Source organism: Pseudomonas sp. ICMP 10191, assembly GCF_001467335.1.
In the GTDB taxonomy this organism is placed as follows: Bacteria; Pseudomonadota; Gammaproteobacteria; order Pseudomonadales; family Pseudomonadaceae; genus Aquipseudomonas; species Aquipseudomonas cerasi.
On the sequence record NZ_LKGW01000102.1, the window covers coordinates 226557 to 340768 of the forward strand.

The 114212-nt window shown below is 58.9% G+C and carries 105 protein-coding genes (2 of these 105 cut by a window edge); 54 read left to right on the forward strand and 51 right to left on the reverse strand.

The genetic code is table 11. The features are described from left to right. Positions 1-83: the 3' end of an efflux RND transporter periplasmic adaptor subunit gene (locus tag AO388_RS09945; protein ID WP_058416384.1), read on the forward strand. 778 nt of this gene lie to the left of the window's left edge; only the last 83 of its 861 coding nucleotides appear in the window; its start codon lies off the left edge, out of view; its stop codon occupies positions 81-83. 112 nt (positions 84-195) lie between these two features. Here AO388_RS09945 and AO388_RS09950 read toward each other — a convergent pair whose 3' ends face one another. From AO388_RS09950 to yaaA, 15 genes are all read right to left on the reverse strand, one after another. After that, entirely contained in the window at positions 196-1014 is an 819-nt protein-coding gene (locus AO388_RS09950) for an SDR family oxidoreductase (protein ID WP_058416385.1), read from the reverse strand. Positions 1015-1031: 17 nt separating this feature from the next. Further along, on the reverse strand, positions 1032-1496 hold the full coding sequence (locus AO388_RS09955; RefSeq protein ID WP_003365419.1) for a hypothetical protein: 465 nt from the start codon (positions 1494-1496) through the stop codon (positions 1032-1034). 152 nt (positions 1497-1648) lie between these two features. Continuing rightward, complete coding sequence (locus AO388_RS09960; RefSeq protein WP_003415201.1) at positions 1649-3100, reverse strand: mannose-1-phosphate guanylyltransferase/mannose-6-phosphate isomerase; 1452 nt, start codon at positions 3098-3100, stop codon at positions 1649-1651. Positions 3101-3218: 118 nt separating this feature from the next. Continuing rightward, complete coding sequence (locus AO388_RS09965; protein ID WP_054080674.1) at positions 3219-3887, reverse strand: alginate O-acetyltransferase AlgF; 669 nt, start codon at positions 3885-3887, stop codon at positions 3219-3221. Positions 3888-3899: 12 nt separating this feature from the next. Next, on the reverse strand, positions 3900-5075 hold the full coding sequence (locus AO388_RS09970; RefSeq protein ID WP_058397469.1) for an alginate O-acetyltransferase: 1176 nt from the start codon (positions 5073-5075) through the stop codon (positions 3900-3902). Between the two features lie 10 nt (positions 5076-5085). Further along, entirely contained in the window at positions 5086-6642 is a 1557-nt protein-coding gene (locus AO388_RS09975; protein WP_003365411.1) for an MBOAT family O-acyltransferase, read from the reverse strand. 189 nt (positions 6643-6831) lie between these two features. Beyond that, positions 6832-7968, reverse strand: a complete 1137-nt coding sequence (locus tag AO388_RS09980) for a mannuronate-specific alginate lyase (RefSeq protein ID WP_003365409.1) — start codon at positions 7966-7968, stop codon at positions 6832-6834. Between the two features lie 8 nt (positions 7969-7976). Further along, on the reverse strand, positions 7977-9416 hold the full coding sequence (locus tag AO388_RS09985; protein WP_003433628.1) for an alginate O-acetyltransferase AlgX-related protein: 1440 nt from the start codon (positions 9414-9416) through the stop codon (positions 7977-7979). 14 nt (positions 9417-9430) lie between these two features. After that, positions 9431-11041 (reverse strand): mannuronan 5-epimerase AlgG, encoded by a 1611-nt coding sequence (gene algG, locus AO388_RS09990; protein ID WP_003365404.1) that lies wholly within the window; start codon positions 11039-11041, stop codon positions 9431-9433. Between the two features lie 26 nt (positions 11042-11067). Further along, positions 11068-12552, reverse strand: coding sequence for an alginate export family protein (locus AO388_RS09995; protein WP_003433626.1), 1485 nt, complete (start codon positions 12550-12552; stop codon positions 11068-11070). Then, positions 12549-13961 (reverse strand): alginate biosynthesis TPR repeat lipoprotein AlgK, encoded by a 1413-nt coding sequence (gene algK / locus AO388_RS10000; RefSeq protein WP_003433625.1) that lies wholly within the window; start codon positions 13959-13961, stop codon positions 12549-12551. Before algK ends, AO388_RS09995 begins: the two co-directional genes overlap by 4 nt. A 2-nt stretch (positions 13962-13963) precedes the next feature. Then, a complete protein-coding gene (locus AO388_RS10005; RefSeq protein ID WP_058416386.1) occupies positions 13964-15136 on the reverse strand; it encodes an alginate biosynthesis protein Alg44 in 1173 nt (390 codons plus the stop codon). Between the two features lie 40 nt (positions 15137-15176). Further along, the gene (gene alg8 / locus AO388_RS10010) at positions 15177-16658 is read right to left on the reverse strand and encodes a mannuronan synthase (protein WP_002552255.1); all 1482 of its coding nucleotides are present in this window, start codon (positions 16656-16658) and stop codon (positions 15177-15179) included. A 100-nt stretch (positions 16659-16758) separates the two neighbouring features. Beyond that, positions 16759-18075: a nucleotide sugar dehydrogenase gene (locus tag AO388_RS10015; RefSeq protein WP_003365389.1), complete on the reverse strand. Its 1317-nt coding sequence runs from the start codon at positions 18073-18075 to the stop codon at positions 16759-16761. Positions 18076-18891: 816 nt separating this feature from the next. After that, positions 18892-19671: a peroxide stress protein YaaA gene (yaaA, locus tag AO388_RS10020; protein WP_058416387.1), complete on the reverse strand. Its 780-nt coding sequence runs from the start codon at positions 19669-19671 to the stop codon at positions 18892-18894. A 202-nt stretch (positions 19672-19873) separates the two neighbouring features. Between yaaA and AO388_RS10025 the strand changes: the two genes are divergently transcribed. The 5 genes from AO388_RS10025 (at position 19874) to moaE (ending at position 24036) form a co-directional block, all read left to right on the forward strand. Continuing rightward, positions 19874-21052 (forward strand): polysaccharide deacetylase family protein, encoded by a 1179-nt coding sequence (locus AO388_RS10025; RefSeq protein ID WP_044309198.1) that lies wholly within the window; start codon positions 19874-19876, stop codon positions 21050-21052. Positions 21053-21346: 294 nt separating this feature from the next. Further along, positions 21347-22741, forward strand: coding sequence for a PhoH family protein (locus AO388_RS10030; RefSeq protein WP_003365383.1), 1395 nt, complete (start codon positions 21347-21349; stop codon positions 22739-22741). A gap of 115 nt (positions 22742-22856) precedes the next feature. Then, entirely contained in the window at positions 22857-23342 is a 486-nt protein-coding gene (gene moaC / locus AO388_RS10035; protein ID WP_003341741.1) for a cyclic pyranopterin monophosphate synthase MoaC, read from the forward strand. After that, the gene (moaD, locus tag AO388_RS10040) at positions 23339-23584 is read left to right on the forward strand and encodes a molybdopterin converting factor subunit 1 (protein ID WP_003365381.1); all 246 of its coding nucleotides are present in this window, start codon (positions 23339-23341) and stop codon (positions 23582-23584) included. Before moaC ends, moaD begins: the two co-directional genes overlap by 4 nt. 2 nt (positions 23585-23586) lie before the next feature. Beyond that, complete coding sequence (gene moaE / locus AO388_RS10045) at positions 23587-24036, forward strand: molybdopterin synthase catalytic subunit MoaE (protein ID WP_003365379.1); 450 nt, start codon at positions 23587-23589, stop codon at positions 24034-24036. A gap of 3 nt (positions 24037-24039) precedes the next feature. Here moaE and rhlB read toward each other — a convergent pair whose 3' ends face one another. Continuing rightward, complete coding sequence (gene rhlB / locus AO388_RS10050; RefSeq protein ID WP_161937168.1) at positions 24040-25497, reverse strand: ATP-dependent RNA helicase RhlB; 1458 nt, start codon at positions 25495-25497, stop codon at positions 24040-24042. 115 nt (positions 25498-25612) lie between these two features. After that, entirely contained in the window at positions 25613-26272 is a 660-nt protein-coding gene (locus AO388_RS10055) for an alpha/beta hydrolase (protein WP_058416388.1), read from the reverse strand. Positions 26273-26757: 485 nt separating this feature from the next. On the opposite strand from AO388_RS10055, the gene AO388_RS10060 reads away from it, so the two are divergent. From AO388_RS10060 to AO388_RS10080, 5 genes are all read left to right on the forward strand, one after another. Then, positions 26758-27786: an amino acid ABC transporter substrate-binding protein gene (locus AO388_RS10060; RefSeq protein WP_003365373.1), complete on the forward strand. Its 1029-nt coding sequence runs from the start codon at positions 26758-26760 to the stop codon at positions 27784-27786. 54 nt (positions 27787-27840) lie between these two features. Beyond that, a complete protein-coding gene (locus AO388_RS10065; protein ID WP_003365371.1) occupies positions 27841-29022 on the forward strand; it encodes an amino acid ABC transporter permease in 1182 nt (393 codons plus the stop codon). Positions 29023-29032: 10 nt separating this feature from the next. Beyond that, positions 29033-30130, forward strand: a complete 1098-nt coding sequence (locus AO388_RS10070; RefSeq protein ID WP_003433619.1) for an amino acid ABC transporter permease — start codon at positions 29033-29035, stop codon at positions 30128-30130. A 10-nt stretch (positions 30131-30140) separates the two neighbouring features. Then, positions 30141-30905: an amino acid ABC transporter ATP-binding protein gene (locus AO388_RS10075; RefSeq protein WP_003365366.1), complete on the forward strand. Its 765-nt coding sequence runs from the start codon at positions 30141-30143 to the stop codon at positions 30903-30905. Positions 30906-31072: 167 nt separating this feature from the next. Then, positions 31073-32302: a CynX/NimT family MFS transporter gene (locus AO388_RS10080; protein ID WP_058416423.1), complete on the forward strand. Its 1230-nt coding sequence runs from the start codon at positions 31073-31075 to the stop codon at positions 32300-32302. Between the two features lie 42 nt (positions 32303-32344). Here the strand turns inward: AO388_RS10080 and AO388_RS10085 are convergent, their stop codons facing one another. Next, on the reverse strand, positions 32345-33283 hold the full coding sequence (locus AO388_RS10085; protein WP_058416389.1) for an aromatic alcohol reductase: 939 nt from the start codon (positions 33281-33283) through the stop codon (positions 32345-32347). A gap of 48 nt (positions 33284-33331) precedes the next feature. Between AO388_RS10085 and AO388_RS10090 the strand changes: the two genes are divergently transcribed. From AO388_RS10090 to AO388_RS10105, 4 genes are all read left to right on the forward strand, one after another. Then, positions 33332-33775: a winged helix-turn-helix transcriptional regulator gene (locus tag AO388_RS10090; RefSeq protein WP_058416390.1), complete on the forward strand. Its 444-nt coding sequence runs from the start codon at positions 33332-33334 to the stop codon at positions 33773-33775. A gap of 87 nt (positions 33776-33862) precedes the next feature. Continuing rightward, positions 33863-34354, forward strand: a complete 492-nt coding sequence (locus AO388_RS10095; RefSeq protein WP_003433611.1) for a nuclear transport factor 2 family protein — start codon at positions 33863-33865, stop codon at positions 34352-34354. After that, positions 34347-34688, forward strand: a complete 342-nt coding sequence (locus AO388_RS10100; protein ID WP_003365356.1) for a GIY-YIG nuclease family protein — start codon at positions 34347-34349, stop codon at positions 34686-34688. The genes AO388_RS10095 and AO388_RS10100 overlap by 8 nt, the downstream gene beginning before the upstream one ends. Positions 34689-34752: 64 nt before the next feature. Continuing rightward, positions 34753-35685 (forward strand): glutathione S-transferase family protein, encoded by a 933-nt coding sequence (locus AO388_RS10105; protein WP_003365354.1) that lies wholly within the window; start codon positions 34753-34755, stop codon positions 35683-35685. A 61-nt stretch (positions 35686-35746) separates the two neighbouring features. Here the strand turns inward: AO388_RS10105 and AO388_RS10110 are convergent, their stop codons facing one another. Both AO388_RS10110 and yejK read right to left on the reverse strand, forming a co-directional pair. After that, the gene (locus AO388_RS10110) at positions 35747-36097 is read right to left on the reverse strand and encodes a glutaredoxin family protein (protein ID WP_003365352.1); all 351 of its coding nucleotides are present in this window, start codon (positions 36095-36097) and stop codon (positions 35747-35749) included. Positions 36098-36102: 5 nt separating this feature from the next. Then, positions 36103-37104 (reverse strand): nucleoid-associated protein YejK, encoded by a 1002-nt coding sequence (yejK, locus tag AO388_RS10115; RefSeq protein WP_003365349.1) that lies wholly within the window; start codon positions 37102-37104, stop codon positions 36103-36105. A 382-nt stretch (positions 37105-37486) separates the two neighbouring features. Between yejK and AO388_RS10120 the strand changes: the two genes are divergently transcribed. Beyond that, the gene (locus AO388_RS10120; protein ID WP_002552279.1) at positions 37487-37768 is read left to right on the forward strand and encodes an HU family DNA-binding protein; all 282 of its coding nucleotides are present in this window, start codon (positions 37487-37489) and stop codon (positions 37766-37768) included. Between the two features lie 425 nt (positions 37769-38193). Here the strand turns inward: AO388_RS10120 and rlmF are convergent, their stop codons facing one another. The 5 genes from rlmF to AO388_RS10145 all read right to left on the reverse strand — a co-directional run bounded on the left by rlmF (position 38194) and on the right by AO388_RS10145 (position 44791). After that, entirely contained in the window at positions 38194-39180 is a 987-nt protein-coding gene (gene rlmF, locus AO388_RS10125; RefSeq protein ID WP_054080680.1) for a 23S rRNA (adenine(1618)-N(6))-methyltransferase RlmF, read from the reverse strand. A gap of 157 nt (positions 39181-39337) precedes the next feature. Next, positions 39338-42184 (reverse strand): valine--tRNA ligase, encoded by a 2847-nt coding sequence (locus AO388_RS10130; protein ID WP_003365344.1) that lies wholly within the window; start codon positions 42182-42184, stop codon positions 39338-39340. A gap of 188 nt (positions 42185-42372) precedes the next feature. After that, the gene (locus AO388_RS10135; protein ID WP_058416391.1) at positions 42373-42807 is read right to left on the reverse strand and encodes a hypothetical protein; all 435 of its coding nucleotides are present in this window, start codon (positions 42805-42807) and stop codon (positions 42373-42375) included. A gap of 7 nt (positions 42808-42814) precedes the next feature. Beyond that, a complete protein-coding gene (locus AO388_RS10140; RefSeq protein ID WP_002552284.1) occupies positions 42815-43243 on the reverse strand; it encodes a DNA polymerase III subunit chi in 429 nt (142 codons plus the stop codon). Between the two features lie 57 nt (positions 43244-43300). Then, on the reverse strand, positions 43301-44791 hold the full coding sequence (locus AO388_RS10145; protein WP_003365340.1) for a leucyl aminopeptidase: 1491 nt from the start codon (positions 44789-44791) through the stop codon (positions 43301-43303). Between the two features lie 319 nt (positions 44792-45110). Between AO388_RS10145 and lptF the strand changes: the two genes are divergently transcribed. Together lptF and lptG are read left to right on the forward strand one after the other, a co-directional pair. Beyond that, the gene (gene lptF, locus AO388_RS10150) at positions 45111-46238 is read left to right on the forward strand and encodes an LPS export ABC transporter permease LptF (RefSeq protein WP_003316899.1); all 1128 of its coding nucleotides are present in this window, start codon (positions 45111-45113) and stop codon (positions 46236-46238) included. Continuing rightward, positions 46225-47286, forward strand: a complete 1062-nt coding sequence (gene lptG / locus AO388_RS10155) for an LPS export ABC transporter permease LptG (RefSeq protein ID WP_003433604.1) — start codon at positions 46225-46227, stop codon at positions 47284-47286. Before lptF ends, lptG begins: the two co-directional genes overlap by 14 nt. Before the next feature lie 123 nt (positions 47287-47409). Here lptG and AO388_RS10160 read toward each other — a convergent pair whose 3' ends face one another. The 11 genes from AO388_RS10160 to gap form a co-directional block, all read right to left on the reverse strand. Then, a complete protein-coding gene (locus AO388_RS10160) occupies positions 47410-47622 on the reverse strand; it encodes a cold-shock protein (protein ID WP_003365337.1) in 213 nt (70 codons plus the stop codon). A gap of 411 nt (positions 47623-48033) precedes the next feature. Further along, positions 48034-49158, reverse strand: a complete 1125-nt coding sequence (gene gcvT, locus AO388_RS10165; protein ID WP_058416392.1) for a glycine cleavage system aminomethyltransferase GcvT — start codon at positions 49156-49158, stop codon at positions 48034-48036. 80 nt (positions 49159-49238) lie between these two features. After that, on the reverse strand, positions 49239-52103 hold the full coding sequence (gcvP, locus tag AO388_RS10170) for an aminomethyl-transferring glycine dehydrogenase (protein ID WP_058416393.1): 2865 nt from the start codon (positions 52101-52103) through the stop codon (positions 49239-49241). A 10-nt stretch (positions 52104-52113) separates the two neighbouring features. Then, on the reverse strand, positions 52114-52497 hold the full coding sequence (gcvH, locus tag AO388_RS10175; protein ID WP_044309187.1) for a glycine cleavage system protein GcvH: 384 nt from the start codon (positions 52495-52497) through the stop codon (positions 52114-52116). 328 nt (positions 52498-52825) lie between these two features. Then, positions 52826-54955 (reverse strand): putative bifunctional diguanylate cyclase/phosphodiesterase, encoded by a 2130-nt coding sequence (locus AO388_RS10180; protein ID WP_058416394.1) that lies wholly within the window; start codon positions 54953-54955, stop codon positions 52826-52828. Between the two features lie 9 nt (positions 54956-54964). After that, a complete protein-coding gene (locus tag AO388_RS10185) occupies positions 54965-55354 on the reverse strand; it encodes a response regulator (protein ID WP_003365327.1) in 390 nt (129 codons plus the stop codon). Beyond that, on the reverse strand, positions 55339-57069 hold the full coding sequence (locus AO388_RS10190; protein WP_058416395.1) for a PAS domain-containing sensor histidine kinase: 1731 nt from the start codon (positions 57067-57069) through the stop codon (positions 55339-55341). Before AO388_RS10190 ends, AO388_RS10185 begins: the two co-directional genes overlap by 16 nt. Positions 57070-57239: 170 nt before the next feature. Continuing rightward, positions 57240-58748 (reverse strand): sigma-54-dependent transcriptional regulator, encoded by a 1509-nt coding sequence (locus AO388_RS10195; protein WP_058416424.1) that lies wholly within the window; start codon positions 58746-58748, stop codon positions 57240-57242. Between the two features lie 190 nt (positions 58749-58938). Continuing rightward, on the reverse strand, positions 58939-59295 hold the full coding sequence (locus AO388_RS10200; RefSeq protein WP_003433598.1) for a DUF5064 family protein: 357 nt from the start codon (positions 59293-59295) through the stop codon (positions 58939-58941). Between the two features lie 98 nt (positions 59296-59393). Continuing rightward, the gene (locus AO388_RS10205; RefSeq protein WP_050557974.1) at positions 59394-59792 is read right to left on the reverse strand and encodes a YbaN family protein; all 399 of its coding nucleotides are present in this window, start codon (positions 59790-59792) and stop codon (positions 59394-59396) included. A 173-nt stretch (positions 59793-59965) separates the two neighbouring features. Then, complete coding sequence (gene gap / locus AO388_RS10210) at positions 59966-60967, reverse strand: type I glyceraldehyde-3-phosphate dehydrogenase (RefSeq protein WP_003433596.1); 1002 nt, start codon at positions 60965-60967, stop codon at positions 59966-59968. Positions 60968-61186: 219 nt separating this feature from the next. Here gap and edd point away from each other — a divergent pair, with 219 nt between their 5' ends. The 10 genes from edd to AO388_RS10260 all read left to right on the forward strand — a co-directional run bounded on the left by edd (position 61187) and on the right by AO388_RS10260 (position 73181). After that, positions 61187-63013: a phosphogluconate dehydratase gene (gene edd, locus AO388_RS10215; RefSeq protein ID WP_003365314.1), complete on the forward strand. Its 1827-nt coding sequence runs from the start codon at positions 61187-61189 to the stop codon at positions 63011-63013. Next, a complete protein-coding gene (locus AO388_RS10220; RefSeq protein WP_003433595.1) occupies positions 63010-63975 on the forward strand; it encodes a glucokinase in 966 nt (321 codons plus the stop codon). The genes edd and AO388_RS10220 overlap by 4 nt, the downstream gene beginning before the upstream one ends. 50 nt (positions 63976-64025) lie before the next feature. Then, positions 64026-64763 carry a response regulator gene (locus tag AO388_RS10225; RefSeq protein ID WP_003365308.1) on the forward strand — a complete coding sequence of 246 codons (738 nt, stop codon included), beginning with the start codon at positions 64026-64028 and terminating at the stop codon, positions 64761-64763. 61 nt (positions 64764-64824) lie between these two features. Continuing rightward, entirely contained in the window at positions 64825-66231 is a 1407-nt protein-coding gene (locus AO388_RS10230) for an ATP-binding protein (protein ID WP_054080820.1), read from the forward strand. 169 nt (positions 66232-66400) lie between these two features. Then, a complete protein-coding gene (locus AO388_RS10235; RefSeq protein ID WP_003365304.1) occupies positions 66401-67687 on the forward strand; it encodes an ABC transporter substrate-binding protein in 1287 nt (428 codons plus the stop codon). Between the two features lie 104 nt (positions 67688-67791). After that, positions 67792-68700, forward strand: coding sequence for a carbohydrate ABC transporter permease (locus AO388_RS10240; protein WP_003314048.1), 909 nt, complete (start codon positions 67792-67794; stop codon positions 68698-68700). Next, complete coding sequence (locus AO388_RS10245) at positions 68693-69538, forward strand: carbohydrate ABC transporter permease (RefSeq protein ID WP_003433593.1); 846 nt, start codon at positions 68693-68695, stop codon at positions 69536-69538. Before AO388_RS10240 ends, AO388_RS10245 begins: the two co-directional genes overlap by 8 nt. A 2-nt stretch (positions 69539-69540) precedes the next feature. Continuing rightward, complete coding sequence (locus tag AO388_RS10250) at positions 69541-70710, forward strand: ABC transporter ATP-binding protein (RefSeq protein WP_058397458.1); 1170 nt, start codon at positions 69541-69543, stop codon at positions 70708-70710. Positions 70711-70835: 125 nt separating this feature from the next. Then, positions 70836-72197, forward strand: coding sequence for a carbohydrate porin (locus tag AO388_RS10255; protein ID WP_003365298.1), 1362 nt, complete (start codon positions 70836-70838; stop codon positions 72195-72197). Between the two features lie 108 nt (positions 72198-72305). Then, the gene (locus tag AO388_RS10260; RefSeq protein WP_058397457.1) at positions 72306-73181 is read left to right on the forward strand and encodes a D-hexose-6-phosphate mutarotase; all 876 of its coding nucleotides are present in this window, start codon (positions 72306-72308) and stop codon (positions 73179-73181) included. A 125-nt stretch (positions 73182-73306) separates the two neighbouring features. Here AO388_RS10260 and AO388_RS10265 read toward each other — a convergent pair whose 3' ends face one another. Beyond that, the gene (locus AO388_RS10265) at positions 73307-74173 is read right to left on the reverse strand and encodes a MurR/RpiR family transcriptional regulator (protein ID WP_002552324.1); all 867 of its coding nucleotides are present in this window, start codon (positions 74171-74173) and stop codon (positions 73307-73309) included. Positions 74174-74391: 218 nt separating this feature from the next. On the opposite strand from AO388_RS10265, the gene zwf reads away from it, so the two are divergent. The 3 genes from zwf to AO388_RS10280 are packed head-to-tail and all read left to right on the forward strand — an operon-like array spanning position 74392 to position 77272. Continuing rightward, the gene (gene zwf / locus AO388_RS10270; RefSeq protein WP_003408964.1) at positions 74392-75861 is read left to right on the forward strand and encodes a glucose-6-phosphate dehydrogenase; all 1470 of its coding nucleotides are present in this window, start codon (positions 74392-74394) and stop codon (positions 75859-75861) included. After that, positions 75848-76561, forward strand: a complete 714-nt coding sequence (gene pgl, locus AO388_RS10275) for a 6-phosphogluconolactonase (protein WP_003365295.1) — start codon at positions 75848-75850, stop codon at positions 76559-76561. Before zwf ends, pgl begins: the two co-directional genes overlap by 14 nt. A gap of 36 nt (positions 76562-76597) precedes the next feature. Then, complete coding sequence (locus tag AO388_RS10280; RefSeq protein ID WP_003433587.1) at positions 76598-77272, forward strand: bifunctional 4-hydroxy-2-oxoglutarate aldolase/2-dehydro-3-deoxy-phosphogluconate aldolase; 675 nt, start codon at positions 76598-76600, stop codon at positions 77270-77272. Positions 77273-77394: 122 nt separating this feature from the next. Here the strand turns inward: AO388_RS10280 and AO388_RS10285 are convergent, their stop codons facing one another. Next, entirely contained in the window at positions 77395-77634 is a 240-nt protein-coding gene (locus tag AO388_RS10285) for a DUF3820 family protein (protein ID WP_003341842.1), read from the reverse strand. A 218-nt stretch (positions 77635-77852) separates the two neighbouring features. Between AO388_RS10285 and AO388_RS10290 the strand changes: the two genes are divergently transcribed. Beyond that, a complete protein-coding gene (locus AO388_RS10290) occupies positions 77853-78332 on the forward strand; it encodes a PA2169 family four-helix-bundle protein (protein ID WP_002552329.1) in 480 nt (159 codons plus the stop codon). Between the two features lie 70 nt (positions 78333-78402). Here AO388_RS10290 and AO388_RS10295 read toward each other — a convergent pair whose 3' ends face one another. From AO388_RS10295 to AO388_RS10315, 5 genes are all read right to left on the reverse strand, one after another. Beyond that, a complete protein-coding gene (locus tag AO388_RS10295; RefSeq protein WP_003365292.1) occupies positions 78403-79932 on the reverse strand; it encodes a sensor domain-containing diguanylate cyclase in 1530 nt (509 codons plus the stop codon). 206 nt (positions 79933-80138) lie between these two features. Continuing rightward, on the reverse strand, positions 80139-81503 hold the full coding sequence (locus AO388_RS10300) for a heavy metal sensor histidine kinase (protein WP_080479456.1): 1365 nt from the start codon (positions 81501-81503) through the stop codon (positions 80139-80141). After that, the gene (locus AO388_RS10305; RefSeq protein ID WP_003314062.1) at positions 81493-82170 is read right to left on the reverse strand and encodes a heavy metal response regulator transcription factor; all 678 of its coding nucleotides are present in this window, start codon (positions 82168-82170) and stop codon (positions 81493-81495) included. The genes AO388_RS10300 and AO388_RS10305 overlap by 11 nt, the downstream gene beginning before the upstream one ends. A gap of 10 nt (positions 82171-82180) precedes the next feature. Next, positions 82181-85285, reverse strand: a complete 3105-nt coding sequence (locus tag AO388_RS10310; RefSeq protein WP_003365290.1) for a multidrug efflux RND transporter permease subunit — start codon at positions 85283-85285, stop codon at positions 82181-82183. Next, a complete protein-coding gene (locus AO388_RS10315; RefSeq protein WP_058416397.1) occupies positions 85282-86448 on the reverse strand; it encodes an efflux RND transporter periplasmic adaptor subunit in 1167 nt (388 codons plus the stop codon). Before AO388_RS10315 ends, AO388_RS10310 begins: the two co-directional genes overlap by 4 nt. A gap of 280 nt (positions 86449-86728) precedes the next feature. On the opposite strand from AO388_RS10315, the gene AO388_RS10320 reads away from it, so the two are divergent. The 7 genes from AO388_RS10320 to AO388_RS10350 all read left to right on the forward strand — a co-directional run bounded on the left by AO388_RS10320 (position 86729) and on the right by AO388_RS10350 (position 93618). Continuing rightward, positions 86729-87121, forward strand: a complete 393-nt coding sequence (locus tag AO388_RS10320; RefSeq protein ID WP_161937169.1) for a hypothetical protein — start codon at positions 86729-86731, stop codon at positions 87119-87121. Positions 87122-87451: 330 nt separating this feature from the next. Next, positions 87452-88036: a fimbrial protein gene (locus tag AO388_RS10325; protein ID WP_003365284.1), complete on the forward strand. Its 585-nt coding sequence runs from the start codon at positions 87452-87454 to the stop codon at positions 88034-88036. A gap of 63 nt (positions 88037-88099) precedes the next feature. After that, on the forward strand, positions 88100-88852 hold the full coding sequence (locus AO388_RS10330) for a fimbrial biogenesis chaperone (protein ID WP_058416426.1): 753 nt from the start codon (positions 88100-88102) through the stop codon (positions 88850-88852). A gap of 131 nt (positions 88853-88983) precedes the next feature. Beyond that, on the forward strand, positions 88984-91518 hold the full coding sequence (locus AO388_RS10335; RefSeq protein WP_054080692.1) for a fimbria/pilus outer membrane usher protein: 2535 nt from the start codon (positions 88984-88986) through the stop codon (positions 91516-91518). Then, complete coding sequence (locus tag AO388_RS10340) at positions 91515-92300, forward strand: fimbrial biogenesis chaperone (protein ID WP_054080823.1); 786 nt, start codon at positions 91515-91517, stop codon at positions 92298-92300. The genes AO388_RS10335 and AO388_RS10340 overlap by 4 nt, the downstream gene beginning before the upstream one ends. A gap of 1 nt (position 92301) precedes the next feature. Beyond that, positions 92302-93300, forward strand: coding sequence for a fimbrial protein (locus tag AO388_RS10345; protein ID WP_058416398.1), 999 nt, complete (start codon positions 92302-92304; stop codon positions 93298-93300). A 93-nt stretch (positions 93301-93393) separates the two neighbouring features. Beyond that, positions 93394-93618, forward strand: a complete 225-nt coding sequence (locus tag AO388_RS10350; RefSeq protein WP_044309220.1) for a hypothetical protein — start codon at positions 93394-93396, stop codon at positions 93616-93618. Positions 93619-93635: 17 nt separating this feature from the next. Here AO388_RS10350 and AO388_RS10355 read toward each other — a convergent pair whose 3' ends face one another. The 3 genes from AO388_RS10355 to AO388_RS10365 form a co-directional block, all read right to left on the reverse strand. Further along, complete coding sequence (locus tag AO388_RS10355; protein WP_058416399.1) at positions 93636-94391, reverse strand: YkgJ family cysteine cluster protein; 756 nt, start codon at positions 94389-94391, stop codon at positions 93636-93638. Between the two features lie 117 nt (positions 94392-94508). After that, the gene (locus AO388_RS10360; protein ID WP_058416400.1) at positions 94509-94970 is read right to left on the reverse strand and encodes a GNAT family N-acetyltransferase; all 462 of its coding nucleotides are present in this window, start codon (positions 94968-94970) and stop codon (positions 94509-94511) included. A 65-nt stretch (positions 94971-95035) separates the two neighbouring features. Then, positions 95036-95932, reverse strand: coding sequence for a chemotaxis protein (locus tag AO388_RS10365; RefSeq protein ID WP_003365270.1), 897 nt, complete (start codon positions 95930-95932; stop codon positions 95036-95038). Positions 95933-96543: 611 nt separating this feature from the next. Between AO388_RS10365 and AO388_RS10370 the strand changes: the two genes are divergently transcribed. The 10 genes from AO388_RS10370 (at position 96544) to AO388_RS10415 (ending at position 105327) form a co-directional block, all read left to right on the forward strand. Further along, positions 96544-97053: a disulfide bond formation protein B gene (locus AO388_RS10370; RefSeq protein WP_003365269.1), complete on the forward strand. Its 510-nt coding sequence runs from the start codon at positions 96544-96546 to the stop codon at positions 97051-97053. A 252-nt stretch (positions 97054-97305) separates the two neighbouring features. After that, positions 97306-97506, forward strand: coding sequence for a hypothetical protein (locus AO388_RS29350; protein WP_003314077.1), 201 nt, complete (start codon positions 97306-97308; stop codon positions 97504-97506). 10 nt (positions 97507-97516) lie between these two features. Continuing rightward, on the forward strand, positions 97517-98458 hold the full coding sequence (cyoA, locus tag AO388_RS10380; protein WP_003433560.1) for a ubiquinol oxidase subunit II: 942 nt from the start codon (positions 97517-97519) through the stop codon (positions 98456-98458). A 3-nt stretch (positions 98459-98461) separates the two neighbouring features. Then, on the forward strand, positions 98462-100474 hold the full coding sequence (cyoB, locus tag AO388_RS10385) for a cytochrome o ubiquinol oxidase subunit I (RefSeq protein WP_003433558.1): 2013 nt from the start codon (positions 98462-98464) through the stop codon (positions 100472-100474). Positions 100475-100477: 3 nt separating this feature from the next. Continuing rightward, positions 100478-101110 (forward strand): cytochrome o ubiquinol oxidase subunit III, encoded by a 633-nt coding sequence (locus tag AO388_RS10390; protein WP_042930342.1) that lies wholly within the window; start codon positions 100478-100480, stop codon positions 101108-101110. Then, positions 101110-101442 carry a cytochrome o ubiquinol oxidase subunit IV gene (gene cyoD / locus AO388_RS10395; protein ID WP_003409003.1) on the forward strand — a complete coding sequence of 111 codons (333 nt, stop codon included), beginning with the start codon at positions 101110-101112 and terminating at the stop codon, positions 101440-101442. The genes AO388_RS10390 and cyoD overlap by 1 nt, the downstream gene beginning before the upstream one ends. Before the next feature lie 10 nt (positions 101443-101452). Then, positions 101453-102340 (forward strand): heme o synthase, encoded by an 888-nt coding sequence (gene cyoE / locus AO388_RS10400; protein ID WP_003314082.1) that lies wholly within the window; start codon positions 101453-101455, stop codon positions 102338-102340. Positions 102341-102595: 255 nt separating this feature from the next. Continuing rightward, positions 102596-103480, forward strand: a complete 885-nt coding sequence (locus AO388_RS10405; protein ID WP_058416401.1) for a glycosyltransferase family 2 protein — start codon at positions 102596-102598, stop codon at positions 103478-103480. Positions 103481-103517: 37 nt separating this feature from the next. Further along, complete coding sequence (locus AO388_RS10410) at positions 103518-104159, forward strand: CatB-related O-acetyltransferase (protein WP_058416402.1); 642 nt, start codon at positions 103518-103520, stop codon at positions 104157-104159. A gap of 148 nt (positions 104160-104307) precedes the next feature. Beyond that, entirely contained in the window at positions 104308-105327 is a 1020-nt protein-coding gene (locus AO388_RS10415) for a branched-chain amino acid aminotransferase (RefSeq protein ID WP_058416403.1), read from the forward strand. 56 nt (positions 105328-105383) lie between these two features. Here the strand turns inward: AO388_RS10415 and AO388_RS10420 are convergent, their stop codons facing one another. Both AO388_RS10420 and AO388_RS10425 read right to left on the reverse strand, forming a co-directional pair. Then, a complete protein-coding gene (locus AO388_RS10420; protein WP_058416404.1) occupies positions 105384-106382 on the reverse strand; it encodes a hypothetical protein in 999 nt (332 codons plus the stop codon). 117 nt (positions 106383-106499) lie between these two features. Continuing rightward, positions 106500-107288, reverse strand: coding sequence for a transporter substrate-binding domain-containing protein (locus AO388_RS10425; RefSeq protein ID WP_003433545.1), 789 nt, complete (start codon positions 107286-107288; stop codon positions 106500-106502). A 145-nt stretch (positions 107289-107433) separates the two neighbouring features. Here AO388_RS10425 and AO388_RS10430 point away from each other — a divergent pair, with 145 nt between their 5' ends. The 3 genes from AO388_RS10430 (at position 107434) to sodC (ending at position 109578) form a co-directional block, all read left to right on the forward strand. Further along, positions 107434-107742 carry an ArsR/SmtB family transcription factor gene (locus AO388_RS10430; protein WP_083515795.1) on the forward strand — a complete coding sequence of 103 codons (309 nt, stop codon included), beginning with the start codon at positions 107434-107436 and terminating at the stop codon, positions 107740-107742. A gap of 63 nt (positions 107743-107805) precedes the next feature. Beyond that, the gene (locus AO388_RS10435) at positions 107806-108816 is read left to right on the forward strand and encodes a zinc-dependent alcohol dehydrogenase family protein (RefSeq protein ID WP_003365244.1); all 1011 of its coding nucleotides are present in this window, start codon (positions 107806-107808) and stop codon (positions 108814-108816) included. Between the two features lie 243 nt (positions 108817-109059). Then, positions 109060-109578, forward strand: a complete 519-nt coding sequence (sodC, locus tag AO388_RS10440) for a superoxide dismutase family protein (protein ID WP_058416405.1) — start codon at positions 109060-109062, stop codon at positions 109576-109578. Between the two features lie 109 nt (positions 109579-109687). On the opposite strand, the gene AO388_RS10445 is transcribed toward sodC, so the two are convergent. After that, positions 109688-109897, reverse strand: coding sequence for a DUF2945 domain-containing protein (locus AO388_RS10445; RefSeq protein WP_003433541.1), 210 nt, complete (start codon positions 109895-109897; stop codon positions 109688-109690). A 157-nt stretch (positions 109898-110054) separates the two neighbouring features. On the opposite strand from AO388_RS10445, the gene AO388_RS10450 reads away from it, so the two are divergent. Further along, positions 110055-110492 carry a GNAT family N-acetyltransferase gene (locus tag AO388_RS10450; RefSeq protein ID WP_058416406.1) on the forward strand — a complete coding sequence of 146 codons (438 nt, stop codon included), beginning with the start codon at positions 110055-110057 and terminating at the stop codon, positions 110490-110492. A 54-nt stretch (positions 110493-110546) separates the two neighbouring features. Here the strand turns inward: AO388_RS10450 and AO388_RS10455 are convergent, their stop codons facing one another. Further along, positions 110547-111152 carry a DUF6508 domain-containing protein gene (locus AO388_RS10455; protein ID WP_054080697.1) on the reverse strand — a complete coding sequence of 202 codons (606 nt, stop codon included), beginning with the start codon at positions 111150-111152 and terminating at the stop codon, positions 110547-110549. Between the two features lie 131 nt (positions 111153-111283). Between AO388_RS10455 and AO388_RS10460 the strand changes: the two genes are divergently transcribed. Next, the gene (locus AO388_RS10460; protein WP_058397446.1) at positions 111284-113023 is read left to right on the forward strand and encodes a dipeptidase; all 1740 of its coding nucleotides are present in this window, start codon (positions 111284-111286) and stop codon (positions 113021-113023) included. 105 nt (positions 113024-113128) lie between these two features. Here AO388_RS10460 and AO388_RS10465 read toward each other — a convergent pair whose 3' ends face one another. Continuing rightward, on the reverse strand, positions 113129-114212 hold the 3' portion of the coding sequence (locus AO388_RS10465; protein ID WP_058416407.1) for a sensor domain-containing diguanylate cyclase. The gene runs 173 nt beyond the window's last position; only the last 1084 of its 1257 coding nucleotides appear in the window; its start codon lies off the right edge, out of view — the gene reads right to left on this strand; the stop codon is at positions 113129-113131.

The following is a 114212-nucleotide window of genomic DNA, read 5'->3' on the forward strand; positions in this document are numbered from 1 at the left end:
TCCATCTGGACGCTATACCTGAAGGCGTACTTCTGGCAGCGGGAATGACCTGCACGGTGATTGTCAGGCCGGTAGACGGCTGATGCTTGAGGACGCGGAGCGTCCAGAACGGCATGCCGACGCGGAGCGTCGCACGATAGGCAGGTGATCGTTCCGCACGCTCCAGCGTGGGAATGCAGTTCGTGACGCTCTGCGTCACAAGTCGGTGTTCAATCCAAAGCGTTTTCTCAGGCCCATATCCAGTAGCCCTTTGGGCAGCAACCACGCCATCAGCGGCAGCAGGCGTGAGCCGTTGCCAAGACGCAGAAGACGTGGCGGATGGGTGTGTTGCACGGCCTTGAGCAAGTCTTGAGCGAATGCTGTGGCGGGGGTAGGGTTGTCCAGTGAAGCTCTGGCGCGTGCACGAATGCCTTCGCGAATCGGCCACCACGGCGATTGCTCACTGATCAGCTGCTCGGCTTCGTGGCTGGCATTCTGCGCAAAGCTCGACGCGATCGCGCCTGGCTGAACCTCCATCACCTGTACGCCGAATGGCGCCAACTCCAGACGCAGCGCATCACTGAGCGCATGCACCGCCGCCTTGGATGCGCAATAAGCGCCCGCGAACGGCGTGACCAGCACACCGGATACGCTGCCGATGTTCACCACCAGCCCCTTGTTGCGGCGCAGTGCCGGAAACAGCGCCCGGGTCACCCCGACGACGGAAAACACATTGGTTTCGAACTGTCGCTGCAAGGCATCCACGCCGCCGTCGAGCAGGGGACCCATCGCGCCATAGCCAGCGTTGTTGATCAACACATCCAGGCCGCCGTGCTCCAGACCGGCGGCCAGTTGCTCCAGCGCCAGGCTGTCGTTGACGTCCAGTTGTACGGCGATGAAACCCGCTGCACTGAGTGCCGCGACATCGTCGGTCTTGCGCGCAGTGGCCCAGACTTCATAGCCAGTGGCCTTGAACGCGTCGGCCAGAGCACGGCCGATTCCGCTGGAACAGCCTGTAATCAAAGCGATGGGCATGAGGGAGATCCTTGTGGTCAGTCCGAGAAACTGCCTTGTAGATGTTCTGCGCGAAATTCCAGGGTTTGCGGGCGGTACCCGTTGCGCAGTGCCGGCACCGGCACGCAATCCTGCCACGTGCCTTTGGCCTGAAGTTCACCGGGGCCGCGATAGCGTGCGGATGCGTAGGTGTTGTCGATCAGATTCACTGAATCACCAGGTGCATAGGCCGCTATTCGCCAACGCAGTTCCTGCAGGGTGACCTGATTGGTGTTGGTGATGCTGACCTGCAACGGACGATCTGCCGGGCAGTTTTGCGGATCGTAACTCAGGCGGATATCCAGACGCTCAAGCTGGCGTGTTTCCCGGCTGTCCTGCCAGATGACGATGGCCGCCACCGCCCCAAGCCCGACCGCCGCAGCCAGCGAGACGGGCAAGGCCTTCGCCGGGTAGCGGAGCAGAAGGATGAGCCAGGTCAGGATCAACAGGATGCCGATAAACATGCAGGTCTCCAGCAAAGGTAATGCTGGACATCCTACAGAACCTGGGAGGGGGACGTCGCGCAAATGAAAAGCCCCCGACAACTCTCTGCGTATAAATCTACGCAAAGAGTTGTCGAGGGCTGTGTTACCTGTAGCGTGCAGCTAAAACCCTATCAACGAGCGATAGTTTGCGTCTTCACACCCGCTTCCAGCGCGTTCGAGCGACCGTAGATGTCTTCGAAACGCTCGATGTCGTCTTCGCCCAGGTAGCTGCCCGATTGTACTTCGATGATTTCCAACGGGATCTTGCCTGGGTTGCGCAGGCGATGGACCGAGGCGATCGGGATGTAGGTGGACTGGTTTTCGGTGAGCAGGAACACGTTCTCGTCACAGGTGACCTGCGCAGTACCGGATACCACGATCCAGTGTTCGGCGCGGTGGTGGTGCATCTGCAGCGACAGGCAGGCACCCGGCTTGACGGAGATACGCTTGACCTGGAAACGACCGCCCATGTCCACCGAATCGTAGGAGCCCCACGGACGGTACACTTCGAGGTGGTTCTGGGTCTCGGTGCGGCCCTGTTCGTTCAGGGTGGCGACCATTTGCTTGACGCCCTGGACCTTGTCCTTGTGGGCAATCATCATCGCGTCCTTGGTTTCGACGACCACGATGTTGTCCAGACCGATCACCGACACCAGTTTGCCGTTGCCGTGGATCATGCAGTTGCGGCTGTCCTGGATGACGACGTCGCCCTTGGTGACGTTGCCGTTGGCGTCCTTGGCATTGACTTCCCACAGCGACGACCAGCAGCCGACATCGCTCCAGCCGGCCGACAGCGGTACGACGCAGGCGCGCTGGGTTTTTTCCATGACCGCGTAGTCGATGGAATTGTCCGGGCAGCAGGCGAAGGTCGAGGAGTCGATTTCAAGGGCGTCGCCGTCCTGCACGCTGCGCTCAAGGGTCAGCAGGCAGGTGTCGTAGATGTCCGGATCATGCTTTTTCAGTTCTTCCAGGAAGCGGCTGGCGCGGAACAGGAACATGCCGCTGTTCCAGTAGTAGCCACCGGCTTCGACGAATTCCTTGGCGCGTTTTTCGTCAGGTTTTTCGACGAACTGCGACACGCGGCTGACGCCTTCCGGCAGCAGGGCATCGGCGGTGGACTTGATGTAGCCATAGCCGGTTTCAGGCTTGTTGGCCGGTACGCCGAACAGCACCATTTCGCCACGCTCTGCGGCGACAGTCGCCAGTGCCAGTGCGCGTTGCAGGGCTTTCTGGTCTTCGATGACGTGGTCGGCTGGCAGCACCAGCATCAGGCCGTCGTTGCCTTCGTTGACCAGCTTCATGGCAGTCAGTGCAACGGCGGGTGCCGTGTTGCGGCCGAACGGTTCCATGAGGATCGCCTGGGTTTCCAGGTTCAGCGCAGCGAGTTGCTCGTTGACGATGAAACGGTGGTCCTTGTTGCAGACCACGATAGGCTCCTGCATGCCCTCGAACACCAGACGCTCCAGGGTTTGCTGGAACAGGGTGTGCTCGCCGGTCAACGCCAGGAACTGTTTAGGGAATTGTTTACGCGAAAGCGGCCAGAGTCGTGAACCACTACCGCCTGACAAGATAACTGGAATCATTTTGTTTCTCCAAAAGCATTCAATTAGGGCCGTACGAGGTGTCTGTCGTTTCTGTCTTGTTCTTGTTCCGCGCGGGTCGGTTCAACGCTGATGCCCTGAACCGACCGGCATAATCCGTTTAGCGGGTAGCAACCGGTGGCTTGACCCACACTGGCGAGAGGCTGCTGCCACTGCCGGTGATGTAGAGCACAGCGGCTTCGCCACGCTCCAGTGCCACAGGTTTCAAATCGGTGACTTTCTTGTCGCCGTCGTACAGCGCCAGGCTGACTTTGACCGGGTTGATTTCACGCTCGCCGGTGCCTTTGGCCGCAACGGTGTTGACCACTTCGGTCTTGCCGTCAGCAGTTTTCAGGGTCAGCGACTTGTCGCTCAGGTTCTGCACGCGAACCAGGGATTTCTGCTTGTTCTTGAACGGTGGCTCTTCGACCAGCTGTGGCTTGCCGCTGGCGTTGTTGACGATGGTGTAGTAGTGATCACCCGCCAGTTTCACCGGCAGGCTCTGGCTGCCCAGCTTGGCGGTGTAGTCGCCCTGCGGCATGAAGCTGAACGCAGTGCTGCCCAGTGGCGCCACTTCGTTGAGATTGGTGTTGCCAACGGTGGCGCTGATTTCAGCGTTGCTGGCGTTGTAGACACGCACGAAGGTCGAGCCTTTCGGTGCGGTCGGGCCGTACAGGGCGGAGTCACCGGCGAAAGCCTGCAGGGACATCAGGCCCAGACCTGCGGCCATTGCGCAGGTTTTGAAAATGCGTTTTGCGGCCGAACGGTTGGCAGTAGTGTTGAAAGTCATGAGTCAGTCCTCTCAGTTTTGCGCCCGGTTGGGCGACTCGGATTGTTTGGCGTTGAGCGCCACGTTTTCTTGGGTGTCACGCGATTTCTTCAGCTCGGCGATCCACTTCGGATCGAACTCGCCAAGATCGTTGTGTGCCGGCAGGTAGCGCTCCGGGAACTCCCAGATCACCACTTGCGGCGGGGTGTTCTTAAAGGCGTCGGTCTGCAGGTACTTGAGCATCGGCAGGATCGGGCCATGGCCGTCTTCGGCGTAGTTGACGACATCGCTGCGCAGCGCTTCTTTCAAGGCGCCGACGAAGTTCCAGTTAGGGTTGGCGCTGTAGCTGGTGCCCACCAGACCCACCGGGATGTCGCTGTCTGCGAACAGTGCGTCACCGCCTGCCGCTTCGCCTGCTACCGGATCGGTACTGCGTTTCTGCAACTCGTCCGGCTTGGGCAGCATGTTGCTGAACAACGGATCGAGCGGCAGGAATGTAGTCAGGTCACCTTTGTAGGCTTCGGTTCCCTTGGCTTGTGTGACGAACTGCTCAGGTTCACCTTCCAGTGGTGTTTTCTGGGCAATCGCGGCGCTCAGTTGCTGCGCGGCGACTTCGGCACCCATTGGCGTCCAGTGGGTGTCGGTGCGCAGGAAAACCTGGCCCTGTTGCTTGGCAGCTTGCAGCGGCACCAGCAAGTCCGGGGCAAAGATCCCGGCCTTGGCGACCTGCGCGTGGAACTGCTGATACAGGTCGGTGTGCAGGCTGGCAGGCTTGTTGTCACCGATGTGTTCCGGGTACAGACGGGTCTTCGCCGGAACGATCGCCAGGACCAGTTTGGTGCCCTGTTTTTCCAGCGCGTCACGCACACCCTGAATGATCGCCAGGTTGTCGGCTTCGTTCTGCTCGCCGTTGGCAACCGCATCGAACTCTTCGTCGGTGTACAACCACTGGTCCTTGCCGAGCACGACGCCCGGACGACCTTCGTTGAACAGTTTGAAATCCAGCGCCGCCCAGAGGTTGGTGCCCAGGCGCTTGATCGGGAACTCATCGTCGTAATGAGTTTCCGCCGCCTTGGTCCATTTGCCGTTGAGCACAGTGGTCTCTGCCGACGTCGAGAAGGTGCTGAAGCTGCGCAGCGACCAGACGCCCAGGACCAGCAGAATGGCCAGGAAGATGGCGATGTAGAGGATTCGTAATGAACGCGTCATGTCAGGCTCCTCAGAACTGGAAGTAAAGGAACGGCGAGAAGCTTTGCGCCGAAAGTTTGAGAATCGAAGCCACGAACAGCAGCAGGATCAGTGCACGCATGGCGTAACGTGGCCAGTCGGCAACCCAGTACGCGGGCTGCACCTGAGCTTCGCTGCCCACGGTGTAGCCTGGCAGGTGCAGACTGCCGGGAGCATCGCCGGGAACGGCCTTGATGGTGCCCGGTTGAGCGGTCGCAGGACCGTCAGCCTTGGCGCTCTTGCCGGTGTCTTTTTCGCGGTTCTGGTAGAAGTCGCGCAGACCGAAGAACGCCAGCGTCAGATACGCCACCACCAGTGTTGCCACTTGCAGACCGGTCAGGCTGGCGCGGTTGAGTTCCGACAGCTGCCACTCGCCGAAGCTGAACATGGCGCTGTACATACGACCGGCGACATGCAGGTTTTCAGCGCGGAAGATGACCCAGCCTATGACCACCAGCAGGAAGGTCAGTGCCCAGCGGATCGGGTTGAAACTGTAGGGTTTGGTGTTGATACCGACCGCTTTTTCGATCGCCAGCCACATGCCGTGCCAGGCACCCCAGATGATGTAGGTGACGTTGGCACCGTGCCACAGACCGCCGAGCAGCATGGTCAGGAACAGGTTGCGGTAGGTCGCGAATTTGCCGCCGCGGTTGCCGCCCAGCGTGATGTACAGATAGTCACGCAGCCAGGTGGACAGGCTGATGTGCCAGCGACGCCAGAACTCGGTGATCGATTGGCTGATGTAGGGCTGTTTGAAGTTTTCCATGAAGCGGAAACCCATCATCAGACCCAGACCGATAGCCATATCGCTGTAACCGGAGAAGTCGAAATACAGTTGCGCGGTGTAGGCCAGCGCACCCAGCCAGGCATCGCCGGTGGTCGGGTTTTGCAGGGCGAAGCAGTGGTCGGCGACCACCGCCAGGGTGTCGGCGATGAACACTTTCTTGATGAAGCCCTGCATGAAGCGCGTGGCACCTTCGGAGAACTTGTCCAGCGTGTGTGTACGGTTGTTGAACTGGTCGGCCAGATCGCGGAAACGCAGCACAGGGCCGGCGATCAGGTGCGGGAAGATCGCGACGAATGCAGCGAAGTCGATCAGATTGCGCGTGGCCGGAGTATCGCCGCGGTAAACGTCGATGATGTAGCTGATGGACTCGAAGACATAGAACGAGATACCGATCGGCAACAGCACGTGAGTCAGGATGAACGGTTCCAGACCCATCGAGGTCATGGCTGCGTTGATGCTGTCCACGCCGAAGTTGGCGTATTTGAAGTAGCCCAGAATACACAGGTCCACTATTACGCCAAGCAGCAACCATTTCTGTGCCGGCTTGGTCCGCACACCTGCTGCGCCTACCTTGAGACCGATCCAGTAGTTCCAGACGGTCACGCCGACGAACAGCGCCAGAAAGTCCACTCGCCACCAGGCGTAGAAGATATAGCTGGCAATCAGCAGCAGCAGATTGCGATAGCGTTGCCCGCTCAGGTAGTACAAGCCGAGGAAAATCGGCATGAACAGGAACAGGAACACGTTGGATGAGAAAACCATCCTTATCTCTCCGTTTGTCCAACATTCAAGGGCTAAAGCCCCCCCAAACCCCCCGTTGAAATTGGGGGGTAAAACACGTCGCGTTACGGCTTGTCGGTGAGGCAGCTCAGGCGAGGTCCGGTCTTACGGATTCAGCGCCTGGGCGTGCCTCTTCGCGAGCAAGCGCGCTCCCACAAAGAACTCTGTGAATCACGAACCGTCGTTATCGCCCTTGTCGCCTTTCTCGTGCGTCGGGTCGTAGACCTTGGTCAGGTCACCGCCCAGACGGAATGTCTTGAATGGCTGCTTTTCGTGTTTCTCTTCAAGCACATCCGGGCTGCAGGTGTAGAGCGAGCAGTACGGTTCGAGCCAGGCGAATTTCGGATCTTTCTTCAGGTCCGTCATGTCCTGTTTCTCGCCGTTGTGTTCAGCGAAAATCGAAGGATCCTTGACGCCGGCCAGCACCCGGTCGCCCAGACGCTTCAAGGCGCCATTGTTTTCCGGACGCAGGTCCACGCCATTGGCCTGGGCGAAGCTGGCAATCATCGCGAGCGGCGGCAGTGCATAGTTGTGATACGACAGTGCCCGCTGACGGCGCTTCATCTCGTTGGGCAGGAAACCGTCCTTGTCCACTTGATTGGCAGCGACCTTGTATTCCTTCACGGCCCAGTCGAACAGGTCCTGACGATTGGTGGCGACAGCGGTTGCCATCACCGACCAGGCAGCCCAGTACGAGTGGTTGTTGATTTTTTCCAGCGGCAGATTGCTCCAGTCGCTGACCACCTGATCGGCCAGCTTGCTGAACCAGGTCTCGATGATCTTCGCGTCCTGCTGACGATTGGCCAGCGGGTGCGACTCGGAGAACTTCAGACGCAGGTAGGCGGAGGACATGCTGCCCAGTGCCCATTTGCGCATGGATTTGCCGGTGTGGTTGAACTCGCGCGACTCCAGCGCATCGGCCTTGGCCCAGGTGGTCATCATGTTCAGCGCACAATCGAGTTGTTCCGGACGACCGTCGCGCATGTACTGCATCACGACTTTGCTGACGCCACGCTCAAGGGTGGTGATGTCCTTGGTCGCGTCGCGGAACGCTTCTTCGGATACCGCATTGAGCGTTGCGCGTGCCTTGTCCGAACCCTCGTACTTGCTGCGGAAGACCAGCTTGTCGGTGTAGGGCTTTGGAATGGCTTCACAGCTGAAGTTGTGATCGCCCGTCTTCATTTTTTCGATCGGGGCGTCATAGCCCTTGGGTGGAACCAGTGCGGCGGACGCGCCCGTGGCCCACGCCATCGATGACAGGATTGCCATCGACAGCAGGGTAGGGCGTATCAGTTTAGGAGTCTGCATAAGTCACCTCATAGTCCGGCTTGAGCGGTGTGTGTCGCAGCGCTCGGGAACACGTTGCGTTTGCATACTTTGGCTTCGACTTTTTGTGGTGCCGTGCCTGCTTCCGGTCCCTGGACTTCCAGCGCCAGCAGTTGCTGGTTGGCCCAATCCTCATCCTCGCGCAATTCAAAGGCGAAGCGTCCATCGGTGTCTGACGTTTCCGGTTTCTCGATTTTCAGATCCTCATGGCGACCGTTCATGTACCAGAGTCTGGCCTGAAGGACTTTCACCGAGGTGTCGTCAAACTTGATGTCGATCTGATTGCTGCCGTTGCGAATGTCCTTGATGCCATTCTTGCCATTGACCAGCAGTTCGTTGGTACCCGGCTTAAGCGTGGTGCTGGCGCTCATGACGGCAGGCTTGCCTTCACAGCCGTTGTCCAGCAGCGACATCATCTGGCGATAGATGGTCTCCTGATCCAGGCGATACAGCGGCGAGAATTCCCAGATGAGAATCTTCGGCGGACGCTTCTGAAAGTCTTCACTGCCCAGGTACTGCAGCATCGAACCTTCCAGGCCACCACCAGGGAACGCCACGTTCAACACGTCAGCGCCCATGTATTCCTGCAGGAAGCCCGCGAAGTTGTAGTTCTTGCCACTGTGGCTGGTACCGACCAGGGTGATTTCCGGGTTACCGGAATCGCCGAACAGGTCGCCGTCGCCCGCCTCACCCTTGGGCTCGGTGGTGAACTGGTCCATGTACTGGATCGCGTAGCTGGTACCGCACAATTGACCTGCCATATTGTGCAAAGTGCCCGTCTTGCCCATGCGTCCGGAAATATGGCTTTCGAACTCACGCTTGGGGATATCGCCGTAGGCCGGAATCCTTTTCACGGTTTCGGCGACGATCTTCGCCGTACGCTGTGCGCCATACGGCGTCCAGTGCTGGTCACCGCGGAAGTAGAAGTCATGCGCCTGCTGCTCGTTGGTCAACGGCGACAGGTCAGGGACCCAGTAGCCCATCTTGCTGAAGCGGCCAAGCATGGCCTGATAGTTTTTCAGCGCCTTGTCGTAGTCGAACTTGTCGCGTTCGGCCGGGAACAATTTGTTGCGATCCACCAGGCCACGGGTCGGCTGATACACCACGACCAGTTCGACGCCTTTGCTCTTGAACGCATCGTGCAGTTGTTTCATGCGGCGATAGCCGGCAGGCGTGGTGTCGAACTCGGTGCGCAGGTCTTCCTGAGTCCGGAACAGCCAGTCACCCTGAGCCTGGACCAGCGTGGTGAAGTTCTGCTGATAGCGCGTGGTGTAGTTTTTCGCATCATGCGCGGCCGGGCACAGCGAGCAGCAAGGCTCGGCCTTGAACGTCGGCGCTTGCGAGTCGTCTGCCCGAGCGACACCAGCGGCGGCCATCAAGGCGGCGGTGAGGCTGGACAGGCTCAACAGCTTGATCAGATGTGCGTGCATAACAATACCCTTTCTCATTCCCGCAGCTCGGTCTGGCTTTCGACGGGGTCGATCAATACGGCTTTCTTCTGGCGTACCAGCAGGTCGAGGATTTCGTCCTGGCGCTCACCGAGGACGCCGTTGAGGCTGATGCCGACTTCTTTGGTAGGCATCAGCATCGAGACGCGATACAGCTCGACACTCAGTGGCGAGTCGATGGACAGCGGGCCGGAACCATTGCTGGACAGTTCGCCGCCAACCATGATCAGCGATACCTGAGCGTCGAACGGATCGAGCTCAATGTCGCGGTCAGTGTCGCTCAAGTCCTTGATGTGGCCGTAAACGCCCATCAGGCCGTTGCCCATGGCGACGTTCTCGTACAGCTTGATATTCACGCTGTTACGCACGCGGATACCGTGGCGGCGGTTGGCGATCACGCGATTGCCCCACAGCAGGTTGTTGCCGCTTTCGTACAGGGTGATGCCGTCAGTGTGGTTCTGGTAAATCTCGTTGTAGGCGACGATGTTGCCGACGCTGTTACGGTCCAGAACCACGCCGGACAATTTGTTGTTGTGGCTCTTGTTGCGGAAGATGAAGCTGTTGTCGACTTCCCGGGAAATGATGATCCCGTGCTTCTTCTTGGTCCCGTAAACGTCGTTTTCGGCGATGATCAGACCGTGCGAACGGTCGTGCGGGTCAATGCCGTAAATGATGTTGTCGCGGTAGGTGTTGCCTTTGACCACGAAGTCGCGGGTTTCATAGCAGTAGAAGCCGTACCACATGTCCGAGAACTCTGAATCGATGATCCAGCCCGTCGGTTCGGCACGCTTGAGAATCTTCGCGGTGTTGGGTGTGTACTGGGAAATACTGATGCCATAGGACTTGCTCTGGTCGTAGCCCATGCTCGCCATTTTGGTATTGGCGATCCAGGTTTCCGAGCCACCCCAGGTCAGCAGGAAAGGGCGAAACTCTTCAGGCTTGCGATAGGTCGCCAGGCTGTTGCGGGTTTCACTCCAGGCGTTGACCTGAGTGTGAGTGATCAGCATCTTGCCTTCACTGACGATGAACGAGCCCTTTTCCTGAGACAGACGCAATTCCTTGGTCTTGCTGTCGATCTCGAAGATCCCGGTTTCCTTGATCAGGATTGGCAGGCGCGCCACGTAGACACCTGGCGAAACCTCGTTGAGGAACTGCTTGGGCACCTTCCTGGCCAGGTCCTGCAGGCTCACGTAGCCGTCGGAAATCATGATGGCCTGGGGGATGCCGCGCTGACGGTTGACCCATTCGGCCATCTTGTTATCGCCGCCGATGAATTCCTTCAGGCCGGTTTCTTCCATCATCCGTGAAACAGTGACCTTGCCCGGTTTGTTGCGCACGATCTTTTTCAGGGCGGCTTCGGCGGTGTAGCCCTTGAGGTCGGGCAACACCGGCTTGGCCATTTCCAACGGCTCGGTCGGCGGGCTGGTGATGGTGTAGGTCTTGGCCTGGTGCAACTCCTTGACCACCGCCTTCTGTGTGTCGGGTACGACAGGCGCGTTGGCCAGCGCCACACCGCTGGCCAGCAGCAGGGCGCTGGTCAGCAGTGCGCTTTCGAGCAGGGTGTGCGGCCAGTGTCGGCTACGCCCGTTGCTTGTATGACTGTTCATCTCTGGCACTCCTTTGGCGGTTCGCATCAGAAGCGCCAGATGACGTCGACAACAGCGCGGTGCATGTAGCTGTCCACGTTGTTCTGATACGCGTCGCCTGGCTTGAAGACACCTGCGCGCAGGCGCACCAGTGCCGAAGGTTCATCGAACGACTGGCTCAGCGAAGCCGGCAGCAGGCCTTGCTTGAAGTACTTGGTCACGACCAGGTCCATTTCCTGACCCAGGTCCTTGCTGCCGTCTTCCAGCGGCAGCGAGCTGAACGTACCGTTCTGGTTGTCGTTCACCGCGTTGATGCCCGAGCCACCGATACCGGTGTTGCCGTCCACGCGACGGAACTTGTGGTAGATCAGCGACGCGTCGTATTCCTCGTTCATCTGCCAGGAGGCGAACAGCGAGCCGGTTTCCACGTTGGCCATTTCGCCCTGGAAGGCTTCACCGAAACGATGGATGCGCGAACGCGTACCGGTCCAGTTGGAGCGGTTACTTTCCAGACCGTTCTGGACGTAGTCCTTGCTGGCGCGCGAGTAGGCGGCGCCGACTTGCCATTGTGGGTCCAGACGCAGGCGCAGGCCCAGGTCGGTGGCCCAGCCATTCATGTCACGGCTGTTCTTTTCGCCGGCGATGAACTGGTCGTTGGGAGCGGAGGTCACGCCGATCTCGTCGCGCGTTCCGTTCAGCCAGGTCAGGCTGCCCCAGTAGTTGAGCTGATTGGTGTTGCTGCGATAGTTGTAGGCATCGCTGTCAGCCTGCAGGCCGACCCAGGTCAGATCGCCATTGGAGGTCTTGTCCAGATCATCCAGCACCTGGCCCTGCGACTTGAGCTTGCCGTCGTCGGCACTGTGGTGAGCACGGATACCGGCCCAATGGCCTGGTGTCCACTGGTAGCTGACCGAGCCGAACAGGTGCTTGCGATCTTCGTCGTCAGGTGCCAGTTCGGTCAGGTCGGTGCGGTATTCGCTGAAACGCTGGGCAGCACCCAGTTCAGCGCGCAGCAGCGTGGTATCGAACGACCAGTTGATGGCCTCGATATTGGTGTCGTGCCATTGACCGTCGTCGTTGCGCAGACGCTGACGACCGACTTTCAGGATCTCGCCAGGGTAGGGCGTGAAACCGCTGTAGCCGATCCAGAACTCACGCAGTGCGGCGTAGGTCTTGTCGGCTTCGCGCTCGCTGGCCGTGCCACGCGAAGTCTGGGTGCCGCTGCCGTCGCTGTTGCTCTGCTCCAGCGGGTCGGTCTGAATGATGTCGGTGGCGGTGACCACCTGGCCCATCGCGTAACCGCTCCAGTCGCCGCGCTCGCCATAGACCCAGGGACGCAGATCCAGGCCCACACCGTTGACGTCGCCGCCCGAACGGGTGCCCAGATCGCGATCATCCTCGGCCTGCGCCGTGGCTTTGATTTCGATACCGAAATTTTGCGGTTGTTCGGTCAGCGCTGCCAGTGTCGGGCAGGCCCACAACAGGGTGAAGCCAAGGCCCATGCCGGCGGCCATCAGGGGATTCAACTTCATAATGCTTCCTCACCGTCTTTTTCTTCTTGCAGGGCCTGCAATGCCATCGCGTTCTGAGTGGCGTTAGCGCCCCGGACTTTTTGCTCGCGTGCCAACAGGTCTTTGGCGGTGGCGAGCTTTTCAGGCGGCAGTTGTGTATTGAGGGCCTCGGCAAGCTCGGTCGCTTGCGGGGTCTGACTGGCCAGCGCCAGTTGCGCGAACACCCAGGCGTTGACCGGGTCGGGCATAGTGCCCTTGCCCTGCGAGAACAGTTGCGCAAGGGCGAAGTCGGCGCTGTTCTGGCCACCACGGGCGGCGGTCAGCAGCTCGTCCACGGCTTTTTGCGAGTAGACCTGGCCCAGGTAGCCGCGACGGTAGATCTGACCCAGGTAGTAATGGGCAGAGATTTCCGTGGCGGTGGCTTTCTTCAGGTGCTCCTCGGCCTTGAAGGCATCGGGCGTGACCCATTTACCTTCGTAGTACAGGCGTCCAAGCAGCAGCTCGGCGCGAGGCTGGTCTGCCGCGCGGCCGTTGTTCAGGTATTCCATCATCTTGTTGACGTCACCCAGTTCGGGGAAGTCGTAAAGCAGTTTGGCCAGCGTGACCCACGAGATCGGGTAGCCCGGCGCAACGTTTTCCAGCAATTGCTGAGCGGTCTTTTCGTCTGGTGTACCGATGGTGGAGTCACCCAGTACACGCGCGACGCTGTCCACACGTTGAGCATTGACGCGGCCAGCGGCGTAGTCGCTCTTGAGCTTTTCGATCAAGGCCGTGCGCTGCTCGGCCTGGCCACGTGTCTGGTAGACAGTGGCCAGTTCGACGTAGCAGATATCCGTGGCCGACAGCGCCTGTTTGCAGATGCTCTCGACCTCATCGAGGTGTTGAGCATATGTGCCTTGAGTGCGATACAGCAGCACCTGAGCCAGACCTGCCTCCGGATAACCGGCAGCGCGCCACTCACTGATCTTCTGCTGCGCATTCACTTCAGGGAAGGTGTGCGGGTATTGCAGATACAGCATCGCCAGCGGGATCAGCGTGCCGGATTCGCCATTGGCGAAGGCCTTTTTCAGCAGGCCTTCGGCTTCGCGATGTTCGGCTTCGGTAGCGTCGGGCTTGGCAGCCAGCAGACGGCCCAGGCGCGACTGCGCACGGGGGGAGGTCTGCGCGGCAGCGCGGTAGGTAGCTTCGGCCTGCTTGAGCTGAGCCGGGTCGCGAGTCGCGACCTGAATATCAGCCAGGCCGACTTGCGCGTCGCTGTAGCCCAGGTCCGCCAGCTGCCGATAGTTCTGCTCCGCCAATGCAGTGTCGCCGTTTTTCAGGGCTTCATTGGCAAGGCGTTGATCAGGCAGGCCGGCACAGCCGCTCAGGCCGAGCGCGACGGCGAGGCTCAGTAGCGTGGGGGTCGACAGGCGTCGTAGTGGGCTGTTCATGGTTACAGACCCGCAGCCATTGCTTTATCGATCAGCCAGCTCACGGACGGGCCGCGATCGCTGACCACTTCGACAGGGCGACCGGCAAGCGAGCTGCTCAGGCTTTCGTCAGGCTTGATCTGCACGCGGATGTCGGTGGACAGGTCGGCGTCGCTCAGGTTGGTGCTGCTGATGATCTGACCCGTGCGCAGTTTGTCTTCGCCAGCGATCTGGAAGCTGACACGTGTGCCTGGCTTGACGTCGTTGAACTGGCGATAGGTGAAGCGAGCTTCAACCGTGGCCGGCGCGTTGCGTGGCACCAGTTGGAAGATCACCTGACCCTTGGACGCGAACTGACCGTCGGCAACCAGTTGGCGAGCCACGACGCAATCGCACGGGCTGGTCATGGTGCCGCTCATCTGCTTGCCATACAGCTCTTCGATCTTGGCCGGCTGAAGGTCTTCACCGGTCAGGCTGCCCTTGAGCATTTCCAGCATGCTGGTGTTGAAGGACGCCAGTGGCGCGCCTTTGGCGGCTTCGCCATTCTGGGCGACCAGGCTTTGTACGGTACCTTCACGCGGCATGGTCACGTCCATGCTTGGAATGGTGACCAGACCGGCCGATGCATGGCTGACGAAGTACAGGCCGTAGATCGTCTTGAAGATGAAGCCGAAAGCGGCCAGACCGACAATGAACACGCCCAGGCTGAAGGTCACGGCGCGCAGGCGACCCATGGCGCTCATGCCGCTGTCCTTGCCCTTGACCTTGCGTGCCTTGGTGAAGTTATCGCGCTGCAGCGTGGCCAGCACTTCACCCAGGGTGACGACTTCGCCGGACAGGTGCGAGGTGATCAGGTGGCGCAGGGTAGCGATGTCCTGAGGTTCCAGATTCTGGAACTGGCAACCGATGCGGTTGCTGGCGTTGTCGATCGAGCGCACCTGCAGATCGACGTCCATGGCCAGGCCAAGGTTGTCGATGATGAATTGCAGGCGTCCCTTGACGATCTGCCCTTCGCTGAATTTCTGCCCGGACGGAGCAACGAAGCTCAGGCCACCGGCCGACAGGTCTTCGACACGTACCAGTGGCGCGTTGGGCTGATCATTCAGCAGGCGCAGCTTGGCAGGGATCTTGATCCGCGCGTGTTGGCGCTGGGCTTCGGATTCATGTACGACGTTCGCATTCACGGCTGTATTCATGGCTATTTTTCCTACTTAAGCGATTAATCCGTTGGCCCGGTCAAACCATCGTCAACAGCACAGCGACGAAGATGGTGCCAGCCGAGAAAGTCATGGTTCGGGACGACCACGTGTTGAACCAGCCCTGAAAGCTGGCCATGTCGCGGCTTAGTTTGGTGTCCTGGCGAGTCCAGGACTGGCGGTCCAGGCGGAAGAAGACATAGATCTTCATCAGCGCGCCGACGATCTGGTTGTAATAGAGAATGATCGGGTAGGCAGGCCCGATCCTGTGTCCCGAGAGGGACAGCAGCAGGGTGAGGATCAGACGGGTCATGCCGATCCACAGCAGATACATCAACAGGAACGCGCCGCCATACTTGAAGCTGGCGATCAGTGCGACGGTCAGACCGAGGATGGAGGTCCACATCGACACACGCTGGTCGAACAGTACGATGCTGGTGAAAATCCCCAGGCGACGTACGCCCAGACCCAGTGCACGCGAGTTCTGACGCAGGTTGTTGCCGTACCAGCGATACATCAGCTTGCGGCTGGCTTTCAGGAAGCTCTTCTCGGGCGGGTGTTCCACGGTGTTGATCGCTGCGTCCGGCACGTAGAACGTGTCGTAACCCAGGCGCATCAGGCTGAACCAGCTGGACTTGTCGTCGCCGGTCAGGAAGCGGAAGGTGCCCAGGCGCCAGTGATTGAGCGAGTCGCTTTCCACGTCGGCAATGAACTCGGGGTCGGTTACCACGGTTGCGCGGAACACCGACATGCGACCGGTCATGGTCAACACGCGTTTGGACAGGGCCATCGAGCACATGTTGATGTGACGCTGAGCGAAACGCAGCTTGTGCCACTCGCTCATGATGTAGCCACCACGTACTTCACAGAACTCGTTGGTGGTCAGGCCGCCGACGTTGTCGAACAGCTGGAACCACGGCACGGTCTTGGCGACCACACCTTCGTTGAGCACGGTGTCGCCGTCGATCACTGCAACCACGGCACGGCTGTCAGGCAAGTGACGCGAGATGGCGCGGAAGCCATAGGCCAGACCATCGCGCTTGCCGGTGCCCGGAATGCGTACGAAGTCCAGCTTGACGCGCTCCGGCGGGTTGAACTTCGCCCACATGCTCTTGACCAGCAGCTCATCGGACATTTCCACCAGCGAGCAGACGATAGTCGTCGGCAGGCCGCAGTCGATGGCTTCGCGGATAACCGAGTTGTAGACCTGTGCGGTGGTCAGCGCGTCGATGCGGAAGCTGGTGACCATCAGAAACACATGGGACGGGTCTGCTGCACTGCCCAGCTTGCGAACCTTGCGGCGCAAGTGCGGGTAGACGATGTACAGGAAAATCATCCCGCGCACGAAGTGCGTGATCCCCATCGAGTAGCGCCAGATACCAACGGCGCCAATCAGGAATATAAAGTTCTTCGACTGTGAGTCGAAGATACTGGTAGGCAATGCCGCGGCAAGGCCCATGAGTAAACTTAAATAGAACAGCCAACCTGCGGCCTGTAACAGGCCGTGCTTGAGCCTCTGCATAATCGTATCCCTAAGTCAGTTGCGAGCCTCAAGCCCCAGGCTGCAAGCACATTGCTTGAGCCTGTGGCCTGGAGCCTGGCGCTTGTGGCTTGCGGCTGATTTACCAGCAGATACCTTCGGCACGACCGTCTTCGCTGGTGGCGTTGGCCATGAAGCCCACCAGATCGATGACGCGCTTGCCTTCAGGGGTCTTGTTGGCGAGGGCGCGGAAACGCTCATCGCGGTTGCCGAGGATGATGACGTCGGAGTCATTGATGACTTGGTCGAAGTCCGAGTTCAGCAGCGAGGAAACGTGCGGAATCTTGGATTCGATGTAGTCCTTGTTGGCACCGTGAACGCGTGCATATTCAACGTTGCTGTCGAAGATGCTCAGGTCGAAGCCCTTGCCGATCAGCATTTCGGCCAGCTCTACCAGCGGGCTTTCACGCAGATCGTCAGTACCGGCCTTGAAGCTCAGGCCCAGCAGTGCAACCTTGCGGGTGTCGTAGCTGGCAACCATGTCGAAAGCGTTCTGTACTTGCGACGTGTTACTGCGCATCAGCGAGTTGAGCAGGGGAGCTTCAACGTCCAGGCTGCCGGCGCGGTAGGTCAGGGCACGAACGTCTTTCGGCAGGCAGGAGCCGCCGAATGCGAAGCCAGGGCGCATGTAGTACTGGGACAGGTTCAGCGCCTTGTCCTGGCAGACCACGTCCATAACTTCACGGCCATCGACGCCGACGGCCTTGGCAATGTTGCCGATTTCGTTGGCGAAAGTAACCTTGGTGGCGTGCCACACGTTGCAGGTGTACTTGATCATCTCGGCAACAGCGATGTCCTTGCGGATGATCGGTGCATCGAGTTCTTCGTACAGCGATTGCAGAACGTCGCCCGACGCTTTGTCGAACTCGCCGATCACGGTCATTGGCGGCAGGTCGTAGTCCTTGATCGCAGTACTTTCGCGCAGGAACTCAGGGTTGACGGCGACGCCGAAGTCAACACCGGCTTTCTTGCCGGAGCAGTCTTCCAGAATCGGGATAACAACGTTGGCAACAGTGCCCGGCAGTACGGTACTGCGAACCACGATAGTGTGGCGAGTGGCTTTGTCACGCAGGACATAACCGATTTCGCGGCACACCGATTCAATGTAATCCAGTTCCAGATCGCCGTTCTTCTTGCTCGGCGTACCGACGCAGATCATCGACAGGTCGGTGGCGCGAATGGCTTCGGCGAAGTCTGTAGTGCCGCGCAGTTTTCCGGTACTGATACCTTTCTGCAACAGCTCTTCCAGACCCGGTTCAACGATAGGTGATTTGCCGTTGTTGATCAGGTCGATCTTGGTGCTGGAAATATCCACACCAACTACTTCGTGACCGCGGGCAGACAGGCAACCGGCACAGACTGCACCGACGTAACCCAAACCAAATATGCTGATACGCATCGTATTCTCCTCGATTTTTCACGCCATAAATTGGCTGGATATTAATTTTGGCCAGCAGATGTCACGCGCCATCCCTCACGGCTAACAACGCCGTGGAACTAACGCAGGCATATTTAATGAGTGAGTGCCCAAAACAAGTAAGGCGAACTCAAATGACACTAAGTGCAAGCGGCAAGTAACCTGTCCGTTCGGTCAGGGCCTTGCTCTCCTTGGATGCAGTAAACCACTCCTTGTTCGACGATTGACGGCGGACCTCGGTAAGCCTGCCTCTGGCGCAAGCCAGGGCCGTCCTGTTCGAATCCTGCGCATCACACCGGTTCGGCGCTTCGCCTGTCTACAACATCAACTAGTGATGTGAGTTTAGTTCTGGTACCTGACGCCAGGATCACGTGGGGCCTGGCTTCCGTGTCGGTAACTTCCCGTTTTTCGAGGCGACCTGTAAGTGATCTCTTACACGTCAGCCCAGAATTGTTACGGGATGTAGGAGCGTATGAATTCGTATTTAGTTCCTGGCCGCTCGTCCTGATTTGCAGATTTTGCGGTATCCGATTTGTCACAGGGAGGGTATCGAGATGATGGCTTTTTTCGTAAAAGCCTCGATTTACGAGGGGTGTAGAGGGGTGAGTATGAAAGTGCCACTACTGTAAAAAGCTGAAACGCCACTAGTTAAAAAAATGGATTTTTTTTTAAGAAAAAATCGCACGTGAGTGGCGAGTCGAAAAGTTGACGTTTGTCTGGCGTCATGAAGTTGGCATTTGGTGTTGGATCGTAGGGCAGGCCGTGTAACAGCGCTCTGTTACACGACGGTTACATCATCTAGTGTTCTGCGATGTTGCGCAAAAACACCAACTTGTCAGGGGTCGACTGTTCGCGGTTGTAACGATAGCCCTGTGCATCGAACGCTTGTAATGCTTCGGGATCGTTGATGCGCTCTTCTATAACGAAGCGGCTCATCATGCCGCGGGCTTTTTTCGCATAGAAGCTGATGATCTTGTACTGGCCGTTCTTGAAGTCCTTGAACTCGGTGTCGATGATCCTTGCCTTGAGCGACGAACGTTTGACGGCAGAGAAGTATTCAGTCGAGGCCAGGTTGAGCAGCAGGTCGTCGCCCTGGTCTGCCAGCGCTTCATTCAGCCATTCGCTGATCCGCGTGCCCCAGAAGGCGTAGAGGTCCTTGCCGCGAGCGTTGGCCAGCCGGGTGCCCATTTCCAGCCGGTAGGGCTGCATCAGGTCCAGTGGACGCAACAGGCCGTACAGACCTGACAGCATGCGCAAGTGGCCCTGCGCGTAGTCGAGCTGCGTTTCGCTCAGCGTTTCCGCTTCCAGGCCCGTATAGACGTCACCCTTGAAGGCCAGCAGTGCCTGCTTGGCGTTGTCGAGGGTGAAGTCCGGGTTCCAGCTGCCAAAGCGTGCCGCGTTCAATCCGGCCAGCTTGTCGGACAGGTGCATCAGTTCGCTGATCTGCGCCGGCGTCAGTTCACGCAGCTGTTCGATCAACACCTGGGAATGGTCCAGGTACTGCGGCTGAGTGAAGCGGCCGGTCGTGGGCGGTGTCTCGAAATCGAGGGTTTTTGCCGGGGAAATCACCATCAGCATGAAATCGTCTCCTTTTATCGTCCGTGGATTCTAGGGGCTGACAGCCTGCGACTCCAGCTATGGTGGCGATAGAGACCGTTCCGCGGGTGATGCCAGCATGACCTGCGGCTTTGTATGCGCGCCGACATAAGAAGCCCGGCACATATCAGCTATAGTGGCGCGCTGGTCATGACGTTAATGGTTGATCGAGAGGACATCGGGTTTGCGTATCGTTTTAGCAGTGTGTGCAGGTCTGTTCTGGCTTCAGGCGCAGGCGGCAGCGCCGGTCATCGCCACCATTGACCGCAGCGTCTGGCCTGAACGGCTCGAGACGCCGGGGTTGTTCGACGTCGCGTCGCGTGCGGAGATCCTCGCCTTTGCCCACGAGTTGTACCTGAGCGAAAAGCTCGACGAGGAGGGCCTCAAGCAGCGCCTCGGCCTGCGCTTCGTCAACGTGCCGTCGTTGAATGTGGTTCGTCATCGGCTGTGGCTGCGGTTGCTGGAGAACTACCAGAACGCACAGAAGAGCTGTGAGCAGGACGCCAATTTCTGTGTGCTGGTCGAGGACATGGATCAGTTGCGGCAGCGCGCCGAGGAATACCAGGTATCCAACGATTCGTTCTATGCCAACTGGGCCAGACCCAGCGCCGCATTCCACCAGCGTTACCTGAACGAGCTGCTGTTCATGGCAGCCCTGTTTCCGCAGACCAGCAGCGAGATCGAACGCTACAACTCCGATGAGATGAGCGGCGACGAGATGCCGGATCGCACCTTCATGCTCAACTTCGAAAGTGGCCCGAGCCCGGCCGACGGTGGTACCGACTGGCTGGCTGACTTTATGCGCCAGCAGAAAATGACCGCCACCTTCTTCGTGCTGGGCAAGAGTCTTCAGGAGCGTCTCGACAGCACGTCGGTTGCAGGTTTGCAGGCGCTGTATCGCCAGCAGTGTGTGGGTATCCAGGGCTGGGAGTACCGTTCGCACAGTCAGTGGCTGGACTGGCAGAATTCAGTGCAACGCAGCGCGGCACTGGTTCAGCAGGTGTTGCCGGACAACTTCGTGCCGCTGTTTCGCCCTCCTTATGGCCATCGACGTGCCGACAGCGGCAACTTCTTCCGCACCGAGCATTTGCGCGTGTCATTGTGGAATATCGACGCCGAAGACGACACCGGAAGGCTTTCTGCAGAGCAGGTGGGCGACCGTGTACTGACCCTCATGCTGCTCTGGCGCAAAGGGACGGTGGTATTCCACGATGTGGCCAACAAGGCGCAGTCGGCGCTGCCATTGCTGCTGGCCAATACCGCGCAAAGCGAGTTGATCTGGGACGATTGCCGAAATATCTCTGAAGCGCCCGAAGAACAAGGGCTGCAGAGCAGTGAAGAGGCTGCGCCGGAAGGGGAATGAAGGCAGATTCGGCGTGGGCGGACTTCCGACTTTAAACGTGCGGGGTACGTCCGCCAAGTCCTATTCGTCAGGCTGTGAAATAAACTTCAAAAAACTGTCAAAGAGCTTTTTTCTGTCATCCCTTTTGCTGTATTACGAATACAGACCGCCGAAACCTGCAACACAGGTGGCGTCTTCCAAGACCCACCTTGAGCGACATTTCTGCCCTGCCTGAAGGGGAGAATCCGGCGGCCTTTTCGTGGCGCAGTACTGTCGTGGTTCTGCGTCGCCCGGCTTCTACAAAGGTGAGCGAGTATGGATGACCACGGACGCACCCCTTCCACCAACCAGCCAATCCTTTACGTGCTCGATACCAACGTATTGATTCATGATCCAAACGCACTGCTGAACTTCGAAGAACACCACGTCGCCATCCCCATGACGGTTCTGGAGGAACTGGACAAACTCAAGGCCGGTAAACATTCGGTTGCTGCCGAATGCCGTCAGGCCATCCGTCTGATCGACAAGACCCTGGGCGAAGCTTCGCCTGAGGAAGTCGAGAAGGGCGTGCCCATCGATCGTGGTACAGGCGTGCTCAAGGGCTACCTGTCGATTTTGATGAGCAAACGCGAGGAACCCAACAGCCTGCTGCCCGAGCACCTGAACGACAACATCATTATCAACCAATTGATTGACCTGCATGCGCGCAACAAGGACTTGAGCGTCGTGCTGGTGACCAAAGACATCAACATGCGCCTCAAGGCGCGCGCCTGTGGCATTGCTGCCGAGGATTACAGTACAGACCAACTGGTCGACGACGTTTCACTGTTGTCGCGTGGCTACCATGACATGACCGGTTCGTTCTGGGACCGCGTCAGCAAGGTCGATACGCGTCAGGAGCGTGGTCGTACCTGGCACCGCGTGCAGCTCACTGAAATGCTGCCGGCGGTTCATATCAACGAGTTCATTGTCGATGAGCAGGGTTTTGTCGGCTGGATCAAAGGCGTCAAGAACGACGAACTGCTGATTCTCGACATGCACCAGGAGCCTTTGCTGCATCAGGAGGCCTGGGGGCTGAAGCCGCGCGATATCTATCAGGGGCTGGCGCTGTTTGCGTTGCTCGACCCGGATATTCATCTGGTCAACCTGTCAGGCGCTGCGGGCTCGGGTAAAACCATTCTGGCCCTGGCCGCTGCCATCGAGCAGACCATGGTCACCAAGCGCTATCGGCGCATCATCGCCACCCGCAGCGTTCAGGGGCTGGATCAGGAAATCGGTTTCCTGCCCGGCACCGAGGCGGAGAAGATGGAGCCGTGGCTCGGCGCTATCACCGATAACCTCGAAGCGCTGCACATGGATGACGAAAACACCCATGGCAGTGTCGATTACATCCTCAGCAAGGTGCCGTTGCAGTTCAAATCCCTCAACTACATTCGAGGTCGCAGCTTCCAGCAAAGTCTGATTCTGATCGATGAATGCCAGAACCTGACCCCGCACCAGATGAAAACCATCATCACGCGTGCCGGTGCCGGTTCCAAAGTGGTCTGCCTGGGCAACCTGGCGCAGATCGACACCCCTTACCTGTCGGCCACCAGTTCCGGGCTGACCTACCTGACGGAGCGCTTCAAGGACTTCCCGAACGGCGTGCACATCACCCTGCAGGGCGTGCCTCGCTCGATACTGGCCGAATACGCGGAGAGTCATTTGTAAATCAGATGCATGCGGGGAGCCCATGTGTGAATGGGTTCCTTGCTTGCAGCTCACGGCTTGTAGCGTGTAACTGCCACTCCCTCTACACTTCTTGCTTCTGCCAAGGAGTAACGTTGTGCTCACTCATCTCGATTCCCAGGGTCGCGCCAATATGGTTGATGTCACGGATAAAGCCGTGACGTCCCGTGAGGCGGTGGCCGAAGCCTTTGTGCGCATGCTGCCGACGACGCTGCAAATGATCGTCAGCGGTGGTCATCCCAAGGGTGACGTGTTTGCCGTCGCACGTATCGCCGGTATTCAGGCGGCGAAGAAAACCAGCGATCTGATCCCGCTTTGCCATCCATTGATGCTCACCAGCATCAAGGTCCACCTCGCCGCTGAGGGTGATGATGCCGTGCGCATCACCGCGAGCTGCAAGCTGGCCGGGCAGACCGGTGTGGAAATGGAAGCCCTGACGGCCGCCAGCGTTGCCGCGCTGACCATTTACGACATGTGCAAGGCCGTAGACCGGGGCATGGTCATCGAGTCGGTCCGGCTGCTGGAGAAGCTGGGCGGCAAGAGCGGTCACTTCATTGCCGATCAGGCACAGGTATCGTCATGAAGGTTCAGGTCCAGTATTTTGCTCGTTACCGTGAAGTCCTGGGCGTGGACAACGAGTCCGTCGAAGGCGAGTTCGCTACGCTGGATGCGTTGCGCCAGACGCTGCTGCAGCGTGGCGAGGCCTGGCAGGTGCTTGCCGAGCAGAACCTGATGTGTGCTCGCAATCAGGAACTGTGCAAGCCGACCGAGCCGTTGGCCGATGGCGATGAAGTCGCGTTCTTTCCGCCCGTGACCGGAGGTTGATGATGAGCGTTCGCGTCCAGGCGGCAGCCTTCGACCCAGGCACTGAAGTCAACGCGCTGCATGCTGCCAACCTCGGCATCGGCGCGGTGGTCAGTTTTGTCGGCTATGTTCGGGATTTCAATGAAGGGCGCGAAGTGTCCGGCATGTTTCTGGAGCACTATCCGGGGATGACCGAAAAGGCACTGGCAAAAATCGTTACCGAGGCCGAACAGCGCTGGCCGTTGCTGCGCGTCGATGTGTTGCACAGGGTAGGGGCGCTGGAGCCTGGCGAGCCGATCGTGTTCGTCGGCGTTGCCAGCGCGCACCGTCAGGCGGCGTTCGAAGCCTGTGATTTCGTCATGGACTACCTCAAGACCCGCGCGCCGTTCTGGAAGCGTGAAAACACGTCAGAAGGCACGCGCTGGGTGGAAGGTCGTCACAGCGATCACCAAGCGGCTGATCGCTGGAAGTAAGCATCAGGCGTTGCTGCGTACCACGGCCCTGAGCAAATGAGTCGGCGGTGTCTCGCAACTGATCTTGCGGCCCAGTTTTTCCTCGATGGCGGGCAACTGGTAAGAGTCATCCTCACCGGCAAAACTGATCGACACGCCATCGGCGCCGGCGCGACCGGTACGGCCGATGCGGTGCACATAATCGTCCGGCACTTCGGGCAGGGTGAAGTTGATCACGTGGCTGATGCCGTCGATGTGAATGCCGCGACCGGCCACATCGGTGGCGACCAGCACGCGGATCTTGCCTTCGCGGAAGCCTTCAAGGGTCTTGATGCGCTTGTGCTGAGGCACATCGCCTGACAGCTGCGCCGCGTTAACGCCATCGCGCACCAGACGCTCTTCGATGCGCCGGACTTCGTCCTTGCGGTTGGCGAAGACCATCACCCGTTCCCAACCGTTGTCGGTCACCAGGTTGTAGAGCAGCTTGTACTTGTCGGCGCCGGCGACGGCATAGATATGCTGTTCGACGTTGTCACTGGCAACGTTCAGCGATTCGATCTCGACGATCGAAGGGTCCGTCGTCCACTGCTTGGCGAGGTTCATCACGTCCTCGGTGAAGGTCGCGGAGAACAGCAGGGTCTGGCGCTCACCCTTGTGCGGCGTCTGACGAATGATCTGACGTACCTGCGGGATGAAGCCCATGTCCAGCATGCGGTCGGCTTCGTCGAGGACCATCACTTCGACCATGTCCAGATGCACTTCGCCGCGCTGGTTGAAGTCCAGCAGACGGCCAGGCGTGGCGACCAGGATGTCGCAGTGCCGTGCTTCGAGTTGTTTGAGCTGCTTGTCGAAGTCCATGCCACCGACGAACGTCATGACGTTCAGGTTGGTGTACTTGGTCAGGTCGGCGGCGTCCTTGGCGATCTGCACCACCAGCTCGCGGGTCGGTGCGATGATCAGCGCGCGCGGCTCACCCATGTAGCGTTCTGCAGGCGGCGGCGTCTGGGTCAGCTGTTCGATGATCGAGATCAGAAACGCAGCGGTCTTGCCGGTGCCGGTCTGGGCGCGTCCGATCGCATCCTTGCCCTTGAGGGTGAAGCCCAGTACGCCCGCCTGGATCGGTGTGCAGTACGGGAAACCCAGGTCCTGAATCGCATGCATCAGTTCAGGCGCGAGGTTGAAGTCGTGGAAGCGGGTCTTGCCTTCCTGGGGTTCGACGACGAAATCTTCGAGTTTCCAGGCCGGCGCGGGCGGTTTTGTCACGCGCTCGCGACGCGGGCGCTCGGCCCTCGGCTTGTCGGTGCGCGGCGCTCTGGCTTTGGAGGGCTCGCTGGTCGTGTCCAGAGCCTGAGTCTGGACAGCATGATCCGGTGTGTCGCCTGTGGCAGCGGGAGAGGCGGGAATAGAGGTTATCGGAATAGGCGCAGGCTGCTCAGCCTCGCTCTTACCGAACATCTTTTTAAGTGCTTTGAGCACGGTCATCTCATCAATTGGTTAAGGAATGTACGCCGAGCAGTGTAAAGCAAGAACCGTGCTCGGCGTAGTGCCATCCATGGCGAGCTACAAAAGCGGTCCGCCGCAACGGGCTCAGAGCGCTTCAGCGAAGCCGTTCAGCCAGCCAGACGCCGATGTCGCGAATTTCCTCCGGTAACACTTGATGCTCCATTGGGTATTCCTGCCATTGAACGGTTACACCCTGGGCGGTGAGTTGGTCGTAGACGGCGCGACCCATTGGATAATGCACAACCGCGTCGTGCTTGCCGTGCAGGCAGTAGGCCGGGATGCGTTGCTGACTCGCCGACAGGGTCATCTCGTTGCTGAATGTAGGGGCATAAGTGGACAGCGCGAGTACGCCGCCCAATGGGCCCTGCCAGCGACGGTAGCCAGCGTGCAAGACCACCGCGCCCCCCTGGGAAAAACCGGCCAGGAAGATTCGCGCCGGGTCGATGCCGCTGTCGCGCTGCTGCTCGATCAGGTCCAGCACCTTCTGCGCCGAGGCTTCCATCTGATCATGATCAATGGCTCGGGCCTCTGAACTCATGGACTTGATGTCATACCAGCTGGGCATTTCATAACCGCCATTGACGGTCACGGCGCGCGTCGGTGCCTGAGGCAGTACGAAGCGGGTGGTGCGCAACGACTCCTGCAGCGCCTCGGCGACCGGCAGAAAATCATAGCGGTCGGCACCCAATCCATGCAGCCAGATAACGCAGGCGTCGGCGGGGCTGGAAGGTTCAATGATCAAAGAATCGCTCATGACTGCTCCATTTGTGTGCGCGGGCTCTTTTTGAGCGCATTAATAAGGTGCGCGGGTAGATAAAAAATGAAAGAAGATGTCGCAAGGTTACAAGTTTTTGTCTTGACCTGTCGCTAATTCGACTTAGCCAGCATGCTGGTACGGGCTTTGCTACAGCAGGACTGGAGTCGAGGCGCTCACATCGTTCGGTAACACTATAAGGCTATTACTTATAGCGATCGAAAAGCAGCTCGGGAGTCCATGCGTCAGGATTCGCGGCACGATTCAACCTGTACCGCTCCGGTCCGGGAAAATCATGGGGTTTCAGTCCACGGGGCCGATTCTGAATGATGAAGACGAATGACGGGATGATCCTGCAGGCAATTCATGATTCAGGCCCAGCGTTGCATGACCCAAAAATAAGCCAGCACGGGTCATTAGCGCCTCACAAAGGTGCGACGCGACTGAGACACCTACACAACAAAGAGCAAACTGGAGGTTTTTGAATGAAGATGTTGAAATCTACCCTGGCTGTCGTCACCGCCTTGGCCGCATTCGGTGTGACCGGGGCTGCCAACGCCGGTGCCACGCTTGACGCTATTCAGAAGAAGGGTTTCATCCAGTGCGGCGTCAGCGATGGCCTGCCAGGGTTTTCCGTTCCGGACTCCACCGGCAAGATCACCGGTATCGACGCTGACGTCTGCCGCGCCGTTGCAGCCGCTGTGTTCGGCGACGCCACCAAGGTCAAGTTCAGCCAGTTGAACGCCAAGGAGCGCTTCACCGCATTGCAATCCGGCGAGATCGATATCCTTTCGCGTAACACCACCTGGACCAGTTCCCGTGATGCGGGCATGGGCCTGGTGTTCACCGGCGTTACCTACTACGACGGTATCGGCTTCCTGGTAAACAACAAGCTGGGCGTGAAAAGCGCCAAGGAACTGGACGGTGCAACCATCTGCATCCAGGCCGGTACCACCACCGAGCTGAACGTCTCCGACTACTTCCGTTCGAACGGCCTGAAATACACCCCGATCACCTTCGACACCTCTGACGAAAGCGCCAAGTCGCTGGAAGGCGGCCGTTGCGACGTGTTGACTTCCGACCAGTCGCAGCTCTACGCACAGCGCAGCAAGCTGGCCAAGCCGGACGATTACATCGTTCTGCCTGAAGTGATCTCCAAGGAGCCTCTGGGCCCTGTCGTGCGTAAAGGCGACGAAGACTGGTTCTCGATCGTTCGCTGGACCCTGTTCGCCATGCTCAACGCCGAGGAAGCCAAAATCACTTCCAAGAACGTTGAAGCTGAAGCCAAGTCGACCAAGAACCCCGACGTAGCCCGTATGCTGGGCGCCGACGGTACTTACGGCAAGGACCTCAAGCTGCCGAAAGACTGGGTCGTGCAGATCGTCAAGCAGGTCGGTAACTACGGCGAAGTGTTTGAACGCAACCTGGGCGAAGGCACCCCGCTGAAAATCAAGCGTGGTCAGAATGCCCTGTGGAATGCCGGTGGCATCCAGTACGCTCCACCTATTCGTTGATTGACCCGGCGCCCGACAGGCTTCCCAGCCTGTCGNTTTTTCCTGGGGCATTTCATGGAAAAGCAAATCGTCGCACCCAAGCAAAAGCTCTCTCTGAGCGATCCGAAAGTGCGCGCGTGGTTATTTCAGATCATCACTGTCGTGGCGGTGATCGCGTTGGGCTGGTTCATCTTCGACAACACCCAGACCAACCTGCAACACCGTGGTATTACCTCGGGCTTCGGTTTTCTTGAAAACAGTGCCGGTTTCGGTATTGCTCAGCACCTGATCGACTACAGCGAAGCGGACAGTTATGCCCGTGTGTTCGTCATCGGTTTGCTGAATACCTTGCTGGTGTCGGTTATCGGTATTGTCCTGGCGACCTTGCTGGGCTTTGTCATTGGTGTCGCTCGCCTGTCTCCGAACTGGATGATCAGCAAGCTGGCCACCGTGTATGTCGAAGTCTTCCGCAACATTCCGCCACTGCTGCAAATCCTGTTCTGGTACACCGCCGTATTCCTCACGCTGCCCGGTCCGCGTCAGGCGCATGGTTATCTGGACATGTTCTTCGTCAGCAGCCGCGGGCTTAACATGCCCAGAGCGTTGCCTGCCGAAGGCGCCTGGGCATTCCTGGTCAGTCTGGTTGTTGCCGTGATCGCCATCGTCATGATGGTGCGCTGGGCCAACAAACGCTTCGAAGCCACTGGCCAGCCGTTTCACAAGTTCTGGGTCGGCCTGGCATTGTTGCTGGTCATCCCCGGTCTGAGCATGCTCATCTTCGGCAGCCCGGTGCATTGGGAACTGCCACAACTGAAGGGCTTCAATTTCACGGGCGGCTGGGTGCTGATCCCTGAACTGATCTCCCTGACCCTGGCACTGACCATCTACACCGCGGCGTTCATCGCTGAAATCGTGCGTTCCGGCATCAAGTCGGTCAGCCACGGCCAGACCGAAGCTGCCCGCTCACTGGGCCTGCGCCCTGGGCCGACGCTGCGCAAGGTGATCATTCCGCAGGCGCTGCGCGTGATCATTCCGCCGCTGACCAGTCAGTTCCTGAACCTGGCGAAAAACTCTTCTTTGGCAGCAGCCATCGGGTATCCGGAAATGGTTTCCCTGTTTGCCGGTACGGTGCTCAACCAGACCGGGCAGGCGATTGAAGTCATTGCCATCACCATGAGTGTGTACCTGGCGATCAGTATCAGCATTTCCCTGCTGATGAACTGGTACAACAAGCGCATTGCGCTGATCGAGCGGTGAGGAAAAGCGCATGACAACTCATACTTTCAAACCTGATATGCCACCACCGGGCAAAGTGTTCGGCCCGATGGCGTGGATGCGGCAGAACCTGTTCTCCAGCTGGATCAACACCCTGCTGACCCTGTTCTCCCTGTATCTGATCTATCTGGTCGTGCCGCCTATCATCAGTTGGGCCCTGCTGGACGCCAACTGGGTCGGCACGACCAAGGCAGACTGCACCAAGGCGGGCGCCTGCTGGGTGTTCATCGAGCAGCGCTTCGGTCAGTTCATGTACGGCTACTTTCCCAATGAGCTGCGCTGGAGGGTCGACCTGACCGCTATCCTGGCGATCGTCGGCGCTGCGCCGCTGTTCATTTCGAAGTTTCCGCGCAAGGCTGTCTACGGTATCGCCTTCCTGGTGATCTATCCGGTTGTTGCGTTCTACCTGCTGCATGGCGGCGCGTTCGGTCTGACCAACGTACCGACCAGCCAGTGGGGCGGTCTGATGCTGACCCTGGTGATCGCTACCGTGGGTATCGTCGGTGCCTTGCCCCTAGGTATAGTTCTGGCGCTCGGTCGTCGCTCAAACATGCCCGCTGTGCGCGTGGTGTGCGTGACGTTCATCGAGTTCTGGCGCGGCGTGCCGCTGATCACCGTGCTGTTCATGTCGTCGGTCATGCTGCCGCTGTTCATGCCAGAGGGCATGAACTTCGACAAGCTGCTGCGTGCGCTGATCGGCGTCATCCTGTTCCAGTCCGCGTACATTGCCGAAGTGGTGCGTGGCGGCATGCAGGCCATTCCCAAGGGCCAGTACGAAGCAGCCTCGGCGATGGGCCTGGGTTACTGGCGCAGCATGGGGCTGGTGATCCTGCCGCAGGCGCTGAAGATGGTTATTCCCGGCATCGTCAACACCTTCATTGCATTGTTCAAAGACACCAGTCTGGTGATCATTATCGGTCTGTTCGACCTGCTCAACAGCGTCAAGCAGGCTACCGCCGACCCGGCATGGCTGGGTATGGCCACTGAAGGCTACGTCTTCGCGGCCCTGGTGTTCTGGATCTTCTGTTTCGGTATGTCCCGCTATTCCATGCATTTGGAACGTAAGCTGGACACAGGCCACAAGCGTTAGGAGTTTTGTGATGAGTGAAGTTATCAATAAGCCTCTGGGCGCTGAAGGCATGATCCGCATGGAGGGCGTACACAAATGGTACGGCCAGTTCCATGTACTCAAGGACATCAACCTGAATGTGCGTCAGGGTGAACGTATCGTGCTGTGCGGCCCGTCGGGTTCGGGCAAGTCGACCACCATTCGCTGCCTCAACCGTCTGGAAGAGCATCAGCAGGGTCGTATCATCGTCGACGGCACCGAGCTGACCTCGGACCTGAAGCAGATCGAAACCATTCGCCGTGAAGTGGGCATGGTGTTTCAGCACTTCAACCTGTTTCCGCACCTGACCATCCTGCAGAACTGCACGCTGGCGCCAATGTGGGTGCGTAACATGCCGAAAAAGAAGGCTGAAGAAATCGCCATGCACTATCTGGAGCGTGTGCGTATTCCGGAGCAGGCCCACAAGTTTCCGGGTCAGCTTTCCGGTGGTCAGCAGCAGCGTGTGGCGATTGCCCGTGCCTTGTGCATGAAGCCGAAAATCATGCTGTTCGATGAGCCGACTTCGGCGCTTGACCCGGAAATGGTCAAGGAAGTGCTCGACACCATGGTCGGTCTGGCTGAAGAAGGCATGACCATGTTGTGCGTAACCCACGAGATGGGCTTTGCCCGTACCGTGGCAAACCGGGTGATCTTCATGGACAAGGGCGAAATCGTCGAACAGGCTGCGCCGAACGACTTCTTCGATAACCCGCAGAGCGACCGTACCAAGCTGTTCCTCAGCCAGATCATTCACTGAGTGGACATCTGCTGAACAAGGAAACCGGGCCATGTGCCCGGTTTTTTTATGCCTGTCGGTGCTGTTCGGGTTGTATGCAATTACGCTGAACCTTGTATTCGCGATGATTCTCCAACAGGATACCGACCCCCTGAAAAGGGTCGACATACCTGATGACCGAGAAACTGATGACTGCCAAGGCTCAACCCAGCCCCCAACCGACTACCGATCAACCCCATTCTGCTTTGAAGCGCCCCTGGCTGCTGTTGCTGGGCCTGGTGCTGGTTGCCCTCAACCTGCGCCCAGCGTTGTCCAGCATTGCGCCACTGCTCAATACAGTTTCATACAGCCTCGGCATGTCCGCCGCCGAAGCCGGACTGCTGACCACCTTGCCGGTCCTGTGTCTGGGCTTGTTCGCGCCGCTGGCACCGATTCTTGCCCGCCGGTTTGGCAGTGAGCGCGTGGTTCTGGTGGTGCTTCTGACGCTGGCAGCAGGTCTGGCAGTGCGCAGTCTGTTTGGCCAGATCGGGCTGTTTTCCGGCAGTCTGCTGGCGGGCGCGAGCATCGGAATCATCGGCGTGCTGCTGCCGGGTATCGTCAAACGTGATTTCCCGCGCAAGGCCGGAGCCATGACCGGTGTCTACACCATGGCCTTGTGCCTGGGCGCAGCAATTGCAGCGGGTTCGACGGTGCCGCTGAGTCAGTACGTTGGTGGCAGTTGGCAGATTGGCCTGGGTTTCTGGCTGGTTCCTGCGCTGATTGCCGCAGCGCTGTGGCTTCCGCAGGCGCGTGAGGTGCATGGCACGCATCGCGATGTTTACCGGGTCCGCGGTTTGTTGCGTGATCCACTGGCTTGGCAGGTCACGCTGTACATGGGCCTGCAATCGTCGCTGTCGTACATCGTTTTCGGCTGGTTGCCGTCGATCCTCATCGGTCGCGGCCTGACGCCGACCCAGGCCGGTCTGCTGCTGTCCGGCTCGATCATCGCGCAAGTCATCAGCGCGCTGGCGGTGCCCTATCTGGCCACACGCGGCAAGGATCAGCGTCTGGCGATCATGCTGGTCATGTCGCTGACCCTGATTGGCCTGTTCGGCTGCCTGTACGCGCCACTCGGCGGTCTGTGGGGCTGGGCGATCCTGCTGGGGATCGGGCAGGGCGGCACGTTCAGTCTGGCGCTGGCCTTGATCGTCCTGCGCTCGCGTGACTCACATGTCGCTGCCAATCTGTCGAGCATGGCGCAAGGCTTCGGCTACACCATCGCCTCGACCGGCCCGTTTGCCGTGGGCGTGGTGCATGACATGACCGGCAGCTGGAGCGCGATTGGCTGGATCTTCGCGGTACTCGGGCTGGGCGCCATCATCGCGGGCATGGGTGCCGGTCGGGCGCTGCAGGTGCAGGTCAGTAGCGAGAAGGTTTGATTTTCGATGATTGTTGATCGTTCGGACCGGGCTTGAGCTGCTTCAGGTCTGAGCCAGATTGGCCAGGGCCCATTGTTCGGCACTGGTGACGCTCAGCCCTGATTTCGCGTTGTAGGTACGGGCGACGTCCCATGCCACGCCTCGGCCCATGGCAAAGACTGCCCGGTATTTGCGCAGATTGTCATCCGGCATTTCCGTCAGATCGGCCTGCAACTGCGCAACACTCCATACGTGCCGCTCGATGTCGCGCCCCGTGACACGCTCCACAAGATCGGCCAGCCCGGCGTACGTCAATGTGTCGCCAGCGGTGTACACCACCTGATTCACAATGCGCGGCTCGTGCATCACGATGGCAGCAGTCAGCCTGCCAATGTCCTCTGCGGTGGTGACTGTCACGGCTGTATCGAGGCTGCCCAGCGCATTGATCCGACCGCTTTGCAGATCGACGACACCGAACGCGGGTTCGAACAGGAAGCTTGTAAACATACCGGTCGAAACGATAACCCACTCGGTTTGCTGCTGGGCGCGCAGCTTTTCTCGTACATCGAGTTGCTCATCGAACAGATCCTGAGGGCTGCCCCGGCCGATAAGGTCGTAGTCAACACCGAACTGCCAGGGCAGGTAGCGTTTTATGCCGGCCTTGAGCGCCGCATCGGTCAGTTTGCGTTGAGTGCCCCGGCCAGCGGCAAAGCCCGCACAACTGATTACCGTGTCATAGCGCTTCATGACAGTGGCTAGTTCGTCCACGGTGGCATCGGCCAGATCGGCTGTTTCGATGGCAATGTTCAGCGCGCGGATTTCTTCGATTTCCACACGCTTGGCGGGCGCTTGAGTGCTCAAGCTGCTCTGGCGTAGCAGCACGGCAATGCTCAAGTCATATGCTCCGGCTTTCTCGACCAGCCCTCGCAGCACGGCGAGCCCAAGCTCTCCTGCGCCTATTACCAGAATGCGTTGTTTGACGTTTGCGTTATCGGCTTGCATGGTGACCCCTTTGGACAGTCTTTCAATTCAGGCGGGAGAGATGCTGGCATGCCTGTCGACATACAAAAAGTAGGCACATCGGTGATACCGGGCGGGCTGGACGCGCAGGAAGTGGTCAGACGCTCCGAAGCGGCCTGTGCTGCGCTCAGCGATGATGAGGATGGTCTCAAGCGCGATATTCTCGGCCACGCCGGAAACCGCTGGTCATTGGGCGTGGTACATGCCCTCGGCCTCAGCAGCCCTTTGCGCCATGCCGAATTGCGCCGAAAGCTGCACGGTGTCACCCAGCGCATGCTCACTCATACCTTGCGCCAGCTTGAACAGGACGGGTTGATCACTCGCCATGACTACTGCGAGAAGCCCCTCAGGGTGGAATATTCGTTGACCGACCTGGGCATGGGGCTGCTGGTACAAATGATTCCGCTGTGGACTTGGGTGATTGAAAATTCAGAGGCGTTCAGTGCAGCGCGAAATCGTTATGCGGACAGGTAAAAGTGATGGCTGATGCGCCATCAACCCTCGCCATTTTCAGCGGCGCCGCTTATCGTGCACGGATAATTCGCCAAGGGATGTGCACGCATGAACTACGAGGAACAAAGTCAGGCCAACAGCGCACTGATCACCCGCTTTTATGAGGCGTTTGCGCAGCTGGATGCCGAGGCGATGAGTGCCTGTTATACCGATGACGTGCTGTTCAGCGACCCGGCCTTTGGTGAATTGCGTGGCGCTCAGGTCGGCGACATGTGGCGCATGCTGACTTCCCGGGCGAAGAATTTCTCGGTGGTCTTCGATCAGGTGCGAGCCGATGACCAGACTGGCAGTGCGCACTGGGTGGCGACGTACCTGTTCAGCCAGACCGGGCGCACGGTAGTGAACGATATTCAGGCCCGGTTCGTGTTCCGCAATGGCAAGATCTGCGAGCATCACGATCATTTCGACATATGGCGCTGGTCGCGTCAGGCCCTGGGTTTGAAGGGCCTGTTGCTTGGCTGGACGCCTTTGGTACGCAATGCCGTGAGGGCTCAGGCGCTCAAGGGTCTGAAGACCTTTTCAGAGAATCGCCGTGCCTGAGGTTGCCAGCACCGCGAGTGCGCCGACTGCCGAACAGGCGGTCGGCAAACCCTGGTTTGTCTATCTGGTGCGCGCTGCCAACGGCTCGCTGTACTGTGGCATCAGTGATGATCCGCAGCGCCGATTCGCTATGCACCAGAGCGGCAAGGGCGCGCGCTTTTTCTCTTCGAGTCCGGCGATGGCACTGGTCTACGTTGAACAATGGCCCAGCAAGGGCGAGGCGTTGCGCCATGAGCGGCTGATCAAGAAGCTCAAAAAAAGCGCCAAAGAGGCGTTGGCTGCCAGCTACGCAACGTCATCGATCCATGAGCGTGATGCCGTCCCATCAGTTTGAGGCTGTGTGCGGGCAGGGTGCTGCGGGTTAAGCTGTGTTTTTCCCATGTGCACAGAGGCTGAACATGTCCGAGTTGATCCTTCACCACTACCCCACGTCGCTGTTCGCCGAAAAAGCCCGCCTGATGCTGGGCTTCAAAGGCCTCACATGGCGTTCGGTGACTATCCCTTCGATCATGCCCAAGCCTGACCTGACTGCATTGACGGGCGGTTATCGCAGAACCCCGGTGTTGCAGGCGGGTGCGGACATCTACTGTGACACTGCGCTGATGGCGCGGCGTCTGGAGCAGGAAAAAGCGTCGCCGGCGTTTTATCCGAAGGGGCAGGAGTTCACAGTTGCAGGCCTGGCCGCCTGGGCCGATTCGGTGTTGTTCATGCATGCCGTTAGCCTGGTGTTTCAGCCTGAATCAATGGCTGTGCGCTTTGCCAAGGTGCCGCCAGACGCCGCCAAGGCGTTCGTCGCCGACCGTTCGACGCTGTTCAACGGCGGCACTGCGTCGCGCCCGCCTGTGGAGCAGGTCAAACACCAATGGCCTACGCTGATGTCGCGTCTGGAACTGCAACTCTCGCACGGCGGTGACTTCCTGTTCGGCGTACCGTCGATTGCCGATTTCTCGGTCGCCCATACATTATGGTTTCTCAAGCAGACGCCGGTCACTGCACCCTTTGTCGATGATTATCCGAGTGTCAGGGCCTGGCTCGATCGTGTGCTGGGTTTTGGCCATGGCACGTTCAGCGACCTGAGCTCGGCAGATGCCATCGACATCGCCAGAAACGCCACGCCTGCGTCGTTGCCGGATGAAACCTTCGTCGATCCAAATGGCTTCAAGGCAGGCGACAACGTCGCGGTTTCTGCAGTCGACTATGGCGTCGAAGCGGTTGAGGGCGAGCTGGTATTTACCGGCCGCGAAGAACTGATCCTGCGCCGCGAGGACGAACGTGCAGGTGTCGTGCACGTACACTTCCCGAGAATGGGCTATCGGATCGAGAAGCGCTGAGGTTCTACGATGCTCTGCGTCGCAAGGAGGACGCAGAGCATTGGCACAATAGTCAGGTAGGCTACTTCAGCGCCGCCAGTATCTGATCCGGGTCAAACCCCCTGATCAGCGTGCCGTTGACGTCGATCAGCGGGATGCCTCTGCCGCCCAGCGCTTCATAGGCCTTGCGGCCTTCTTCCGACTTCTCGATGTCGAACTCCTGATACGCAATCCCCTTGCTGTCCAGAAAACGCCGGGTCTGCTTGCAGTAGCCGCACCAGTCGGTGGCGTACATCACCACTTTTGCCTGGCCGTAGCGCTGCGCGACGTCTGCCGGGGGAGGGTTGACGAAATTCTCGATCCTGCCCCAGTTCTGGTAAATCACCACCACCAGCATGATCAGGGCGAACTTCTTCAGGGTGCGCAGCAGCATGTTGATTACCGCCGCTTCAACTGGTCGGTCAGTTGCGTCGGCAGCCCCTTGATGATCAGGGTGCCGGCGGTTTCGTCGTATTCGATCTTGTCGCCCAACAGGTGGGCCTCAAAACTGATCGACAGGCCCTCGGCGCGGCCGGTGAAGCGGCGGAACTGGTTGAGGGTGCGCTTATCCGCCGGTATTTCCGGGGACAGGCCGTAATCCTTGTTGCGGATGTGATCATAGAACGCGCGCGGACGATCTTCGTCGATCAGCTCGGACAGCTCTTCCAGGCCCATCGGTTCGCCCATCTTGCTCTGACTGCTGGCGTAGTCGACCAAGGTCTTGGTCTTCTCGCGAGCCGATTCTTCCGGCAGGTCTTCGCTTTCAACGAAATCACTGAACGCCTTGAGCAGGGTGCGGGTTTCGCCGGGGCCATCCACGCCTTCCTGGCAACCGATGAAGTCGCGGAAGTACTCGGAAACCTTCTTGCCGTTCTTGCCCTTGATGAACGAGATGTATTGCTTGGACTGTTTGTTGTTCTGCCACTCGGAAATATTGATCCGGGCGGCGAGGTGCAATTGGCCAAGGTCCAGGTGTCGGGACGGGGTCACGTCCAGTTCGGCATTCACTGCCACGCCTTCGCTGTGGTGCAGCAGGGCGATGGCCAGGTAGTCGGTCATGCCTTGCTGATAATGGGCAAACAGCACGTGGCCACCCACTGACAGATTGGATTCTTCCATGAGCTTTTGCAGGTGCTCGACCGACACCCGCGAGAACGCCGTGAAGTCGCTGCCACCGTCGATGTATTCCTTCAGCCAGCCACTGAATGGATGTGCGCCGGACTCGGGATGGAACAGGCCCCATGCCTTGCCCTGTTTGGCGTTATAGCTTTCGTTGAGGTCGGCCAGCATGTTCTCGATGGCCTGGGACTCAGCGAGTTCGGAGTCGCGTGCATGGAGAACAGCGGGCGTACCGTCGGGTTTCTTCTCGATCAGGTGGACGATGCAGTGACGGATCGGCATGGGCTTCTCGGCTGAAAAAGGTGAAGAGCGTGCGGCTCGTTGCAAGGTGCCCAGTGTAACGCACGCATGCGCCTGATGGCCCGGGGCAGGCTGGTTTTCGCCTGCAGCGAGTGTTTGCTGGGTGTTTTTTGTGCAATTAGCATTAAAACCTGACCAAAAGGATAGGTAGAGGCGGATATTTGCCCGGCTCTGTGCTAGTTTTGCGCGGTCTTGCGCACTTAGCGCGTCAAGCATGCAGTTAGCGCACACGTAGGTCGAACCATTACCCGGTTTCAGTATCTACACTTTCGCGATTAATCGTGGCTGCTAGCGGGTGGCCAGGTTCGTTGCCTGGNGTTGCGCTCTGCAATCCAAATGAATTTGATAGGGAAGGAACACCACCATGGCTCTTACTAAAGACCAATTGATCGCCGATATCGCTGAAGCTATCGACGCGCCAAAAACCACCGCGCGTAATGCTCTTGAGCAATTGGGCCAAATTGTTGCCGACCAATTGGAAAACGGCGTGGAAATCACTTTGCCAGGTATCGGCAAACTGAAAGTTGCAGAGCGTCCGGCTCGCACTGGCCGCAACCCTTCGACTGGCGCTGCCATCGAAATCGCTGCCAAGAAAGTTATCAAGTTCGTTCCAGCCAAAGTGCTGACCGACTCGATCAACAAGTAAGCAACCGCTTGCTGTGAAAAAGCCGTGCACCGGTTAACCGGGCACGGCTTTTTTGTGGGCGTCTGATCACAGATCTGTGCTGCACTGCATACTCAAGAGAGGACGCAGAGCGTCCAGAACGGCATGCCGACGCAGAGCGTCGCACGATAGTCGAGGCTAAGGCATGTCGGCGGAGCGTCGTACGGTAGTTGAGATTATCGTTCCTCACGCTCCAGCGTGGGAATGCCTTGCGTGACGCTCCGCGTCACAGATCTGTGCTGCACTGCATACTCAAGAGAGGACGCAGAGCGTCCAGAACGGCATGCGACGCGGAGCGTCGCACGATAATCGAGATTAAGGCCTGCCGACGCGGCGTCGCACGATAGTCGAGATTAAGGCCTGCCGACGTGGCGTCGCACGATCGTCGATGCGGCACGATAGCCTTATCAGTGGGGTGTGCGTTGTGCCTTGTCAAGGAAGGTCCAGGCCACGAAGCGGCTTTGTTTCTGGCCCTGGCCCATCTCGACTACCTTTACTTCAAGCGCGCCGGCTTTTTTCAGGGCGCTCTGGATCGGCGGCAGGTTGGATGCCTTGGACACCAAGGTGCTGAACCACACCACCTGGCCCGGCAATGTGGCGCTTTCCTGGATCAATTGGGTCACGAAGCCAATCTCGCCGCCTTCGCACCACAACTCCTGAGATTGCCCGCCGAAGTTGAGAACCGGCAGCTTGCGCTTGGGATCCGCCTTGCCCAGTGCGCGCCATTTGCGCTGGCTGCCACGTTGCGCTTCTTCCAGCGAAGCATGGAAGGGCGGGTTGCAGAGGCTCACGTGGAAGCGTTCGCTGCTGTCGAGCAACCCGAGCAGGATTTGCTTGCGATTGCCCTGCTGGCGCACGCTGATGGCCTTGCTGAGGCCATTGGCTTTGATGATCGTGGTAGCCGCCGCGATGGCCGTGCTGTCGATGTCCGAACCCACGAACTGCCAGCCATAGTCGCTGTGCCCCAGCAGCGGGTAGATGCAATTGGCGCCGGTGCCGATGTCCAGCGCCTTGATGGATGCACCGCGGGGTATCACGCCTTCATGGTCTTCAGCCAGCAGGTCGGCGAGGAAGTGCAGATAGTCCGCGCGCCCCGGAATCGGCGGGCACAGGTAATCGGCCGGAATGTCCCAATGGGCAATGCCATAGAACGCTTTGAGCAGCGCGCGGTTGAACACCCGTACCGCCTGCGGATTGGCGAAGTCGATGCTTTCCTTGCCGTAAGGATTGAGGATCACGAAGGCTGCCAGTTCGGGGCTGGATTTAATCAGCTTCGCAAAGTCGTACTGGCCCTGATGCCGATTGCGCGGGTGCAAGGTGGCCTTTTCACGCGGCGCAGCAGGTTTGGCTGGCCGCTGAGGCTTCTTGCGCGGTGGTTTGCGTGTATCGGTCATGGATTCGATTGTCAGCCGTGAGGTTGAGTTGCCTGGCTTATTCGCGAGCACGCGAAGTGTCGTCTTCGGCGTGACAGGCCTTGCTCGCGAATAAGTCAGTACAGAAGTTCAGATAACAAAAAGCCAGCCCATAATCGGGCTGGCTTTTCTGGCCACCTTACAGGCTGGCGATGCGTGCGTGTTGCTCGGCCAGCTTGCCCAGTGCCTGTTCGGCTTCGGTCAGCTTGGCGCGCTCCTTGGCGATGACTTCAGGCGGTGCCTTGTCGACGAAGGCGGCGTTGGACAGCTTGCCGCCGACGCGTTGCACTTCGCCTTGCAGACGCTGGATTTCCTTGTCCAGGCGCGCCAGTTCGGCCCCTTTATCGATCAGCCCGGCCATCGGCACCAGCACTTCCATGTCACCGACCAGCGCGGTGGCGGACAGCGGGGCTTCTGCGCCTTCGGTCAGTACGGTCATGGATTCGAGCTTGGCGAGCTTCTTGAGCAGGTAATCGTTTTCGCTCAAACGACGCTGATCTTCGGCGCTGACGTTCTTGAGGAACAGTTGCAGCGGCTTGCCCGGACCGATGTTCATCTCGCCACGGATGTTACGCACGGCGAGCATCAGGCCCTTGAGCCATTCGATGTCGTCTTCGGCCGCCTGATCGATGCGTGCTTCGTTGGCCACCGGCCAGGGTTGCAGCATGATGGTCTTGCCTTGCGCACCGGCCAGCGGCGCGAGGCGCTGCCAGATTTCTTCGGTGATGAACGGCATGAACGGGTGCGCAAGACGCAGCGCGACTTCCAGAACGCGGACCAGCGTGCGGCGTGTGCCGCGCTGACGCTCGACCGGCGCTGTTTCGTCCCACAGTACGGGCTTGGACAGCTCCAGATACCAGTCGCAATACTGGTTCCAGATGAACTCGTACAATGCCTGGGCAGCGAGGTCGAAGCGGAACTGATCCAGTTGGCGGGTCACTTCGGCTTCGGTGCGTTGCAACTGCGAGATGATCCAGCGATCAGCCAGCGACAGTTCGACCGCTTCGCCGTTCTGGCCGCAGTCTTCGCCCTTGTCCAGTACGTAGCGCGCCGCGTTCCAGATCTTGTTGCAGAAGTTGCGGTAGCCTTCGACGCGGCCCATGTCGAACTTGATGTCGCGACCGGTGGACGCCAGCGAGCAGAAGGTAAAGCGCAGGGCATCGGTGCCATAGCTGGCGATGCCTTCGGCGAATTCCTGACGGGTCTGCTTCTCGATCTTTTTCGCCAGTTGCGGCTGCATCAAACCACTGGTGCGTTTCTCTACCAGCGTTTCGAGGTCGATACCGTCGACGATGTCCAGCGGGTCAAGCACGTTGCCCTTGGACTTGGACATCTTCTGGCCCTGACCGTCGCGCACCAGACCATGCACATAGACGGTCTTGAACGGGACTTGCGGCGTACCGTCCTCGTTCTTCACCAGGTGCATGGTGAGCATGATCATCCGGGCGACCCAGAAGAAAATGATGTCGAAGCCGGTGACCAGTACGTCGGTGGAGTGGAAGGTCTCCAGTGCCTTGGTCTTTTCCGGCCAGCCGAGCGTGGAGAAGGTCCACAGGCCCGAGCTGAACCAGGTGTCCAGTACGTCGTTGTCCTGCTGCAGCGCGATTTCCGGCCCCAGGTTGTTTTTCGCCCGGACCTCGGCTTCGTCGCGGCCGACGTAAACCTTGCCGGATTCGTCGTACCAGGCCGGAATGCGGTGGCCCCACCATAGCTGACGGCTGATGCACCAGTCCTGGATGTCGCGCATCCACGAGAAGTACATGTTTTCGTACTGCTTGGGCACGAACGCGATGCGGCCGTCTTCGACAGCGGCAATCGCAGGCTCGGCCAATGGCTTGGTGGAGACGTACCACTGATCGGTCAGCCACGGCTCGATGATGGTGCCAGAACGGTCGCCTTTCGGCACCTTAAGGGCGTGATCATCGACACTGACCAGCAACCCGGCGGCATCGAATGCAGCAACGATCTGCTTGCGCGCTTCGAAGCGGTCCAGCCCGGCGTAGGCGGCAGGCAGGCTGCCATCGACGCTTTCGTTCAGCGTGCCATCGAGGTTGAACACCTGAGCGGCGGGCAATACGTTGGCATTCTTGTCGAAAATGTTCAGCAGCGGCAGGTTGTGGCGTTTGCCGACTTCATAGTCGTTGAAATCGTGGGCCGGGGTGATTTTTACGCAGCCGGTGCCGAATTCGGGATCGCAGTAATCATCCGCGATGATCGGGATGCGGCGGCCTACCAGAGGCAATTCGACGAATTTGCCGATCAGCGCCTTGTAGCGCTCGTCCTGCGGGTTCACGGCGACGGCGGCATCACCGAGCATGGTTTCCGGGCGAGTGGTGGCCACGATCAGGTAATCCAGACCTTCGGCGGTCTTTGCGCCGTCAGCCAGTGGATAACGCAGGTTCCACAGATGACCTTTCTCGTCATGGTTCTCCACTTCGAGGTCGGAAATGGCGGTGTGCAGCTTGGTGTCCCAGTTGACCAGGCGCTTGCCACGGTAGATCAGGCCGTCTTCATGCAGGCGCACGAAGGCTTCCTTCACCGCTTCGGACAGGCCGTCGTCCATGGTGAAGCGCTCGCGGCTCCAGTCGACGGACGAGCCCAGGCGGCGGATCTGACGGCTGATGTTGCCGCCGGACTCGGCTTTCCATTCCCAGATCTTGTCCAGAAACTTCTCGCGGCCCAGTTCATGACGGCTTACGCCTTGCGCTTCGAGACGACGCTCGACCAGCATCTGCGTGGCGATGCCGGCGTGGTCGGTGCCCGGTTGCCACAGCGTATTGCGGCCCTGCATGCGACGGAAACGGATCAGTGCATCCATGATCGCGTTATTGAAACCGTGGCCCATGTGCAGGCTGCCGGTGACGTTCGGCGGCGGGATCATGATGGTGTACGAGTCACCCACGCCTTGCGGAGCGAAGTAGTTCTCGGACTCCCAGGTCTGGTACCAGGAAGTTTCGATGGCGTGCGGCTGGTAAGTCTTGTCCATGCGCGGCGGGAACCTGTGGCATTGATTCGGAAACCGGTAAGTATAGACCTGACGGCCAGCGACAAGCCATAAGTGCCGGGCCACAACTGGCAGATCTGTCAGTAGGCGGCGAGTGGTCCGAGGGTCCGCTGGCGGCTCTGATACGCTCGCAGTCAGTTACCCAAGGTGCAGGTCCCGAGCCAGAAACTTCACTTCTGCTGCTGCGCCAATAGCCGCTCCAGCCTTGCCTCCAGCCGACGCTTGATTTCGTTTTCGATATGCGGGGCGAAGTCGTCGATCACATCCTGCATGATCAATTGCGCGGCTGCGCGCAACTCGCTGTCCAGATGTAACAGTGCATCAGGGTTGGGCTGCGCTTGCGGCTGGGCTGTCTGCTGCACCTGCGGGGCGTGCGCTGTATGGGCATCAGGTGTCAGTGTCGGGATGTCGTCTTCGTCGAAGTCCTGTTGATACGCCGCGTCGGGGCGAGCGCCGACGACATCGAACAACAGGGGAATCTGGCCTTCGGGACGAGCCGTGTCGTTCGACACGGGGGAGTGTGCGGGGTCATCGCCGAGCAGTTGGCGGATCGACTCGAGGTCGTTCAGCAAGTGCGCGGATTCAGCTTTTTTTGAAGTATCCATCGTGTCCTCAAAGGCGCTGCAGTCGGTGATCTTGCGGAGGATAGCCCTGTTCGCGATAAGAACGGAAACTCTCGCGTGCGGCAAGACGTATGGCGGGGTCTTCGACAACGACTTCGGCCACGCGGGCGAAACGTTTGAAGAAGGCCGGAATGCTCAGGTCGAGGTTGACCAGCAGGTCACTGTGTTCGCCCGAGTCGTCGCCCAGGCCCAGTACCACGGCAGCATCGTGATCGCTCTCGGCGTCGCCATGGGGTAGAAACACTTCACCTCTGAAACGCCAGAGCCGGGCATCGAGGTCCTCACGCTGCGCAGCATCGCTGCAATGCAGATAGACCTTGTGACCCAGGCGCCAGGCCTTTTCCGTCAGCTTGCAGGCAAAGTCCAGGCGGGCCGCAGGATCGGCGCTGGGCAGGATGTAGAAGTCGACTTGAGTCATGTGGGTTCCAGAACCGGAGGCGTATCGACTGTGCAGTCGATACGCCAGGGTCTCTTTTTATACGCCGGCGCGGTCGAGCAGGTATTGGGTCAGCAGCGGAACCGGACGCCCGGTGGCGCCTTTTTCCTTGCCGCCGCTCAGCCATGCAGTGCCGGCGATGTCCAGGTGAGCCCAGTGGTAGGCCTTGGTGAAGCGCGACAGAAAGCAGGCCGCGGTGATGGTGCCGCCTTTCGGGCCGCCGATGTTGGCGATGTCGGCGAACGGGCTATCGAGTTGCTCCTGGTACTCATCGAACAACGGCAACTGCCAGGCACGGTCATCGGCCTGTTTGCCCGCGTCGAGCAACTGATTGATCAGCGCGTCGTTATTGCCCAGCAGGCCGGAGGTGTGGCCGCCCAGTGCAACGACGCAGGCGCCGGTCAGGGTTGCGATATCGATGACCGCCTGCGGCTTGAAACGCTCGGCGTAGGTCAGTGCATCGCACAGCACCAGACGGCCTTCGGCGTCGGTGTTGAGGATTTCGACGGTCTGGCCGCTCATGGTCGTGACGATGTCGCCCGGACGTGTCGCGGTGCCGCTCGGCATGTTTTCGGCACAGGCCAGAATGCACACCAGATTGATCGGCAGCTTCAATTCGAGCACCGCACGCAGGGTGCCGAACACGCTGGCAGCGCCGCACATGTCGAACTTCATCTCGTCCATGCCCGAGGCAGGCTTGATGCTGATGCCGCCGGTATCGAAGGTGATGCCTTTACCGACCAGCACGAACGGCTGGTCGCCTTTTTTGGCACCCTGGTAGTTCATGACGATGAGGCGCGGCGGCTGGGCGCTGCCCTGTGCTACCGCGAGGAAAGAACCCATGCCCAGGTCGGCCAGTTTCTTCTCGTCGTGGACTTCCACTTTCAGGTTCTTGTGTGCCTTGCCCAGCGCCTTGGCTTCTTCGCCCAGGTAGGTTGGATGGCAGATGTTCGGCGGCAGATTGCCGAGGTCGCGGGTCAGTGCCATGCCGGTGGCGATTGCCTGAGCGTGAGTCGACGCGCGTTCGACATCGGCCGCCTTGACCTTGTCGGTCAGCAGGGTGATTTTCTTCAGGGCGCGAACTTCGGCCTTCTGGCTCTTGAAGCGGTCGAAGACGTATTCACCGTCGGCCAGGGCTTCGACCAGCAGACGAGCCATGCCATAGGTGTCGCGGTTTTTCACCGCCAGGTCATCGAGCGCGATCGCTGCATCGGTACCGCCCAGGCCCTTGAGGCAGGTGAGCGCTGCGCCGACGAGTTTTTTCAACTGACGGTCCGACAGCTCGTCTTCCTTGCCCGTACCCACCAGCAGCACGCGTTCGGCCTTGATGTTGGGCAGATTGTGCAACAGCAGGCTCTGGCCGACCTTGCCGGCCAGATCGCCGCGCTTGAGGATCAGCGAAATGGCTCCGCCGCTGAGGATATCCACCGTCCTGGCCGCACCGGCCAGTACACGGCTTTCACCCACGGTGACCACCAGCGTTGCGGTTTTCAAGGTTTCTGGGCTTACGCTTTTAACAACCAATTCCATGTGGGGTCCCCGAATAGACGATGAGAGTCGCAATATAAATGTCGTACGCGGCATGGCCTGAGTGTTTTCAGGGGCGATGCCTGCGCTAAGCCTTGCAGTTTGACCCCGCTGCACGACTGCTGACAACCCCGCAGAGCTGCCTGTCTGGCGTCTATGTGCGAACTATCCCCGGTGCGCAGTGACAGAAACACACAATCACAGGATAATGCCGCATATTTTTTGAGGCCCACGCCTTTTTTCGGCGTGAAGCTCTGGTTGCCGTGGCTCACAAATTTTCCCTGTTTGGCTGCCTGAGCCTGACAACTCTGGAGTGTCTGGTTTGATTGTCTTCCGTTATCTGTCCCGAGAAGTGCTGCTTACCTTGAGTGCGGTCAGCGCCGTACTGCTGGTCTTCATCATGAGCGGACGCTTCATCAAGTACCTGGCGCAGGCCGCATCCGGTGCACTCGATCCGGGCGTACTGTTCCTGATCATGGGCTTCCGCCTGCCGGGCTTTCTGCAGGTCATTCTGCCCCTTGGCCTGTTCCTCGGCATCCTCATGGCGTACGGACGCCTGTACCTGGAAAGCGAGATGACCGTGCTGGCCGCCACCGGCATGAGTCAGCAGCGTCTGCTGGCCATCACCATGGGGCCGGCCACGCTGGTCGGTCTGCTGGTTGCCTGGCTGAGCTTCAGCCTGGCTCCGCAGGGCGCTACGCAGTTTTCGCTGCTGATCAATCAGCAGGACGCCATGACCGAGTTCGACACGCTGGTGCCGGGCCGTTTTCAGGCGCTGCGCGACGGTACGCGTATCACCTACACCAAGGAGCTGTCGGAGGACCGCTCGCAACTGGCCGGTGTGTTCATCTCTGAAAAGCGCATGTCCAGCGACAAGAGCAAGGACAACGGCATCACCGTGCTGGTCGCGGAGAAGGGCCACCAGGAGGTACGGCCCAACGGCAGTCGCTTCCTGATCCTCGAGAACGGCTATCGCTATGACGGCAATCCCGGGGCGGCCGACTATCGCGTGATCAAGTACGACACCTACGGGGCGATGCTGCCCAAGCCGGAAATCAGTGAAGAAATCACCGACCGTGAAGCCATTCCGACCAGCGAGCTGATCGGCAACCCGGCACCGCGTTCCGTGGCCGAGTTGCAGTGGCGTATTTCGCTGCCGCTGTCGGTGTTCATCGTGACACTGATGGCCATTCCGCTGTCACGGGTCAATCCGCGTCAGGGCCGTTACCTGAAACTGCTGCCGGCGATCCTGCTGTATATGTCGTACCTGGCCATTCTGATTTCGGTGCGCAGTTCGCTGGAGAAAGGCAAGCTGCCACTCAGTCTGGGGATGTGGTGGGTGCATGCCATCTACCTGTCCATCGGCCTGTTGCTGTTCTATTGGGAGCCTCTGCGTCTGAAGATGGCGAGTCGTCGCAGCGTCACGGAGGTGACTCGTGGTCAAGCTTGATCGATACATTGGCAAAAGCGTCCTGCTGGCGATTCTCGCGGTTCTGGGCATCATTCTGGGTCTGGTCTCGCTGTTCGCGTTCATCGACGAGATGGGCGATATCAGCGACACCTACACACTGGCGGATGCCCTCAGCTACGTCATGCTGACGGCGCCACGTCGTGTCTACGACACCTTGCCGATGGCCGCCCTGATCGGTTGCCTGATCGGTCTGGGTACGCTGGCCAGCAGCAGCGAGCTGACCATCATGCGTGCGGCGGGCGTGTCCATCGGGCGCATCGTCTGGGCGGTCATGAAGCCTATGCTGCTGCTGATGATCGCGGGCGTGCTGGTCGGCGAATACGTCGCTCCCTATGCCGAGAACCAGGCTCAGGCCGCGCGCTCGCTGGCGCAGGGCTCAGGTGATGCGCAGAGCGCCCGTCATGGTCTGTGGCACCGCCAGGGCGATGAGTTCATCCACATCAACACGGTACAGCCCAATGGCCTGATGCTCGGTGTGACACGTTATCGTTTCGACGATCAGCGCCACATGCTGACTTCCAGCTTTGCCAAAGAGGCCAACTTCAAAACCGATTACTGGGAATTGAAGGACGTCACCACCACGCACTTCAATGACGGCAGCACCAAGGTCATCAACACCCCGGTCGAGCGTTGGGACGTGGCGCTGAGCCCACAACTGCTGAGCACGGTGATCATGCCGCCCGAGTCGCTGTCCATCAGCGGCCTCTGGAGCTACGCGCATTACCTGGCTGATCAGGGCTTGAGCAATGGCCGCTACTGGCTGGCATTCTGGACCAAGGTCCTGCAACCGGCGGTGACCGTCGCATTGGTGCTGATGGCGATCTCGTTCATCTTCGGCCCGCTGCGTTCGGTTACGCTGGGGCAGCGGGTGTTCACCGGTGTGGTGGTCGGTTTTACCTTCCGCATCATTCAGGACCTGCTCGGTCCATCGAGCTTGCTGTTCGGCTTCCCGCCTTTGCTGGCAGTGCTGCTGCCTGCCGCCGCCTGTGCGCTGGCCGGGGTACTTCTGTTACGCCGCGCCGGGTAATGCATCCGCCTTATTGAAAAAAGCCGACCCTTGGGTCGGCTNGAGCCCTGCAAATCCCGCATGCAAAAAAGCCCCTGGCATCGCTGCCAGAGGCTTTCTTGTATCTGCGTGGGTGCGTCGTTATCAGCCTTCGGCTTGAACTTCGTCAGCCTGCATGCCTTTCTGGCCCTGCACCGCAACGAAGGTAACTTTCTGACCTTCTTTCAGGCTCTTGAAGCCGTTACCCTGAATGGCGCGGAAGTGTACGAACAGATCCGGCCCGCTCTCAGGAGTGATAAAACCAAAACCTTTTTCGTCGTTGAACCACTTGACGGTACCGCTCTGACGTTCAGCCATTTTCTTATTTCCTTGACGCTTGACTTGAATTGGTTACAGCCTCTTTCGTATGAAAGAGCACTGGGGCTGGTTGCAGGAAGTAAGAAACGTAGAACGGGTTGTAGCAAACCTAGAGCTACTGCCCAGGTCCAGATTCGGCGACCCATGCAAACACAGTTCGGAAACTCTACGCCAAGTCCCGTTACAAATACAACCCCCTTGCTTGGCACCCTGTTTCCGGGGCTTTGGCCTTGTATGCGTAGTGTTTGCGCCGCGTGCACGGTGATTGATCCGTCATAACATTTTGCACTTTATAGGTGCATTTTTTGCATATATGACAGGCTGTTCACGTGTTCGAAATACTGACGAAACACTGCTGGGGAACAGCGCTTCAGCAACACCGAAGTGTTGCTGTTTTTTTGACGCCGCTATTTAACCGCGGAAGTAACGTTGCGCAACAAAAGGCATTTTTGCGACGAGCATGGGGACTCTCTTGCCGCGCACCATTGCCCAGACAGGTGTATTCAGCGCCGTGTAATCGTTATGCAGATAACCCATGGCCAGCGGCCCGGTCAGCGACGGCCCAAAACCGCCGCTGCATACGGTACCGATAACAGCGCCCTGTTCATCGACGATCTCGGTACCTTCACGCACGGGTGTGCGCTCCTGGGGGAGCAGGCCGACTCGCTTCTTGCTGACGCCGTTCTGTTGCTGGGCAAAGATTCGCTCGGCGCCCGGAAAGCCGCCTGCACGCGCACCGTCGGCGCGACGCACTTTGGAAATGGCCCACAACAGACTGGCCTCGATCGGCGAGGTGTGTGTGTCCATGTCATGGCCGTACAGGCACAGACCGGCTTCCAGTCGCAGCGAATCACGTGCGCCCAGACCGATCGGTGCCACTTCCGGCTCATCCAGGAGGCGGCGTGCCAGGGCTTCAGCCTGTTCGGCAGGCACTGAAATTTCATAGCCGTCTTCACCGGTATAACCCGAGCGACTGACATAGCATTTGACGCCGAGCAGCGTGACGCTGGTGAACTGCATGAAGGTCATTTTGGCAACTTCCGGGGCGAGGCGTGCCAGTACGGTCACCGCGGCCGGCCCTTGCAGCGCGAGCAGGGCGCGTTCTTCGAACAGTGGTTCGATCTTGCAATGCCCGGCCAGGTGCTTGCACAGGTGCGCCAGATCCTGATCCTTGCAGGCCGCGTTGACCACCAGCATCAACTGGTCGTTGCCAAGATTGGCCACCATCAGGTCATCGAGAATGCCGCCGTTCTCGTCGGTGAACATCGCGTAACGCTGCATGCCGACCGGCAGGTCAATGATGTCCACCGGCACCAGGGCTTCGAGTGCCTTGGCCGCGTCCGTACCGGTGAGGCGAATCTGGCCCATGTGCGAGACATCGAACAGACCGGCCTGTGCGCGGGTGTGCAGGTGCTCTTTCATTACGCCAGCCGGGTATTGAACAGGCATGTCGTAACCGGCGAAGGGCACCATCTTCGCGCCGAGTTCGCGGTGCAGGGCGTGCAGGGGAGTGGTCAGCAGTGATTTTGTGGACATGTTCGATTCCTTGTTGAGCGGGCCGTGCCAATGGCACTGCCTGTGCGCGCAGCGCGATCAGGCAATGCCAGGCGGGGCTGTCACGCTTCCTGATAGTTCTCGATGGACGGGCAGGCGCAGACCAGGTTGCGGTCGCCGAAGACGTTGTCGACACGACCGACCGGAGGCCAGTACTTGTTCTCGATCAACGAATCGACCGGGTACACCGCCTGTTCGCGGCTGTAAGGATGGCTCCACTGGCCGACGATTTCGGCAGCGGTATGCGGCGCGTTTTTCAGCGGGTTGTCATCCTTGTCCAGGGTGCCGTTTTCAACTGCGCGGATTTCTTCGCGGATCTTGATCATGGCATCGCAGAAGCGGTCCAGTTCTTCTCTGGATTCACTCTCGGTCGGCTCGATCATCAGCGTCCCGGCGACCGGGAACGACATGGTCGGGGCATGGAAGCCGAAATCGATCAGGCGCTTGGCCACGTCGTCGACGCTGATGCCGCTGCTGTCCTTGATCGGGCGCAGGTCTAGGATGCACTCGTGGGCGACCAGACCATTGCTGCCGGTGTAGAGCACCGGGTAATGCTCCTCCAGGCGGCGCGAGATGTAGTTGGCGTTGAGAATCGCCAGTTGCGAAGCGCGTTTGAGGCCGTCACCGCCCATCATGCGGATGTACATCCAGGTAATGGGCAGAATGCTGGCGCTGCCGAACGGTGCTGCGCAGACCGCGCCTTCCTTGCGCTCCATGCGTGCATGGCCGGGCATGAACGGGGCGAGATGGGATTTGACGCCGATCGGGCCAACGCCCGGGCCGCCACCGCCGTGGGGGATGCAGAACGTCTTGTGCAGGTTGAGGTGCGACACGTCGCCGCCGAACTTGCCCGGAGCGCAGAGACCAACCATGGCGTTCATGTTTGCGCCATCGATGTAGACCTGGCCACCGTTGTCATGAACGATGCCGCAGATTTCGCGAATGCCTTCTTCGAACACGCCGTGGGTCGACGGGTAAGTGATCATGATTGCCGCAAGCTGGTCACGATGCTGAATGGCCTTGGCGCGCAGGTCTTCGATGTCGACGTTGCCGCGTGCATCACAAGCAGTCACTACGACGCGCATACCCGCCATGTTGGCAGTCGCCGGGTTGGTACCGTGCGCCGAGGACGGGATCAGGCAGATGTCGCGATGTTCATCGCCACGGCTCTGGTGATAGGCGCGGATCGCCAGCAGTCCGGCGTATTCACCCTGTGAACCGGCGTTCGGCTGCAGCGAGATCGCGTCATAACCGGTGGCCGCACAGAGCATGGCCTCCAGTTCGTCGGTCAGTTGCTGGTAACCGGCGCTTTGCTCGGCCGGAGCAAACGGGTGCAGGTTGCCGAACTCGGCCCAGGTCACCGGGATCATTTCGCTGGCAGCGTTGAGCTTCATGGTGCACGAGCCCAGCGGAATCATGGTGCGATCCAGCGCCAGGTCCTTGTCGGCCAGTTTGCGCAGGTAGCGCATCAGCTCGGTTTCCGAGTGATAGCGGTTGAACACCGGGTGGCTGAGGATCGCTGACTGACGCAACAGCCCGGCCGGCAGACGCGATTGCACGCTGTCTGCCAATGCGGCGAAGTCCGGCAGGCTCTGGCCTTCGCTGGCGAAGATTGCCCACAGGGTTTCGACGGCCGACTGCGAGGTGGTTTCGTCCAGCGACAGACCCAGACGCTGGTCATCGATTTCGCGCAGGTTGATGTGCCTGGCGCGTGCGGCGGCATGCAGTGCAGCGGTTCTGCCGCCGGTGTGCAGGGTCAGGCTGTCGAAGAAAAATGCCTGCTCGGCCTTCAGGCCCAGGCTGCTCAGGCCTTCAGCCAGAATTGCGGTCAGGTGGTGAACGCGATTGGCGATCTGTGTCAGGCCGCGCGGACCATGATAGACCGCGTACATGCTGGCGATGTTGGCCAGCAGCACCTGCGCGGTGCAGATGTTGCTGGTGGCCTTCTCGCGACGAATATGCTGTTCGCGGGTCTGCATGGCCAGACGCAGGGCCTGCTTGCCGTGACGATCTACCGACACGCCGACCAGACGGCCGGGCATGTCACGTTTGAAGGCATCGCGGGTCGAGAAGTAGGCCGCATGCGGGCCACCGAAGCCCAGCGGCACGCCGAAGCGTTGCGCGCTCCCGATTGCCACGTCAGCGCCGAATTCGCCTGGCGGGGTCAGCAGGGTGAGGGCCAGCAGGTCGGCAGCCACGGCGACCAGTGCATTGGCCGCGTGGAAGCGCTCGACCAGCTCGCGGTAATCGAATACGTCACCATTGCTGGCCGGGTATTGCAGCAGCGCGCCGAAGTAATCGCTGACATCGCCCAGCTCGTGCTCGTCGGCTACGACCACGGTGATGCCCAGCGGCTCGGCGCGGGTACGCAGCACGTCGAGGGTCTGCGGGTGGCAGTGGCTGGACGCGAAAAACTGTTGGCTAGCCTTGTTTTTGCTCAAGCGTTTGCAAAAGGTCATTGCCTCGGCTGCCGCGGTGGCTTCGTCGAGCAGAGAGGCGTTGGCAATCGGCAGGCCGGTGAGGTCGCTGATCAGTGTCTGGAAATTGAGCAGTGACTCCAGGCGGCCTTGGGAAATTTCTGGCTGATAGGGCGTGTAGGCGGTGTACCAGGCCGGGTTTTCCAGCAGGTTGCGCAGGATCGGTGCTGGCGTGTGGGTGTTGTAGTAACCCTGACCAATGTAGGTCTTGAACAGCTGATTCTTGCTGGCGATGGCCTTGATGGAGGTCAGCGCATCAGCTTCGCTCTGCCCGGCAGGCAGGTTCAAAACGCTGGTGCCCTTGATGCTTTCCGGAATGACGCTTTCGCTCAGCGCATCGATGGAATCGAAACCCAGTGTTTGCAGCATGGCCTGCTCATCGGCCGCCCGGGGGCCAATGTGACGGGCGATGAATTCGTTGGCAGTGCTCAGTTCAATACGGTCAGTCATGGCGTGCTCCTCAGGCTTCGGCGTTGGCTTTGATCAGGCGGTCGTAGGCGTCCTGATCCAGCAGGCCGTGAATGGCGTTGGCATCTTGTGGAACGAAGCGGAAGAACCAGCCCGCACCGAGGGCATCTTCATTGACCAGCTCCGGTGTGGCGTCGAGGGCGGAATTGACCTCGACGACTTCACCGTCCAGCGGCATGTTGATGCTGCTGGCCGCTTTCACCGATTCCACCACTGACACTTCAGCGTGTTGAGTGTAGGCCTGTAATTCCGGGAGCTGCACGAAGACCACATCGCCCAGCGATTCCTGCGCGTAGGGCGTAATGCCGACCGTCACGCTGCCGTCGGTTTCGGCACGCAGCCATTCATGGTCAACGGTGAATCGCAAATCGCTCATACAAACTCCTAGGAGAACAGGGCTCGCGCAGCACGCGAACAATATGAGATATGGCTTAGCAATTTAGCGGCCATGTTTTGTTTTTTTAATTAAATCAAAGGGTTGTATGTTTTTTAGCTGAGCCTGTAGATCTTGGGTGTAGCGAAAACGCTACAGTCGTCAGGTATTTGAAAATACCTGACTGATCAAGGCCTTGATACGCACGGAATGAAGTGTTTTGGAGTGAAATCGTTACAGTGGAGCGTTTTCGTTACGAATGGGTTGCAGTGAGTGCATCCATCCCGAAGTGGTCATCGTTTTCAAGCAGGTCGGACGCATCGGTCGCGCGTCACCCTTTACTTGACGCAGCTTTCTTTTCCGGTGAGCACAAAAATGTTTCGAGCTCTTCAAGCGGCAGCGGCTTGCTAATCAGATAACCCTGGATTTGATCGCAGTGGTTTTCCCTCAGGAACGCCAGTTGTTCCGGGGTTTCCACACCCTCGGCGATCACCTGCAGGTCGAGGCTGTGAGCCAGCTCGATGATGGCTCTGGCAATGGCCGCGTCCTGTGGATTGCTGGTCACTTCACGAATGAATGCGATGTCGATTTTAAGCTTGTCGATAGGAAAGCGGCGCAGGTACGCCAGACTTGAATAGCCGGTGCCGAAGTCATCGATGGAAATACTCACGCGATTGGCCCGCAACGCTCCCAGGGTGGCGATGGTGTGCGTGGTATTTTCCATCAGCGAACTTTCTGTCAGTTCGACCTCAAGCCACTGCGGCGCAACATTGTGTTTTTCGAGGGCCTGACGAATGTCGGCCACCAGGCTGCTGCTGGAAATCTGTTGCCCCGAAATGTTGACCGCTACCTGAAACAAGCCCAGCCCGGAGCGTTGCCAGCGCGCGATCTGCGCGCAGACGCTGTCGACCACCCAGTTGCCGACTTCACCGATCAGGCCGAGGCTTTCCAGCACAGGAACGAATACAGCGGGCGAAACGCCTTGATGGCCTGGGCGTGGCCAGCGCAACAGCGCCTCAAGCCCGCATATGCGGTCGTTGTTCAGGTCCAGCTTGGGTTGGTAGACGATTTCGAAGGACTGATTACGCACGGCTTCGCGCAGGGCAGCCTCAAGGTCCAGGCGTGCCGAAACATCGGCGTTCATCTGCGGCGTATAGAACCGGTAGTTGTCCGGGCCGATTTTTCGGGCGCTGTTCATGGCGGTGTAGGCGTGTCTGATCAGCTCGCGTGAGTCTTCGCCGTCCTCCGGGTACAGCGCAATACCGATGCTGGCGGTCATGACCAGGCTCTGGCCTTCTATGTGGAAGGGCGCTCGCAATGCGTTGCGGATGCGCTCGAGCGTTTGCCGGGTATCCGCCTGGCCGGGACGGAGCATCAGAATCAGGGCGAACTGATCGCCGTCCACGCGGCCAAGGGTGTCGCTGGCATTCAGGCAGTTCGACAGTCGGCGGCTGACTTCCAGCAGCACCTCATCGCCCAGCACATGCCCCCAGGTTTCGTTGATGTTCTTGAAACCGTCGATATTGACCGTCAGGGCCGCCAGCTTCCAGCGACTGATGGCCGCCTGGGTCATGCCCATTTGCAGGCTGGTAAAAAACAGGTCCCGGTTGGGCAGGCCGGTCAGCGTGTCGTAGTGGGCCATGGTCAGCAGGCGTTGGTCGCTTTCCTTGCGCCGGGTGATGTCGCGCACGATGCCGACGATGACCCAGTCCTCGCCGGTGCGGTACGCCTGGCGATGGATTTCGACCTCGACATCCCGGCCACTTTTGTCGCGAATCTGGGTTTCCAGTGGCTCGCTGGGGCCTTTGCCGGCAATGATCTGGTCGTACACGACCTCAAGCTGCTCCATGGACGTTTCGCCCAGTTCGGCAGGCGTCTTGTGTGACAGTTCCTCAGCGGTGTAGCCGAGCAACTGGCAGGCGCGGCGGTTGAATTCGATCAGGCTCATGGTGTTGCGGTTGATCAGGAAAATCGCGTCTTCGGAAGCGTCCATCACCGTGCGAAAGCGCTCGAGATCGATGGTGCGCTGCTGCAATTGGTCTTCGAGGATCAGGCTGTGGCTTTTCAGGTAGTCGCCAAAGGACTTGAGGCGCAGCAGATTACGCACACGCAGCCACAGTTCGGCGCTGTCCACAGGCTTGTTGAGGTATTCCTCGGCCCCGGCCTCCAGTCCCGAGAGGCGGGCACTCTGCTCGTCGAGAGCCGAGAGCATGATGATCGGTATATTGGCGGTGCCCTTTTCGGCCTTGAGCTGGGTGGCGACTTCATAGCCGTCCATGCCCGGCATCATGATATCGAGCAGGATCAGGTCGGGTGCCTGTTGTTTGACCATGGCCAGCGCCAGCTCGCCTGATTCCGCCGTCAGTGTCCGATAACCCTGGTTCTGCAAGAGCACCTCCAGCAGGTCCCGGACATGGACGTCGTCATCGATGATCAGGATGGTCGCGGCGCTCTGGGTCATATCGAATGCTCAGGTAATGGACTGTTGAGGCAGATTTTTTTCCAGCAGGGTGTCGATGACCCGGTACAACTCCTTGTAGCGCAACGGCTTGATAACATAAGCGTTGCAGCCCGCCAGGCGGATCTTCTCCTTGTCTTCCTTCATGGCCATCGCGGTCAGTGCGATCACCGGGATCGCGGCTGTGCCGGCGTCTTTCTTCAATAGCGACGTGGCGGTCAGGCCGTCCATTTCCGGCAGATGGATGTCCATCAGGATCAGGTCGGGCTGGCGCTCGCGAGCCAGTTTCAGGCCGCTTTCGGCATCGACGGCCGACAGCACAGCGTGCCCGGCGCTGGTCAGCAACAGCTCTGCCAGACGCATATTCGCCGCGTTGTCTTCAATGATCAGGATCTGGGCCATCGTGCCTCCGCTGATTCAGGTGAGCGGATGGGCAGCCACACAACGAAGCGTGCGCCGAGGTCTTTCACGCTGGCCACTGCGACGCAGCCGCCGTGAAGTTCGGCGAGCTGCTTGACCATCGCCAGGCCCAGTCCGGTGCCTTCGAATTTGCGTGCCAGGCCGCTGTCGATCTGGCTGAACGCCTTGAACAGCGTGTTCATGTCGCTTTGGGCGATGCCGATTCCGGTGTCGCTGACACTCAGTTCCAGAAACTGCTCACAGTCGCTGGAGGGAAGCGCAAATCCGTATGTCGGCCAGTCACCGTCGATAAGGCCTGCCTGAGCAAGCGGCACCAGACGCACCCCCAGTGTCACCCAGCCACCGGGCTCGCTGAATTTCACGGCGTTGGCCAGCAGGTTGTAGACGATCTGTTTGGTCTTGCGCCGGTCGAGCTCGAGCACGCCGAAGTCGGCCTCTGTTTCCAGCTTCAGCTGGATATGTTGCAGTGCGGCTTGCTCGCGAACGATCAGCAGGCTGTTGCCGAGCAGTTCGTCCAGATCCACCGATTCGAGCTCCAGCGTCATCATGCCGGCCTCGACCTTGGACAGGTCGAGGATGTCATTGATCAGTGACAACAGATGCTGGCCGCTATTGAAGATATCGCCTATGTAGCGTCGCTGGGCATCGGTCATGTCGCCGACCATGCCGTCTCTGAGTGCCTCGGAAAAACCGATCACGGCGTTCAGCGGCGTGCGCAGTTCGTGCGACATGGTGGCAAGAAACTCGGACTTCATGTGGCTGGCGTGTTCCAGCTCGATATTCTTTTCTTCCAGTGTTCGCTCGAAACGCTTGCGCTCGGTCACGTCGCGGGCTGCGGCGAAGACACCCTTGAGCTTGCGGTCACGGTCGTGAAAGGTGGCAGCGTTATAGGACACCACGGTTTCAGTGCCGTCATAGGCCCGCACGGTAAGTTCGTAGTCACTGACCTTGTGCTCGCTGAGCACGCGCTTGATCGCGGCATCGGCACTCGCCGGGTCGGTGAAGAAGTTTTTGCAGGGCGCACCGATCAATTCGTCGCGGGTGCGTCCGGTCAGCGCCATCATCTGCTTGTTGACATCGGAAATGATGCCTTGCGGGTCGGTCATCATCAGCGCATCGATGTTCGATTCGATCAGCGAGCGGGTATAGAACTGTTGGTCCCGCAAGCGCTGATCCAGCAATGCCTGAGCTTCTTCTTCCTGTTTGCGCGCAGTGTTGTCGGTGCCGATCAGCAGATAACCGATGATGGTTTCGGCGCTGTCGCGCAGCGATGTGACCGAGACCATGGCCGACAGGCGGCTGCCATCCTTGCGGATGTAGGTGAGTTCGTAGATGTCTTCGATGCCACGCGAAGCCTTGAACACCAGAGCCTCGAAGCCCGGTGTGATGGGCGTGTTGAGTTCATGGCTGAGGGCTGCTGCGCGGATGATGAGCTCGGCGGGGTCGGAGATGTCGGCAGGTGTGATTTTGTCAACAACGTCCTCGGAGTGATAACCGAGCATGCGTTCGGCGCCGACATTGAATATCTGGATAACGCCGTGTTCGTCTGTTGCGATGCTGGAGAAATAGGCGCTGTTGAAAATGGCATCCTGCAGTGCACCAGTCTTGAGGAGGATTTTCTGGCGGCGGGATTCGACGATTTTTTCAGCGCGAGACTGAGCATCGACGAGCGGGCGGTCCACTGGCGAGGTTGGCATATGACTTCCCGGTACTACCTGACCTTTATGCCATTACGGCCGTAATCACACTACGGACATCCATTCAAATGGATGATAAGAGGTTCATGGACAATACCAGATCGTTATCGGCAGATTAGTTATTAAATGAAACTTCTCGGAATATATTTTCGATAAATGACGCTAATCGACTAACGCTTGTCGGGAATTCCATATTTTCGCAGGCGATGAGCGATTGCGGTGTGCGAGGTATGCAGGCGATTGGCCAGTTGGCGGGTGGAAGGGTAGTCCGCATAGAGCTCTTCCAGCAGATTGCGCTCAAAGGTTTCGACGGCATGTTCGAGACTGTCGATCGAGCTGTCGTTCTGACGCGCCACGGCGGTGCCAGCGATATCCAGGTCGCCTATATCCACTTGAGTGTGTTCGCAGATGGCGGCCGCGCGAAAAATCACATTTTGCAATTGCCGCACGTTGCCTGGCCAGCGGTTGCCGAGCAGGGCAGGGTAGGTGCCGGGTGCGAGCCTGCAGACCGGACGCTGAATCTGTGCGCACGCCTGTTCCATGAAGTATCGGGCCAGTAACAGAATGTCCTGACCGCGCTCGCGCAACGGCGGAACCTCCAGATTGAGGACGTTGAGGCGGTAGAACAGGTCTTCACGGAAGGTGCCTTCGCTGACCATTTTTTCCAGATCGCGGTGGGTGGCGCTGAGAATGCGCACATTGACCCTTACTTCCCGATCGCCACCGACGCGGCGGAAGCTGCCATCGTTGAGAAAACGCAGCAATTTGGCTTGCAGATAGGGTGACATTTCGCCGATTTCATCGAGGAATACGGTGCCTTGGTTGGCCAGTTCCATCAGCCCAGGTTTACCGCCACGCTGGGCCCCGGTAAAGGCACCCGGGGCATAGCCGAACAGTTCGCTTTCAGCGAGGTTTTCCGGCAGCGCTGCGCAGTTCAGAGCCAGGAACGGCTCGCCGTGGCGGGCGCTGCTGGCGTGACAGGCGCGGGCAACCAACTCTTTGCCGGTGCCGGTTTCACCCTGAATCAGCAGCGGTGCATCCAGCGCCGCCACCCGTTGCGCCCGTGCCTTGAGGGTGCGAATGGCGGCTGAGTCGCCAAGCAGGGCGTCGAAACCTTCGGCGTGATCATGGTGCAAGGCCGACAGGCGTTCGCCGATTCGGCTGGGCAGGTACAGGGTAATCAGCGCGCCGGCTTCGGTAATCGGCGTGGCGTCCAGCAGCAGGGCTTCACCGTTCAGGTTGATCTCGCGCAGCGGCAGACGAAAGCCGTTTTCCAGCAACGCGACATGCAGACTGGGGTCGCTGAACAGCTCACCGATGGATTCACCCGCGGGCTCCCGGCCAATCAGCGCGATGAGTGCCGGGTTGGCCAGCAGCACGTGCCCGGCGCTGTCCAGAGCCAGCACCGGGTCAGTCATGGCGGCGAGCAACGCGTCCAGTTGCAGGTGGCGACGCTGCCCCGGAAGGATATCGACCACAGTGATCGCTTCCACACCTCGGACCCGAAACAGCGCGTCCTTGAGCTCTTCGAGCATCTGATGGCTGAGCGTCGGCGCATCGATGTACACATTGGGCGGCACCATCTCCACTGCGTCCAGATTCAGATTGCGTCCACCCAGAATCGCCAGCACTTCCTGGGTGATACCGACGCGGTCGATGAAGCTGACATGGATGCGCATGGGGCGATGACGGTTCGCGAATGAGAAGTCGGCAAGTATGCCTTGTGGCGGCAGGTTTGGTGAAATCCGCTTGTGGACTTGCACACACCTATCGCTGCTCACGCTCCAGCGTGGGCACGATGGTGTTCTCCGGTGCCTCATTCCTCCCGCTATTGCCCGCTGGCGTTCTACGGGCCTCGACAGCGCTGGCTTACTCCAGATGCTCCGGTTTCACCGGGTCACCTGACTTGGCGTGGAGTTTGTCGCGAATGTCCGCGAACATTCGGTCGTAGTCCTTGTGCTGGGCGATGGGCAGTGCGGCCGAGTTGGGCAAGCCGTGCCTTATTGCGATGCGACTCGCGTCGTGGGCGAAGTTGAAGGCGAGGTCACGGGGCAGCTGGAATTGCTCTTCGAACGACTTGCCGTTGATTGCGCCCTGCATGGTGAAGTGCATGGACGTGCCTTGCTTGGGATCTTCCTCCACGTTGTAGCGCAAGTGGATGTCATAGCTGATATCCGACGGTTGAAGCGCCACGTGGGTGAGGTGCAGATGGCCTGGCTCGTACATGAAGTGACTCCATCAAGTGGTGAGTGTGCTCAGTCAGACACCCCTCGCGAGCGGACGGTTCAGCCTTGCGCAGAGTACCGCTCGCTTCATGCCTGCGCTTAACGATCGATCTTGTCCGGTTCCGGCCTCGACCAGATCCATAGATTGCCCAGCGCCATCCCCGAGAGTGCCAGGTACAGCCACCAGGCATGGCCGATCAGGCTCAGCATCACCACGGCACAGACGAGCATGCTGATGGTGGCGCTGATCTTGGCCTTGCGCGCGACCAGTCGGCCATTACGCCAGTTGTACAGTATCGGCCCGAACACGCGGTGGTTTTCCAGCCAGGCGTTCAGCCGCGGCGAACTGCGTGTTGCCGCCCAGGCGGCCAGCAGAATGAACTCGGTGGTTGGCAGGCCGGGAACGAAGATCGCAACGATGCCTATGCCCAACGCGGTATAGGCGAGGATGCCGTATAAAAGGCGTGAAAGTCTTGAGCCGGGTGGTTTGTACGTCATGGTCTCTACAGGCAGGTTCGGGGAGCCCGGTCAGCTTAACAGCACCGGGCGCTTTTTCATGCCTGCACAGTTTCACCACCCGCAGTGCATCGATCTGCCATGCGCTGAGCATGGTCGCGAGCGTCCATGACCCGGACACCTCTCGCTGCACATGCTTCAGCGCGGCTGCGCCGTTACTGCGCGTTATGCAGTGCCAGGCAGTTGTCGAGCATGCGATTGGAGAACGCCCATTCGTTGTCGTACCACGACAGTACCTTGAGCAGCTTGCCGCTGACCTTGGTGTGGTTGGCATCGAAGATCGACGACAGCGGGTTGTGGTTGAAGTCGTGGGAGACCAGCGGCAGGGCGTTGTAACCGAGCACTTTGGAATGCTGACTGGCTTCTTTCAGCAGCGCGTTGACTTCATCGACCGTAGTTTCACGCTTCAGGGTCACGGTCAGGTCGACCAGCGAAACGTTGATGACCGGTACGCGTACCGCCATGCCGGTGAGTTTGCCTGCCAGCTCCGGCAGTACCAGGCCCACCGCTTCGGCAGCGCCGGTCTTGCTCGGGATCATCGACTGCGTCGCCGAGCGGGCGCGGTACGGATCGGTGTGGTAGACATCGATCAGGTTCTGGTCGTTGGTGTAGGCATGAATGGTGGTCATCAGGCCGTTTTCGATACCCAGCTCGCGATGCAGCACTTGAGCGACCGGGGCCAGGCAGTTGGTGGTGCACGAGGCGCTGGAGATGATCTGGTGCGACTGGCGCAGCGTGTCGTGGTTGACCCCATAGACGATGGTGGCATCGGCACCGCTGGCTGGCGCGGAGATAATCACCTTGCGTGCACCGGCGGTGAGGTGCGCGGCAGCCTTGTCGCGGCTGGTGAACAGACCGGTGCATTCGAACACCACGTCGATGTCCTGCGCTTTCCACGGCAGCTCGGCCGGATTGCGGATGGCACTGACCGAAATACGGTCACCATTGACGGTCAGGCTGTCCTTGTCACACTCGACCGTGCCGCTGAAAGGGCCGTGTACAGTGTCGAAGCGCAGCAGGTGTGCGTTCATTTCGCTGTCGCCAAGATCGTTGATGGCGACGACCTGCAGGTCCTGACGGTAGCCTTGGGTATACAGTGCGCGTAGGACGTTGCGGCCGATTCGGCCAAAACCGTTGATTGCAATACGAAGAGTCATACAGCCGTCCTTCTGAATTTGTTGTTGGAATTACAAGATTATTCTCATAGAAATAGAAAACAAGCCTTTTTAGTGGCAATATTTTGTTTTATCTACAACTACAAGCCTGAAAGGCACTCCCAGTTGATCGAGATCAGGGTTTTGCTCCCTGACAGTCACTGCTCGAAAACCGGAGCCGTCTTTACGGGTGACCTTAGACGTTAGCCTGGAGTTCATCACATGCATCCCCGCGTCCTTGAAGTAACCGAGCGTCTCATCGCCCGCAGTCGCGATACCCGTCAGCGCTACCTTCAATTGATTCGCGGCGCAGCGAGCGATGGCCCGATGCGCGGCAAGCTCCAATGCGCCAACTTTGCCCACGGCGTCGCCGCCTGCGGACCGGAAGACAAGCAAAGCCTGCGTCTGATGAACGCCGCCAACGTGGCAATCGTCTCTTCCTACAACGAGATGCTCTCGGCGCATCAGCCCTACGAACACTTTCCAGCCCAGATCAAACAGGCATTACGTGACATTGGTTCGGTCGGTCAGTTTGCGGGCGGTGTACCGGCCATGTGCGATGGCGTCACCCAGGGCGAGCCGGGCATGGAACTGGCGATTGCCAGTCGTGAAGTGATTGCCATGTCCACGGCGATTGCCTTGTCACACAACATGTTCGACGCCGCCATGATGCTGGGCATCTGCGACAAGATCGTGCCGGGTCTGATGATGGGCGCATTGCGATTCGGTCATCTGCCGACCATCTTCGTGCCCGGCGGACCGATGGTTTCAGGCATCTCCAACAAGGAAAAAGCCGACGTACGGCAGCGTTATGCGGAAGGCAAGGCCACCCGCGAAGAGCTGCTCGACTCGGAAATGAAGTCGTATCACGGTCCGGGAACCTGCACCTTCTACGGCACCGCCAATACCAACCAGTTGCTGATGGAAGTCATGGGCATGCACCTTCCTGGTGCTTCGTTCGTCAATCCCTACACGCCATTGCGTGATGCGCTGACCGCAGAGGCGGCCCGCCAGGTGACGCGTCTGACCAAGCAGAGTGGCAGCTTCATGCCGATCGGCGAAATCGTCGACGAGCGCTCGCTGGTCAATTCCATCGTTGCGCTGCACGCGACAGGTGGCTCGACCAACCATACGCTGCACATGCCGGCCATTGCTCAGGCTGCTGGCATTCAACTGACCTGGCAGGACATGGCCGATCTGTCTGAAGTGGTGCCAACCCTGAGTCACGTCTACCCCAACGGCAAAGCCGATATCAACCACTTCCAGGCGGCAGGCGGCATGTCGTTCCTGATCCGCGAGCTGCTGGCTGCCGGTCTGCTGCACGAAAACGTCAATACCGTGGCCGGTTATGGACTCAGCCGTTACACCAAGGAGCCGTTCCTGGAGGACGGCAAACTGGTCTGGCGTGAAGGGCCGCTCGAAAGCCTCGATGAAAATATACTGCGCCCGGTGGCCCGTCCGTTCTCGCCGGAAGGTGGGCTGCGGGTCATGGAAGGCAACCTGGGGCGCGGCGTGATGAAAGTGTCCGCGGTGGCTCCGGAGCATCAGATCGTCGAAGCACCGGCCAAGGTGTTCCAGGATCAGAAAGAGCTGGCCGACGCTTTCAAGGCCGGCGAGCTGGAGTGCGATTTCGTCGCCGTGATGCGCTTCCAGGGCCCGCGTTGCAACGGCATGCCCGAGCTGCACAAGATGACGCCGTTTCTGGGGGTCCTTCAGGATCGCGGGTTCAAGGTAGCGCTGGTCACCGATGGACGCATGTCGGGCGCTTCGGGCAAGATCCCGGCGGCGATTCATGTCTGCCCGGAGGCGTTCGATGGTGGCCCATTGGCGCTGGTACGCAATGGCGATGTGATTCGCGTGGATGGTGTAAAAGGCACGTTACAAGTGCTGGTCGAAGCGTCAGAATTGGCCGCCAGAGAACCGGCCATCAACCAGATCGACAACAGTGTCGGCTGCGGTCGCGAGCTTTTTGGATTCATGCGCATGGCCTTCAGCTCCGCAGAGCAAGGCGCCAGCGCCTTTACCTCTAGTCTGGAGACGCTTAAGTGAAGTTGGCCCTGGTCGGTGATATAGGCGGTACCAATGCACGTTTTGCCATTTGGGAAGACGACACGCTGCATTCTGTCCGGGTATTCCCGACCATTGACTACGCGGGCCCGGAGAAGGCCATCGAAGTCTATCTGCAGGACCTGGAGCTGCAGCGCGGCGATATCGGTCATGTGTGCCTGGCGGTGGCCGGGCCTGTCGATGGCGATTTTTTCCAGTTCACCAACAGCCACTGGCAATTGAGCCGCAAGGCGTTCTGCGCCGACCTGCAGGTCGATGAACTGCTGCTGATCAACGATTTCACCGCCATGGCGCTGGGCATGACCCGGCTCAAGGATGATGAATACCTGACGGTCTGCCACGGTGTCGGCAAGCCTGATCGGCCGCGCGTGGTGGTGGGGCCGGGGACCGGGCTGGGCGTCGGTACGCTGATCAAACTCGACGGCAGTCGCTGGATGGCGTTGCCGGGCGAGGGCGGTCATGCCGACCTGCCCATCGGCACCGCGCGTGAGGCGCTGCTGTGGACGCGGCTGATGGCCGAGCATGAACATGTCAGCGCCGAAGTCGTGCTCAGCGGTGCGGGCTTGCTGTTGCTGTATCAGGTCAGCTGCGCGCTGGACGACATCGAGCCGGTGCTCAAATCGCCTGCGGCGATCACTACCGCTGCGCTCTCGGGCGACCCGGTAGCTGCGGCAGTGCTGGAACAATTCTGCGTGTTTCTCGGCAGAGTGGTCGGCAACCATGTGCTGGCCCTGGGCAGCCTCGGCGGGGTTTATATCGTCGGCGGCGTGGTGCCGCGCTTCACTGAGTTCTTCATCAACAGCGGGTTCAAGCGCGCCATGGCCGAGAAGGGCGTCATGAGCGACTATTTCAATGGCCTGCCGGTGTGGCTGGTCACGGCCGAATACCCGGGCCTCATGGGTTCAGGCGTGGCCCTGCAGCAGGCGTTTGGTGCGCAGATCTGAGCGATATGGCATAACAACAAAAATTAACAGCCAGACAAGGACGCTTCAACTTGAGCTCAGTCAGTAAATCGATCCTGTTGGTGGATGACGATCAGGAAATTCGCGAGTTGCTGGACACCTACCTGAGCCGCGCCGGTTTTCAGGTGCGCACAGTGGGCGATGGCGCGGATTTCCGTCGAGCGTTCAATGACGAACCAAGCGATCTGCTGATCCTGGACGTCATGCTGCCCGATGAAGACGGTTTCAGTCTGTGTCGCTGGATCCGCCAGCACCCGCGTCAGCCGCATGTGCCGATCATCATGTTGACCGCCAGCTCGGACGAAGCCGACCGGGTCATCGGTCTGGAACTGGGGGCCGATGATTACCTTGGCAAGCCGTTCAGCCCGCGCGAGCTTCAGGCCCGCATCAAGGCGCTGTTGCGACGTGCCCAGTTCGGTCAGGAGCGTCCGGGTGGCGACGTGATCCTGTTTGATGAGTGGCGACTCGATATGGTCAGCCACCGGCTGTTTCACAATGACGGCGAAGAGGTGATTCTGTCCGGCGCCGACTTCGCACTGCTCAAACTGTTTCTCGACAACCCCCAGCAGATTCTCGACCGCGACACCATCGGCAATGCCACACGTGGGCGTGAGTTGATGCCGCTGGAGCGCATCGTCGACATGGCGGTCAGTCGCCTGCGTCAGCGTCTGCGCGACACCGGCAAGTCACCGCGTCTGATCCGCACTATTCGCGGCAGTGGTTACCTGCTGGCCGCAAACGTCAACTCGCAAGCGGGCAACGGCTATTAAACCGACAGGGGCAGGCACGAAGAGAACCGGCCTGCCGCTGCCGCGCTCGTTGCTGGGGCGCATGTTGCTGCTGACCTTGCTGGCAGTTTTTTTGGCGCAGGCGCTGTCCAGCGTGATCTGGCTGTCACAGTTGCGTGCCACGCAGATGGAAGGCCTGGTGACCAGTGCGCGCAGTCTGGCGTACTCGATGGCGGCCAGTGTCAGCTACTTTCGCTCATTGCCGCTGGCTTACCGGCCCATGGTGCTCGACCAGTTACGCAGTATGGGTGGCACACGGTTCGTGGTGTCACTCAACGATCACCCGCTGGACATGCAGATCATGCAGCCCACCCCTCGCAAGCAGGCGGTGCTGGACGTGGTGGGCGAGGTGCTGCGCCAGCGATTGGGCAATGGTCCGGACATCACCGTATGGTTCGCGCGGCCCGAAGAACTGCGGATCTTCAACAGCGGCCTGAAGCTCGACGAGCTGCCGCGTTCGTGGGCGCATTACGCGCTGACACTCGAGCCGGTGAACCCGCCGGTGCTGGTCACGCAAATCGAAATGGCGCCGGGCGAGTGGTTCTACATTGCCTCGCTGCTGCCCGAACCCTACACCTCGCTGGAGGAGCAGGAGCTGCCTCTTCAGCAGGTCTCGTTCATTGTCCTGACCAGCGCATTTCTGCTGTTGTTCATCGGCTTGCTGGTGCACTGGCAGAGCCGCCCGCTCAAGCGTCTGGCGCGGGCCGCACGGGACATGTCCCTGGGCGCGGACGTCGAACCTGTGGTCGAGGGCGGCGGCAGCGAAGTCATCGAGGTCAGCCGGGCGTTCAATGCCATGCGCACACGGATCAGTCGCTACCTGACCGAGCGGGGGCAGTTGTTCAGTGCCATTTCCCATGATTTGCGTACGCCCATCACCCGTTTGCGCTTGCGGGTCGAGCTGCTCGAGGACGAGCAACTGCAACGCAAATTCAGTCGCGACCTGGATGAACTGGAGCTGCTGGTCAAAGGCGCGCTGCAGTGCGTCAAGGACACTGATATTCATGAAAACATCGAGCCGGTAGACCTCAACGCGCTGCTTGAATGTCTGGTCGAACCCTGGCTGCTTGCTGACGGTAATGGGCGGGTCACGCAGCAGGGTGAGGCTCAGGCTGCCTATTCAGGCAAACCGCTGGCGCTCAAGCGCTGCATCGGCAACCTGATCGATAACGCGCTCAAATACGGTGATCGCGCGCATCTGAAAGTCGAGGACGATGCCCAGGCGTTCGTACTGCATGTCGATGACGAAGGTCCTGGCGTTCCCGAGCAGCGTCTCGAACACGTTTTCGAACCGCATTTCCGTCTGGCAGGCAATCAGCAGCAGGGCTACGGTCTCGGCCTGGGCATCGCTCGCAACATTGCCCACAGTCATGGCGGCGAAGTCAGCCTGCAGAACCTGCGTGACGGAGGGTTGCGGGTAACGTTGTACCTGCCGAGAACTGTGGAATGACGCGCTGCACAGTGACTTTTGGCTAGCGATTGCACCGGGATTTCAATTGTCACCATCCTGTGACAATCACGCGTCCCTTCGTTACTGTCGGCGCGTCAGGCTTGGTTAGACTCCCACGAAGCGCAAGCACCAGACTTGCTCATGCATAACAACAAGAAAGGTCAATTCGATGAATTCCATGTCACGTCTCGCTGTTGTCATCTCTCTCGCTTCGTTGTTCCCTCTGAGCGCTAATGCCGCTGAATCCAAAGGCACCGTAGAAGTCGTGCACTGGTGGACGTCGGGTGGCGAAAAGGCTGCAGTCGATGTTCTGAAAGCTCAGGTTGAAAAGGACGGCTTTACCTGGAAGGACGGCGCCGTTGCAGGCGGCGGCGGCTCCACGGCCATGACCGTGCTCAAGAGCCGTGCGGTTGCCGGAAATCCTCCCGGTGTGGCCCAGATCAAAGGCCCGGATATTCAGGAATGGGCCTCTACCGGCCTGCTCGATACCGATGCGCTGAAAGAGGTCGCCAAGTCCGAGAAGTGGGACTCCCTGCTGGACAAGAAAGTCTCCGACACCGTGAAGTACGACGGTGATTACGTAGCAGTACCGGTGAACATTCACCGCGTCAACTGGCTGTGGATCAACCCTGAAGTCTTCAAGAAAGCCGGTATCGACAAGGCGCCTACAACGCTCGAAGAGTTTTACGCGGCAGGCGACAAGCTGAAAAAAGCCGGCTTCATCCCGCTCGCCCACGGTGGCCAGCCTTGGCAGGACAGCACCGTCTTTGAAGCTGTCGTGCTCTCGGTAATGGGGGCTGACGGCTACAAGAAAGCTCTGGTCGATCTGGACAACGGCGCGTTGACCGGCCCAGAAATGGTCAAGTCGCTCACCGAACTCAAGAAAGTCGCGACCTACATGGATGCCGATGGCAAGGGCCAGGATTGGAACCTGGAAGCTGGCAAGGTCATCAATGGCAAGGCCGGCATGCAGATCATGGGCGACTGGGCCAAGAGTGAATGGACCGCAGCCAAAAAGGTCGCTGGCAAGGATTACCAGTGCGTAGCCTTCCCGGGCACCGAAAAAGCCTTTACCTACAACATCGACTCGCTGGCGGTGTTCAAGCAGAAAGACAAGGGCACGACTGCCGCACAGCAGGATCTGGCCAAGGTCGCCATGGGCGAGGACTTCCAGAAGGTCTTCAGCATCAACAAGGGTTCGATCCCGGTTCGTGAAGACATGCTGTCCGACATGAGCAAATACGGTTTCGACTCGTGTGCGCAAACCGCTGCGAAGGACTTCCTGGCTGATTCGAAAACCGGTGGTCTGCAGCCAAGCATGGCGCACAACATGGCAACTACGCTGGCAGTGCAGGGCGCGTTCTTCGATGTGGTGACCAACTACATCAATGACCCGAAAGCTGATCCGGCCGAAACAGCCAAAAAGCTGGGCGCTGCCATCAAGTCTGCCAAGTAATTCGTTCTGAACCGCCTTTAACCGTCGTCCGCAGTGTTGAAATCCCTGGTTGATTTCACCTGCGGCTGCGGCCTGGATTCGATACACCGCATGGGATACTCCCGATGAGCTCTGTCGCTGCGAACAGCAAAGCCTCGCCAATGGATGCGCTGCAACGCTGGCTACCAAAACTGGTGCTGGCCCCCAGCATGTTCATCGTGCTGGTGGGTTTCTATGGCTATATCCTCTGGACATTCGCACTGTCGTTCACCAACTCGACGTTCCTGCCTTCCTATAAATGGGTCGGTCTGGCGCAATACGCGCGTCTCATGGACAACGATCGCTGGTGGGTGGCAAGCAAGAACCTTGCGGTCTTTGGCGGGATGTTCATTGCAATCAGCCTGGTGATCGGGGTCCTGCTGGCCGTCCTGCTGGACCAGCGGATTCGTCGCGAGGGCATGATTCGTACTATCTACCTGTACCCGATGGCGCTGTCGATGATCGTCACCGGTACTGCCTGGAAGTGGCTGCTCAACCCAGGCCTGGGCCTGGACAAGATGTTGCGCGACTGGGGCTGGGAAGGTTTCCGTTTCGACTGGCTGATTGACCAGGACCGCGTGGTGTACTGCCTGGTCATCGCCGCGGTATGGCAGTCCTCCGGCTTCGTCATGGCGTTGTTTCTGGCAGGTCTGCGTGGCGTCGATCAGTCGATCATTCGCGCGGCCCAGATGGATGGCGCGAGTTTGCCGATGATCTACTGGCGCGTCGTGCTGCCAAGCCTGCGTCCGGTGTTCTTCAGTGCCGTGATGATTCTCGCGCACATTGCGATCAAGAGTTTCGACCTGGTAGCCGCGATGACCGCCGGTGGCCCCGGTTACTCATCCGACCTGCCGGCGATGTTCATGTATTCGTTCACCTTTAGCCGCGGCCAGATGGGCATGGGTTCTGCCAGTGCGATTCTGATGCTCGGCGCGATCCTGGCGATTCTGGTGCCGTATCTGTATTCCGAGCTGAGGACCAAACGCCATGACTAGTCATGTTGGCAAACCGGGCATCAGCTTCAGTCGTGTTCTGATTTACGCCGTGCTGATGCTGGCCTGTCTGATTTATCTGGTGCCGTTGGTGGTGATGCTGTTCACCAGCTTCAAGACACCCGAAGACATCGGCACCGGCAACCTGTTGAGCTGGCCAAGCGTAGTGACTGCAATCGGCTGGATAAAAGCCTGGGACCTGGTCGATGGTTATTTCTGGAACTCGATAAAAATCACTGTTCCGGCCGTGATCATCTCCACCGCAATCGGCGCGCTCAATGGCTATGTGCTGTCGATGTGGCGCTTCAAGGGCTCGCAGCTGTTCTTCGGTCTGTTGCTGTTCGGTTGCTTTCTGCCGTTTCAGACCGTCCTGCTGCCGGCATCCTTCACACTGGGCAAGATGGGGCTGGCCAACACGACCACCGGGCTGGTGTTTGTTCACGTGGTCTACGGGCTGGCATTTACCACGCTATTCTTCCGTAACTACTACGTCAGCATTCCCGATGCGCTGGTCAAGGCTGCACGGTTGGATGGTGCCGGTTTCTTCACCATCTTCGGGCGCATCATTCTACCGATGTCCACGCCTATCGTGATGGTTTGCCTGATCTGGCAGTTCACCCAGATCTGGAACGATTTCCTGTTCGGCGTTGTGTTCTCCAGCGGCGATTCTCAGCCGATCACTGTGGCTCTGAACAATCTGGTCAACACCAGCACAGGTGCCAAGGAATACAACGTTGACATGGCGGCGGCGATGATTGCCGGCCTGCCGACACTGCTGGTCTACGTACTGGCTGGCAAGTATTTCCTGCGTGGGCTTACGGCCGGCGCGGTCAAGGGGTAATCATGGCGACTCTCGAATTACGCAACGTCAACAAGACCTACGGCAGCAATCTGCCGGACACCCTCAAGAACATCGACCTGTCGATCAAGGATGGCGAGTTCCTGATTCTGGTCGGTCCATCGGGCTGTGGTAAATCCACGCTGATGAACTGCATTGCCGGTCTGGAAAGCATCAGTGGCGGTGAGATCCTGATCGACGGCCAGGACGTCAGCGGCACCAGCCCCAAGGACCGCGACATTGCCATGGTCTTTCAGTCCTACGCCCTGTATCCGACCATGAGCGTGCGTGAAAACATCGCGTTCGGGCTGAAGATCCGCAAGATGCCGCAAGCCGACATCGACGCTGAAGTGGCGCGCGTTGCCAAACTGTTGCAGATTGAGCACTTGCTCAATCGTAAGCCGGGCCAGATGTCCGGTGGTCAGCAGCAGCGTGTCGCGATGGGCCGTGCCTTGGCGCGTCGACCGAAGATCTACCTGTTCGACGAGCCACTCTCCAACCTCGACGCCAAGTTGCGCGTCGAGATGCGCACCGAAATGAAGTTGATGCATCAACGCCTCAAAACCACCACTGTTTATGTGACCCACGATCAGATCGAGGCCATGACGCTGGGTGACAAGGTGGCGGTGATGAAGGACGGTATCGTCCAGCAGTTCGGCACGCCCAAGCAGATCTACACCGATCCGGCCAACCTGTTCGTCGCCAGTTTCATCGGTTCGCCGCCGATGAACTTTATCCCGCTGCGCCTGCAACGCAAGGATGGCCAGTTGATCGCTGCGCTCGACAGTGGTCAGGCCCGTTGCGAGCTGCCGGTGGGCGTGTCCGATGCAGGCCTTGAAGATCGAGAAATCATTCTTGGTATTCGCCCCGAACAGATTATGCTGGCCGGCGCTGAATCGACCGGGCTGCCGACCATTCGTGCCGAGGTCCAGGTGACCGAGCCGACCGGTCCGGATACGCTGGTGTTCGTTACGCTCAACCAGAGCAAGGTTTGCTGTCGCCTCGCCCCGGATGTCGCACCGCAGGTGGGCGAGAGCCTTACCCTGCAATTCGATCCTGCCAGGGTGCTGATTTTCGATGCCCAGAGCGGCGAGCGTCTTGGGGTGCTGGGAGCACGACTGGCGGCTGAACGGGAAAACAATGTGTCACCGGTCGAGCCGCAAGTGATAAATTGATTCAGCAACGAGCATCGCTGGCTGGCCGTCTGCTGCCAAAACGCACGGCCGACCAGCGAACACAGGGCAGTGAATGAAGTAACACGTCTACCAAAGCTAATAACAATAAAACGAGGATTGATGGGATGAAGAAGATCAACAAAGGTAAATCGCTTTCCCGGCTCCAGTTGGTATGCAAGCTGTCGGCGTTGGGTGTGATGGGTCTGGCAGGCAGCGTTCACGCCGCCGAGCCGTTTGCCGCAGATTCACCCTGGATGACGGGTGACTGGGGTGGCAAGCGCACCGAGTTGCTGGACAAGGGTTATGACTTCTCGCTGGAATACGTTTCCGAGATGGCCAGCAACCTGAAGGGCGGCTACAACGACGACACCACCGGTCGTTACAGCGACCAGTTCGCGCTGGGCATGAAAGTCGATTTGCAGAAAGTTCTCGGCTGGCAGGACGCAGAGTTCAAGCTGGCAATCACCGAACGTAGCGGTCGCAACATCTCCAATGACCGTATCGGCGATCCTCGCGCCGGTACACTCAGCTCCTCCCAGGAAGTCTGGGGCCGTGGTCAGACCTGGCGTCTGACGCAGATGTGGATCAAGCAGAAGTACTTCGACGGCGCGCTGGACGTCAAGGCCGGCCGTTTCGGTCCGGGCGAAGACTTCAACAGCTTCCCGTGCGACTTCCAGAACCTGTCATTCTGCGGCTCGCAGGTCGGTAACTACGTAAGCACCTGGTACAACTGGCCAATCAGCCAATGGGCGTTGCGCATCAAGTACAACATCACGCCTGAAGTCTATGCCCAGGTGGGTGTGTACGAGCAGAACCCGTCCAACCTGGAAACAGGCAACGGCTTCAAGCTCAGTGGCAGTGGCACCGAAGGCATGATTCTGCCGGTCGAACTGGTCTGGACTCCATCCTTCAACTCGTTGCCCGGTGAGTACCGTGTCGGTTACTACAAGAGCACGCCAAACGCCAACGACGTCTATGAAGACGTGAATGGTCAGCCGCAAGCGCTGACTGGCGCAGCGTTCAAGTCGCACAGCAGCAAGCATGGCTGGTGGGTCGTGGCTCAGCAACAACTGACCACGCATGACGGCGATGCTTCGCGCGGCCTCAGCATTTTTGCCAACGCCACCGTGCATGACAAGGCGACCAACTTCGTCGACAACTACCAGCAGATCGGTTTCACGTACAAAGGTCCGTTCAACTCGCGTCCGAAAGATGACATTGGTATCGGTATTGCCCGTATCCACGTCAACGACGATGTGCAGGATCGCGTGCGTCTGGCCAACCAGATCAGCGGTATCAATGACTATGACAACCCTGGCTACCTGCCGGTCCAGAGCACTGAGTACAACTCTGAAATCTACTACGGCTTCCATGTCACCAACTGGCTGACCGTGCGTCCCAACCTGCAATACATCAAGCATCCTGGTGGCGTAGATCAGGTTGATGATGCGCTGGTAGCGGGCATCAAGATCCAGTCGAAGTTCTGATTATTGACTGACGCGTAACGCGATCAAGGGTCGTGTGTGCTTTGCGGGCAGCCTGGCTGCCCGTTTTTTTTGGCTTGATCCTTTTATTTTTCAGGGACGCGATTGGCGATGACCACTCACGACGCGCAACTGCCTGAACATCCATTGCAGCGCTTCTTCCGATCCCGACGTGCCAGACCGACTTTCGAGTGGGAGCGCCATCAACTGCGCGATGTGCTAGTCATCGACCACCCGCAATGTCAGGCCGTGTTCAGTCGTCAGGGCGCGCAACTGCTGCATTTTCAGCCGCAGGGCCAGAAACCCTGGCTCTGGTGTGCCGCTCAGTGGCCACAGGTGGGCGCCATTCGTGGAGGCGTGCCAGTCTGCTGGCCTTGGTATGGCCGGCATCCCGGCGAGAGCGGCTGGCCGGCGCACGGCTGGGGGCGTTTGCTGGACTGGAGGCTGATCGACAGCAGTGAGTGCGAAGAAGGCGTGAGCCTGCACTGGCGCTTGCAACTGTGGGACTGGCAGGTCGATCTGCATGCTGAACTGGGGCAGGGCATGGAACTGCGTCTGAGCACGCGTCACGAGGACAGCGAGCCGTGTCACTTCAGCCATGCGCTGCACGCGTACTGGCGGATCGGTGATGTGGCTGAAGTCGCGCTGGAGGGGCTCGACGGTGCACAGGGCTATGACGAACTCAGCCGACAGGCGTGTCAGCAACACGGCGAACTGCGCGTGGCAGGCGCCTGCCAGCGCGTATTCGAACACGCCGGCGCCCTACAGCTCCAGGACCCGATCTGGCAGCGCAGGCTTAACATCGACACCGGCGACAGCACCAACACCGTCGTCTGGCACCCCGGCAGCAGACCGCTTCTCGGCGTATGCGGCAGCGAAACCACAGGCTTCGTCCGTGTCGAAGCCGCCTCAGGCTCCGGCGACACCTTCAGCCTGCGGCCCGGAGAGCAGGTGCAGCTCAAACTGCAAGCCAGCTTGGCAGGGTGAGTTGCGTCGTCTCCACTCGCGCTCAGCAAGGATCCACCTGAGGATCACAGAACCGCTGTGTGACGCAGAGCGTCACGAAAGGCATTCCTACGCGGAGCGTTGGAACGATAGTCAACGACACCCAGTCAGCCCTGATCCTCGATCGGATAACGGCTGTCATTCAGGCTTTCCTTGATCTTGCGCAAATGCGGCTGAAAGTCGACACCGCGACGCAACGTCATACCCGTGGCCAACACATCGAGCACAGTCAACTGAATGATCCGCGACGTCATCGGCATATAAATATCCGTGTCTTCCGGCAGAGGAATATTCAGACTCACCGTACTGGCCTGAGCCAGCGGCGAACCGGCTGCAGTCAGCCCCAGCACCGACGCGCCATTGGCCCGCGCGATACGCGCCACTTCCACCAACTCACGAGTACGGCCCGTATACGAAATGATCACGAACAACTCGCCGGTATGCGCCACTGACGCAATCATCCGCTGCATCAGCACATCGGCATGCGCCGTCACCGCCAGATTGAAGCGGAAGAATTTATGCTGCGCATCCAGAGCCACCGGCGCCGAGGCACCCAGCCCGAAAAAATGGATCTGCCGCGCCTGGATGAGCATGTCCACAGACTTGCTGATCAAGGCCGGGTCCAACTGCTGGCAGGCGCTGTCCAGTGACGCGATGGCACTGCCGAAAATCTTCTGGGTATAGGCCTCCGGATTATCATCCGCTTCCACCGCACGGCTGACATAAGCCGCGCCGCTGGCCAGGCTCTGGGCCAGTTGCAGCTTCAATTCCGGATAGCCGCTGACACTGAACGAACGGCAGAAGCGATTGACCGTCGGCTCGCTGACCTTGGCGGCCTGGGCAAGCGCTGCAATGCTCAGCCGCGTTGCCATCTGCGGATTGAGCAGGATGACCTCGGCCACTTTGCGTTCGGCCTTGTTCAGCTCGTCGAGTCGACCCTGGATTTGCTCCAGGAGGTTTCTTACGCGGTCCATTCAAAGTCCTTGTCGGGGCTGATTTACCAACGGTTTTGCCTTGGGCTTTTATTAGCCCTTTAGCCTGTAGCAAAGGTGGCCTATCGTACTGAGGGCCTGTGTTGATCACCACTGGAATATGCTTTCAGGCAGAATGTTGTGGTTATTACTACATATGGCCTTGAGTAACGCCTTTAAAAAAGGTATTTGTAGCCTAACTTGATAAAAGAACCAACATTATGCCCTTGATTACGGTTGAACCGTGCACATTTGCCCTGTTTGGTGCCTTGGGGGACCTGGCGGTACGCAAGCTGTTCCCGGCTCTTTATCAGCTTGATCGCGCTGGACTGCTGCATGAAGACACAAAAATTCTTGCCCTGGCGCGTGAACCGGGTGACGAAGAGTCGCATCTGGCGTACATCGAAAAATCCATGCGTCGCTTCATTCCCGAGACGGAACTGGAGCCGGACAACCTGGGCCGCTTTCTGGCGCGCCTCAGCTACCTGCATGTCGACTTTCTCAAGGCCGAGGATTACGTCGCACTCGCCGAGCGCGTCGGCAATGCCGAAACCCTGATCGCCTATTTCGCCACACCCGCCTCGGTCTACGGTGCCATCTGCGAGAACCTTGCGTCGGTCAACCTCGCTGAGCGCACGCGTGCCGTGCTGGAAAAACCCATCGGTCACGACCTGGCCTCTTCGCGCCGGGTCAATGACGCTGTTGCGCAGTTTTTCCCGGAAAACCGCGTTTATCGTATCGACCACTATCTGGGCAAGGACACGGTACAGAACCTCATCGCTCTGCGCTTCGCCAACAGCCTGTTCGAAACCCAGTGGAACCAGAACCATATTTCGCACGTGGAGATCACGGTGGCCGAGAAGGTCGGCATCGAGGGCCGTTGGGGCTACTTCGATCAGGCTGGCCAGCTGCGTGACATGATCCAGAACCACCTGCTGCAGCTGCTCTGCCTGATTGCCATGGACCCGCCAAGCGACCTGTCCGCCGACAGTATCCGGGACGAGAAGGTCAAGGTGCTCAAGGCACTGGCCCCGTTTACCCCTGAGCGTCTGGCCACCCAGGTGGTGCGCGGCCAGTACACCTCCGGCTACAGCGAAGGCAAGGCGGTGCCCGGCTATCTGGAGGAAGAAAACTCCAATACCCAGAGCGATACCGAAACTTTCGTCGCGTTGCGTGCCGATATCCGCAACTGGCGCTGGTCGGGTACGCCGTTCTATCTGCGCACAGGCAAACGCATGCCGCAGAAGCTGTCGCAGATCGTGATCCATTTCAAAGAACCGCCGCACTACATCTTCGCGCCTGAACAGCGTTTGCAGATCAGCAACCGCCTGATCATCCGCCTGCAGCCTGACGAAGGCATTTCCTTGCAGGTGATGACCAAGGATCAGGGCCTGGACAAGGGCATGCAGCTGCGCAGCGGTCCCTTGCAACTGAATTTTTCCGACACCTACCGCAGCGCTCGTGTCCCCGACGCTTATGAGCGGTTGTTGCTGGAAGTCATGCGTGGCAATCAGAACCTGTTTGTCCGCAAAGATGAGATCGAGTACGCCTGGCAATGGTGTGATCAGTTGATCGCTGGCTGGAAGAAGGCGGGCGATGCGCCCAAGCCTTACCCGGCCGGAACCTGGGGGCCGATGAGCTCCATTGCCCTGATTACTCGCGACGGGAGATCCTGGTATGGCGACATGTGACCTCAAGCTGCCAGCAGGGCTGGTAGCACACGATTTCGACACAGCGCAGCAACTGGCCGATGCACTGGCTGAAACTGTCGCCGAACGCCTCAAGCAGGCGATCAGCGAGAACGGTCTGGCGACGCTGGTGGTGTCCGGTGGACGCAGCCCGGTCGCCTTCTTCCAGCGTCTGGCGGCACAGCCGCTGGAGTGGTCGAAGGTCGTCATCAGTCTGGCGGACGAGCGCTTCGTGCCGACCGAACATGCCGACAGCAATGCCGGCCTGTTGCACCGCCACTTGTTGCAGGGGCCTGTGGCGAAGGCGAAGTTTCTCGGCCTGTACAGCGTGGCGAGCAGTGTCGAGGAAGCCGCTCAGGCTGCCGATCAGGCACTGGCCGAGCTGCCACCCATTGATGTACTGATTCTGGGCATGGGCGACGATGGGCATACCGCGTCGCTGTTCCCCAACAGCCCGAATCTGAGCGAAGCCCTTGACCTGCAAGGTGAGCGCCGCTGCCTGCCCATGCTCGCACCGAGCGTGCCGCACCAGCGCCTGACCCTGACCCGCCGCCTGCTGGCGTCGGCGCGTTCACCGATTCTGTCGGTGTCCGGTCAGGCCAAACTCGACACTCTGCGCACCGCGCTGGCAGGCGACGACCTCGCCGAGATGCCGGTGCGTGCCTTTCTCAACCCGTCTCTCGAGATTTACTGGTGCCCATAAGCCCCGATAAGCCCCACAAACAAAGGAACCGTCGCCATGACACAGAATGAAAATAATCAGTCGCTGACCAGCATGGCGAACAAGATTGCCCAGATCGACGAACTCTGCGCCAAGGCGAAGATTCTGCCGGTGATTACCATCGCCCGTGACCAGGACGTACTGCCGCTGGCCGATGCACTGGCCGCTGGCGGCATGACTGCACTGGAGGTGACCCTGCGCTCGGCGTTCGGTCTGAGCGCCATTCGTATCCTGCGTGAACAGCGCCCCGAGCTGTGTGTGGGCGCCGGGACCATCCTGGACCGCAAGATGCTGGCTGACGCTGAAGCGGCCGGTTCGCAGTTCATCGTCACTCCCGGCAGCACGCAAGACCTGCTGCAAGCCGCGGTCGACAGCCCTTTGCCGCTGTTGCCGGGTGTCAGCAGCGCCTCGGAAATCATGATCGGCTATGCCATGGGCTATCGCCGCTTCAAGCTGTTCCCGGCTGAGATCAGTGGTGGCGTGGCAGCGATCAAGGCCTTGGGCGGGCCGTTCAACGAGGTGCGTTTCTGCCCCACAGGCGGTGTCAACGAACATAACCTCAAGAGCTACATGGCCCTGCCCAACGTCATGTGCGTGGGCGGCACCTGGATGATCGATAACGCATGGGTCAAGAATGGCGACTGGGGGCGTATCCAGGAAGCGACTGCGCAGGCAATGGCACTGTTTGACTGATTTTCAGGATTTCGGAGTCAGCCCTTACTGCTGATTCCGACAAGGAAGTTGTTGTTGGTTGTATGGCTTTTCGGTGCTCCCTGGTCCGGAGCACCGTTTTTTTTTCCGGCCCGTCTCTTTGTTTATCCCTTGTCCTTGAACGACTGGCGTGGACGTGTGCGCAACGGGTCCAATAGCGCGCCAAGGCCGTTGTGATCGATTTCCTGCATCAGCGCCAACAGACCTCCCAACTCTCCTTTGGGAAAGCCTTCCCGGGCGAACCAGTTCAGATAATGCCCCGGTAAATCAGCGATCAACCGACCCTTGTATTTGCCGAACGGCATTTCCTGTGTCACCAGCAGCTTGAGTTTTTCCGGATTCATCCGCGATACGCCTGTATTTCTCTTTCAGCCAGTACGATACGTGCATTCTGCATGCAGGCCAAACGACAGATCATGCAGAAGTCACGAACGGCCAATTGTGAAAATTTCGTAAGTCATTGATTTTAAATAGTTATTTTCGTATCAAAAACTGGCACGGTGTCTGCAATTACCTATACATCGAACACTTTCGTATCAACCTGCCATTAGGAAATTATCAAATGACTGATATCAACAAAGAAACGATCTCTATCCTGAATGACCTGATCGAAACCAGCAAAGACGGTGAAGAAGGTTTCCGTACCAGCGCAGAACACGCGAAAAGCGCCCAGGTGAAATCGTTCCTCGCAAACCGCTCTACCGAAGTCGCTGCAGCCGTTCGTGAACTGCAAGCTGAAGTGACCGCACTGGGTGGCAAGCCTGAAGATTCTTCCAGCGTATCTGGCGCACTGCACCGCGCATGGGTCAACCTGAAGTCGATGGTTACTTCCGACGACGACAAGGCCGTGCTGGAAGAAGTTGAAAAAGGCGAAGACGTTGCCAAGAAGGCTTACCGCGAAGCGCTGGAAAAAGCCCGTGCCAAGAACGTTTCGCCTAACGTTATCGCGCTGATTGAAAAGCAGCAGGCTGGCGTTCTGGCCAACCACGACAAAGTAAAAGCACTGCGTGACGCAGCACGTGCAGCCCACGCCGCATCGTAATCCGATGCGTCAGCGGTAACCGAAAAAACGCCAGCCAGTCTGGCGTTTTTTTATGCCCGAACGCAGCTGGTCAGACCGGGTCTGTCACCTTTCTGGCAACCGAACTGCGGTACTCGACCCGGTTGCGCCCATTGTCCTTGGCCTGATACAGCGCCTTGTCGGCCACCCCGAAAAATGCTTCCAGCTTGTCTCCCTGACGGACGACCTCCGAAGCGACCCCGATACTGACCGTGATGGGATACTCGGCATTCATGAACAGCGGAAGTGCCTCCGCAGCCTTGCGGATTTTTTCCGCGATCAGCATGGCACCCGGCAAGTCTGTTTCCGGCAACACAACTACGAACTCTTCGCCGCCATAGCGTGCCACGCGGTCGCCCGGACGACGGATGCAGTATGAGATGGTCTGCGCAATCAGACGCAGCGCCTCGTCCCCGCCCTGATGGCCATGACGCTCATTGAATGCCTTGAAATGATCTACATCGATCATCAGCAATGACAGCTGCTTGCCAGAGCGTTGCGCTCGCGCCCATTCGACTTCCATGGCTTCGTCAAGCTGGCGGCGATTATCAAGCCCGGTCAGACCATCTGTCGCGGCCAGGCTGGCCAGTGCATCTTCGGCACGGTGGCGCCTTCTCAGCTCGCGACACAGCAGCCAGGTCAGCCACAAAATGCCCAGACACAATATGCTGGTCGCGGAGCCGACCAGCCAGGCATTGCGTCGCCAGACGGCATACACCTCATCTTCGGATTGCCCGATCACCACGATCAGCGGCAAGTTGCCGACTCGGGAGAAGGTATACAGCCGACGAGCATTCAACTGCGTCGACATCGCGGCAAAGCTGCCATCGCCTTCCTGAAGGATGCGCTGAAAGTTGGGGCTGTGGCTGTAATCCTTGCCGATCAACTCCTGGCCTTCCATTTCCGGGTAGCGAACGATCAGAATGCCTGAGGTATTGATCAGGTTGATGCTGCTGTCACGGCCCAGATTCTGGCTCATGAACAGGTGCTTGAAATACACCAGACGCATCTCTGCGCTCACGATGCCCATGAACTCGCCGTTGGGCCCCGATAGGCGGCGGCTGAAGCTGATGCACCAGTCCTTGTAGCCCCAGCGAGTCTTGTACGGTGCACTGACGTGTAGCGTCAAAGAGCGGTCTGTTGCATGGTCCTTGAAATAGGCGCGGTCAGCGAAGTTGTCGTGTCGAGGGGTGACAGACAAAGAATCAGCCACTATTTCGCCGCGGTTATCGAGTAATACCAGGTCGCCCTTGTAAGAGGCGGCAGTGGCGCGATCGAACAGAACAAGTTGGCGCAGTTCAGGTGACAGTTGCTGAAGGTCCGGACGCTGCCACGCGCTGATCATGCCTTGCAGTGAAGAGTCGTAAAGTTCTGCATTACGCATGACGTCGGCATCGATCAAACGCACGATATTGGACGCTGCGCGTGCTGCTGTCTGTGCTGCGTCGTCGCGCTCCTGGGCCAGTAGAGACGCCACGATCGCCAGAATGGCGAGCATTGAAACCGAGCTGCCGAAAATCAATATCAGCTCCGGACGGGTCCATTTGAGCCGGGCTTGCCGAGAAAACGCAAACACCATCATCGGTTGTTCTACCTGCAGACGAATGATTCTTGATAATCGGTTAATAAAATTATCAGTTAGGTGGGGAACTTATTGACGCGTGTATAACACGCTCCTTATAGCCCCATATGAAGGGAATGTGAATAAAGCAACTGTATTTAAAACGCTGCGAACAGACGCACACTGAGGACCGTGAACACGGTCAATGTAGTCAGTATTTTCAGGTGTCAGCGAGGCAACTGGATGCCGAAGGTATTGGCGCCCTTGTCGCTGTTCACGAACACGGTGCCGCCATGCATCAAGGCAATCGCCTTGACGATGGCCAGCCCCAGGCCGTGATTGGCGCCGCTGTTACTGCGTGAGGCATCCACCCGATAAAAGCGCTCGAACAGTCTGGGTAAATGTTCCTGAGCGATTTTTACGCCCGGATTGGTCACGCTGACAGTGACATGGGCATCGCGGGATTCGATGTTGACTTCAATCACTTCACCAGCGCCAGTGTGCTGAACGGCGTTATGCAACAGATTGATCAGCGCGCGGCGCAAGTGGGGTTTTTCAATGGGTGCGCTGGCGTCGCCTTGGACACGGACTTGCACGTGCGCGTCTTCCAGAATGAAGTCCAGATAATCCAGCGTCGTCGCGACTTCTTCAGCCAGTGAGGTGCAGATCTGTGCCTTGACCTTGGTGCCCTGATCGGCGCTGGCCAGAAACAGCATGTCGTTGATGATCGAGCGCAGGCGCTCCAGCTCTTCGAGGTTCGACTGCAACACCTCGAAATAATGCTCGGCAGAGCGGCCACGGGTCAGCGCCACCTGAGTCTGACCGATCAGGTTGGTCAGCGGTGAACGAAGCTCGTGTGCCACATCGGCATTGAACGACTCCAGCCTCGAGTAGGCTTGCTCGACGCGTTCCAGCGTGGAGTTGAACGAGGCGACGAATTGCTCGAGTTCCGGTGGCAGCGGCGACAACTGCAAGCGTCCGGACAGCCTTGGCGGGGCGAGCTTCTGGACTTCCTGCGAAAGGCTGGTCAGCGGTCGCAGGCCAATCCGCGCGACCCAGTAGCCCAGCGCCGACGCGAGCAGAATGCCCAGCGTGGCCAGGCTGATCAAGGCGACCAGCAGCGAGTGCTGCGTGTGCCAGAACGTCTCGGTGTCGATGGCAGTCAGAAAGCGCAGGGCCGGACGCTGTTCCTTGGCGGGAAACTCGCTGACCAGCACTTTGAACGAAAACGGATGGTCCGCCAGCTTCAGGTCGTGCATGCCCAGCGGCCCCTGTGCAAAACGACGAATGTCCGCACCGGGATTGCCGAACTCATAGAGCGGATTGTCACTCACCACCCAGAAGCGCAGGCGTTTGTCCTCTTCACTGAGCAAGGTGAGCTTGGCCTTGATCTTGCGCCAGTGTTCCGGGTTGCCGAAACGATTGACCGCCGATTCCAGCACGCTGTAGCGCGCATCCACCTCTGCACGGGGCAGCAAATCGAGGCTTTTGTCCACCTGCAGGTACAAGGCCCAGCCGATCAGCAGGAACACCACCAGTGCCACCAGCGCGAACAGCCCGCTCAGGCGCAGGGCAATCGAATCAACCCGCACTGCGGTTCTCCAGCACATAGCCCATGCCGCGAATGGTGTGCAGCAGCTTGTGCTCGTGAGGGCCATCGAGCTTGGCCCGCAAGCGCTTGATCGCGACTTCGACCACATTGGTATCGCTGTCGAAGTTGATGTCCCAGACCATCTCGGCGATGGATGTCTTGGAAAGGATGTCACCCTGACGTCGGGCCAGCACACTGAGCAGCGAAAACTCCTTGGCGGTCAGGTCCAGGCGCAGGCCGGCGCGGGTCGCCTTGCGGCTGATCAGGTCTATCCACAGGTCGGCGATGGTGATCTGCACCGGCTCGTGGCCACCGCTGCGCCGCGTCAGGGCCTGCAGGCGGGCGACCAGTTCCAGAAAGGAAAACGGCTTGCCCAGGTAATCATCCGCGCCTTCGCGCAGGCCGCGAATGCGGTCGTCGACCTGCTCGCGCGCGGTCAGCATGATCACGGGCGTCTGTTTGCGCGCACGCAGCGCACGCAACACCCCAAAACCATCCAGGCCCGGCAGCATCACGTCGAGAATGACGATCGCATGGTCATTCTCCAGCGCCAGGTGCAGGCCTTCGATCCCGTCGCGCGCCACGTCCACGGCATAGCCCTGTTCGGTCAGACCGCGACGCAGGTAGTCGGCGGTTTTCTCTTCGTCTTCGATAATCAGCACGCGCATCGGGCAACTCTCACTTTTGCAGGGCCAGCGTCGGTGCGGCGGGCGCCGGTTGGCGTCGATGAAACAGCCGCTCCAGTTGCAGATAAATGACCGGCGTGGTGAACAACGTGAGCATCTGGCTCACCAGCAGGCCGCCAACCACGGCTATACCCAGCGGCTGCCGCAACTCGGCACCGACGCCAAAACCGAGCATCAGCGGCAGTGCGCCGAGCAGGGCGGCGAGGGTGGTCATGATAATCGGTCGGAAGCGGGTGATGCAGGCCTCATAAATGGCCTCGTGCGGCGTGAGGCCCTGCTCGCGCTGGGCCTGCAGGGCAAAGTCCACCAGCAGAATACCGTTCTTTTTGACGATACCAATCAGCAACACCACGCCGATCAGGGCCATGATCGAGAAGTCCTGCCCCATCATCCACAGCAGCAACAGTGCGCCGATGCCTGCCGAGGGCAGGGTGGAGATGATGGTCAGCGGATGCACGAAGCTTTCATAGAGCACGCCCAGAATGATGTACACCGCCACCAGCGCCGCAAGGATCAGCCAGGGCTGGTTGGCCAGCGAACTCTGGAACGCCTGGGCCGCGCCCTGGAAGCTGCCGATGATCGAGGCGGGCATGCCGATTTCGTTCTTGGCCTGATCGAGCATGCTCACGGCATCGCCCAGGGCGACCCCGGGTGCCAGGTTGAACGACAGGTTCGCCGCGGGGAACATCCCGTCATGGCTGATCGATAACGGTCCCATGCGCGGCGCACTGACTTTGGCCAGCGCCGACAGCGGCACCATTTCGCTGGTCAGCGGCGAGCGCAGATAGAAGTACGCCAGGCTTTCGGCCTTGCCGCGTTGTTGGGCGTCCAGTTCAAGGATCACCTTGTACTGGTTGACTTCAGTCTGATACTCGCTGATCTGCCGCTGGCCGAATGCGTCGTACAGCGCCTGGTCGACATCGGCCGTGGTCAGGCCGAATCGCGCGGCAGCACTGCGGTCGATGTCGATGTGCGTGACGCTGCCGCCCAGTTGCAAGTCGTTGGACATGTCGCGAAATGCAGGGTTGCTGCGCAGTTTTTCAGTCAGCCGTTGCGTCCAGGTGTTGAGCAATTCGCCGTCGTTGCTCTTGAGCACGTACTGGTACTGACTGCGGCTCGGGCCGGAGCTGAGGTTGATGTCCTGCCCGGCGCGCAGATACAGAACGATGCCCGGGACCTTGGCCAGTTTGGGGCGCAGGCGGTCGATGAATTCACTGACCGACACATCGCGTTCGGAGCGTGGTTTGAGCGAGATCCAGAAGCGGCCGTTGGCGATGGTCTGGTTGCTGCCTGAAACACCAACCGAATGCGAGAACGCCAGCACCGCAGGATCCGCGCCGACGATCTTTGCCAGCTCCAGGTGTTTTTCCACCATGTCCGGGTAGGAGATGTCAGCAGCTGCCTCGGTGGTCCCGAGTGCAAACGCGGTGTCCTGGACCGGAAAGAAGCCTTTGGGTATGAGGATGTAACCGACTACCGCCAGCGCCAGGGTCAGGCCGAATATGCCAAGCATCAGCCGTTGATGGGCCAGGGCCTTGCGCAGGCCGCGCTCGTAGGAGGCGAGCAGGCGTTCACCAAACCCCGGTTTCTGATGCGGGTGATGGGTGGGCGCGCGCATGAACAGGGCGGCCAGGGTCGGCGCGAGGGTCAGGGAGACGACCACCGAAATAAGAATGGTCGCGGTTGCGGTCAGTGCGAATTCCTTGAACAGTCGCCCGACCACGCCGCCCATGAACAGCAGCGGAATGAACGCCGCCACCAGCGAGAAACTGATCGACACCACGGTAAAGCCGATTTCTCCGGAGCCCTTTATCGCCGCCTCGCGCATGCCTTGGCCGGCTTCGAGGTGACGGTGGATGTTCTCGACCACCACGATGGCGTCGTCCACCACGAAACCGACCGCGACCACGATGGCCACCAGTGTCAGGTTGTTCAGGCTGAAGCCGAACAGGTACATCATCGCAAAGCTGGCAATCAGCGAGACCCCGAGTACCGCACTGACGATCAGGGTGGCTGACAGTTGGCGCAGGAACAGCGCCATGACCGCGACCACCAGCAGCACCGCGATCAGCAGGGTCAGTTCCACTTCATGCAGCGAGGCACGGATGGTGCGGGTCCGGTCGTTGAGTACCGATACATCGACGCTGGCCGGGAGCATTTCCTGCAAGCGTGGCAATTCACGCTGGATACGGTCCACGGTGTCGACAATGTTGGCGCCCGGCTGGCGGAAGATGGCGATGTTGACGCCTTGCTGATCGCCGGACCACGCCTTGACGTAGGCGTTTTCCGAGCCCGCGACGACCCGAGCCACATCCTTGAGCTGGACGGGCGCGCCGTTTTTGTAGGAAACAATCAGTTGCGCGTAGTCCTGCGGCTTGAACAACTGGTCGTTGGAAGACAGGGTCGAAATACTGTCCTTGCCGTACAGGGCACCCTTGGCCAGGTTCAGGCTGGTCTGTTGCACCGCTTGGCGAATGTCCGCCAGGGTCAGCCCCAGCGCGGCGAGTTTCTCGGGGGCGGCCTGGACACGAATCGCCGGACGCTGCTGACCGGTGATGTATACCTGGCCCACCCCTTCGATCTGGCTGAGCTGGCGCGCCAGAATGGTTTCGGTGACGTCGCTCAATTCGGTGCCGGGGATCAGACTGGAACTCACGCTGAGGATCAGCACCGGGCTGTCGGCCGGGTTGACCTTGCGCCAGGTTGGCAGACTAGGCAGATCGGCCGGCAGGCGTCCGGCTGCGGTATTGATGGCGGCCTGGACTTCCTGGGCCGCAGTGTCGATGCTTTTGTTGAGGGTGAACTGCAGCGTAAGGTTGGTGGAGCCCAGTGCGCTGCTGGAAGTCATCTGGGTCATGCCCGGTATCGCACTGAACTGCACTTCCAGTGGCGTGGCAACCGAAGACGCCATGGTCTCGGGGCTGGCGCCGGGCAGTTGCGCGGTGACCTGGATGGTCGGGAATTCCGCTTCCGGCAACGGCGCGATCGGCAGACGCGGAAAGGCAATGACCCCCAGCAGTACCAATGCGAAGGTCAACAACAAGGTGGCCACCGGATGGTCGATGCACCACGCCGATACCGAACCACGGCCGTTCATCGTGCGGGCTCCACTTGCGCGCTGGCGACATCCGCAGCAGGCGCGGTGATCACTTCCACCGTTGCTCCCGGGCGTAGCCGTGACTGGCCGTCGCTGACCAGTACATCGCCAGCACGCGGCCCGCTGATCAGCGTCTGCTCGCTGTCCTGATAGAGCACTTTGACGGGTACGACTTCCACCTTGTTATCGGCAGTGAGCCGATAGACAAAGTGCAGGTCAACGCCGCGCTGCACCACTTGTGGCGGCACTTTCAGCGAGTTGAGTTCGATACCGGTCTGGATCTTCACGGTCACCAGTTGCCCTGGCCAGAGTTGCTCGCCGGGGTTTCTGAATTGAGCCTTGGCGCGGATCGTACCGGTGCTTGCCGACACCTGATTGTCGATCAATGAAAGCGTGCCTTCACCCAGCAGCAGGCCGTTGGCCGCGCCGTCGCCCTGATACGCCTTGACGGTCGCAGCGTCGCGCTCGGCAATCAGCCCCTGCAGGGTCGGCAACATCTGCTGTGGCAGGGAAAACTCCACGGCAATCGGGTCGATCTGGGTCACTGAAAACAGTCCGGCAGCATCACTGACGCGCAGGAAGTTGCCTTCATCGACATTGCGAATGCCGACCCGTCCCGTTACCGGCGAGCGAATCTGAGTGTAGGACAGTTGCACCTGTGAGGCGTTGATGCTCGCTTCGTTGCCTTTTGCCGTGGCTTCGAGCTGCCTGACCAGTGCCTGTTGCTGATCGAACGTCTGTCGCGAGATACCATTTTCCTGGGTGAGCTGGCGATAGCGCTTGAGGTCCAATTGCGCTACGTCCAGCTGCGCCTTGCTCTGCGCCAACTGGGCACGCGCCTGTTCCAGCGCAGCCCTGATAGAGCGGTCATCCAGCGTTGCCAACAGGTCTCCGGCCTTGACCTGCTGACCTTCCTTGACCAGCACGCGCGTCAGCACCCCATCCACCTGGGGGCGGATCACGACGCTTTGCAGCGACAGCACCGATCCGATCCCTGTGACGAAGCGCGGCACGTCTTCAAGACTGACCGTGATCACTTTGACCGGCACAGCGGCAGCGGCATTTTTGGGAAGCGTGGCCGGGCGTGTCAGTTTCCAGCCGGCAATCGCCACACAGGCGATCACCAGAACGACAGCGGTGACGGTCAGGGTCTTTCTGCGCATATGAAGAAAACGCCAAATGTCAGTACGGGAGAGATATTTTTTACAGCTTCCTTATAGCCTGCAAACCCGGTCAACAGAATGACTTTCAGCTGTCAGGTTTGTCAGAAAGCCTCCAGCGGGTGTGGCGTGCAGTCAAGAAAAGTCGGAATTGGACGATATCTATGTTGAAGAGATAGTTGTCCAGATGTTTATTAAGTCCTAGGAGTTTTCCTACATTTTCCTAAGTAGGTTTCTGGCAGGTCATTCTCTCATCAACTTAACTTATCGCATGAGTCAATGAATGGAGTACGCCATGAGCCGTCAGAAAACGAACGGAAAAGTGATGTGGACGTTACGGTCCCTTGATAAAAACTTGTGGGTCGCAATCATGTCGACGCTGTGGCTGGCTACTCCCGCTGTGTCATGGGCAAAGGACGGTGCAATAACGTTGCGTGGCAGTATCGTCAACAGCAGTTGCAGGGTTTCCAGTACAGAGATAACGGTGCCCGGTAATCAGTCGAGAACGCTGGAAGTTGCACCCGGGGTCATTATTCATGTGAGCACCGAACGCAATGTCTGTGGTGAGCAGGCAATGCCCTTCGTGACGCAGTATCAGGTATTGCCTGCCGCCGTGGTTATCGACGGAGAAGCCCTGCAGGCAAGCGCTGCCGTCGTTACGTTGAGCTATCAGTGACTAGCTGCCTGTTGTGTTTTCTCGTCCGGACTGTCACGTTTTCAAGTGGCAGTCCAGTGCCCGCCAGGTATGAACGATACATAACCTCGGCCACCGTCAAGGCGTCGCTAGTCTGTACCTGAGTAAAGACGCGCTTCTGTGTGGAAAAGGGTTTTTATCAGTGTGCCGGGCACGACTTATAATTATTCCTACAGACCTGTCCTGCGTGTCGTGTTGTGTTGTCTGCGGGGTGAAAGTTACCGGGCTGACAGCATTGAAATAGACCTGGCTCTATAGTGCTCACCGTCCGATAGCGGGCACACACGAAATAACACAAGGAAGGTCGTTAGCATGAAAAAGCGTTCTCTTACATTGGCAGTTCTGGGCGTAATGGGCGTTGGCATGGCAGGTACCGCCAGTGCTGCGAACAACGGCACAATGGTCTTTAACGGAACACTGACCAATATCTCCTGCGATGTGGGGCCGGGCACGGGTGTCAGTGCGGGGACCAACCCTGGCGAAATCAATATCGACCTGGGCAACGTGTCCTTCTCCGATATCGGTGTATCGAGCGAAAGCCGATTCGAGACGGCTGCCCCCATCCAGCTGCTGGTCAACTGCAGTGCCGGTGCAGACCAGTACAACATGGTGAAGATGCGCCTTATTGCCCGTAACGGCAGTGGCCTGGACAACAACGACGCGAAACTCCTGCGCACCACCGGTGCGGCAGATGGCGTCGGTATCGGCCTGCTCAATGCGTCCAGTGTGCTGATGGATCTGAGTGGTGACGAAACCGTCGACACCACGCTGATCAAGGATGGCGCCAACGGTGCCACCGCTGAAATCAATTTTGGCGCGGTGTATGTGCTTAACGGCACGCCCACCAATCCGGGTAATGCCGACGGCTTCCTGCCGTTCGTGATGGATTACGAGTAATCGTGTCGGGCGGGGCGGGCAGTGCTCGCTCTGTCCTCTACCGAATTCAAGGCGAACGCCAGCATGTTTTCCGATTTTTTTCGCTACACGATGCTTGTTGCGTTGGTGTTCTGCGCATCCACCGTTCAGGCGGGCATTGTATTGAATACGACGCGAGTCATTTACCAGGGCACTGATAAAGAGGTCAGTCTGGGTGTTCACAACAGTGGCGGGGGAGAGATTCTCCTCCAGTCCTGGCTTGAACCGCCTGTGGCGGCGGTCAGCACTCACGAAAGTCTGCCGAACCTGCCGTTCATTGTCACACCCGCACTTGCGCGTATGGCCGGGGGTGGCAGGCAGCTATTGCGGATCATTCATTCCGGTGCCGACATGCCCACCGATCGTGAATCGGTGTTATGGCTCAATGTTCAGGAAATTCCCCAGGCCGCAGCTGAAAACACACTGCAGATCGCGGTACGTCAGCGCATCAAAGTCTTCTTCCGGCCTGATGGTTTGCAGGGTGATCCACAGCAGGCTCCGGAAAAACTGAACTGGCAGTGGGTCGATGACACCGGTGTACAGGTCGAAAATCCCGGCCCCTATCATGTCTCCATGCTGAGGGTTTCCATACGCCAGCATGACACCGAACTTGCCCGTCTGGACAGTCAGATGCTGGCGCCGCATCAGCGTCTGCGTATTCCGTTACAGCACACATCGGCAAGTGCGCCGTTGCTGTTGAGTTTCGTCAGTCTCAATGACTACGGCGGACAAGTGCCTTATCAGGCAGCCCTTACCCATAAACAACCGGTTAACGCCGGCAAGGCGTCGCCCCGATAAGCTGGCGCATCCACTGTCAGCGTTCACTGTTCAAACCGTCGGGCCTCAGCGACAAGACCGCCCGGCAGACCTGCGTCTGTGTAAAAGGATTGCGCGACGCGCGCGACAGCCGAAGTAGAGTGAAGACCGCTATGGAATGGCGCAAAGAAGTTAACAAGGGAGTCATTGCCCAGTGCGCGCTCCCTCACCCCCGACGCTGTGCGCGGGGTATCGGTTTCGGATTGGCGTTGATGGTTGCGGTCAGCGCGTCGGCCGCCTCTTCGGGTGGCAGCGGCGCAGGCAGATTCAATACGGCTTTTATCCAGGGAAGCGATCAGCCGGCTGACCTTCAGGAGTTTCTGCGCTCCAATAGCGTACTGCCCGGTACTTACCGGGTTGATATCTACGTCAATCGCAAGCTGAGCGGCAGGCGGGATATCCGCTTTTTGAAAAATCCGCTGTCAGGCCTGATCGAGCCCTGCCTGTCGCTCGAGATGCTACAGAGCTTTGGTCTGGACTTGAGTCGTCTGCCGTCAGGTGAGGTGTCTGCCCAGGCCTGTTTCGACCTGCCTGCGCGTGTCGAATTTGCCCGCGTCGACTATCAGCCCGGTGCGTTGCGACTGACGATCAGTGTGCCGCAAGCGGTGATGTCACGCGGTGCCCGCGGTTATGTGTCGCCGGAGCTTTGGGATCAGGGCGAGACCGCAGGCTTTATCAATTACAACTTCAATGGCAGCCGTCGGCGTAACAAGGGCCTGGAAACGGATCAGTACTACGTGGGGCTGCGAAACGGGCTGAACGTTGGTGCCTGGCGTTTGCGCAACGAGTCCTCTCTGGTGGGTGGCAGTGACAGACCCTGGCGTTATCGCAGCAATCGTACGTTCGCACAGCGCGACATCACCGCCCTGAAAAGCCAGCTCACGCTGGGCGAGACGTTTACCGATTCGCAGGTCTTCGACAGTGTCCGCTTCAGGGGCGCGGCGCTGGTCTCTGACGACGGCATGTTGTCTGACAGCGAGCGGGCCTATGCACCGGTCATCCGCGGGATTGCCGAAACCAATGCGACCGTGGAAGTTCGCCAGAACGGCTTTCTGCTTTACAGCGGCAGTGTGTCGCCCGGGCCTTTCGAGATTGCCGATATTTATCCCAGTGGCTCGAATGGCGATTTGTCGGTGTCTGTCATCGAAGCCGACGGGCGTGTGCGAACCTTCACTCAGGCCTACGCGTCGCTGCCGATCATGGTTCCCGCAGGCTCGTTGCGCTACAGCCTGGCCAGCGGGCAGGTCGACAACAACGACGACCAGCAGGCCTCTCCGGCGTTTGCCAGCGCAGCCCTGATCTACGGGCTTTCCGAACGGATCACCGGGTTTGCCGGGCTGCAACTGGCCGAGGATTATCAGGCCTGGAATATAGGTACGGGAGTAAACACCGGGCTGGGCGCGGTGTCGATGGACCTCACCCGATCGATCAGCAAGGTGGATCAGCAGGCGCGCAGTGGTCAGAGCCTGCGGGTGCGTTATGCCAACACGCTGGACGTCACCGACACCACGTTGGCAGTGGCCGGTTACCGGTATTCGACCGAGCAATACCGGACCTTGAACCAGCACGTCAGCGATATCGGCCCGCAGCGGCTGGTACTGCCCTCTGGTCTGGCGCGGGATCGACTCGAACTCAGCATCACTCAGATAGTGCCTGGCCAGTCGGCGTCGCTGAGCCTGACTGCTTCAGAGCAGCGCTACTGGAACCTGCCCGGCAAGACCCGGCAACTTTACCTGTCCTATAACGCAGCCTGGCGTTCGCTCAATTACAGCCTGTCCGTCGAACGCAACGAGGATTTCGGGCGAAGCGGTGACGCGAGCACCGACAATCGTATTGCCCTGAGCGTGACCCTGCCGCTTGGATCCAGCCCCGGCTCGTCGCGATTGTCTTTCAACGCGGTGCGCGACAGCCGCGGCGAGTACAACGCGCAGACCGGTCTTAACGGCCAGGTGCCGGGCGATCGCGACACGTTCTATTCGGTACAGGCTGGACGTGACAGTACCTCCGGCAGTTTCGGCGCAGGCAAGGTCAGCACCAGCACGGCATTCGGCCGTTTCGAGGCCGGTTATAGCCAGGGTCAGGATTACGATGCATTCAGCCTGTCCGCCGCTGGTTCGCTGGTAGCGCATGCCGGTGGCGTGAACCTTGGGCAGGCCTTGGGGGAAACCTTTGCACTGGTTCAGGTGCCCGATGTCGGTGGTGCCCGCTTGAAGTCGTTCAGTAACGTCGAGACCGCCGGCAACGGCTATGCGGTTCTGCCTTATGCGCAGGCCTACCGCACCAACTGGGTCAGCCTGGATACCCGGCAGTTGGGCGCTGATGTCGATCTGGAAAACGCCATCACCCAGATCGTGCCGCGCAGGGGCGCGATCCCGGTGGTGCGCTTCAAGGCCAATGTGGGCCGTCGGGTGCAGTTCGAACTGGTGCGCACCGATGGCAGCAAGGTGCCGCTGGGCGCCAGTGTCGAAGATGAGCAGGGCAGGGCGCTGGCAGTGGTCGATCCCGGCAGTCAGGCGCTGGTGCTCAGCGAGCAGGACGCCGGCAGCGTGTGGGTACGCTGGTCCGATCAACGTTGTCAGGCAACATTCTCGCTACCGCCCAGAGACCCGTCGCGAGCCTACGAGCGGATCAGGGTGATATGCCGATGAGCGCTTTCGCTGGCTCATGCAAGGCGCTGCTGACGGCTGTGCTTTTGACGAGCGACCTGGCGGCGCACGGCGCTGTTTCGCTGAGTGGAACACGGCTGGTTTTCGACGGGCAGTATCGCGAAGTCACGCTCGAAGTGCGCAATCGCGGCAAGTCCGAGGCGCTTTTGCAGGCCTGGCTCAGCGACGCCGCGGACGATGACGACACCCCGGGTGAGCTTCGCAAAGCGCTGCCATTCGTGGTCACGCCACCGCTTGCACGCCTGGCGGTGGGCGGCAGGCAGACCTTGCGCGTGCTGTATCAGGGCTCGGGCATGCCGCAGGAGCACGAGTCTCTGCTGCATCTGTATGTGCTTGAGGTGCCTCGACGCCAGGACGGCGTGGGGCAGTTGAACATTGCCGTGCGCCAACGCATCAACGTGTTCTACCGGCCCCCCGGCCTTGACGGTGATCCGGCCGACACCCCCGCGCGGCTGCTGTGGACACTGACTCATGACCCGTCGCACGTCTTGTCGCTGACGGTCAGTAACCCGACGCCCTATCACGCCGCTCTGCAAGCGCTGCATATCGACGGTGTGCAGCTCGGCGATCATCTGCTGCTGGCGCCGGGCGCCCAGGTTGCCATGGGTGTGCCCGCAAGTGTCGAGCCCTCTGCCACACATCGTTTTTCATACCAGTCGCTGACCGACTACGGCGGCCGACGGACCCATTGCGCACAGCTCACCGGGCAGACAGCCACTACGGCCGGGCTGCCGAAAAACAATTCCATTCAGGACGAATGCTGATATGAAATATCTCTCTGCCGGAGGCTGGCTGCGATCCCTTGCCGTGGTGCTGTTACTGCATCCGGCTTCCACTTTCGCGCTGATCTGTACCACTCAAGGGACGGGCGAAACCGAAATTCACGATGATCTGAGCAGTTCGGTGGCAATCCCGGAGTCGAGTCCTGACGGGGAAGTGGTATGGCGTTCCGAACCTCTGACTGTTCAGGTCGAATGCGCGAGAGAGGGCTGGCAGTCCGGCGCGGAGGAGATTTTTATCTACCTGAATCCGGACAATCGTTCGATCGGTCAGGGGATTCGCGCCGGGATGACGCTGCAGGGCATCGATCACCTGCAAGGCGGTGGAAGGATCAGTACCGGGAGCTACCTGCCGATGTGTCGTGAGGGTGAGAGCACGCTCGACAACTGCCCTAAGGTGCGCTTCAGCCTGGCGTTTTCGGTGTTCATCCAGAAGTTCGGCGCTACACCGTCCTCCGGCGTGGCCAGTGACCTGCTCGATTACCGGTTTTTTCAGCTGGGCGGCGCGACAGACCCGAGTCGGCTGTCAGGGCTCAGCCTCAGTTATGTGATCAATAACCTGCGGGGGCTGAGGTTCGTGGCCTGCGATGCCGATCTCCAAGTGCTCCCGGAAACCGTGGAATTTGGCGATGTTGCGATACACCAAGTGGCCATTGGCAAAGTGACTGCCACCCAGACATTCTCCCTGCTGACCAGTCGCAGTTGCGATTCGCCCTTCAGCATCGACGCGCGTTTCAGGCCGGTGACAGGCACTCTGTCTGGCGAGCTGCTGATCCCTGTCGGTAATGATTCGTTGGGGATCCGGATGACCAGCGCAGTCAATGGTCAGCCGTTACGCTACAACGAACCCTTCCATCTGACGGAATTGCTGGGCGAAACCAACACTGCCAGGGCGGACTTCAATGCCGAACTGCTATGGAACACCAGCACGCCACGGCCCGGACCGTTCAATGCCGAAGTGATGGTCGATCTGTTCTACAAATGACGGCGACAGGAGGCTCGGGCGGTTGTGCGGCGATTGATGTATGCTGCGCGGCCGCGGGCATTTGCCCGGCCAATTCGACTTTCTGGTGACACCATGACCACTCCTGAACAACCCCCTGTTCAAGACGCCGCAGCCGACTCCGCCGCAGACACTGAAAAGAAGGCTGTCATTGCGCCTTTCAGCTTTCCGTTCAAGCCTTCGGAGTTTGCCCAGGCCAAAAAGGAGCCGGCGTGGCATCAGAAAACCAACAAGCACGGCCACCACAAGACCCCGGGCGTAGCGCCGGCCGGCACCCGCAGGTCGATGGGCAAGCGCTGATTGCCTGATTGATCCTGTCAGGCAGCCTGCAACGGGATGAACAGGTAGGAAACCGGCTGCCGGTCAGTCACTTCGGCACCTTCCTGTTGCAGGGTGTCCAGAACGTGCTGGCCGGCCACGTGAAACTCCCACTTCGAGCCCTGGGCTCGCTCATCCTGCGCAGGATTTGCGACTTCTTCGATGGCAGCGGCAAACGCGCCCATGTCCGGCAGATAGGCGACGAAACCGTTGCCCTTGAGGGCGGTGGTACGGATGCCGAGCTTCTGGCAAATCAGCTGTTTGGTCTCTATCTCATCCCGGTCGGCCTGACGCGACTGTTCGATCAGGTCTATCAGTTGCGTATCGACCAGCCTGTCGTTGACGATCAGGTCAGGACCCTGCTCCCAGGACTCTGGCGGGCAGCCTTTGCTGTCGGGGCGTAACGGAATGTGCGGGTTGATCTCCATCGGATAGATTCGGCACACCAGCGGCCGGCGCTCGTAGATGCGGCACAGGTTCTTCTCGTCAAGATTCCGGCAGCGCCCCACGTTGTAGGCCGCGAAGGTGATCGCCACGAAGGCTGTCGTGCTGCCACTGCTCACCTCGGTCGAGCGACGGCTGGCATGGGTCAGCTGGGTCTCGGAGACCCCGTAGCCATTGCTCAAAAATGCCTCGGTCAGAACGATGACGTTGCCGCCATCTGCTGCCCACTGCGTGGCTTCGCCGAGCGTCAGCGGTACGTGATGGTCGGTGCAACAGCCGCCACAACCCACGCAGGAAAACTTGGTGTCCATTATCTCGATGATCCGTCGAAGAGGTATGTGGTGGGCGACAACAATTGGTCACTCACCTGCTTGATACCTCTCCGGAAGCAAGTTGTGCGCCAGTCGCCGGGCGGGTCAACAGCGCGTTCAGGCTGCAGGGATGTCGAAACGCTTGAGATAGGCCATTGCGGATTTCTCATAAAGACGCCGCGCCGCCAAGTTGTTTTCCATGACGTGAAGGTCGACAGATGCTTCGTTGCGCGTACGCAGATGGACGAACAGGTGATTGAGCAGGGCGTGGCCGATCCCGCTGTGTCGCACACCAGGGTGCACGACCAAGTCCCTGATGAATGCGCTGGTCCAGCACACGATCACACCGACTACCGTTGCATCACGCATGGCCAGAAAGCACCGCGACGGGTCGCATTCCGGATCGTGTTCGAAGGCGGCCAGCCAGTCCGGATAATCCGCAACGCAGCCTGCCGCGCTGCCGTAACCCACGGTCAGCAGGCGGTGAACCTCTGGGGCTCGATCAATGGTGAAGGGGTGTGGCTGGATGCCATGCGGCCAGGCTGCGAATGATACTGGCACTGCGAGATCCCGACGCATCAGCCAGTAATGCGCGGCGGATGCGTCGGTCAGGTTCGGACGTTGTGTCGCTGTGCGCTCAGGGATCAGAGCCCTTGGGCGACCACCGTACGTGCGGCCTCGATCAGGCATTTGGTCAACTCGGGTGACGAGAACTTGGTCAACACGGCATTGGCCCCGGCGACCTGGGACTTCTCGCTGTTCATCGCGCTATCGAGCGAGGTGTGCAGCAGAATGTACAGGTCACTGAAGTCCGGCGTATCCCGGAGTGTGCGGGTGAGGGCGTAGCCGTCCATTTCCGACATCTCGATATCGGAAACCACCACGTTGATCTGCCGTGCAGTGCCCTGCAGGTCGAGCAGAACATCGATAGCTTCTTTGGCACTGCGCGCCGTGTGGCATTCGATGCCGAGATTACGCAAGGTAATGATCGACTGCTGCAGGGCAACCTGGCTGTCATCGACGACCAGAATCCGCGCCTTGCTCAGCAGTTCCGCATCCTCTTTGGCCAGCTCCGTCGATTGCACGACGATCTGCGCAGGGGCGATGCCGTGGATCACCTTTTCGATGTCCAGCACCTGCACCAGCACGCCGTCGACCTGAGTGACCCCGGTGATGAACGACTTGCTGCTCGACCCGTAGGGCGGCGGACGGATATCGGTGGTCAGGCAATGCACAATCTTGCTGACGGCCTGAACGTGCAGGCCCTGCTTCGAGCGACTGACATCCGTGACGATCAGGCAGCCACCGTCGGGATCGGCCAGCGGACGCTCGCCGATCGCACGACTCAGATCGATAACCGACAGTGACGAGCCACGTAACGTCGCGATGCCTTTGACGTGCGGGTGCGATTCGGGAAGATGGGTCAGGGGAGGGCAGGGGATAATCTCGCTGACCTTGAGCAGGTTGATCGCCATCAGCTTGCCGCTGCGCAACGTGAAGAGGAGCAGCGAAAGTGAATCTGCTCGGACGTTCTTGGACATATGAACCTTCTGGCTGTAGGTGTTTCGTCGCCTGGTAGCGGCAAACAACTTTCTATGACAGGTTATCGACCTGAGACGGGCTGGCTTGAGGATTTTTAACCGACAGCCGAGCACGCCGTTCGCTTGCCATTGGAAGTCGTTGCACTACACCGCAGCGGGCCCGACAAACTGACTGCCCACGTCCCGATAGTGGCAGTCTGGCTTCGGTTGCGTCAAACCGGAGGAGGGCGGCAGATTGTCGCTCTCTGCATTCCGACAACCTGCGTCGCGGGTTCGCACGCAGTAGTGCTTTGCCAGAAAGGCACCCTGCGACAAAATACCGCAGCTATATATAGAAGAAGAGCTGCGACAAACTGACGCACCCTTCTATATATAGAAGGGCATTGCATCCGGCTCCCGCAAAAACGTCCTGTCGGTCTTGGATCTGCCGACGCGCAGACCATCCGGCTGGCAAATGCGCCCGTATGGCTGGCCAATGCTTGAGTTGCCGGATCAGACAGATGATCATCGCGCACGCCTCGGCTCAGCCAGGCCGTCCACCCCCGTTCAGGTTGCTGACGCACGCTGCATGGCGTTGACCAACCCTTTCATCAGTTCAGTAAGGTATGTGAATGAGCGACAACACGTTGTACCTGAGACGCGAAAAGCGCTTTCTGGTTTTGCTGGGGATTATCTGCCTGGCCCTGATCGGCGGCGCCCTGTACATGCAGATCGTCCTGGGCGAAGCGCCTTGCCCGTTGTGCATCCTGCAGCGTTACGCGCTGTTGTTCATCGCCATTTTTGCGTTCATCGGCGCGGCCATGCCTGGGCGTCGCAGCGTCACGGCGTTTGAAACCCTGGTTACCCTCAGCGCCCTTGGCGGCATTGCCGCGGCCGGCCGGCATGTCTGGATCCTCGCCCATCCGTCCGACAGCTGCGGTATCGACGTGCTGCAGCCAATTGTCGATGGCCTGCCATTGGCTACACTGTTCCCTACAGGGTTTCAGGTAAGCGGTTTCTGCACGACGCCATATCCGCCGGTTCTCGGATTGTCACTCGCGCAATGGGCGCTGACGGCGTTTGTCCTGACCGCAGTTCTGGTACCGGCGTGCATCATTCGCAATCGCCGCAAACCTTACTAACTACAGGGGCTTTCGCAAAAAATGCCCCGTGAATACGGGGCTTTTTTCGAGTGAAATGAGGCGTTTGCAAGACGATTGTTACGCATATAGAGAATAACTGTTACAAAATTAGGCATAGTCATTAAAAATTTACGTATCTACAATCCCCGTCACTTGTCGTTCAGCTTGGCCGAACGATCAGCATTTTGAGGCTTGGAGCGTCCCCTGTGCACTCTGAACAGGCAGCGCAACGCTTGCCTCTGAGGGCGTATAATGGCCGCGTCGAAAGCGTCTGCCCGAAGTTTTGGGCAGTTCCAGCAACTCAAAAAACAAGAATCCATAGCTAAACCCGGACTTGTCGATACGCCGCTGTGCGTACTGGCGGCCCTTGTTCAATTCAAAAAAATTAGCCGGCACTGGCAGGGCGAAGTGTTGGCGGTCGAAACCCAACTGCACCGCGCAAGCTGCTTTTAGAGGTCGTGAAATGAGTAAAAAAAGGTACCCCAGGTTTTTTGGCTTCTTGGCCCTTTTCTGTATGCTTTTGCTCAGTGGATGCGATGGCGTACCTCTGCTCGATCCAAAAGGGCAGGTGGGTATCGAGCAGCGGAACCTGATCGTAATCGCAACGTTGCTGATGCTGATTGTCGTGATCCCGGTCATCCTGATGACCCTGATCTTCGCCTGGAAGTATCGCGCGTCGAACAAGGCCGCCAAGTACACGCCGGACTGGTCTCACTCCACCAAGATCGAAATCGCAGTCTGGGGCGTACCCATGCTGTTGCTGGTCTTCCTGGGGTACATCACTTACGTTTCGACTCACTCGCTGGACCCTTACCGTCCGCTTGATTCGGACGTCAAGCCGGTCACCATCCAGGCGATCTCGGTTGACTGGAAATGGGTATTCGTCTATCCGGACTACGGCATCGCCACGGTCAACAAGATCGTGTTCCCTGCCAAGACTCCGATCAACTTCCAGGTGACCTCCGACAGTGTGATGAACTCGTTCTTCATCCCGGGTCTGGGTGGTCAGATCTACGCGATGGCGGGCATGCACACCAAGCTGCATCTCATTGCCAACGAGAATCACGAATTCAACGGTATTTCGGCCAACTACAGTGGCGCAGGCTTTACCGGCATGAAGTTCAAGGCCATCGCTACCAGCCAGGCTGATTTCGACAGCTGGGTCAGCGAAGTCAAGAGCTCACCTAAAAAGCTTGGCACGGCCGAATACGCCGAGTTGATCAAGCCGAGCGAACGCAACCCTGTCGAACTCTTTTCCTCGGTCACCCCGAACCTGTTCCAGATCGTCATCGACAAGTATGAAGGTATGAATCCAGGCAAGAAGGTTGTTGCTGGTGAGAAGGAAGTGGCCGGTGACGCTGGTGCGGAAAAAGGCAAAAATTCAGCTGCTGGGGCAGAGGAGTAAACGATGTTTGGCAAATTAAGTCTGGAAGCGGTGCCGTTCCACGAGCCCATAGTCATGGTGACACTTGCCATGATCGCGCTCGGCGGCATTGCGGTTGTCGGGTTGATCACCTATTTCCGCAAGTGGACGTACTTGTGGTCTGAATGGCTGACCTCTGTCGACCACAAGAAAATCGGCGTGATGTACATCGTCGTTGCCATGGTCATGCTGCTGCGCGGTTTTGCCGACGCCATCATGATGCGTACCCAACTGGCGATGGCCCAGAACGGTTCCGAAGGGTTCCTTCCGCCTGAACACTATGACCAGATCTTCACCGCTCACGGTGTGATCATGATCATCTTCATGGCGATGCCGTTCTTCACGGGTCTGATGAACATCGTTCTGCCTCTGCAGATCGGCGCTCGCGACGTGGCGTTCCCGTTCCTGAACTCCCTGAGCTTCTGGCTGCTGGTTGCAGGTATGCTGCTGATCAACATCTCCCTGGGTGTCGGTGAGTTCGCCAAGACTGGCTGGGTCGCGTATCCGCCTCTCTCCGGGTTGCAATACAGTCCTGGCGTAGGGGTTGACTACTACATCTGGGCGCTACAGTTATCCGGGTTAGGTACGACGCTGACGGGGGTCAACTTCCTCGTGACCGTTCTGAAGATGCGTACCCCTGGCATGAAACTGATGGACATGCCGATCTTCACCTGGACCTGCACCTGGGCAAACATCCTGATCGTGGCTTCGTTCCCGATCCTGACCGCTACCCTGGCGTTCCTGACCCTTGACCGCTACCTGGACTTCCACATTTTCACGAACGAAATGGGCGGTAACCCCATGATGTACGTGAACCTGTTCTGGGCGTGGGGTCACCCTGAGGTGTACATCCTGATCCTGCCGGCCTTCGGCGTGTTCTCGGAAGTCATCTCGACGTTCTCCGGCAAGCGTCTGTTCGGCCACAAGTCGATGATCTTCGCCTCCGGTGCGATCTGTATCCTGGGCTTCATGGTCTGGCTGCACCACTTCTTCACCATGGGTGCGGGTGCCAACGTCAACGCCTTCTTCGGTCTGGCGACGATGCTGATCGCGATCCCGACGGGTGTGAAGCTGTTCAACTGGCTGTTCACGATGTATCAGGGCCGTCTGCGCTTCACTCCGCCGGTACTCTGGACCCTGGGTTTCATGGTCACCTTCTCGATCGGCGGCATGACCGGCGTTCTGCTGGCGATCCCGGGTGCTGACTTCGTGCTGCACAACAGCCTGTTCGTGATCGCTCACTTCCACAACGTCATCATCGGCGGTGCGGTATTCGGTTACATCGCCGGCTTCGCGTTCTGGTTCCCTAAAGCGTTCGGTTTCACCCTGAACGAGAAGTGGGGCAAGGCTGCGTTCTGGTTCTGGATCGTCGGCTTCTTCGTCGCATTCATGCCGCTGTACGCGCTGGGCTTCCTGGGCATGACCCGTCGTCTGAACGCTACCGACATGCCAGAGTGGAACATCTACCTGGACGTCGCGCTGTTCGGTGCCGTGCTGATCGCGATGGGTATCGCTTCGCAGCTGATCCAGCTGTTCGTGAGTATCCGTGACCGCGACAACAACCGCGATCTGACCGGTGACCCATGGAATGGCCATACCCTGGAATGGTCCACGTCTTCGCCTCCACCGTTCTACAACTTTGCCGAGCTGCCAAAAGCTGACGACATTGACGCGTTCACCGACGCAAAACGTGCCGGCACCGCTTACAAGGTTCCTGCCCGCTACTCGGCGATCCACATGCCTAACAACACGCCGACCGGCCTGTACATGGGTATGTTGCTGACGGTCTTCGGCTTTGCATTCATCTGGCACATCTGGTGGCTGGTAGGCGCAAGCCTGGTTGCGACCATTGCAGTCTTCGTTGCTCACGCTGTCCGTGACGACCAGGGCTACATGGTGCCTGCTGAAGATGTAGCGCGTATTGAAGGTGAGCATCACAAGGTCCTGGCGGCCAACGGTGCATACACTCCTGTCAAGTCCTCGCTGGAACAGGTTTAAACAATGTCAAATATTGCAATCAACTCCGGAGCCCACGATCACGGTCACGACCATGATCATGGGCATGACGATCACCACGACAGCGGTGGCATGACGGTCTACGGCTTCTGGCTGTACCTGATGACCGACTGCGTGTTGTTCGCCTCGTTCTTCGCGGTATACGCCGTGATGGTCAACAGTGTCGCGGGTGGCCCATCGGGCCAGGACATCTTCCTGCTGCCATTCGTGGCTGTGGAAACCGCGTTCCTGTTGGTCAGTAGTATCACTTACGGCTTCGCCATGCTGGCACTGTACAAGGGCAATAAAAGCCAGGTACTGGGCTGGCTGGCACTGACCTTCCTGTGCGGTGCTGCCTTCATCGGCATGGAAATCTATGAGTTCCATCACCTGATCGAAGAGGGCTACGGTCCGAGCCGCAGTGGCTTCCTGTCAGCGTTCTTCGCCCTGGTAGGCCTGCACGGTGCTCACGTGACCAGCGGTCTGATCTGGATGGCGATCATGATGTTCCAGGTCCAGAAAAGGGGCCTGACCAACACCAACAAGACGCGCCTGAGCTGCCTGAGCCTGTTCTGGCACTTCCTGGACGTTGTCTGGATCGGCGTGTTCACCGTTGTCTATCTGATGGGAGCTTTGTAATGTCAAATTCGCATCACTCCGCTGAAGACAATAGTCACGGCTCAGTGAAGTCGTACGTCATCGGTTTCGTACTGTCGATCATCTTGACCGCCATTCCGTTTGCCCTGGTGATGTCACCTTCACTGCCGAAGGACATGACGATCGCAATCGTTCTGGTCTTCGCGATCATCCAGATCCTGGTGCACCTGCATTACTTCCTGCATCTGGACTTCACGAGCGTGCAGCGTAACAACGTGATGGCCTTCGCCTTTACCACGATGGTTATCGTCCTGCTGGTCGGCTTGTCGCTGTGGATCATTTTCAGCGTCCACCGCGAAATGATGGCGCATTGAGGAATACCAGATGTCACTGAAGCACTTTATCCAAATCACCAAGCCGGGGATCATTTTCGGTAACGTGCTTTCGGTGGCAGGTGGCTTTTTTCTGGCTTCTAAGGGAAATATCGATTTCGGCGTGTTCCTCGCTGCTGTCATCGGTACTTCCCTGGTCGTTGCGTCCGGTTGTGTGTTCAATAACTGCATCGATCGCGATATCGATCAGCGAATGGAAAGAACCCGTAACCGGGTTCTGGTGCAGGGCCTGGTTTCACTGAAACTGGCGCTGCTCTACGCAACCTTGCTCGGTATTGCAGGCGTTGGCCTGCTGTACACCGAGGCCAATCCGTTGGCCGCACTGTTTGCAGTGATCGGGTTCGTGATTTACGTCGGCCTTTACAGCCTGTACCTGAAACGCAGATCCGTTCACGGCACGCTGGTGGGCAGTCTCTCGGGGGCCATGCCGCCGGTGATTGGCTACTGCGCAGTGAGCAACAGCTTCGACTTTGCGGCCCTGACGCTACTGGTGATGTTCAGCCTGTGGCAGATGCCGCATTCGTATGCGATCGCCATCTTCCGCTTCAATGATTACCGTGCTGCGAAGATCCCGGTTCTGCCGGTCAAGCGCGGCATTCTGGTTACCAAGCGCCACATCATGCTCTACATCCTGGCGTTCCTCGTAGCGACCCTGATGCTGACCGTCGGTGGCTATGCGGGTCTCAATTACCTGGCTGTCGCAGCGGGTATGGGCATGTACTGGTTGTACATGGCCTGGAAGGGCTACAAGGCCGTTGACGATACTGTCTGGGCTCGCAAGTTGTTCGTGTTTTCGATCTTCACCATTACTGCGTTGAGCGTGATGATGTCGGTCGACTTTCAGGTGACAAAAGAATTGCTGGTGACTTACGCCTTCTGATTCCTCCTGATACGCGTTATGAAAACCCCGTTCTGCGAAGAACGGGGTTTTTTTTCGAGTGCCGAACTACACTGGATGAAACACAGGGCGTGTCGGCAGTGTTGAAGTGCCTGTAAACGCCTGCTTGCAGGGCGTTTTTGACCTTTCATGGAAAATCAGGAGCGCTTGCCGCATGATGTGCCGTTTTCAAGCGACCTGTTACAGATATCCGGTTTCCGAGCCCGCCAGGGCTGATCATGATTATGGCTGCTACCCATGATGTCTTCAGAAAGTCAGAACCCCACGTCCAGCCCCTTGGTTTCCATCGTTGCCCCTTGCTACAACGCCGAGCGATTTCTTGAGGCTGCGATTCAGAGCATCTTTGCTCAGGACTACGGAAATTTCGAGGTCATCGTTGTTGATGATGGCTCGACCGACAACAGCATTGCGATGCTCGAGTCCCTGCAGCAACGCTATCCTTTCCAGCTTTACCGTCAGGCCAATCAGGGTGTCAGTGCTGCCCTTAACCACGGTCTGCGGTATGCCAAGGGCGTTTACCTCTCCACGCCGGACCTGGATGACATCATGCTTCCCTCATCGGTGCGGATCCGTGCCGAGTATCTGGACAATCACCCCGCAGTAGGCTGTGTCGGCGCATTGATCAGCTACATGGATGGTGACGGCAATGAAATCAAACGTCAGTCGCGCGATTACATCGAGAGGCTGACGTTTGATGACATATTGCGCGGCGCAGTGGTCGTCGGCGCGCCGGTCGCTCTGTACCGCATGAAGGCCATCAAGGGTGCGAACGGCTATGACCCGCAGATAAAGGTTCAGGATTTTCAGGCGACATTGAAAATAGCCCATCTGGGCTATGAAATTCATGTGCTCCCCGAGATCGTTACGCGCTACCGACGTCACTCGAACAACCTTTCACGCAAGTACAAGGTGTTGCTTGAGGCTGACTTGAAAAGCATCGAGCCTTATCGGGACCATCGCGAATACCAGAGCGGTCGCACTCAGGCCATCAACAAGGCCTTGAAATACGCCGCGGTCGCGGACAAGCGATATGCCTGGAGTCTGCTGTTGTCCATTCCGTGGAGGCAGATCAACAGAACAACCTTGCGGCGCTGCAAGCGTTTGTTGTTGAGCTATCGGTAGGCGCTGCCTGCTGGTCAAAACATATGTGATTGAAGATATGAAAATCATCGAGCTGTTAAAAAATAGAAAAATACGCAAGCAGCTACGCAAACTTGACAAACTGGAGAGGCTTGCGGAGAAGATCAGACTGCAATACCCGCGAGCTGAAGTGGGTGTAGGCACATATGGCACGCCGGATATCGTCGAGTTTGGTGATGATTCCGTGCTGCGTGTAGGGTCCTACACTTCGATTGCCAAAGGAGTGAGGATTCTGCTGGGGGGTGAGCACCGCACAGACTGGATCACGACCTATCCATTTCCCGCCATGGTCGAGCAATTGGCAGATATCAAGGATTACTCCCCCAGCAAGGGTGATGTCACCATTGGCAGTGACTGCTGGATCTGCGCCAACGCGCTCATCGTATCGGGCGTCACGATAGGTCACGGTGCAGTCGTCGGTGCCGGCGCGATGGTTGTGCGCGATGTGGCCCCCTATTCGGTTGTCGGTGGCAATCCGTGCAAATTCATCCGTTGGCGCTTTGAAGAGGATGTTCGTCAACTGCTGCTGCAAACGGCCTGGTGGGACTGGCCCATGGAGGAGGTCAAATCTGTGGCACGGACCTTGTGCAGCGGTGATATGGAAGCCTTTCTCTCATATGTTCGCCGGCGCCAGGCCACATCACGGCCAGTGGGCAACTGACTGGACGAAAAGCGCCTGTGCGTTCGGAGCTGCTTCAGAAATGCCATGTCGGTTTGCATTTATTTCGAGCCTCATGGCCCGAATGATCTGGCAGAATAAGGCATTGGCCTGACTCGACCAGGCAGTCGCTAAAATGATAGAGGGCGTTATGAGTCAAGAAAGCATCAACTGGGACACTCTGGGTTTTGATTACATCAAGACTGACAAGCGCTACCTTTCTCATTGGCGCGACGGTGCCTGGGATCAGGGCTCACTGACCGAGGACAACACGCTGCATATCAGCGAAGGGTCGACCGCGCTGCATTATGGTCAGCAGTGCTTCGAAGGCCTCAAGGCCTACCGCTGCAAGGATGGCTCGATCAATCTGTTCCGTCCCGATCAGAACGCCCAGCGCATGCAGCGCAGCTGCTCCCGTCTGTTGATGCCCCACATCCCGACCGATGTATTCATCGACGCCTGCAAACAGGTGGTCAAGGCCAACGAACGCTTCATCCCGCCTTACGGTTCCGGCGGCGCGTTGTACCTGCGCCCGTTCGTCATCGGTGTGGGTGACAACATCGGCGTGCGTACGGCGCCTGAGTTCATCTTCTCGATCTTCTGCATTCCGGTGGGCGCCTATTTCAAGGGCGGCCTGAAGCCGAACAATTTCGTCATCTCCGGCTACGACCGTGCTGCGCCCAACGGCACAGGTGCGGCCAAGGTCGGCGGTAACTACGCTGCCAGCCTGATGCCCGGTTCCGAAGCCAAGAAGCACAGCTTTGCAGATTGCATCTATCTCGATCCACAGACCCACTCCAAGATCGAGGAAGTAGGTTCAGCCAACTTCTTTGCCATCACCAAGGACGATGTGTTCCTGACGCCCAAGTCGCCATCAGTGTTGCCGGGTATCACCCGACTTTCGTTGATCGAACTGGCGAAATCCCGTTTGGGCCTGACGGTCGAAGAGGGCGATGTGTTCATCGATCAGATCGGCGAGTTCAAGGAAGCAGGCGCATGCGGTACGGCTGCGGTCATTACTCCGATCGGTGGGATTTCCTACAAGGACAACCTGCACGTGTTCTACAGCCAGACCGAAGTCGGCCCTGTCACTCAGCGTCTGTACAAGGAGCTGACCGGCGTTCAGTCCGGTGACATCGAGGCGCCAGCCGGCTGGATCGTCAAGGTCTGATGAGCTGACCCGGATCGTTCCAGCGTCGAACGCTGGAACGACCACCGACCACACGTTCAGGCTTCAGGTGTTTTTCCTTGCTCAACCGGTTCTTTAGCCGGCCCCAGCACAATCGCCAAATGTCGCAAGTCGTCGACCTCCAGGCCATAGCTTTTGCCCGAAGGGCTCTGAGTGACCGTTCCCAGCGCATACACCGTGAAAAACTTCACGTCATCCGCGTGGCTCAGCAGCTCACTGATGTAACGGCTGGAGCGATAGGCCTGCATCTGCGCGGGCGACACGTAGAGCGTCACCAGTTTGCCGTCAAGACGGTCGAAGAACCTGAACTTGAAGCCCAGCCCGTACCGCTGCTCGATCAGGCCGCCGCCGAACAGCACCCGGCCGTTATCGCCTGATTGCGCGTATTTGATATGGCGAAAATATGAGCGCAGCGACACTTCGCCCTGGCCCGGAATTTTCAGCTTCAATAGCTTGAAGTCTTCCAGTGACAGCTCGGCCTTGGCCTGCCGATAGCTGTCCACCAGCCGCTCCAGATTGTTGGTGCGCGTTTCGCTGTAGCGAGCAATCGGTGCCTTGGCAGCTTCTGTGACTGGAAGCGTTGCAGCAGGGCGCTGAGCGCCAGCATCGGGCTTTTCCGGGCCGGACGTTTCCTTGGTCGGCACCTTGATGACCGGGTCGAAGATATCGATGTAATCGTCCAGCTTGCGTTTGGCCTTGCGCAGGCGTGTCTGTACATCGGTTTCTTCGACCGGCTCGTTCGGTTCTTCCTCTGCCTCTGCGCGCTCATCCACCCATTCGCAGCCCGGGTGATGGTCGTAATGCGGGTTGGCGCGAAAGTGCGCGGCGACGAAGGTCGGGTTGTCCTGTGGTTTCACGTCATAGCGAACCCCGGTGACCTTCGCGCCCATTGCCCTGCACGCCTCGGTCGAGCAGAGAAACTCGAACCGTGCGCGTGGCGGTTCCTGAGAGAAGTATTCGCGTCGCGCCGCGGCGATCGACAGCTCCTGCTGCAGTTCCACACAGTACGCACGGGTGATGGGTTTGCTGGGCTTCATGCTCGTTTGGCTGCCTTCCAGTGAGAGTTGCCGTAACACGCTATTTCACCCGGACACGCCTTGCAACCATTGCACAGCAGGACGTCGAAGGCAGTGCCCGGCAAAACCACTTCACACTCACTCGGCGGGCACTGCCAGCCATTCTCCCAGCGCCTGCTGATACTCGCCGGTGGCCTTGCTCAGATGCAGCCACTGATCCACGTAGCCTTTCCAGGTGACATCGTCACGTGGCAACAGGTAGGCCTTTTCGCCGTATTGCATGTAGCGGGTCGGATTGACCGCGCACAGGCCGGGCATGCGTTTCTGCTGGTAGAGCGCTTCGGAAGCATCGGTGATCATCACGTCAGCTTTCTTGTCCAGCAGCTCCTGGAAGATGGTCTTGTTGTCGTGAAATGCCAAGGACGCCTTTGGCAGATGAGCGCGAGCGAAGGCTTCATTGGTGCCACCGGCGGGTTCGATCAAACGCACAGAGGGCTGGTTGATCTGCTCGACCGTCTGATACAGCGCCTGATCGGCACAGCGTACCAGCGGGATTTTGCCATCGACGTCCAGTGTGTTGCTGAAAAACGCTTTTTTCTGGCGTTCCAGACTCACAGAGATGCCACCCATACCGATGTCGCATTTACCGGCCACCATGTCCGGCATCAGATTTTTCCAGGTCGTGGGCACCCACTGCACCTTCACCCCCAGGCTCTTGGCCAGTGAACGGGCCATGGTGATATCGATGCCTTCGTACTCACCGTCTTCGCGCAGCAGGGTGTAGGGCTTGTAGTCGCCAGTGGTGCAGACAGCCAACTGGCCAGCTTGCAGCACCTTGTCCAGATGCGAGGTGTAGTCCTGAGCCTGAGCCATGCCTGTGATGCCCAGCAGCAGGGCGGTCAGTGCGCTGTATTTAAGATTCATCATGAGTCTGGATGCTCTCAGCGGTGCAGTCGGTTTTATTGGAGCCGACAGATTGCTTCATTTGTCAGGCCGCTGTGAAGCTGTAATCAAAACATGCCGTTGGCCGGGGGAGGGAAATCAGGGGTTGAACATTTCGTAAAAAAGCGTAATGTTGTGCTCCATGATTCTTGAGCAAATCAAAGCGGTCGGCAATGACACTCGCATGTTGATCATGGAGTGGCTGAAAAACCCGCAAGCCCATTTCCCTCCCCAGGACCACGGTGATCCGGCGATAGGCGTATGTGTGTCGCACATTCAGGCCAAGGCCAACCTGTCGGCTTCTACCGCGTCTGCGCATCTGGCCATCCTGCAACGTGCCGGGCTGGTTCAGGCAACGAGGATCGGCAAGTGGACTTATTTTCGCCGTGACGAGCAGGCCATAGACCGGTTTGCCGACAGGCTCAAGAAAGAACTCTAGGCTTTGAGCGTTATTTATACATTTCGTCATTTTGCGTAATGTTGAATTGATAGGAGATTGACCATGAGCAATACAACCATCTACGTGCAGGCTGGCGGCGGCTACGATCAGGTCAGCGTGGGCGAAAGCGAAGTACTGGCACCGAAAGCCGGTGAGATCACTGTGCGTCTGCATGCCAACTCGCTCAACTATCACGACTTCGCGGTCGTTACCGGCATGTGGGCACCGACGGAAAAACGCATTCCCATGGCCGATGGTGCAGGTGTAGTCACTGCAGTGGGCGAGGGCGTCAGCGAGTTCGCGGTTGGCGACTCAGTGGTCAGCACGTTCTTCCCGGAATGGATCAGCGGCGAGCCGCTGGTCGAAGGTTTTGTCACGGTGCCGGGTGATGGCGTCGACGGTTATGCCCGCGAGCAGGTGACTGCCCGTGCCACCTCGTTCACCCTTGCGCCAAAGGGCTACAGCCATGCTGAAGCGTCCACGCTGACCACCGCCGGTCTGACCGCATGGCGTGCGCTGATGGTCGATGACGCGCTGAAAGCCGGCGATACCGTTCTGGTGCAGGGCACTGGTGGTGTATCGATTTTCGCGTTGCAGTTCGCCAAGATGGTCGGTGCGACCGTTATCGCCACGTCGTCGAGTGATGAAAAGCTGGAGCGTCTGCAAGCCATGGGCGCTGATCACCTGATCAACTACCGCAAGGACAGCAATTGGGGCGAGACGGCGCGCAAGCTGACCGGCGGCCGTGGCGTGGATCACATCATCGACGTGGGCGGCCCCTCGACACTGCAGCACTCCATGAACGCGGCCCGGGTCGCTGGCCATATCTCGGTCATCGGCATTCTGAGCGGTGTTGCCGGCCAACTGGAGTTCGTCCCGGCGCTGGTCAAACAGCTGCGCATGCAGGGCGTGCTGGTCGGCAGTCGCACCCAGCAACAGGACATGATCCGGGCCATCGATGCCAATGGCATGCGTCCAGTCATGGACCGTTCCTTCCCGATGACCGACATCGTCGAAGCGTTCCGTTACCAGGAAACCAATCAGCATTTCGGCAAGATCTGCCTGGATATCTGATCCGCAACACTGTGCTGTTAACTGAGCACAGGTGAACAGCGCTGGCCTGCCGACCCTGGTGTCGGCAGGCCAGTTGTGATGTTTTGCATTACTTTCCCAAGTACTCCCCGCTCATTTCCTCGCATCAAGTTCGCCGGTCTGTGGTCACACCTCTGTGGCATGAAAGACGTTCGTGCTGTGCAGCATCAGTGCTGCCTGGCGCCACGTTCAATTCGATTATCAGATCAGGGACGCATTGAAATTATGAAACCTCATCTTTTGCTAGGTCTGCTTGGCGTTTTCTCCTTCGGTGTTCAGGCTGCATCGCTGGACGTTCCGATCAATCTGGTCAGCGCTGATGGCGCCCCCAAACCTGTCGGCAGCGTTACGGTGAGCGAAACGCAATACGGCTTGCTGTTCACTCCGAATCTGAAAGAGCTGCCTGCGGGCATCCACGGTTTTCATGTGCATGAAAACGGCAGTTGCGAAGCGGGCACCAAGGACGGCAAGAAGGTCGCAGCCCTCGCGGCTGGCGGTCACTTCGACCCGGCCAAGACCGGCAAGCACCTGGGTCCTTACGCCGATGGCCATCTAGGCGATCTGCCTGCGCTGTACGTGGCTGCTGACGGCACTGCAACTTACCCGGTGCTTGCCCCACGCCTGAAGAAACTCTCGGAAGTCAAAGGCCACGCGCTGATGGTTCACGCCGGCAGCGACAACCATTCCGACCACCCCGCACCTCTGGGCGGTGGCGGTGATCGTGCTGCCTGTGGCGTGATCTGACGGACCGTGCCTGCATCCGTTTCGGGTGCAGGCGCGCCAATCGGTAAAGCTTTCTCGCGTAAGTGAGACGTGCGCTACACCGTTCTCTCCACAACGCGGCGCGGAGCAATCACGCGTGCTTGAGCGCATCCCCATGATGCATCGCCGAATGGCCGGTCTTGTCGCTCTTCACTTCGTACTGCGGATCGTCCTTTGAAGCAGGCCGATGTTTGCCCATGAACTCAACGTCCTTCACATGTACTTTAGTGACTTTGCCATGCACCTGGCCCGCCTCGGAGTTCCAGTGTACGGCGTCGCCAACTTTGAATGCGGTGGTCATTCAGACTTCCTCAGTGGGGAGCGAATGATCTGCAGCATTCGCTCGGTATTGTTCGGAGTGTCCGGCGCGGGAAGAATTCACTGCGGTTGATCGTGTGCCTGGCCTTTATCTTGCTCATGCTCATGTACCTGCGATCCGTTATGAGGGAATTGATTACATGAGGAAGTGGCTTACAGGCTCACAGATTGACAATGATCAAACCCGCGCTGTTGTTGACGGCGTCTTGCAACATGGCCGCGCATTGTCCGAAGCGAAAGGGGGAGTGGCTGATCCGATCGCCTGCATGATCATGGAGAACGATCTATTGATTGGCGGCGCCACAGGCCGAACCGAGTTCCAGCGGCTGTTTGTGAGTTACCTGTGGATCGATGCCGGGTGGCGCGGAAAAGGGCTCGGGGCGCAGACCCTGAACAGGCTTGAAGCGTTGGCCATCGAGCGAGGCTGTACTGACGCTCTGATCGAAACGCTGGATGACGATGTTGCCAGATGGTACGCGCGTTGCGGTTACGTGCCGATCGCATGTCTTCCACGCTACTGTGGCCCCTGGAGCCGACATACGCTATTGAAGTCGTTCGGTGCACAGGAGCGCATGTGAAAGAGTCAGGTATGCACTGTTATGGCCCGACACTCTGACTGATTGTCACGAACTTCAATCCTCGCGCAACACTGCCAGCCTGCGTAAGATCTTCAGCACGTAGCCTTTTTCGATCATCGCACCATTGTGGCCATCGCAAAAACGCTCGCCTCTGATGCAGTAGGTCAGCAAGGTTTGTATATCAGCGAGGTTTGCCTGGGCCATATAGCTGTCGTCATTGAGCATGTCCGCCGCGCCATGATTAAGGTAATCAATATCACACCAGCAGTCTTTGGCCACCGCGTGATAAAACGCTTCAACTACCGGAAAGTAGTCTGGCCAATAGGTGTTTTCCTTGACGATATAAGTCTTGATCGCCACGCCGTCTGGGTACAGCAGTGGCAGGTAGGAGAGCAGCTGGTCAATATCGTCGGGCCCCGGCGAAGGTTCATCAGGCAAACGTGTCTCGCTTGAGGGATGTGGCAGAAATGTCCTGACCTGTCTTGGCGTAAAACGCAGTGGTTCCGGCTCTTTATAGACTGGCAGCCAAGCCAGATTTTCCCGCACGCGTGACATGGATTCCTGCTGATCGGCAGGCTGCGCAGGCGGTAACCGATCAGGTTGCTGCCCCTTGGACTTTCGGTCGAAGCGCGCTTTCAGGCGCATCAGCAGCTTGATCATATGAGCACTCCAGTGCATCGCTTCGTTTTAGAAGGGGATTCTCGCATCACTGCTCTTGGTGTAAGTTGAAACGCTTCCTGATCAAACGATCAGAAAATCCGCACGTTGCCTGCCAAGGAATGCCTTCAATAATGAACCTGTCACTCAAAAAACTGGCTGCCTCCACCTTGATACTGGCCAGTCTCTCGTCGTTCGCCAGTCTGGCAAATGCCACTGTCACTGCACAACAGAGCGCTGTGATTCTCCAGACATTCAGTGAGACATCGGTAAAGGATTTCAGGCAGTTTCTGAACAATCTCGCCAGCGCTGATGTGGTTAAAACTGCCGATTTTGGCCCGGCTATCAGCGCCTTTCTCGACAACAAGCAACTTTCCGCATCGCAACAGAACGATATTCATCGTCTGCTTGGTCTGTATACCCGCATGAAGTATGGCAGCGCGGCTACTGAAACCCTGCGCGAGCTGGTGGCGATTCCCACTGTTCGTGTCGACGGCGTTGCCCAGCATGAAAACCCGGCGTTCATAAAGATCGCCGACACGATCAAGCGCCTGGCCGAGGGCTTCAATCTGAAGTTCCGTAACGTCGATAACCGTGTGTACGAAGTGTCGCTCGACGGGGCCGGTGACGAAGTGGTGGGCATTCATGTGCATGCCGATGTTGTGCCGGTCACGCTGGACAACTGGGTCTTGCCTGACGGCACTCGTCTGGACCCGTTCAAGGTGACGTTGATCGGTGATCGCATGTATGGACGCGGCACCGAGGACGATAAGAACGGTATCGTGGTGGCGCTTTATGCCATGAAAGTCATCAAGGAAGAAAAGCTGCCGCTGGCCAGAAACTTCAAGTTGCTGATCGATACCACGGAAGAAACGGCCGGCGACGCCATCCCGTACTATTTTGAGCGTAACCCGACGCCCGCCTACAACCTGGCGCTGGATGGCGGTTATCCCGTCGTGATCGCAGAAAAAGGCTACGGCACGGTCATGGCCAGCTTTGCTCGACGCCAGGCCGAGGGCGAGGGCGCCGAGATCGTTTCAATGACCGGGGGCATGGCCACCAATCAGATTCCATCGAAGTCGGTGGCCACTCTGGTGACCGACAAGCCTGCCGAGCTGGCTGCCAGCCTGCAACAGGCCGGTGCCGAGTACGTGAAAAGTAATGGCGGCGACTTCGAGGTCGATGCCCGCGTCGACGGCAAAGACGTCAAGCTGACGGTCACCGGTGTATCCGCACACTCGTCGGCACCCCAGTCCGGCGTCAACCCGGTCGCGAGGATGCTGGACTTCATCAACAGTCTGCGGGGCAAGGTTGCGCTCAAACAGAACCAGATCACCGACGCTGCCCGCTATGCCGCTGACAACTGGGGGCTCGATTATCTGGGCAGCAAGTTGGGCGTCGGGTTCTCCGACGACTTCATGGGGCCTCTGACCGCATCCCTGACTTACGTAGCAATGGATGAAAAGGCGTTCAAACTGGCGGTCAATCTGCGTGTGCCGAAGGGCAAGTCCCCGCAGGTCCTTAAATCCGAAATCGCTGAAAAGCTTGCGGCCTGGAGTACAAAAACTTCTATCAAGCCAGTGTTTGACTATTCCATCGCCGAGCCGATGTATCGCAATCCCGAGGGTGAGTGGGTCAAGGCGCTGCTGGCTGTTGCCAGTGAAAATCTCGGCATGGAGCACACCTTTGGCACGTCGGCTGGCGCTACGTCGGTCCATTCATTACCCAACGGTGTGCAGTTCGGTCTGGCAAGACCCGAAGTCAAATACACCGGCCATACGGATAACGAGTTCAAGACCACCGGACAGTTCTTGCTGGATCTGCAGATCGTCACCGAGATGATGGGGCGTATCGGACAGTTGCCGAAGCTCTGACACGATGTCCGGGCCTGTTGTAATGACAGGCCCGGTTTCGATGAGCGGTGTTCACTCCGATGCGTGGGCGAACGACGCGGATGACGAAGAAAGCCGGGTCCTTGCCTAAGCGCATTCCACACGGTTGCGGCCCAGGCGCTTGGCCTGATAGAGCGCCTGGTCTGCGCGCTGAATGAGGCTGGCGGCCGTTTCCCCGGTGCTCAGTTCTGCAACGCCCAGAGAAATGGTCACCGACCCTGTTTCCGGAATCACCAGGCTTTCAACGCTCTTGCGAATGCGCTCCGCGAGTTCGGCCGCCTGTTTCAACGAGCTGTCGGGCACCAGGATCAGAAACTCTTCTCCTCCCCATCGGGCGGCGACGTCCAACAGGCGGATACGCTGTTTGAGGATGGCCGCAACGCTGGTGATTACGCTGTCGCCGGCAGGATGGCCGTACCGGTCATTGACCGCCTTGAAATGATCGATATCGCAGATGATCAGACTGAACGGCTTGCCCGACATACTCACCGCAGGTATCTGTCGCTCAAGCGTATGCTCGGCTGAGCGACGGTTATCCAGCCCGGTCAGCGGATCGCTGTGAGCAATCTCCAGCAACTTTTGCTCACGGCCCAGGCGTGTGGTCACATCCTGGCTGATGCTGACGTAGTGGGTGATTGCGCCCTCCAGGTTACACAGCGGAGAAATGCTGTGTTCCGCATAGAACAGCGAGCCATCCTTGCGCTTGTTGATGAAGGTCGTGCGAAGCGGGGCGCCACTCTTCAGCGCTTCCTTGAATTGCGCATAGAACGCCTCATCGTGTTTTCCAGAGCTCAGTATCCGCGGGTTTTCGCCGAGGATTTCGCTGCTGCTGTAGCCAGTGATCTGCTGAAAAGCCTCATTGGCAAACACGATGGTGGAATTGCAGTCGGTGATGATAATCGGATCAAGCGCAGCGTTCAGTGCCTGCGCCAGCAGGTGTTGCTCACGCTCGGCCCGGATGCGCGGGCTGATGTTCTGCTGCACAGAGACAAAGTTGCACACCGAACCTGCATCGTCGCGCACGGGAGAAATTTTCCATTCGACGATGTAAGGACTTCCGTCCGCGCGGTAATTGACTGTCGACCCTTCGAAAAAAAGGCTTTCACTCAGGCATTCGCGCATCCGCTCGATCACTTGAGGATCGGTGTCCGGGCCTTGCAGGATCCGTGGC

Coding starts and splice junctions, on each gene's coding strand:
- AO388_RS10135 (WP_058416391.1), bottom strand. CDS start 42,807: ATGGATACTTCAAAAAAAGCTGAATCCGCGCACTTGCTGAACGACCTC.
- AO388_RS10285 (WP_003341842.1), bottom strand. CDS start 77,634: ATGAATCCGGAAAAACTCAAGCTGCTGGTGACACAGGAAATGCCGTTC.
- AO388_RS10105 (WP_003365354.1), top strand. CDS start 34,753: ATGTCCGAGTTGATCCTTCACCACTACCCCACGTCGCTGTTCGCCGAA.
- AO388_RS10360 (WP_058416400.1), bottom strand. CDS start 94,970: ATGCGTCGGGATCTCGCAGTGCCAGTATCATTCGCAGCCTGGCCGCAT.
- sodC (WP_058416405.1), top strand. CDS start 109,060: ATGAAACCTCATCTTTTGCTAGGTCTGCTTGGCGTTTTCTCCTTCGGT.
- AO388_RS10345 (WP_058416398.1), top strand. CDS start 92,302: ATGAAATATCTCTCTGCCGGAGGCTGGCTGCGATCCCTTGCCGTGGTG.
- AO388_RS10070 (WP_003433619.1), top strand. CDS start 29,033: ATGACAACTCATACTTTCAAACCTGATATGCCACCACCGGGCAAAGTG.
- AO388_RS10325 (WP_003365284.1), top strand. CDS start 87,452: ATGAAAAAGCGTTCTCTTACATTGGCAGTTCTGGGCGTAATGGGCGTT.
- pgl (WP_003365295.1), top strand. CDS start 75,848: ATGGCGACATGTGACCTCAAGCTGCCAGCAGGGCTGGTAGCACACGAT.
- AO388_RS10080 (WP_058416423.1), top strand. CDS start 31,073: ATGACTGCCAAGGCTCAACCCAGCCCCCAACCGACTACCGATCAACCC.
- AO388_RS10055 (WP_058416388.1), bottom strand. CDS start 26,272: ATGAGCGATTCTTTGATCATTGAACCTTCCAGCCCCGCCGACGCCTGC.
- AO388_RS10200 (WP_003433598.1), bottom strand. CDS start 59,295: ATGTACGAGCCAGGCCATCTGCACCTCACCCACGTGGCGCTTCAACCG.
- AO388_RS10260 (WP_058397457.1), top strand. CDS start 72,306: ATGACCACTCACGACGCGCAACTGCCTGAACATCCATTGCAGCGCTTC.
- zwf (WP_003408964.1), top strand. CDS start 74,392: ATGCCCTTGATTACGGTTGAACCGTGCACATTTGCCCTGTTTGGTGCC.
- AO388_RS09960 (WP_003415201.1), bottom strand. CDS start 3,100: ATGATTCCAGTTATCTTGTCAGGCGGTAGTGGTTCACGACTCTGGCCG.
- AO388_RS09975 (WP_003365411.1), bottom strand. CDS start 6,642: ATGGTTTTCTCATCCAACGTGTTCCTGTTCCTGTTCATGCCGATTTTC.
- AO388_RS10015 (WP_003365389.1), bottom strand. CDS start 18,075: ATGCGTATCAGCATATTTGGTTTGGGTTACGTCGGTGCAGTCTGTGCC.
- AO388_RS10075 (WP_003365366.1), top strand. CDS start 30,141: ATGAGTGAAGTTATCAATAAGCCTCTGGGCGCTGAAGGCATGATCCGC.
- gap (WP_003433596.1), bottom strand. CDS start 60,967: ATGACTCTTCGTATTGCAATCAACGGTTTTGGCCGAATCGGCCGCAAC.
- AO388_RS10330 (WP_058416426.1), top strand. CDS start 88,100: ATGTTTTCCGATTTTTTTCGCTACACGATGCTTGTTGCGTTGGTGTTC.
- AO388_RS10145 (WP_003365340.1), bottom strand. CDS start 44,791: ATGGAATTGGTTGTTAAAAGCGTAAGCCCAGAAACCTTGAAAACCGCA.
- AO388_RS10430 (WP_083515795.1), top strand. CDS start 107,434: ATGTTGTGCTCCATGATTCTTGAGCAAATCAAAGCGGTCGGCAATGAC.
- cyoB (WP_003433558.1), top strand. CDS start 98,462: ATGTTTGGCAAATTAAGTCTGGAAGCGGTGCCGTTCCACGAGCCCATA.
- cyoA (WP_003433560.1), top strand. CDS start 97,517: ATGAGTAAAAAAAGGTACCCCAGGTTTTTTGGCTTCTTGGCCCTTTTC.
- AO388_RS10280 (WP_003433587.1), top strand. CDS start 76,598: ATGACACAGAATGAAAATAATCAGTCGCTGACCAGCATGGCGAACAAG.
- AO388_RS09970 (WP_058397469.1), bottom strand. CDS start 5,075: ATGACGCGTTCATTACGAATCCTCTACATCGCCATCTTCCTGGCCATT.
- AO388_RS10415 (WP_058416403.1), top strand. CDS start 104,308: ATGAGTCAAGAAAGCATCAACTGGGACACTCTGGGTTTTGATTACATC.
- moaE (WP_003365379.1), top strand. CDS start 23,587: ATGAGCGTTCGCGTCCAGGCGGCAGCCTTCGACCCAGGCACTGAAGTC.
- AO388_RS10030 (WP_003365383.1), top strand. CDS start 21,347: ATGGATGACCACGGACGCACCCCTTCCACCAACCAGCCAATCCTTTAC.
- yaaA (WP_058416387.1), bottom strand. CDS start 19,671: ATGCTGATGGTGATTTCCCCGGCAAAAACCCTCGATTTCGAGACACCG.
- AO388_RS10245 (WP_003433593.1), top strand. CDS start 68,693: ATGACTAGTCATGTTGGCAAACCGGGCATCAGCTTCAGTCGTGTTCTG.
- AO388_RS29350 (WP_003314077.1), top strand. CDS start 97,306: ATGGCCGCGTCGAAAGCGTCTGCCCGAAGTTTTGGGCAGTTCCAGCAA.
- AO388_RS09980 (WP_003365409.1), bottom strand. CDS start 7,968: ATGCAGACTCCTAAACTGATACGCCCTACCCTGCTGTCGATGGCAATC.
- AO388_RS10305 (WP_003314062.1), bottom strand. CDS start 82,170: ATGCGCGTGCTGATTATCGAAGACGAAGAGAAAACCGCCGACTACCTG.
- AO388_RS10420 (WP_058416404.1), bottom strand. CDS start 106,382: ATGAAGCCCAGCAAACCCATCACCCGTGCGTACTGTGTGGAACTGCAG.
- algK (WP_003433625.1), bottom strand. CDS start 13,961: ATGAACAGCCCACTACGACGCCTGTCGACCCCCACGCTACTGAGCCTC.
- AO388_RS10095 (WP_003433611.1), top strand. CDS start 33,863: ATGAACTACGAGGAACAAAGTCAGGCCAACAGCGCACTGATCACCCGC.
- AO388_RS10460 (WP_058397446.1), top strand. CDS start 111,284: ATGAACCTGTCACTCAAAAAACTGGCTGCCTCCACCTTGATACTGGCC.
- alg8 (WP_002552255.1), bottom strand. CDS start 16,658: ATGCAGAGGCTCAAGCACGGCCTGTTACAGGCCGCAGGTTGGCTGTTC.
- AO388_RS10230 (WP_054080820.1), top strand. CDS start 64,825: ATGTTGCTGCTGACCTTGCTGGCAGTTTTTTTGGCGCAGGCGCTGTCC.
- gcvP (WP_058416393.1), bottom strand. CDS start 52,103: ATGACTGACCGTATTGAACTGAGCACTGCCAACGAATTCATCGCCCGT.
- AO388_RS09965 (WP_054080674.1), bottom strand. CDS start 3,887: ATGACTTTCAACACTACTGCCAACCGTTCGGCCGCAAAACGCATTTTC.
- edd (WP_003365314.1), top strand. CDS start 61,187: ATGCATCCCCGCGTCCTTGAAGTAACCGAGCGTCTCATCGCCCGCAGT.
- AO388_RS10405 (WP_058416401.1), top strand. CDS start 102,596: ATGATGTCTTCAGAAAGTCAGAACCCCACGTCCAGCCCCTTGGTTTCC.
- rlmF (WP_054080680.1), bottom strand. CDS start 39,180: ATGACCGATACACGCAAACCACCGCGCAAGAAGCCTCAGCGGCCAGCC.
- AO388_RS10255 (WP_003365298.1), top strand. CDS start 70,836: ATGAAGAAGATCAACAAAGGTAAATCGCTTTCCCGGCTCCAGTTGGTA.
- AO388_RS09995 (WP_003433626.1), bottom strand. CDS start 12,552: ATGAAGTTGAATCCCCTGATGGCCGCCGGCATGGGCCTTGGCTTCACC.
- AO388_RS10310 (WP_003365290.1), bottom strand. CDS start 85,285: ATGAACGGCCGTGGTTCGGTATCGGCGTGGTGCATCGACCATCCGGTG.
- cyoE (WP_003314082.1), top strand. CDS start 101,453: ATGTCACTGAAGCACTTTATCCAAATCACCAAGCCGGGGATCATTTTC.
- AO388_RS10295 (WP_003365292.1), bottom strand. CDS start 79,932: ATGATGGTGTTTGCGTTTTCTCGGCAAGCCCGGCTCAAATGGACCCGT.
- AO388_RS10140 (WP_002552284.1), bottom strand. CDS start 43,243: ATGACTCAAGTCGACTTCTACATCCTGCCCAGCGCCGATCCTGCGGCC.
- AO388_RS10005 (WP_058416386.1), bottom strand. CDS start 15,136: ATGAATACAGCCGTGAATGCGAACGTCGTACATGAATCCGAAGCCCAG.
- AO388_RS10335 (WP_054080692.1), top strand. CDS start 88,984: ATGGAATGGCGCAAAGAAGTTAACAAGGGAGTCATTGCCCAGTGCGCG.
- AO388_RS10450 (WP_058416406.1), top strand. CDS start 110,055: ATGAGGAAGTGGCTTACAGGCTCACAGATTGACAATGATCAAACCCGC.
- cyoD (WP_003409003.1), top strand. CDS start 101,110: ATGTCAAATTCGCATCACTCCGCTGAAGACAATAGTCACGGCTCAGTG.
- AO388_RS10320 (WP_161937169.1), top strand. CDS start 86,729: ATGGAGTACGCCATGAGCCGTCAGAAAACGAACGGAAAAGTGATGTGG.
- AO388_RS10160 (WP_003365337.1), bottom strand. CDS start 47,622: ATGGCTGAACGTCAGAGCGGTACCGTCAAGTGGTTCAACGACGAAAAA.
- AO388_RS10110 (WP_003365352.1), bottom strand. CDS start 36,097: ATGCTGCTGCGCACCCTGAAGAAGTTCGCCCTGATCATGCTGGTGGTG.
- AO388_RS10410 (WP_058416402.1), top strand. CDS start 103,518: ATGAAAATCATCGAGCTGTTAAAAAATAGAAAAATACGCAAGCAGCTA.
- AO388_RS10190 (WP_058416395.1), bottom strand. CDS start 57,069: ATGCCAACCTCGCCAGTGGACCGCCCGCTCGTCGATGCTCAGTCTCGC.
- AO388_RS10290 (WP_002552329.1), top strand. CDS start 77,853: ATGACTGATATCAACAAAGAAACGATCTCTATCCTGAATGACCTGATC.
- algG (WP_003365404.1), bottom strand. CDS start 11,041: ATGAACAGTCATACAAGCAACGGGCGTAGCCGACACTGGCCGCACACC.
- AO388_RS09950 (WP_058416385.1), bottom strand. CDS start 1,014: ATGCCCATCGCTTTGATTACAGGCTGTTCCAGCGGAATCGGCCGTGCT.
- AO388_RS10195 (WP_058416424.1), bottom strand. CDS start 58,748: ATGCGCATCCATGTCAGCTTCATCGACCGCGTCGGTATCACCCAGGAA.
- AO388_RS10235 (WP_003365304.1), top strand. CDS start 66,401: ATGAATTCCATGTCACGTCTCGCTGTTGTCATCTCTCTCGCTTCGTTG.
- AO388_RS10390 (WP_042930342.1), top strand. CDS start 100,478: ATGTCAAATATTGCAATCAACTCCGGAGCCCACGATCACGGTCACGAC.
- AO388_RS10355 (WP_058416399.1), bottom strand. CDS start 94,391: ATGGACACCAAGTTTTCCTGCGTGGGTTGTGGCGGCTGTTGCACCGAC.
- AO388_RS09955 (WP_003365419.1), bottom strand. CDS start 1,496: ATGTTTATCGGCATCCTGTTGATCCTGACCTGGCTCATCCTTCTGCTC.
- gcvH (WP_044309187.1), bottom strand. CDS start 52,497: ATGAGCGATTTGCGATTCACCGTTGACCATGAATGGCTGCGTGCCGAA.
- AO388_RS10090 (WP_058416390.1), top strand. CDS start 33,332: ATGCCTGTCGACATACAAAAAGTAGGCACATCGGTGATACCGGGCGGG.
- AO388_RS10120 (WP_002552279.1), top strand. CDS start 37,487: ATGGCTCTTACTAAAGACCAATTGATCGCCGATATCGCTGAAGCTATC.
- AO388_RS10365 (WP_003365270.1), bottom strand. CDS start 95,932: ATGTCCAAGAACGTCCGAGCAGATTCACTTTCGCTGCTCCTCTTCACG.
- yejK (WP_003365349.1), bottom strand. CDS start 37,104: ATGCCGATCCGTCACTGCATCGTCCACCTGATCGAGAAGAAACCCGAC.
- AO388_RS10180 (WP_058416394.1), bottom strand. CDS start 54,955: ATGACCCAGAGCGCCGCGACCATCCTGATCATCGATGACGACGTCCAT.
- AO388_RS10435 (WP_003365244.1), top strand. CDS start 107,806: ATGAGCAATACAACCATCTACGTGCAGGCTGGCGGCGGCTACGATCAG.
- moaD (WP_003365381.1), top strand. CDS start 23,339: ATGAAGGTTCAGGTCCAGTATTTTGCTCGTTACCGTGAAGTCCTGGGC.
- AO388_RS10340 (WP_054080823.1), top strand. CDS start 91,515: ATGAGCGCTTTCGCTGGCTCATGCAAGGCGCTGCTGACGGCTGTGCTT.
- AO388_RS10060 (WP_003365373.1), top strand. CDS start 26,758: ATGAAGATGTTGAAATCTACCCTGGCTGTCGTCACCGCCTTGGCCGCA.
- AO388_RS10085 (WP_058416389.1), bottom strand. CDS start 33,283: ATGCAAGCCGATAACGCAAACGTCAAACAACGCATTCTGGTAATAGGC.
- rhlB (WP_161937168.1), bottom strand. CDS start 25,497: ATGACCGTGCTCAAAGCACTTAAAAAGATGTTCGGTAAGAGCGAGGCT.
- AO388_RS10445 (WP_003433541.1), bottom strand. CDS start 109,897: ATGACCACCGCATTCAAAGTTGGCGACGCCGTACACTGGAACTCCGAG.
- AO388_RS10265 (WP_002552324.1), bottom strand. CDS start 74,173: ATGGACCGCGTAAGAAACCTCCTGGAGCAAATCCAGGGTCGACTCGAC.
- AO388_RS10370 (WP_003365269.1), top strand. CDS start 96,544: ATGAGCGACAACACGTTGTACCTGAGACGCGAAAAGCGCTTTCTGGTT.
- AO388_RS10065 (WP_003365371.1), top strand. CDS start 27,841: ATGGAAAAGCAAATCGTCGCACCCAAGCAAAAGCTCTCTCTGAGCGAT.
- AO388_RS10240 (WP_003314048.1), top strand. CDS start 67,792: ATGAGCTCTGTCGCTGCGAACAGCAAAGCCTCGCCAATGGATGCGCTG.
- AO388_RS10315 (WP_058416397.1), bottom strand. CDS start 86,448: ATGCGCAGAAAGACCCTGACCGTCACCGCTGTCGTTCTGGTGATCGCC.
- AO388_RS10455 (WP_054080697.1), bottom strand. CDS start 111,152: ATGATCAAGCTGCTGATGCGCCTGAAAGCGCGCTTCGACCGAAAGTCC.
- AO388_RS10250 (WP_058397458.1), top strand. CDS start 69,541: ATGGCGACTCTCGAATTACGCAACGTCAACAAGACCTACGGCAGCAAT.
- AO388_RS10425 (WP_003433545.1), bottom strand. CDS start 107,288: ATGATGAATCTTAAATACAGCGCACTGACCGCCCTGCTGCTGGGCATC.
- gcvT (WP_058416392.1), bottom strand. CDS start 49,158: ATGTCCACAAAATCACTGCTGACCACTCCCCTGCACGCCCTGCACCGC.
- AO388_RS10350 (WP_044309220.1), top strand. CDS start 93,394: ATGACCACTCCTGAACAACCCCCTGTTCAAGACGCCGCAGCCGACTCC.
- AO388_RS09985 (WP_003433628.1), bottom strand. CDS start 9,416: ATGCACGCACATCTGATCAAGCTGTTGAGCCTGTCCAGCCTCACCGCC.
- AO388_RS10130 (WP_003365344.1), bottom strand. CDS start 42,184: ATGGACAAGACTTACCAGCCGCACGCCATCGAAACTTCCTGGTACCAG.
- AO388_RS10185 (WP_003365327.1), bottom strand. CDS start 55,354: ATGGCCCAGATCCTGATCATTGAAGACAACGCGGCGAATATGCGTCTG.
- AO388_RS10205 (WP_050557974.1), bottom strand. CDS start 59,792: ATGACGTACAAACCACCCGGCTCAAGACTTTCACGCCTTTTATACGGC.